Consider the following 113835-nt stretch of genomic DNA (forward strand, 5'->3'; position numbering starts at 1 on the left):
TCGCGGGAATCGGTGACGTTGAACATCACCAGCCTGCCATGACCGCCCTCTCTCAGCGAATTTGCAGAACTCTCAGCACACTACCCGGAAGTCTCCCTCGCCCTTGTGGGGAGGGGCTAGGGGTGGGGGTCCGTGCCGGGCAGACATCTCAGGAATTCCATATGCGATAGCCCTGCCCACAAGGGGGAGCGTGAGATCACGTCACGATGACAACGACCGAAACCAACCCGAACAGGGCGATCAGCAGATAGTCGGCAACGCGATAGAGTTTCAGCGCCTGCCTGATGTCGAGGCTGTCGGCTTCGCGCCGCCCACCTTCGCCCATGAAGACGTCGTCGACCAGGACGCCGCCGTAGCTGCGCGGCCCGGCGAGCGCCAGGCCGAGCGCGCCAGCCATCGCCGCTTCCGGCCAGCCGGCATTGGGTGAGCGATGTTTTTTCGCGTCGCGCAATACCGCATGCCAGGCATTTTTCGCATCAGCGCCTTTGACGAGGAACGCCGCCAGCACGATCAGCAGCGCCGTCAGCCGCGACGCCGGCAGATTGATCCAGTCGTCGAAGCGCGCCGCTGCCCAGCCGAACGCCTCGTGGCGCGGGGTGCGGTGGCCGATCATCGAATCGGCGGTGTTGGCGGCCTTGTAGGCGGCGCCGCCGGCCAGGCCGCCGACGCCGGTCCAGAAGGCAGGGGCGACGATGCCGTCAGAGAAATTCTCGGCCAGGCTCTCGATCGCCGCGCGGCAGACGCCGGCCCTGTCGAGCGTTTCAGGGTCGCGGCCGACGATCCGCGAAACGGCAACGCGGCCCAAAGCCAGGCCGCCGGTGTCGAGCGCGTCAGCCACCGCCTCGACATGCTCATAGAGGCTCTTTTGCGACAGAAGCGACGTTGCCAGAAGGGCCGTGATGACGAGGCCCATGGGAACAAACCAGAACAGGATCTGCACGCCCAGGCCAATTATCGCCGGCACCAGCACGATGACCAGCAGCGCCTGGACACCACGCTTGCGACGCAGCGCGTCGGGATCAGTGGCGCGGTTGAGCCTGTGGTCGAGAAAGGATATCAGCCTGCCGAACCACGTCACCGGATGGCCGATGGCGCGAAACAGCCAATCGGGGTAACCGAGGGCGAATTCGACGGCCAATGACAGGAAAGCGATCAGGACTGACATGAAGCTTCTTAATGGGGCGGTTGTGGACCATGGTGGAAGTCTTGGCCGCGCGAGGGGGCTTTTTCCCAACGCCCTGCTGCCATTCGTCGACCTCTCGACCGGTATCAATCCGCACTCCTACCCGCTTTTCGACCTGCCCGCCACCTCGCTGTCGCGGTTGCCGGAAGCCGCGCGCACGCGTGAGCTGACAGAGATCGCTGCCAGTGCCTATGGGGCGCCGTCGCCAGCCAACATCGTGGCGGCACCGGGCACGCAGATCCTGTTGCCGCGCGTCGCCTCGCTGATTACCCCCGGAAGGGCGCTGGTGCTGGGTCCGACCTACGCCGAACATGCCCGCGCAGCAGTGATCGCCGGGCACGCGGTGACCGAGGTCGGCGATTTCGCTGACCTGGCGGACGCCGACCTTGCCATCATCGTCAATCCGAACAATCCGGATGGACGTGTCATCGAGCGCGACCGGTTGCTGGCTCTGGCTGCCGGATTGCGCGCCAAGGGCGGGCTGCTGGTTGTCGACGAGGCGTTCATGGATGTTGGGCCGCGCGAGCATAGCCTCTGCGGCGATGTCGGCCAGGGCGGTATCGTCGTCCTGCGTTCGTTCGGCAAGTTCTTCGGCCTGGCCGGGCTGCGGCTCGGGTTTGCACTTTCCGATGTAGCGACGGTCGAACGGCTTGAGACGCAATTCGGGCCATGGGCCGTCGCCGGCCCGGCGCTGGAATACGGCATCCGCGCGCTTGCCGACATCGACTGGCAGGACGCGATGCGATCATCTCTTGCCGGCGCATCGGCGCGGCTCGACGCGCTGTTGGCCCGCTTCGGCGTACCCGTAGCGGGCGGCACCACATTGTATCGTTTCCTCAGTTTGACCAATGCCGCCGATTTGTTTGCCGCGCTCGGCGAGCGCGGCATCCTGCTTCGCCATTTTGCCGATCGGCCTGACGTTCTGCGCGCCGGCCTGCCGGGAAGTGAGGAGGAATGGCAGCGGCTCGAGACCGCTCTTGCCGAATGGGCGTCGCGGCGCGAGCATCAATCGAAGGGTTCGAAACAATGATCCATGTCTGTTCGCTGGCAAAGATCGAGGAAACGGTGGCCAGGACCGGCGCCGACCGCATGCTGTCGTTGCTTGCCGCCGGAACGGAGGTGGTCCGTCCGGCGTCGATCGCCCGAGAAAACCATCTGCATCTGGTCATGCATGACATCGCGGCGGCGCAGGACGGCATGACCATGCCGGGCGAGGAGCATGTCCGTAACCTGCTCGATTTTTCGCGCCGCTGGGTCCGGGCAAGGCCGATGCTCGTGCATTGCTATGCCGGCATCAGCCGCTCGACGGCTTCGGCCTATATCATCGCGGCCGCATTGGCGCCGAAACGCGACGAGGCCGAATTGGCGCGGACGCTGCGGGCGCTGTCGCCCTCGGCAACACCCAATCCGCGGCTGATCGCGGTGGCCGATGCGCTGCTTGATCGCAACGGCCGCATGATCGAGGCGATTGAATCGATCGGCCGCGGTGCGGATGCCTTTGAAGGCACGCCCTTTGCGCTGAGGATCGACACCTAGCTGCCCCCATGTCGTTGTTCGATTATCGAGTGCCTTCATTCGCTCAATCTTCATGCCCGTGACGTACCCGGACAATGAACACGTCGTCGTCGGCTTCGATCCGGTAGACGACAAGATGGGCTTTGAAGGGATGGATACGCATCGGTGGCCCCCAATTCAAGCCGCTCCCGCGCTATTCGGGAACTGGCAGCGATCAGGTCAAAGATCGTGAACAACTCGTCATGATACTGTCTGGCCTGCACAGCGCCGAACAGGCGCACCCCTTGCTCGGCAATACCGACGATGTCCTCTTCCGCGGCTAAAGAAAGGCAAAATCCCACTACCTATTGCCGGATGGCTTTTCAGCGCGTTTAACCGCCTCCGTGAAAAGCGCGTCCCTGGATCGATTGCCGATGCCACTCTTCAAGCCGTCATCGACAAAGCGCTGCATGGCGGCAATCTTGTCGTTGCGCTCCTGATCCCGACGGATCAAATCGCGCACATAATCGCTCGCGTTGGCGTAGCGGCCCGTTTCGGTTTGCGCCTCAACCCAATCCTTCATCGGGTCGGGCAATGATACGTTCATCGTTGCCATACTGGCCTCCATATCCCGTCCAGTATGGTCCATTTTGGCAAAGTTTGTCAAAATCTCTTGTGCGGAAAATCTCTTGTGCAAAAGCGTGATTGTCTGATCCGCCCTCCGTCGCCTGGTTTGTTCAAGAGGACAGCGTTTGCCTTTCGATGCCAGACCACTGGTTTGGAGGCTACGTCAACCAGTCCGCGAGCTTGGCCTTGCGGACATCCCGCAGCAGGCTGATGAAGCCGTCGGCCTGATATTCTGCCGTCAGCCGGCCCTTCTCCGCCGTTGCGATGCTGGCATCGCCGACGACGCCGTTCGGGTTGAGATCGCCAGCTATCCAGGCAAAGGCGTGGGTGCCGGTGTGGCGCAGCAGCGAGAATTCCTTCTCGGCCTTGGCGACATTGGAAACGAAATTGTCGGCCTTGCCCATGTCGACGAGGTCCGGCCGGAAATGCAGCATCAGCGAGGTCTCGACATCGCCGCCATGGATGCCGTGGCGGTCCTCGAGCTCGGTGTACATGCCGGCCGGGCGGCCGAAGCGCTGCCAGCTGGTCTTTACCGCCAGCATCTTTTCGCGCACGCGCAATTCGCGCGTGACGATGCCCATGATCTCCTCGTTGCCGCCATGCGAATTGACGACGATCAGCTTGCGCACGCCGGCGCGCGCGATCGACAGGCCAAGCTCGGTCCAGGCTTCTATCAGCGTGGTTGCCGGCAAAGTGAGGGTGCCCGGCGCGCGAAGATGCTCGTTCGACTTGCCCACCGCCTGGACCGGCAGGATGCGGATGTCGAGATCGTCGGGCAGGCGCGAAATAACCGTGTCGAGCATGCCGTTCATGATCGAAGTGTCGGTAGAGACCGGCAGATGTGGCCCATGCTGCTCGATCGCCGCCACCGGCAGCACGGCGATCGTCGCCTCCGGATCGATCGAGGCGTATTCGGTGGTCCGGTAGTCGCCCCACCACACACGTCTTTTGGGTACGGTCATGTCATGCCTCTTCAATGGTCCGGCAGACCTAGCGCGGCAAGCGCGGTCTGTCGATCACCCGGCCGCGATGGCCTCGACCTCGACCTTGAATTCGGGGCGGGCAAAGCCGGAAACGATCATCAGCGTCGAGGCCGGCGCGGGGCTGGAAAACAGCCGGTCGCGGACATCCATATAGGGCCGCAGATGTGCGCGATCGGTGACATAGGTGTTGATGCGCACGATATCCCTCAGACCCAGGCCGGCTTCGCCGAGGATCGCTTCGATGTTGCGGAAGCAGAGTTCGGCCTGCGCGCCGGCCTCTTCGGGAATCTGGTCGTCCGCGGTGATGGCGACCTGACCCGAGCACAGCACCAGCCGCTTGCCAGCCGGCACCTCGACGCCGTGGCTGTAGCGGGCAAAGGGCGGCTTGATCGACTTCGGGGTGAGGAATCTGAACATGGCAATCTCCTGGATGCCGTCAGCCTAAAGCCGGACCCACTACACCTTCAAGATGGCGGTGCATGTTGCCCGGGCGATTGTGGACAGCCGTTCAAAAAATAGGCACGATGCCTTCCGTACAGCATGACCCGTCCGCCCTTGGCATGGCAACGTCTTTCAAGCGGGCGGCCGCGGCGCCAGACGCCGGTGGCATGTGTCTTGCTTCTTGAATCTTTGGTGTCGAGCCTGGCGCGTGGCGCGCCGGAGCAAACAGAGGGTGGTGTCGATGTACGGAAAACAGAAGATCTCGGTGGCGGTTGTGGCCCTGCTTGCAGCCAGCACGCTGGGTGCTGCTGCGAATGAGAAAGTCACCTTCGGCACCAACTGGTTGGCCGAGCCGGAGCATGGCGGATATTACCAGTCCGTGGCGGACGGCACCTATGCCGCCTGCGGCCTCGACGTCACCATTATGCAGGGCGGTCCGCAGGTCAGCGGCCGGCCGATGCTGCTGGCCGGCAAGATCGATTTCTACATGGGCGGCAATCTGCTGTCGGCTTTCGATGCCGTGCAGCAAGGCATTCCGATGCGGGTGGTGGCGGCGGATTTCCAGAAGGACCCGCAGGTCATCATGTCCCATCCCGGCGAAGGGCTCGACAAATGGGAGGACCTGAAGAACGCCGACCAGTACATATTGGGTGACGAGGGCGTGCAGACCTTCTTCCAGTGGATGGTCATCGAACTCGGCTTCGATGCCTCCAAGCGCGCGCCCTACACCTACAACACCGCTCCCTTCCTCGCCAACAAGAAGTCGATCCAGCAGGGCTACGTCACCTCCGAGCCGTTCGCGGTCAAGAAGGAAGGCGGCTTCGTGCCGAACCAGTTCCTGCTCGCCGACTATGGCTGGGATACCTACTCGACCACGATCGAGGTGATGCAGGACACGATCGACAAGAAGCCGGAGGTGGTCCAGTGCTTCGTCGATGGCTCCGCCAAGGGCTGGTACAAATATCTCTACGGCGACAACAAGGCCGCCAACGACTTCATCAAGAAAGACAATCCCGACATGAGCGACGAGCAGATCGCGTTCTCGATCGAGCAGATGAAGAAGTTCGGCCTGGCCGATTCCGGCGACACCGAAAAGCTCGGCATCGGCGCCATGACCGACGAGCGGATCAAGAGCTTCTACGACAAGATGGTCAAGGCCAAGGTCACGCCCGACGGCATCGACATCAAGAAGGCCTACACGCTGACCTTCATCAACAAGGGCGTCGGGCTCGAGCTGAAGAAATAGGCCGGTCCCGGCATGATAAGGGAAAAAGTGGCGCCAGCGCCGGCTGTGTCGGGTACGGCCCCGACGCTTCTGGCGCTGCGCGGCGTCGGCAAGGTATTTTCCAACGGCGTGACGGCGCTCAGCGACGTCGACCTGACCATCCGGGAAGGCGATTTCCTCAGCCTGCTTGGGCCGTCGGGGTGCGGCAAGTCGACGGCGCTGCGGCTGATCGCCGGCCTGTCGACGCCGACCTCCGGCGTGCTCGACTGGCGCGGCGGTGGCTCGCTTGACCGTTCGAACATCGGCTTCGTCTTCCAGGAGCCGACGCTGCTGCCCTGGGCCAATGTTTTCGACAATGTCTGGCTGCCGCTTCGGCTGAAAGGCATTTCGCGCGCCAAGGCGACACCGGCGATCACGGAAATGCTGGCGCGGGTGCATCTAACCGGTTTCGAAGACGCGGTGCCGCGCGAACTGTCCGGCGGCATGAAGATGCGCGTCTCGATCGCGCGCGCAATGGTGACCAAACCGCGCGTGCTGCTGATGGACGAACCGTTCGCGGCACTCGACGAGATCACCCGCTTCAAGCTCAACAACGATCTGCTGGAGCTGTGGCAGGACGAACGCTTCACCGTCGTCTTCGTCACCCACAGCGTCTTTGAAAGCGTGTTCCTCTCCAACCGCGTCGTCGTCATGGCGGCGCGGCCGGGCAGGGTGTTCGACGAACTCGCCATCGAGGCCTCCTATCCGCGCGACGAGGCGTTTCGCACCTCGCCCGACTATGCGGCGCTGTGCCGTCAGGCCTCCGATGTGCTGGTCAAGGCCATCAATTCAACAGCAGGCGCGCATCATGACGGCCATTGACGAGCGCGTGCTCGAACTCGACCCCGAGGAAGCGCGCCGCGTGCGCCAAGAGCGGTTCGAACGGATCGGCCGCTGGCTGCTGCCGCTAACGATCATGATCCTGGCGATCTGGCTGTGGGATCGCATCTGCGTCTGGAACGCGATTCCGCAATACATCCTGCCGCGCCCGGGCGTGGTGCTGTGGACGCTCTACAACGACGCCGGCCTGCTGTTTTCCTCGCTGCTGGTGACCTTGCGCATCACCTTCCTCAGCCTGGCTCTGGCGGTCGTCGGCGGGGTCGGGCTGGCGGTGCTGTTCGCGCAATCGAAATGGGTCGAGATGTCGTTCTTTCCCTTCGCCATCGTGCTGCAGGTGACGCCGATCGTGGCGATCTTTCCGCTGATCAACATCTATGTGAACGACCAGACGACCAAGCTTCTGCTGTGCGCCTGGATCGTCGCCTTCTTTCCGATCCTGTCCAACACCACGCTTGGCCTCAACTCCGTCGACCGCAATCTGCGCGACATATTCAAGCTCAATGGCGCGACGCGCTGGCAGCAATTGCGCTATCTCAGGCTGCCGGCCGCGATGCCCTATTTCCTCGGCGGGCTGAAGATCGCCGGCGGCCTGTCGCTGATCGGCGCGGTGGTGGCCGAGTTCGTCGCCGGCACCACCGGCCAGTCGTCCGGCCTTGCCTCGCGCATCATCGAGGCCGGTTACCGGCTCAACGCGCCGCGGCTGTTCGCGGCGCTGTTCCTGATCTCGCTGACCGGCATTTTGATCTTCCTCGTGCTGTCGCTGATTTCGCATCTCATTTTGCGGCGCTGGCACGAAAGCGCACTGAAGCAGGAGCGCTAGGCCCTTGATTCCGAACACAGGTTCATACCGGCTCGCCAATGTCAGGCTTCACGCATCCCTGACCCCAGGCCTTGGCGCTGCTCTCGACAGGGATGGCTTTGCGCTTGCCGACGTCACTATCGCGGACGGCAAAATCGCAGGCATTGCCGCCCACGGTCGTGCAGCGCCTGCTGATGCCGTCGATCTTGGCGGCCGCATCGTGCTGCCATGCTTCGTCGACAGCCACACGCATATCGACAAGGGCCATATCTGGCCGCGAAAGCCCAATCCCGACGGCACGTTCTTGGGCGCGCTGAATGCCGCCGGCGCCGATCGTGTGGCACGCTGGAGCGCCGAGGACGTTGCGAAACGGATGGATTTCTCGCTGCGCTCAGCCTACGCCCATGGCACCAGGGCGCTGCGCACGCATCTCGACAGCGTCGCGCCGCAGGAGGAAATCTCCTGGCCGGTGTTCGAGGCGATGCGCGAGGCATGGCGCGGCCGCATCGAGTTGCAGGGCGCCTGTTTGCTCGGCATCGAAGGCGTACGCGACAAAAAGTGGTTCGACAGGCTGGCAAAGAGGGTTGCCGCGGCAAAGGGCGTGCTCGGTGTCGTCACCTATATGGTGCCGGACCTCGAAGAACTGCTCGACCATGTCTTCGCGCAAGCGATCAAGCATGGCCTCGATCTCGATTTCCATGCCGACGAGACCGATGACATCTCCGCCATATCGCTGAAGAAGATCGCCGAGGCCGCTCTTTGGAACGGTTTCGAAGGAAAGATCCTCGTCGGCCATTGCTGCTCGCTTGCGCGCCAGCCGGACCTCGACGTGCTCGACACGCTGGACAAGGTGGCGAAGGCAGGGCTAGCCGTCGTTTCATTGCCGATGTGCAATCTCTATTTGCAGGATCGGCGCGGCGACGGCACCACGCCGCGCTGGCGTGGTGTGACGCTGCTGCACGAAATGAAGGCGAGGGGCATTGCGGTTGCCGTCGCATCCGACAATACGCGTGACCCATTTTATGCCTATGGCGACCTCGACATGCTGGAGGTCTACCGCATGGCGACGCGCATCCTGCACTTCGATCATCCGGTCGCCGACTGGCCGCAAGCGGTCACCGCGACGCCGGCCAAGGTGATGCGGCTTGATGGCTTCGGCACGCTTGCCGCCGGCGGCGATGCCGATTTTGTCCTGTTCAAAGGCCGAAGCTGGACGGAATTGCTCTCGCGGCCCGAATCGGATCGCATCGTGGTGCGCGGCGGCAAGGCGATCGACCGGCAATTGCCCGACTATGCCGAACTCGACGAACTGATGGTGGAATGATGGACGTTTCGGCGCTCAAACGCGATCTTGACGGGCTCAAGGTCGACGACAATCCGGCCATCGTCCAGCAGAAGAGCCGTGACTTCTACTGGTACAGCCCGGTGCTGAAGCAGCAACTGGACCATGTCACCGGCGATCTGATCGTGACGCCGAAGAACGAGGCCGAACTGATCCGCGTGCTTGCCGCCTGTCATCGCCATGGCGTGCCGGTGACACCGCGCGGCAGCGGCACCGGCAATTACGGCCAGGCGATGCCGCTCTCCGGCGGCGTCGTGCTCAACCTTGCCGAGATGAACGAGATCAAGTCGATCGCCCCGGGTCGCGTCGTGACCGGACCGGGGGCCATTCTGGCCGATATCGACAAGGCAACGCGAGCGCATTCCGGGCAGGAACTCCGGCTATCGCCCTCTACCTACAACACCGCTTCGATCGGCGGCTTCATCGCCGGCGGTTCGGGCGGCGTCGGCTCGATCAATTTCGGTGGCCTGCGTGATTTCGGCAATGTGCTCCGGCTGCGCGTGGTGACCATGGAGGCCGAGCCGAAAGCGCTCGAACTCACCGGCGAGGATCTGCACAAGGTGACCCATGCCTACGGCACCAACGGCATCATATCGGAGGTCGAGATGCCGCTGACCGCGGCTTATGAATGGATCGACGTCATCGTCGGCTTCGACGCTTTCATGGATGCGGCCCGCTATGGAAATGCACTGGCGTGCCAGGACGGTATCCTGACCAAGCTGATCACGCCGATAGCGGCACCCGTGCCACAGCTTTATTTCAAGCGGCACCAGAAATTCCTGCAGCAGGGGCAGAGCATCTGCGTCGTCATGGTGGCGCGGCATGGGCTGGACGCTTTACTGGCCTTCACCGGCCGGGCCGGTGGCGAGGTGATCTACAATGCCGCAACCGCAACGCTGGACGAAAAGAAGGGGCTGCCGCCGGCCTATGAGCTGGCCTGGAACCACACGACGCTGAGGGCGCTGCGCGTCGATCCTTCGATTACCTATCTGCAGTCGCTCTATCCCTTTCCCAACCAGCTCGCGTTGGTCGAAAAGATGGACAAGATGTTTCCGGGCGAGGTTTTCTCGCATCTGGAATTCGTGCGGCTGGACGGCAACATCACCTGCTTCGGCCTGCCGCTGGTCAAGTTCACCAGCGAGGCTCGGCTCGACGAGATCGTGCGCCTGCATGAGGAGAATGGCTGCCCGATCTTCAACCCGCATCGCTACACGCTGGAAGAGGGCGGCATGAAGCAGACCGACGCGGTGCAGCTCGCCTTCAAGCGCGAGACCGATCCGCAAGGCCTGCTCAACCCCGGCAAGATGATCGCCTGGGAGAACCCGGACTACGACTACCGTTCGGGTCGGACTTTTTTGTTCAAGGGGCTGCAGAGAGTGGGATGAGGAGAGGTTTGCGCTTGAGTACCCCCCTCTGTCCTGCCGGACATCTCCCCCGCAAGGGGGGAGATTGGCAGCCTTTGAGTCGCGACCATTCTGCGGCGTCGACAGTTAGCGAAAGCGATACGGCAGTCCGATCTCCCCCCTTGCGGGGGAGATGCCCGGCAGGGCAGAGGGGGGTGCCTCGCACTGACCTAGGGGATATTCCCCTGTGAACATCCTCGTCCTTTACGCCCATCCGGTCGAGACCAGCTTCAATGCCGGCCTGCACCGCATGATCGTAGAGCGGTTGACGGCGGCGGGCCATACGGTCGATGACTGCGACCTCTACGCGGAGGATTTCGATCCGCGGATGACGCGGCAGGAAAGGCTGGACTACCACAATCCGCGCGGCGCCGCTGACGCTGCCGCACCTTATGTCGAACGCCTGCTGCGAGCCGATGCGCTGGTGCTTTCCTATCCAGTCTGGAACTATGGCTTTCCAGCGATACTGAAAGGCTTTTTCGATCGCGTCTTCCTTCCCGGCGTGTCGTTCAAGCTGGTCGACGGCAAGGCGCAGCCGTCGCTGCACAACATACGCAAGGTTGCGGCGGTGACCACTTATGGCGGCAGCCGGTTCCGCGCCATGCTGATGGGCGATCCGCCGCGCAAACTGATCAAGCGCATGCTGCGCGCCACCGTCAAACCGGGCGCGCCGGTGACCTATCTTGCGCATTATTCGATGAATCTGTCGACCGACAGCACGCGCAAGACCTTCATGGCCAAGGTCGCGGCCAGCATGGATGCCTTCTGATGCGCGCGCTGGTGGTCTACTGCCATCCGGTGCCGGACAGCTTCTGTGCGGCAATTCGCGACACCGCCATCGACGTGCTGATGCGACGAGGCTGGGAGGTGCGGCTGCTCGACCTCTACGCCGATAAATTCGACCCGGTGATGGGTTGCGACGAGCGACGCTCCTACAATGACCAGGCGCCGCAGGACCCGGCGCTGAAGCCGCATTTCGAGCTGCTCAACTGGGCCGAAGCGATCCTGTTTGTCTATCCGACCTGGTGGTACGGGCTGCCGGCGATGCTGAAGGGCTGGCTCGACCGGGTGTGGGCGACGGACGTCGCCTTCAAGTTGCCGGCCGGCAAGGGGCGGATCAAGTCGCTGATGACGCATGTAACCAAGGTTGGCGTCATCACCACCTGCGGCGCGCCGACCTGGTGGAGCGTCGTCGTCGGCCAGCCGGGGCGCAAGACCCTGCTGCGCGGCATGCGGGCGCTATGCGCGGCGCGCTGCCGGACGTTTTTCCTGGCGCACTATTTGATGGATGCCTCGACGCCGGCAACAAGGGCGGCGTTTCTGGCGAAGGTGCGGGCAAAGCTGGAGCGGTTTTGAGAAGCGGGGTCTCGTAGGGCGCTATCCCCACCCCGTCCCGCAATCTCCGCTCTGCTCCGACCGCGAGCCGACCCTCCCCACAAGGGGGAGGGTAAGAGGCGCTACATCTTCACCCGCTCGGCCTTCGGATCATACATCGGCTTCAGCGAGGCTTCCGCCGCAAAGCGCTCGCCGGCGATCTCGATTTCGTAGGATGAAGCCAGCACATCCGCTTCGCTCTCGCCCTCGGATGGCACATAGCCTAGCCCGACCGCGCCGCCGAGATGATGGCCGTAATTGCCTGAAGTGATCGGGCCGACGATCTTGCCGTCGCGCAGGATCGCTTCGTTGTGGAAGAGCAGGGGCTCTGGATCCTTCAGGCGGAACTGGACGAGCCGGCGTGACAGGCCGGCTTCCTTCTTGCGCAGCACGGCATCGCGGCCGATGAAGTCGCCCTTGGCGGTCTTCACCGCAAAGCCAAGGCCGGCTTCCAGCACATTGTCTTCATCGGTGATGTCGTGGCCGAAATGCCTGAAGGCCTTTTCGATGCGGCAGGAATCCAGCGTGTGCAGGCCGCAGAGCTTCAGGCCGCCTTCGGCGCCGGCCTCATCGATCGCCTCGAAGACATGAGCCGCCTGGTCGGTCGAGACATAGAGTTCCCAGCCGAGTTCGCCGACATAGGTGACGCGGTGGGCGCGGGCCAGGCCCATGCCGATCTCGATTTCCTGGAACGTGCCGAACGGATTTTTATCATTGGAAAAATCGTTGGGGCTGACCTTCTGGATCAGCTTTCTTGCGTCCGGGCCCATCAGGCAGAGCACGCTTTCGGCCGCCGTCACGTCGGTGACGACGACGAACTCGTCGGCGACGTGCTTGCGCAGCCAAGCCAGGTCGCGCTGCAGCGTGGCGCCGGGGACGACGAGGAAGAAAGCCGTTTCCGACAGCCGCGAAACCGTCAGGTCGCTCTCGATGCCGCCGCGCTGGTTGAGCATCTGGGTGTAGACGATCTTGCCCGGCGCGACGTCCATGTGGTTGGCGCACAGTCTTTGCAGGAAAGCGCTGGCGTCGCGGCCCTCGACACGGATTTTGCCGAAGGAGGTCATGTCGAACAGGCCGACGCCATTCCTGACCGCGAGGTGTTCTTCGCGCTGGTTGTCGAACCAGTTCTGGCGCTTCCAGGAATAGCGGTATTCGCGCTCCTGGCCCTCGCGGGCGAACCAGTTGGCGCGCTCCCAGCCGGCGACTTCGCCGAACACGGCGCCGCGCACCTTCAGATGCTCGTGCAGCGGCGAACGCCTGACATTCCTCGAGGTCGCCATCTGCCGATAAGGGAAATGGTCGGCATAGAGCAGGCCGAGCGTTTCCGAGACGCGTTCCTTCAAATAGCGGCGGTTCTTCTGGAACGGCTGGGCGCGGCGGATGTCGACTTCCCACAGGTCGAACGGGGCTTCGCCGTCATTGATCCACTGCGCCAGCGCCATGCCGGCGCCGCCGGAGGAGACGATGCCGATCGAGTTGTAGCCGGTCGCCATCCAGTAGCCGGACAGCTCCGGCGCCTCGCCGAGATAGTAGCGGTCGTCGGGCGTAAAACTCTCAGGACCGTTGAAGAAGGTGTGGATGCCGGCGGTTGCCAGCATCGGCATGCGGTTGACGCCCATTTCGAGGATCGGCTCGAAATGCTCCATGTCCTCCGGCAACTGGTCGAAGCAGAAATCCTCGCTTATGCCGTCCATGCCCCAGGGTTTTGCCACCGGCTCGAAGGCGCCCAGCATCATCTTGCCGGCGTCCTCCTTGTAGTAGGCGCACTCGTCCGGCACCCGCAGCACCGGCAGACGGGTGAGGCCGGGGATCGGTTCGGTGACGAGGTAAAAATGCTCGCAGGCATGCAGCGGGATGGTGACGCCGTTCTGCGCTCCCAGTTCGCGCGCCCACATGCCGGCGCAGTTGACGACGATGTCGGCTTCGATCGTGCCTTGGTCTTCGCCCTGTGCCCAGGACACGCCGCTGACGCGGCCGGCCTTGGTATGGACCTTGGTGACCTTCACATTCTCGACGATGGTGGCGCCGCGCTGGCGCGCGCCCTTGGCCAGGGCCATGGCGATGTTGGCGGGGTCGCATTGGCCGTCGAGCGGCAGATGCACGGCACCGACGACATCGGAAACATTGAGATGCGGGTACATCTCGCTGACTTCCCTGGGCGAAATCTCACGCACGTCGACATCGAAGGCACGCGCCAGCGACGCTTGCCTGTAGATCTCGTGCTTGCGCTCCTCGGTCAGCGCCACGGTAATCGAACCGACCTGGCGCATGCCGGTGCCGACCTCGGTCTCGGCTTCCAGCTTGACGTAGAGATCGGCGGAATATTTGGCCAGCCGTGTCATGTTCTGCGAACCGCGCAACTGGCCGATCAGGCCGGCGGCGTGCCATGTCGTGCCCGACGTCAGCTGTTTGCGTTCGAGAAGCACGATGTCAGTCCAGCCGAGCTTGGCCAGGTGATAGGCGACCGAACAGCCGGAAACGCCGCCGCCGATGATGACCGCTCTTGCTTTGGCGGGAATTGCCTTGGCGGTCATGCTGCCTCGCGACGGTAGCTGGAAGCAAAGCGGCGCAGACGAAGTGCAGCTTCCTGCAGCACGGGTTCGGGCTGGCAGAGGCTGATGCGAATGTGGCCGGCGGCCGCTTCGCCGAAGCTGGAGCCGGGCATGACGCCAACCTTTTCGCTGTCGAGCAGGGCCCAGGCGAATTTCTCGTCGTCCGGTTCGACGGCCGAGATGTCGAGCATGACATACATGCCGCCCTCCGAACCGCGCACGGTGACATCGTTCATGCCCCGCAGGGCGTCGAGCAAGACGGTGCGGCGTGCCGCGTAACGTTCGGCGATCTCCTTGACACCGTAACGGTTCTCCAGCGCCTCGGAACAAGCAATCGAGATGAAGGCCGGCAGGCCGTAGGTCGTCACCAGATTGAGATTGATCATGAGCGTGATCATCTCCTCCGGTCCCGTCAGCCAGCCCATGCGCCAGCCGGTCATGCCGTGGCTCTTGGACATCGAATTGATGACCAGCGTCCGCTCGGCCATCCCTGGCAGCGAGCGCGGCGAGACGTGCTCGCCGCCGCCGAGCGTCCAGTAGACTTCGTCCGACAGAAGCCAGAGGTCGTGCTCCCGGCAGACTTCTGCCAACTGCTCCAGCCGCTCGCGCGAATAGACAGCTCCTGTCGGATTGTTCGGCGTGTTGATCAGGACGGCGCGCGTGTTCGGCCGGATTGCCGCGCGGATCATGTCGGCACGCGGCTGGAAGCCATCCTCGGCCGGTGTCTCAACGACGGTGAAATCAGCGCCTGCGGCGCTGAACGTGTTGGGATAGGTGGCATAATAGGGCGCCACGACGATGGCGTGATCGCCCTGGTCGAGCACGCCCTGCACGGCGGCGTAGAGTGCGGCCTGGCCACCCGGTGTGGCGATCACCTGATCCGGCGACGTCTCGACGCCGGTGCAGGCGGTCGAGGCCGCCGCCATCGCCCTGCGCAGGCGCGGCAAGCCGGGAAGCGGGGTATAGTGATGATTGCTGCCGCGAACCGCGGTCACACAGGCTTCGATGGTCTGCGAAGGCGTGTCGAAATCATGGTCGCCGACCGACAGCATGATGATGTCTTCGCCGGCCTCCTTGCGCGTCCAGGCGGCGAAATGGACTTCCCAGCCGTCCTTGCCCGAAGGCACGATGCCGGAAATACGCGATGATGGTCTAGGCATGCAAAACTCCCGAAATTTCGTAGCCGGCCTGTTCGAGCCGGTCGCGCAGGGCGGCGATGTGCGGCGGTCCGACTTCGCAGCAGCCGCCAACGATGCTTGCCCCAGCCTCGACCCAGCCGATCGCCTGGTCGGCATAGGCATCCGGGCCAAGGTCGTGACGGGCGTGCAGCACATCGACGGTGCCGCCGTGCTTGAGTGCTTCGGTTGAAGTGAAGCCATTGGCGTAGGCGCCGACCGGGCCGCCGAGGTCGATCAGTTCAGGCAAAGCCGCGGCGATTGCTTCCGGCCGGCAGCAATTGACCAGCCGCGCGGCGACTGCCAGGCCATCGAGCGCGCCTGCCGCGGCGGCTATTGTCTCGCCGCTGCGCAGCCGTGGCTTGCCGTGGTCGGCCAGCGTCCACGACACCCATACCGGCTTGCCGCTTTCCGATGCCGCGGTGACCGCCGCGCGGGCTTCGTCCGCCGACGCCATGGTTTCACACAGGAACAGGTCGACGCCATCGGCCTGCTCGGCAACGATGTGGCGGTAAATATCGAGCGTGTCCTCGAAGGAAATGGTCAGTGCCGGTGCATAGCTGCCGAAAAGCGGCGACAGGCAGCCGGCGATGGCTGCATCGCCGGCCTCGTCGCGGGCCTGCCTGGCCAATTCGATGCCGCGCTTCTGCAATGGCTTGAAGAGGTCTTCCGCGCCCTCGCGCGCCAGGCGTTCGGGTGTCGCAGAATAGGTGTTGATGGTGATGACACGTGCGCCGGCACGGATGAATTCCGCGTGCAGGTCGCGCACCAAATCGGGTTCGTCGATCAGCACCCTGGCCGACCAAAGCGGTGTCGGCTCGGATTTGCTGCGGCGGACCAGTTCCTGGCCCATCCCGCCATCGGTGAGGATGATTTTCTTCATGCGCGCAGCCTTTCGTTCTTCGGATCCCACAGCGGTTCATCCTTCTGCACGATCGCCTGAAAGCGGTCACCGAAGATTTCGACCTCGACTGATGTACCTGGTTCGGCCAGGTCGGCGCGCAGCATGCCGAGTGCGATCGACTTGTCGATGCGATGACCCCAGCCGCCCGACGTCGTCTCGCCGACGATCTTGCCGTCATGCCAGAGTGTAGAAACTGACGGAGCGTCGCAATCGCCGGGGTTTTCCACCACCAGCGTGACGAAGCGCTTCTTCACGCCTTGCTGCTTTTCGTTCTGGAGTGCCGCCTTGCCGCGGAAGTCGGGCTTGTCCCATTTGACGAAGCGCTCCAACCCGCCCTGCAGGATCGAATAGTCGGTCGACAGGTCGCCCTTCCAGGTGCGGTAGCCTTTTTCGAGCCTGAGCGAATCCAGCGCATACATGCCGAACGGCTTCAGCCCATGCTGTTGTCCCGCCGCGCAGATGGCATCGAAGATGGCGGCGGTGTCGTCGATCCTGGTGTGGATTTCCCAGCCGAGTTCGCCGGCGAAGGAGACGCGCACGAGTTTGGCCCAGCGACCGGCGATCTTTGTCTCCTGATGCGTCAGCCATGGCAGAGTGAGGTCGGCTTCGCAGACATCAGCGAGGATTTTTCGCGAGTTCGGGCCTGCCAGGATCTGGGTCGAGAATTCCTCGGTCCGATCGATCAGCTTGAAGGTCGCATCTTCAGGCATGCGCGATTTCAGCCACTCGAAATCATGCCATTGCGCGACCGCCGCGGTGATCAGCGTCATCAGGTTGTCGTCGTGGCGCACCACGGACATTTCGGTGACGATACGGCCCTTGTCGTCGGCGAAATAGGCCAGGCCGATGCGGCCTGGCTTCGGCACCAGCCCAGTGACCTGCAGGCTCAGCCATTCGGCGGCACCCGGGCCTTCGAGGTTGAAGCGCGAGAAGCCCGGCAGGTCCAAAATGCCGGCGGCATCGCGCACGGCCAGGCATTCTTCACGCACACGATGGTGCCAGGGTCCTTCGCGGCGGAAGGTCAGCGTCGCTTCCTCTGAAATATCATCGCCCTCTTGCGCATACCAGGTGGCGCGCTCCCAGCCATTATAGGCGTCGAAGCGGCCGCCGAGCGCCTTGATGCGATCGTGGATCGGCGACAGCTTGCGGTCGCGGCCTTCCGGCCAGGCATGGCGCGGGAACTGGATGGCGTATTCGTTGCCGTAGATCTCCATGCCCTTGGCGACGCAATAGTCCGGCGCCGCGGCAAAGGAGGTGAAGCGGCGCGGGTCGCATGACCACATGTCCCATTCGGTCTGGCCCTCTGTCACCCATTCGGCCAGCACCTTGCCGGCGCCGCCGCCCTGGGCGATGCCGAAGGTGAAGACGCAGGCCTCGAAGGCATTGGGAACGCCGGGCATCGGGCCGATCAGCGGATTGCCGTCCGGCGTGTAGGGGATCGGGCCATTGATGACCTTGGACAGGCCGGCGGTGCCCAGGATCGGCACGCGGGCGACGGCGTCGGCCAGATAATGTTCGAGCCGGTCGAGATCGTCGGGGAACAGCTGGAAGGAAAAATCCTCCGGCATCGGGTCGTTGTGGGTGGCCCAATGCGCGCGGCAATTGCGCTCATAGGGGCCGAGATTCATGCCGTTCTTCTCCTGGCGAAGATAGTAGGAGGTGTCGACGTCGCGCAGCAGCGGCAGTTTCTTCCCCTGTTCCTTCGACCATGCCGCCAGTTCGGGAATCTCCTCGAACAAAATGTACTGATGGCTCATCACCATCATCGGCACGTCGCGGCCGAACATCCGGCCGACTTCGGCGGCGCGGTAGCCGGCGGCATTGACGACGATCTCGCAGCGGATCTCACCTTGTGCCGTCTCGACCACCCATTCGTCGTTCTCACGGCGCACGCCTGTGACCGGGCAGAAGCGGATGATCTTCGCGCCCATGTCGCGCGCACCCTTGGCCAGCGCCTGGGTGAGCTGCGCCGGATCGATGTCGCCGTCGCTCGGGTCGTAGAGCGCGCCTTTCAGGTCATGCGTCTCGATGAAGGGATAGCGACGCTGGATCTCGTCGACACCGACAATGTCGATGTCCATGCCCTGGTAGAGGCCCATGCCCTTGGCGCGCTGAAATTCCTGCATGCGCTCTTTCGTGTGGGCAAGGCGCAGCGAGCCGGTGACGTGATAGTTCATGGGATAGTCGACCGCGTCGGCCAGCCCGCGATAAAGCTCGGTCGAATAGCGCTGCATGTTCATCAGCGACCAGGACGAGGAGAAAGTCGGCACGTTGCCAGCGGCATGCCAGGTCGAGCCCGAAGTCAGCTCGTTCTTTTCCAAGAGCACGCAGTCGGTCCAGCCCGCCTTGGCGAGATGGTAGAGCGAGGAGGTGCCGACGGCACCGCCTCCGATGATCACCACGCGCGCCGTGCTCGGCAAACCCGCCATGTTCTTCTCCAAACTTGAACTCAATAGACGGGTGGTGAAACCACCCAGATGACAATTGCCGGCTCGGCACCCGGATTGCGCCAGCGGTAGGGCTTGCCTTCGAAGCGAAAGGAGTCGCCCTCGCCAAGCCGATGCCAGACACCTCCGATCTCGATGTCGAACAGTCCGGACGCGACGTATCCGGCTTCCTCGGTCGGTCGCTGCGCCTCGGCCTTCAGTTCCGCGCCTGGCGCGAAGACCGAACGCACCATCTCGAAGCTACCGCCGAGATCGGGCGACAGAAGCTCCTCCACCAGGCCGGATTCGCTTGTGCCAAGCGTGCGGCGCCTGCCGGCGCGCACGACCACGCCGCGCTCGCTTTCGACAGGTACGTCATGGCTGAAGAACAGGCTGATCGGCACGCCGAACAGTTCGGCGAAGGCCCTGAGGTCACCGAGCGATGGCGTCGACAGGCCGCGTTCGACCTGGCTGACCCAGCCGACGGAACGGCCAAGATTCAGGCCAATCTCGGCGAGTGTCAGCCCGCGCGCCTTGCGCAGGGCCCTGATGTCGCCGGCCAGCACGCGTTCGTCAGGTCCCTGCAATGTTCTTGCGGTAGTCGAAGGCAAAACGCTCTCTTCATGAAAAAATCCGCTCAAATTTCATGAGAAATCAAGCTCATGAAAAAATCAAGTAGATTTTCACGGAAGCACAAGATTTGCTTGCGCGATTTTGATGGTTCATGCAAAGGCTCCGCCGAGAGCGGCGAGTGGGGACGTCCGATCGAGACAAAGGGTAAGGGACGGCCCATGCTGGAAAATAACCCCCGAATTGCGGGCGCTGCCGAGATTGTCGACGAGGCGATCCTGTCGCGCCGTTCGGTGCGCGCATTCCTGCCCGACATGGTCGACGACGACACCATCCGCGCCATTCTGGCGGTTGCGGCGCGCGCCCCATCCGGCACCAACATGCAGCCATGGAAAGTCTATGTCACCAAGGGCGAGAGCAAGCAGCGGATATCAGACGCCATTCTCAATTCCGGCATTCGCGCCGAAAAAGCCGATTGGGACGAGTACCGGTATTATCCCACCCAGTTCTTCGAGCCGTATCTGACCCGCCGCCGCGCCAACGGTTTCGGCCTCTATGGCGCGCTCGGCATTGGTCGCCGCGAGGTCGACAAGATGCGCGCCCAGCACGACCGCAACTTCGTCTTCTTCGACGCTCCGGTCGGCATGATCTTCACCATCGACCGCCGCCTCAACCAGGGCTCGTGGATTGACTACGGCATGTTCCTGCAGAACATCATGGTCGCAGCTAGAGGCAGGGGTCTGCACACCTGTCCGCAGGCGGCCTTCGCGCCCTATCACCGGCAGATCAGGCCGGTGCTCGACATTCCGGACGAAGAGATCGTCGTCTGCGGCATGGCGGTTGGTTACGAAGATACGTCAAAACCTGAAAACGCCTTCCGCACCGACCGCGTGCCGCTGGAAGAGTGGGTGACGTTCAGCGAGTAAGCCAGCCAGCTTCATTCCGTGTTCATCTGTGCGCCGTGGCCGCTGACATGGACGCCGTCTTGCGGCGTCAGCTTGAGGTAGGCAAGCAGCGCGCAGAGCGTGATGACGCCCTCGATCACGAACAGGATGCGAAAGTCGTCGGCGACGGCAGGGCCGCCGCCCGCCAGAAACGACAGTGCCGCGGCGGCCAGGCCAACGCTGATCGCCACTGCCAGCTGCCATAATATGTAATAGAGCGCGCTGAAACGGGCGAGCTGCTCGGGCGCGATGTCGGAATAGGCGAGGTTGCCGGTCGAGGCCCATTGCGCGGAGCGGAAGACGCCGAAGACGAAGATGTAGGTGAGCACGATCCATACCGGCGTCGTCGCCTGCATCAGCGCGAAGCCGGCAACCAGGGCGGCGACGATGGGCGTGTTGTAGACCAGCACGCGGCGAAAGCCGAAACGGTTGAGGACACGCGGCATGAAGAACCGCATGGCCACGGAGCCGACCGCGGCGACGAAGGTCAGCGATCCCGCCTGAACCGCGCTCATGCCGAAGCCGAGCTGGAACATCAGCGGCAGCAGGAAGACGACGGAGCTGAGGCCGATCGTGTCCAGCCCGCCACCGGTGAGGAACGAAATGCGGAAGGTACGGATGCGCAACAGCTTGAGATCGAGCAGCGGATTGCGCACGCGCAGGCAGTAGAACGAGGCGATGGTCAGGATAACGAGCGCCAGCGCCAGTTCGGCGGCGATGATGCCGCCCGCGGCATCCTTGGCGGCAAGCGAATCCATGCCGAAGACCAGCAGGACCATGCCGCTGCCGACCAGCAGGAAGCCCGGAAAATCGAACGGCGTGCGCACCGGCTTGGTCATCGTCGGAAACAGCGAGGCGGCAAGAATTGCCGCAGCCAGCGCGAACGGCACGTTGATGAAGAAGATCCAGCGCCAGGAAATGTAGGTGGTCAGCGCGCCGCCGACGAGCGGACCGACCAACGGTCCGGACTGGCCGGCCAGCGAGATGTACATGTTGATCTTCAGCGTTCGGCTGCGCGGAAAGGTCGACAGGATGACGACCTGGCCGAGCGTGCCCATCAAGGCGCCGCCAAAGCCTTGCAGCGCGCGGGCGCCGACCAGCGTCCAGATGTTGTCGGACAGCCCGCAGAGCGCCGACGAGGCGGCGAACACCAGCAAGGCAAAGCAGTAGACGTTGCGCAGTCCGAAGCGGTCGGCGGCCCAGCCGCCAAGCGGCATCGAGATGATCAGGCTGGCGACATAGACGGTAATCAAGAGGCCGAGCTGGCTGGGCGGACGCCCGAGGCTTTCGCTGATGCCCGGCAGCGCGGTCACCACGACATTCTGGTCGAGGCTGGTCATGAACACGCCGCAGGCGACCGTTAGCGGCAGCAGGAGCAAGGCTCTGGCCGGCACATCGGCGCGATCCGTGGCGCCGGCGGATAGTTCTGCGGTCATGGAGATGTTCGAACCAAACGAATGTGCCGACTCTTGAAGAAGGGATTTCATATCCCTGGGCCGGTTGGGCGGCCACGTTTTCGCACCATGGGCGCCTGCGGCCAGATTCTCTAGCGGCAGAACCGGCTGGCCTTGATGCCAGAAGCAGGAGCGATGCGACCGTTCGGCGCCGCCGCCTACTGCACCTCGTAGCCGACTTCCTCGCTGGCGTGGCAGAGCGCCTTCCAGAACGAGCGTGCAAACGAGCGGAAGACATAGGTGTCGAACTGGTCGGCGCCGGTGCGTTGGATCTGGGCGAAGACATCGTGATGGGTGGTCGAACGGCCGGCGCCGATGGGAAAGGCCGGCAGCGAAAAGTCGATGGCGAAGAATTTCGCCAGTACCCATTCGGCCTTCGGCCCGGCAATGCGGATGGCGGTGCGGCCGTGCGAGAGGTCGGTCACCGTGCCGATGGCCGGGGGCACCGCCTTGGCAAAGGCTGCTGCCAGCCCTTCGGCCTCGTCGGCGACCGTGAACTTTCCCGGCGCGAAGCCGAAAACCGACTTCACGCCGTCGCTCAGGCCGCCGCCGGCGCCATCGGGCAGGGCAAGCCCGGTGACGGTGCGGATGGCCGCGATCAGCTTCTTCTCCTCGCCGGGCCAGGCGGCGAGCTGCACGATCGACCCCGGCCTCGTCTCGGTCAGGATGATCTCGACGCCATGCTCGAAATTGCCGTGCGAGCCGACGTGGAATTCGGGCTCAAGCGGCGACAAGGGCTCGGGTGATTGGCGCTCAACCATGCATGCGGCTCCCGTCCGGATCGAAGAAGTGATTGGAGACGATCTCGACCGGTCCGAAGCGGTTGCGCAAGGGGTCGGAGACATGGGCGCGCGTGCCCTGCCGTGCCTTGCCGCCCTTGACCAGCGCCAGCGCGATATGCTTGCCGAGCGCCGGCGAATAGCAGCAGGCGGTAATATGGCCGATGGAGTCGTGCGGATTGGCTTCGTCAACCTCCTCGACGATGTGGGCGCCACCGTTGAGCGGCCGGTTATCGAGGGCGATCAGGCCGACCAGTTCTAGGCGGTCCGATGCGATCAAGCCTTCGCGGTCCATCATCGCCGAGCCGATGAAAGGCTTCTTCTTCGACAGCATCCAGTCGAGATGCAGGTCGCGTGCCGTGGTGCGGCCATCGATCTCGGCGCCGGTGACATGGCCCTTTTCGATGCGCATGGTGCCCAGTGCCTCGAGCCCGTAGGTGACCAGCCCGAACGGCTTGCCGGCTTCAACAAGCGCTTCCCAGACATGGGTGCCGAAGCCGGCGCCGGAATAGACCTCGAAGGCCATTTCACCGGAGAAGGACAGCCGGCATATCATCACCGGCACGCCTGCTATATCGCCACGCACGATGCCCATGAAGGGCAAGGTGGCATTGTCGACCCCGGTGCCGGTGACGCAAGCGGCAAGGATCTGCCTGGCCCTCGGCCCGCCGATCGCGGCACCTGCCCATTCGTCGGTCACCGAGGTGACGTGGACTTTCAGCTCCGGCCAGATCACGTCGAGGAAATATTCCAAATGCTGCATCACCTTGCCAGCATTGGCCGTGGTGGTGGTCATCAGAAAATCCTGCTCGCCGAGCCGCCATGTGGTGCCGTCGTCGAAGGCAAGGCCGTCCTCGCGCAGCATCAGGCCGTAACGTGCCTTGCCGACGGCCAGCGTCGAAAACATGTTGGTGTAGACACGGTCGAGGAATGCGGCGGCGTCGGGGCCCTGCACGGCGATCTTGCCCAATGTCGAGACATCGACGATGCCGGCGCTTTCGCGTGTCGCCTTGGCTTCGCGCACATAGGCCTGCTCGACCGTTTCGCCTGAAAGCCCGTAGATCATAGGGCGATACCAGAGGCCGGCGGAATACATCGTCGCGCCATTGGCCAGATGCCAGTCATGCATCGGCGTCAGTCGCTCGGGCTTCAGGTCGCCGAAGCGTTCCGCCGCCAGCGAGCCGATCGACACCGGCGCAAAAGGCGGCCGGAAGCGTGTCGTGCCAACCTCGGGGATCGGCTTGCCCAGCGCTTCGGCGATGATGGCCAAGCCAGGCACGTTGGAGCTCTTGCCCTGGTCGGTCGCCATGCCGAGCGTGGTGTAGCGCTTGAGATGCTCGACCGAGACGAAGCCTTCGCGGTGTGCAAGTCGCACGTCTTCTGCCGTGACGTCGTGCTGGAAATCGACAAAGCTCTTGCCCTTGGCCCTGATCTCGAACACCGGTGCCGGATCGGGATCGCCAGGTGCTGCTTCGACCGTCGGCAGCACGGCCGGCGTGCTCGTTCCACCGGCGGCGGCGAGGCCGGCGGCGCGGCCTTCGGCGATGGCCTCGGCGGTGGAAAAACTGCCAGTGAAAGCGCCGGCGCCAATCCAGCTCTGTGTCGGCTTTGGCGGCAGGAAAGCTTGCCGCGCGGCGTTCCATTCCGCCTTGGCACCGGCCTGGCTGGCCAGATGGATGGTCGGCGACCAGCCGCCCGACATCAGCAGGCAATCGGCGTGGATGCTGCGGGCATCACCGATGAGCGTGCCATTGATCATGTCGAAGCGCTGCAGTTTGAGGCCGGACAGCGCCTTGCCGCCTTCGGTGGCGACGACGGCATGGCCGGCGAAGATCTCGGCCTCCGCTTCCGCGGCCAGCTTGCGCGTCTCCGGCGAAAGTTCCGGCCTGACATCGGCGATGGCGACGACCGCGGCACCGGCCTTCTTCAAGGCGACGGCCGCCCGATAGGCACTGTCATTGTTGGTGAACAGTGCGATCCGCTCGCCCGGCAGCACGCCGAATTCGTTGACATAGCGCTCGGCTGCATGCGCCAGCATCACGCCTGGCCGGTCATTGCCGGGGAAGACCAGCGGCCGCTCGAACGCACCAGTGGCCAGGACCACGGATTTGGCGCGGATCGCCCAATAGCGATGGCGCGGCTCGCCCTTGCCTGGCTGATCCTTGTGGTCGCTGACCCGTTCGAGCGCGGCAAGCGTGTTGTTGTCGTAATAACCCCACACCGTGGTGCGCGGCAAAAGCCGGACATTGTCGCGGCCTTCGAGCTGGGCGACGGTGCGACGGGCCCAGTCTGCGGCCGGCGCGCCGTCGATCGTCTCATCGGACCAGTTGGCCGAGCCGCCGAAACGCGGCTCGAGATCGGCCAGCATGACGCGGGCGCCCTGATCGGCGGCAGCCTTGGCGGCCATCAGGCCGGCGGGGCCGGAGCCGACCACCAGCACGTCGCAAAAGGCGTTCATGCGTTCGTAGCGGGCCGGGTCCTTTGCCGATCCGGCGCTGCCGAGGCCGGCGGCGCGACGGATGAAGTGTTCGCAGAACATCCAGAAGCGCGTGCCTTTGAGCGGACCGAACACCGGTCCCATGAAGGTCTTGTAGTAGAACCCGGCCGACAGGATCTTGCCGCCGAGCTGGTTGACGGCGTTGATGTCCCAGGCAAGCGAGGGAAAGCGGTTCTGGCTGATGGCAACCAGGCCGTCATGGATCTCGACCATGGTCGCTGGGATGTTGGGTTCACGAACCTCGCCCTTCAGCACCGTCACCAGCGCGTTGGGTTCCTCGACGCCGGCTGTGAGCAGGCCGCGCGGGCGGTGGTATTTGAACGAACGTCCGTAAAGCGTGACGCCCTTGGCCAGCAGGGCTGACGCCAGCGTGTCGCCGGCATGGCCGGTGTAGGCCGCGCCATCGAAGGTGAAGCGGATGGTTTTCAGCCGGTCGATGCGGCCGCCGGTGTCGGTGCGGCGCGGGCTCATGACTTGTCCTCCGCCTTGCGGCGCGCGGCGGAGCCATGATCGCCGCGCCCTTGATGATCACCGCGCACAAAAGCAACGCTGGAAATCTCATGCGTCAGCGTGTTGCGCACGACGCGCAGATGCGTGCGGCAACCGCCGGAATGCTGCCAGATCTCGTTGTGATCCCCGGCCGGGTTCAGCCTGTCATAGACATAGGCGTTCCACGCCTCGAAATTCTGCGAGGCGGGGTCGGGGCGCTCACGGTTGCCGTCACCCTGATAGGTGAACTCGATGACGTCGCGCGGGCCGCAATAGGGGCAAGTGATCAACATTGAACTCTACCTAAGGCCTAATGCAGCCGCGGGTTTGCACCCTGGCCCTTGTCGTCGATCACCAGGCCGCGGTGGAAGCGGTCGAGGGTGAAGGGGGCGTTGAGATCGTGCGGCTGGTCCTTGGCGATGGTCCAGGCGAAGCACCAGCCGGAAGCCGGCGTCGCCTTGAAGCCGCCATAGCACCAGCCGCAGTTGAGATACATGCCGGGCAGGGGGCCGGTGGTGATGATCGGCGAGCCGTCCATCGACATGTCGCAAACACCGCCCCAGGAGCGCAGCATGCGCACGCGCGCAAGGCCCGGAAACAGCGCCAGCATTTCGCTCATCACCTCGTCGACGACGGGCAAATTGCCGCGCTGGGCGTAGCTGTTGTAGCCGTCGATGTCGCCGCCATAGATGAGGCCGCCCTTGTCCGACTGCGACATGTAGAAATGGCCCATGCCGAAGGTGACGACCGTGTCGATGAAGGGTTTCAGCGATTCGGTGACGAAGGCCTGCAGCACATGGCTCTCGATCGGCATTGTCTCGATACCGGCAAGCTGCATGACACGCCCGGTGCTGCCGGCGACCGCAACGGCCACCTTCCTGGCGCGGATGTCGCCACGGGACGTCGTCACGCCTGAAATGCGGTCGCCGTCGCGCAGGAAGCCGGTGACCTCGCAGTTTTCGATGATGTCGACGCCGCGACGGTCGGCGCCGCGCGCATAGCCCCAGGCCACCGCATCATGGCGGGCGGTGCCGGCGCGTCGCTGCATCAGGCCGCCAACCACCGGAAAGCGCGCGCTGTCGGAGATGTCGAGCGCCGGAATCAGACGTTTGATCTCAGCCTTCGTCATCAGTTCGGCATCGACGCCGAGATGGCGCATGGCATTGCCGCGTCTTGCATAGTCGTCGAACTGGGCCGGCGTGTGCGCCAGGTTCAGGCAGCCGCGCTGCGAGAACATGACATTGTAGTTGAGCTCGTGCGAAAGGTTTTCCCACAGCTTCATCGAGTGTTCGTAGAAGCGGGTGTTGGCCGGCAGCAGATAGTTCGAGCGCACCGCCGTTGTGTTGCGGCCGACATTGCCGGAGCCGAGCCAGCCCTTTTCCACAACGGCGACATTGGTGATGCCGTGTTCCTTGGCAAGATAATAGGCGGTCGCCAGCCCATGACCGCCGCCGCCGATGATGATGACGTCATAGGACGCCTTCGGGTCCGGCTTGCGCCATGCCGGCTTCCAATCCTTGTTTCCCTTGAGCGCGTTCGCGAGCAGCGAAAAGGCCGAGTACTCTGCCATTGATGTCATCCGGTTCGGGCGATGCGGCAGACTATAGAGCAGGCCGCACCGGCAAAGCCAATATTGCGCCATCGCCTTTCGACTGGCCGACGCATCGGTCAGGGGATCAATGGGGTCTGGGCTCAATGAGAGTCAGGATCAGTGAGGTCAATGATCGGATGAGTCCGCGATGCGACGGCTTGCCCCATGATAGGGCCGTCTTTATCAAGGACAGGCTTTCAAATTGCCTTCGCCGCCGATGAGTCGCCAACAAATCATGCTTTTCCGATTGCTTCGTCTCATTTTGATCCTCACGCTTGTCGTCTCGGCGCCGCTGTCGTTCGATGCGGTGGCACAGGGGCTTGGCCAGGCGCCTGCCGGACTGGTCGCCGACCAGCAGAAGATCATCCAGGCGCTGACGACCAAGACCGACAATTTCGAGAAGCAGATACAGCAGGACGGCGAGGAGGATAGCAGCCTTGTCGATATCCGCTTGCAACTCGAGGAGCTGTCGCGGCAATCGCTGAACAGCGCACTGGCCTTCCGTACGCGTCTTGGCGAGATCAACAGCCGTCTTGAGCAGCTTGGCGCGGCACCTGCCGCGGGTCAGCCGCCGGAGCCCGACATCGTCAGCGGCGAACGCGAGGCGCTGGTGTCGGAAAAGGCGGAGATCAATGCCGTCATTGCGCAAGCCCAATCGCTTTCGATCCGCATCAGCGGGCTGATCGACAAGATCGGCAACATGCGCAGCGAGCTGTTCCGCAATGTGCTCACCAAGCGCTATGTGCTGTCCGACGCGCTCAGCCCGCAGGTCTTTTCGGACGCCAGGGACGAATTCGGCAATTTCTACAAAGCGGTGTCGTCATGGCTAAGCTTCGCTTTCAAGTTCAAGTTCCAGGCCATTCTGGCGGCAACCTTCGTGGCGCTCGGGCTGGCGCTGGTGCTGCTGGTCGGTGGCCGGCGCCTGTTCGGGCGCGTGTTCGAAGCCGACCCTGCCAATGAGGATCCATCCTATCTCAGCCGCTTGTCGGTGGCCTTCTGGTCGACCTTGCTGCCGACGCTGGCGGTTGGCGTGTTCTTGGCCTCCACGGTGTTCTTTTTCAACTATTACAATGTGTTGCGTGGCGACATCGGCCTCTTCCTGAATGCGCTCGCGGCCGTCATCGGGGTGGTGTTCTGCGTCAACCGATTGACCAATGCGGCGCTCGAGCCGCGGCTGCCGAATTGGCGCCTTATCCCCGTCGAGACAGGTCCGGCGCGCTGGCTGGTGCGGCTGACGACCGCCATGGCCGTGGTCATCGGCGTCAATTATTTCCTGTCGGTCATCAACGACAAAATGGGCTCGCCGCTGTCGCTGACCATCGCCCGCAGTTTCGGCGCCACCATCATCGTCGGCGTCATCCTGATCCTGATGGCGATGCTGAGGCCGTTCAAGGCGCGTGACGGAAGCTGGCGGCCTTGGCCGGCATGGCTGCGCTATACGGCGCTTGCGCTCGGTCTTTTCACCATCGTCGCGGCGCTGCTCGGTTACATCGGCCTTGCTCTGTTCGTTTCGTTGCAGGTCGTCGTTACCGGCACCGTGCTGATCACCGCCTATATCGGCTTCCTGTCGGCGCAGGCGATCGGCGAGGAGGGTGCTTTCGCCAACACGACCGTCGGGCGCTGGCTGTCGGCCAAATCCAGCTACGAGGATACAGCCCTCGACCAGCTCGGCCTTGTCGTCAGCGTTGCCATCAATGTGATGATCGTGCTGGTGTTCCTGCCGTTGATCCTGCTGATGTGGGGTTTCCAGCCCGGCGATATCCAGGCCTGGGCCTACAAGCTCGCAACCGGGATCAACATCGGCTCGGTGACGATCTCGGTCACCGGCATCCTCTCCGGCATCGTCGTCTTCGTCATAGGCTATTTCCTGACACGCTGGTTCCAGGGCTGGCTCGACGGTTCCGTGATGGCGCGTGGCAAGGTCGATACCGGCGTGCGCAACTCGATCCGGCTGGCGGTCGGCTATGCCGGCGTCGCGCTCGCGGCACTGGTCGGCATCTCGGCGGCGGGCATCGACCTGTCCAGCCTGGCGCTGGTCGCCGGCGCTCTTTCCCTCGGTATCGGCTTTGGCCTGCAGAACGTGGTGTCTAATTTCGTTTCCGGCCTGATCCTGTTGGCCGAACGGCCGTTCAAGGTGGGCGACTGGATCGTTGCCGGCGATGTCAGCGGCACAGTCAAGAAGATCAGCGTGCGCGCCACCGAGATCGAAACCTTCCAGCGGCAATCGGTGATCCTGCCCAACTCGAACCTGATCAACAATGCCGTCGGCAACTGGACGCACCGCAACAAGCTCGGCCGCATCGACATCAAGGTCGGCGTCGCCTATGGCAGCGACGTCAAGCAGGTTCATGCCGTCCTGCTGGAGATCGCCCGCAGCCACCCGATGGTGCTGAAGAACCCCGAACCCTTCGTGCTGTTTTCCAATTTCGGCCCTGCCGCCCTGGAATTCGAGATCCGCGTGTTCCTGGCCGATGTGATGAACGGCAACATCGCGCAGAACGACATCCGTTTTGCCGTGCTTGAAAAATTCAGCAGCGAACACATCGAGATGCCCTCGACGCCACGCGCCGTGGTCGAGGCCCACAAGCCCAAGGCCTGGCCGACAGACGACGACAAGATCGAGGCCGACTTCGCCGAACAGGAGCAGGTGAAGGCCGAAGCCGAGGCGGAGAAGAAGCGACTGGTCAAGTCCCGCAAAACCAGGAAGCCAGATCCGGACTAGGCTGGGAATCGGTGGGTCTCAACCATCGAAAGCCGATTGCGGCATGAATGGGGCATTCAGTTGCGGTTCAGCTTCCATCTCATATAAGCTCCATGCAAAGGCGAAAATGCCTTGCGAAATGCAACAGAGGCGGTGGGAACACCGATATTGCACCATGTGGAAGTCTCTCGTCGCTGCCGTCGCCCTGGTCGCCGCTATCGGCTCGGTCCATGCCGCGAGCGCGGTCAACAAGGACGCCGAGACCCGAACGCTGGTCGTCACCGAGGGCGGCAGCAAGACCGACCTTGCGTTGGCCGGTGGCGAAACGGTTGAGTTCTGCCCGAATGGCTGCTTCGTCACCTTGCCCAATGGCGACCTCGAAGCCCTGACCGGTTCGGAAACCGTCGAGATTTCGGGCGGTGTCGCCCGCATCAAGTAATCCTGGCGTCACGATTGCGGAGGCCCGGAATTTGCCCGGCCTTTTATCGTTTCCGGTAGCGGTTGTTTAACAATGACGCCGGAAATACCCCCATGGCAGCCGTCTGCAACCGTGCGTTTTAACGTTCGCTACGTCATCGCCCGCTATACCAGCCTCAAGACGCCGAAAAGCGGCGCGCAACTCTACGCGGGCAGGGTAGGACATGGATGCGCGGTCGGACAGGAACGCAATACCGCTTGCGGTCGATCTCGACGGCACGCTGATCGCGACCGACCTGTTGTGGGAAGGGCTGTTCATCCTTCTCAAGAAGAACCCGCTCTATATCTTCCTCGTGCCTTTCTGGGCCGCCGGCGGACCGGCGCGGCTGAAGCAGGCAATCGCGCAGCGCATCGACATCGATCCGGCATCGCTGCCCTATCGCGAGGTGCTGCTTTGCCGCCTCCGGACCGAGCATGCCGAAGGCCGCAAGATCGTGCTGGCGACCGGCACGCCGCGCAAGTTCGCCGATGCCATCGCGGTCCATCTCGGCATTTTCGACCAGGTGCTGGCCACCGATGGTCTCGCCAATCTCACCTCGGGCAGGAAGCGCGCTTCGCTGATCGCAGCCTATGGTGATGGCGGTTTCGACTATGCCGGCAACAGCCGTCACGATCTCCAAGTCTTTGATGCAGCGCGCAACGCGATCGTCGTCGCGCCCGACCGCCATGCCGCGCGCTGGCAGGCGGCACATGGCGCCGAGACGATGCCGGCGCCGAAGCCGACTTTGCGGACCATCGTCAAGATGCTGCGTGTCCATCAGTGGCTGAAGAATTCGCTGATCGCAGTGCCGATGGTGCTCTCGCACGAATATTTCAACACCGACATGATCTGGCAATGCCTGCTGGCATTCGTCTCGTTCAGTGCGGTGGCATCGGCCATCTACATCCTCAACGATTTCTTTGACCTCGCGCTCGACCGCAAACACCTCACCAAGCGCAACAGGCCGTTCGCCAGCGGTGCGCTGTCGATCCCGTTCGGACTTGGCGCGATTGCGATGCTTTTGGCGATCGGCTTCGGCACCGGGCTGTTCTTGTCGCACGAATTTCTGGCTGTGCTTGGCGGCTACATGGTCGTCACCACGGCCTATTCGCTGTCGTTCAAGCGCATGCTGCTGGTCGATGTGCTGACGCTCGCCGGCCTCTACACGATCCGCGTCCTGGCCGGTGCGGCGGCGACCGGCGTCGACGTCTCGTTCTGGCTGCTGGCCTTCTCTATCTTCTTCTTCCTGTCGCTGGCGCTGGTGAAGCGCTTCGTCGAATTGCGCACCACCGCCATTCCGCCTGGCGAGCGCATTGCCGGCCGCGGCTATCGCACCGAAGACCAGGAGATCGTCGCCCAGGCCGGCATGGCCTCGGCCTTCTCCTCGGCGCTGGTGCTGGCGCTCTACATGGACAGTGTCGCGGTGCGGGAGCTCTATCCGCATCCATGGCTGATCTGGCCGCTGGCGCCGATCGTGCTTTATCTCACCATGCGCGTCTGGATCCTGGCGCGCCGCAACGAGATGCATGACGATCCGGTCGTGTTCATCATCCGCGACTGGCGCAGCCAGATCGTGGTGCTGATCGGTGCGGTGATGCTGGTCATCGGGGGCTGGTAGGCATGGCCGCCGGACGTTTCCCAAGCTTTGGCCTTGCCACACCGCCGGCGCCGCGCGCCATCGGGGCCGATGAGGCGATCGCGCTGCTGAAGGGCGGTCGGGCCAAGCCGGCGTCGCTGCTTGCCTATGGCAATGGCCGCTCCTACGGCGATTCCTGCCAGAACGAGGCCGGAGCGGTCGTCGATATGCGATCGCTGAACCGCATCCACGCCTTCAACGCCGAAACCGGTGTTCTCGAGGCGGATGCCGGCGTGCTGTTGTCCGACATCATCGCCCACGCCGCCCCTTACGGCTTCTTTCCGGCGGTTGTGCCAGGCACGCAATTCGTCACGCTCGGCGGCGCCATCGCCAATGACGTGCATGGCAAGAACCATCACCGGCGCGGCACCTTCGGCTGCCATGTCGAGAGCTTCACGCTGCTCAGGTCCGACGGAAGGACCTATCGCTGCTCGGCAGCAGACAATGCGCGCCTGTTTGCGGCGACGATCGGCGGCATGGGGCTGACCGGTCTCATCCTGTCTGCCTCGATCCGGTTGATGCGGGTTCATTCGCTCGACATCGTCGAAAAGGCGACGCCGTTTCGCGATCTCGACGAGTTCTTCGGTTTGGCCGAGGCGGCCGATCAGGCCAATGAATATGCGGTCGCCTGGATCGACCAACTTGCCGGCGGCCGCAATAGCGGTCGCGGGTTGCTGTTTACAGGCAATCATGCCGAGCACGGCTCGCATGCCGCCTCGCGCGCCGGTGGCAATCTCTCGGTGCCGGTCCAGCCGCCGTTCAATGTGCTCAACCGGCCGTTCCTGACCGCCTTCAACGCCGCCTACAGGTGGAAGAAGGGGCGGTCGACGGCGCCGCGCCAGGTTGGCTACCAGGGCTTCTTCTTCCCGCTCGACGGCGTGCGCGACTGGAACCGGCTTTATGGGCCGAAAGGGCTTTTCCAACACCAGAGCGTGGTGCCGGAAGCGGCGGCGCGCGAGGCCGTGCCGGCATTGCTTGCGGCTGCAAGGCAAGCCGGGCAGGGCTCGTTCCTCACCGTATTGAAACGCTTCGGCTCCATCCGCTCGCCGGCGCTGCTGTCGTTCCCGCGTCCCGGCTACACGCTGACGCTGGATTTCCCCAACAGGGGGGCTGCGACGCTGGCGCTGCTGCGGGAGTTCGACCGCATCACGGTCGAGGCCGGCGGCGCAGTCAATCCGTACAAGGACGCCCGCATGGGGGCCGAAATCTTCGCTTCGTCCTTTCCCGAATGGCAGCGGCTGGAAGCGCTCCGCGACCCCGCCTTCATGTCTGATTTCTGGGCGCGGACGGCAAGGAAGCTGGACACGCGGCGAGGTGCGGCCGAGGCGGCGGAATAGAAAATCGAGTAATTCTTGGTTACCGAATCGTTAAATCCACGATTCACTCAAAACATTCTTGTGGCTTCACGAAATGTTTGCGGGTTTGTAATAGGAAGCGTGAAGGGGTGGCTTGGAACACATGAAATACATCGTCTTCATTCTCTTTACGGTCATGACCAATGCCGCCGCGCAGCTGATGCTGAAGCAAGGCATGATGTCGCTCGGGCCGATCTCGTTCGAGGGCGTCAATCCGCTCGTCAAGCTGCTGCAGATCGTCTTCAGCCCGTGGGTGTTCCTGGGCCTCTGCACCTTCGTCATCTCGATGGCCTCGCATCTCTATGTGCTGTCGAAGGTCGAGCTCTCCTTTGCTTATCCGTTCCTCAGCCTCGCATACGTTGCCGTCGCCATCTTTGCTTATTTCGTCTTCCGCGAGGACCTCAATGGCTGGCGCATCGCCGGTATCGCCTTCATCTGCGTCGGCACGGTGCTGATCGCGCAAAGTGGCCGAGATTTGGGTGGTCGAGAGCATGAGGACCAGACCGCTTCCATCACGCCCGACAAGATCCAAGCAAACGAGATCATTCGATGAGACATGTGATTTTCGGCGGTGACGGTTTCGTCGGCCGCCATCTTGCCCCGAAGCTTATGGCCGATGGTGAAGAGGTTGTCGTCGCCGACATCGTCAAGAGCGACCTGTCGCATTACCGCACCGTCCGCTTTGTCCAATGCGACGTCACCGATCCGGCGTCGGTCGCTGCGGTCGGGCTCACGGCCGACGACATGGTCTACAATCTGTCGGCAAAGATGCTGTCGCCGATCCAGGTGCGCGCCAAGCGGCACGATTTCTTTTTCCCGGTGAATTTTCATGGCACCGAGCACATCATGCAGGCCATGGACAGAGCCGGTGCGTCAAAACTCGTCCACTACACGACCGACATGATCTACGGCCACACGGTCACGCAGCCGATGACCGAGGAGCACCCGGTGGCGCCGCTGGGCGAATATGGCTGGTCGAAGCAGAAGACAGAGGAGTTGGCGGCCGAATGGCGCAAGCGAGGCATGTCGATCTCGCTGTTTCGCCCGCGCCTGATCATCGGCCCAGGCCGGCTCGGCATCCTGGAAAAGCTGTTCAAGCTGATCGACTGGAACTTTCCGGTGCCGATGATCGGTTCGGGCAGGAACCCCTATCAGTTCATCTCGGTGTTCGACTGCGCCGAGGCCGCGCGCGCGGCCTGGAAGGCCGGTGTGCCTGATGAGGCCTATAATCTGGGTTCGCTCAACCCGCCGCCGGTCAAGAAATTGCTCGGCGATTTGATCCGGCATGCCGGCTCGAAATCGATCCTGATCCCGACACCGGGCTGGGCGGTCAAGCGCACGCTCGACCTGCTCGACCTCTTGAACATGCCGATCATGGACCCGGAACAGTATCTGATCGCCGACGAGGACTGCGTGCTCGACGTGTCCAAGGCCGGGCGCCAGCTCGGCTGGGTGCCGCAATATCGCGACGAGGACATGCTGATCGCCGCCTATAGCGAGTACCGCGCAAAGAAAGCCGGCCACGCAGTCGCCACCAAACATGTGCCCGCCGAATAGCGGCTCGCAAAACAGCTTTCGTTGCGCCCGATCCTGGTCGTGCGTGCAGACAGGAGATTGAAATGACCGTCATGGCCAAGCCCGAACAGACCAATTTGCGCACCATGGTCAGCGCGCCGTCGCTGTCGCCAGCGACCATCGCCAAGCCCGATTTGATCAGCGTCGAGCAGGCCAAGGCGATGGACGTCGCCCGCATGACCGACCTGTTCAAGGCGCATCTCAACCCCGGCCAGCTGCACTTCATGAAGCTGCTCGGCTTCCACAAGATCAAGATCGAGCGTGCCGAAGGCATGTTCTACATCGACCAGAACGGCCGCAAGATCCTCGACTTCTTCGGTGGTTTCGGATCGCTGGCCTTCGGCCACAATCATCCGCGCATCCTGGAAGCACGCAAGAAATTCCAGGAGGAGAAGCGCCAGGAAATCGCCATCGCCTTCATGTCGCAATATGCGGCGGCACTTGCGCACAACATCGCCAAATGCTCGCCCGGCGATCTCGACATGGTGTTTCTGGGTTCGTCCGGCTCGGAGGCGATGGAAGCGGCGGTTAAGCTCGCCGAGCGCGCCGCCGGTCCGAAGCGACCGAAGATCGTCTATGCCGAGAATTCCTTCCACGGCAAGACCAAGGGCGTGCTGGGCATCACCGACGGCCAGCTCTACCGCGCCGACTTCAAGGTGGCCGAAAACACGGTTCGCATCCCGTTTGCCGACATCGAGGCGGTCGAGCGCCTGTTCCGTTCCGACCCGGAGGTCGGCGTCATCGTGCTGGAAACCATCCAGGGCGGCGGCGGCATCATCCAGGCGCCTGCTGAATATTGGCAGAAGCTAAGGGCGCTGTGCGACCAGTATGGCGTGTTGTGGGTCGCCGACGAAGTGCAGTGCGGCTATGGCCGGTCAGGCCGCTTCTATGCCTTCGAGCATTACGGCGTCATTCCCGATGTGACGGCGCTGGCCAAATCGCTTGGCGCCGGCAAGGCGGCGGTCGGCGCGATGATCGCGCGGCGCGAGGTCTACATGAAGGCCTATGGCACGCCGAAAACGGCGATGATCCATGCCATGGCGACCTTCGGCGGCATGGGCGAGGCCTGCGTCACCTCGATCGAGGGGCTCAATGTACTCTATGATGAAGGGCTGATCGACAATGCCGCCATCACCGGCGACTATTTGCTGCAGCGCCTGCAGACGCTCAGGGAAAAGTACCCGAAGATCATCAAGGAGGTGCGCGGCAGGGGTTTTATGATCGGCCTGGAGTTCCACGACTTCTCGCAGACCTTGCCGATGGTGTTGCGGCCGATCGTCAGCGTGCTCGACGACAAGCTGAAGGGTTCGCTGTCGGGCTTCATCGGGGCGCTGCTGTTGCGCGACTACGATGTGCTGGTCGCCTTCACCGAATACAACCGCAACGTCATCCGGCTCGAGCCGCCGCTGATCTGCCAGCGCGAGCATGTCGACCGCTTCGTCGACGCCTTCGACAGCCTGCTGTCGCGCGGCATCGTGTCGATCGTCAAGGATTTCGTCAAAAGCCAGGTTCGTTAAGCGAGTTCGCTGGGTACAACGATGCTGACCAAGTCGCCCGATCCACAAAACCCGCTCGACCGCCTCATCGGAGCCGGTCTGGCGTGGGGCGAGGGGACTTATGCGCGGCTGGCAGCACCGATCGGCGCGGCGGCCTTCGCGCTCTACATTCTTTTTACAGCGTTCACCGCCTGGGTGATGCCCGACGCCAACTGGGACATGCTGCCCTATCTCGCTATATCGGAGGAAGGCACCTATCCCGATGCGCAGGCGCTGCATGACTATGCCTACAACACTGTCAAATCGGGCGTGTCCGCAGGCGACTATAAGGCGCTGACCGACGATGGAGGCGGCTTCCGCAGTCACATGACGGAGAATGCCGCCGACTTCCATTCACTGCTCGGCATGTACCGGATCAAGTTCCTCTATGCCGAGATCCTGTCGACACTGAGCGCGGTGATGTCGCCGGTCGAGGCAATGCGACTGGTCTCAGTGTTCTCCGTGCTGCTGTTTGGCGCGATCGCGTTGATGTGGCTACGCTCCACAGGGGCATTGGCGTTGGCGCCTATCGTCGGCGCGGTGCTGATCATGGCCGATTTCGGCGATGCGGCACGCGCTTCGACACCGGATCTGCTCACTTCAGCGCTGCTGCTCGGCGGGCTCTATGCCTATGTCCGCGGCCTCGAGGTGGCAACGGCGATCCTGCTCTTCCTCGCCTTCATGGTACGGCCGGACAACATTGTTTTCCTGGCGATTTTCGCTGTGCTGCTGGTCGCGTACCGGCAGAGGGCATGGGGTGCGCTGGCCGGTTTTGCCGCTTCCTTCGTGGCCTACTTCGCCATCTCTCACTGGGCGCATCATCCCGGCTGGGCGCCGCATCTGTGGTTCTCCAGCATCGAGCAGCACTTCAATATGGACGGATTCGAGCCGCCATTCTCGGTCACCACCTATCTCAGGGCGTTTGCCACCTCGCTGCTGCGCGCCGTCAGCCTGAACAGTTGGGTCGGCGTGTCGGTGCTGGCACTGGCCGGCTGGTTTGCTGCCGCCCGCGCCGGCTTCCGCCTCGATCGCCGCGCCGGCATCCTGTTTGCGGCGCTGGTGCTCGGTGCGCTGGCGAAGTTCACCGTCTTCCCGATCCACGACACGCGCATCTATTTCCCCCATCTGATTCCGCCATTCCTGCTGCTGGCGACGCCGTTCATGGCGCTGTGGGCAGCCGTGGCTCGCGGCCAGAATCGCGCTGCCATGCAAATCATTCCCGGAGACAAGTCATGAGTTCGCTATCCAGCCTGGCGCGCGTTGCCCTGTCGCTTGCTCTTCCCAAGGGCGTTCTCGATCGCGGCCCGTCGCTGCGCGGCACCAAGTTCCTGGCCAGGGCGGCGCTGAAGGCGCGTTTTGGTGGTGCAGGGCGACCGTTCCAGATGGTCAATGTCGGCGCCTGCGACGGCGCACTGTTCGACGATGTGACGCCTTGGCTGCACAGGATTCCCGGTGCACGGGCCATGCTGGTCGAGCCGATCCCGTACAACCAGAAGAGACTGCGCGCCAATTATCCAGACACGGACCGCTTCATCATCGAGCCGGTGGCGGTGACGAAGACAAAGGGCACGATAACCGTCCACACCTTCGATGCCGCCGCCCTCGAGGCCGGCACGTTGCCCATCGAATTTATCGGCTGCTCGTCGGTCACCGACACCAATCTGATGTCGGGCAAGAATGCCTGGGGCGAGGCCGACGCCAATTTCAACAAGTTCGCGCCGCATCTCAGGGACATCGAGGTGCCATCCGAGACCTTGCAGACGCTGCTCGATCGCAACGGCATCAGCCATATCGACGCTTTCCTCGTCGATTGCGAGGGCGCCGACTGGATCGTCTTCGAACAGCTGGACCTCAAGCGCTACCGCCCCGGCATGATCAAGGTCGAGGTCGGCGCGCTGCCCGCCCCGGAGATCGGCCAGGTCGTGGTCAAGCTGAAGACATCAGGTTATCAGGTCGGCTTTCAGGCCGAGGACATCTGGGCCTTCGCCTGAGTTAGCCCACCGAAAAGCGAACCGCCCCAGGCGCCGGTGTGAAGCATTCTGCCGTCTGGTCGCTCGGCTTTTTGCCAATGTCGCAAACAGGCTTCAATCGGCCTGCCGCTCCGCCCTATAGTCCGCCCGCTTTATCACTTTGGAGTCGCGGGCAATGGCAGAGTTTCCGAAAAAGGCGAAGGTCGTCATCGTCGGCCTGGGCGGTATTGTCGGCGCATCGATCGCCCATCATCTGATCGAACGCGGCTGGGACGATATTGTCGGCATCGACAAATCAGGCATCCCGACCGATATCGGCTCGACCGCGCACGCCTCCGACTTCTGCTACACCACCAGCCACGATTTCCTGTCGTGCTGGACGACGCTCTACTCCATCGATTTCTACGAGAAGATGGGTCATTACGCGCGTATCGGCGGCCTTGAGGTTGCGCGTGTCGGCGACGACAGCCGCATGGAAGAGATCAAGCGCAAGATCGCCTCCGCCAAGGCGTTTGGCACGCGCGCCCGTCTGATCGAACCGGCCGAGATCAAGGAAAAATTTCCGCTGATCGAAGAAGCGATGGTGCAGGGCGGCCTGTGGGATCCCGATGCCGGTCTGGTCATCCCGCGCTCGCAGACGGTCGCCGGCAAGCTGGTCGACCAGGCGGAAGCCTCGGGCAAGCTCAAATCCTTCGCCAACACGCCGGCTCGGTCGCTTGTCGTCAAGGACGGCCGCATTTCAGGCGTGGTGACCGATCGCGGCACCATCGAGGCCGACTATGTCATCGTCTGCGCCGGCATATGGGGCCGGCTGATCGCGGAAATGGTCGGCGAGGATCTGCCTGTCATGCCGATCGACCATCCGCTGACCTTTTTCGGCCCCTACAACGAGTTTGCCGGCACCGGCAAGGAGATCGGCTGGCCGCTGCTGCGCGACCAGGGCAACTCGGCCTATATGCGTGACACCGGCGATCCAAAGACCGCCGAGGGCGGGCAGATCGAGTGGGGTTACTACGAAGAGACCAATCCGCGCCTTTGCCATCCGCGCGACCTGCTGGAGAAGGACCAGGCGCGGCTTTCGCCCTCACAGCGCGACCTCGACATGGAGCAGATCCTGGCACCGCTCGAACGCGCCATGGAACTGACGCCGATCCTCGGCGAACTCGGCTACAATGAGAGCCATTCCTTCAACGGTCTCTTGCAGGTGACCGCGGATGGCGGCCCGTCCATGGGCGAAAGCCAGAAGGTGCGGGGCCTTTGGTATGCCGTCGCCATCTGGGTCAAGGATGGTCCCGGCATGGGCAAGCTGATCGCCGACTGGATGACCGACGGCCGCACCGCGATCGATCACCATGCCATCGACTATGCACGGTTCTATCCGCACCAGACCAAGGAGCAATTCATCTGGGATCGCTGCACCGAGACGGCGATGAAGGTCTACAATCCGGCGGTGCATCCGCGCGAGCCGTTCTCGAAAGCCCGCAACATCAGGCGCTCGCCGTTCTGGGAACGCGAGAAGGAACTCGGCGGCTATTTCATGGAGCTTGGCGGCTGGGAGCGCGCCCACGGCTACGCCGCCAACGAGCATCTCTTGGAAAAATACGGCAACCGGGTGCCGGTGCGTGAGAACGAATGGGACAACCGCCATTTCTGGCGCGTCTCCAATGCCGAACATCTCGCCATGAGCGAGGATTGCGGCATCGTCAACCTGTCGCATTTCGCTATGTACGACATCGAGGGTCCCGACCATGTCGCGCTGCTGGAATGGCTGTGCGCGGCCAAGATCGGCGGCGACAACAACATCGGTAAGGGCATCTACACTCACTTCCTCGACGAGGAAGGCATGGTGCGCGCCGACTTCACCGTCATCCGCATGGCCGACCGCTGTCGTTTGATCGATGGCGCCGACGCCGGTCCGCGCGACTTCCAGTACATGCGCCGCACGGCACAGGACAAAGGTTTCGACGTCACCATCACCGACGTGACCGAGAAATATGTCACCATCGGCATCTGGGGGCCGAACGCCCGGGCGACGTTGCAGAAGGTGGTCGAGAATCCGGACGGGCTCTCTGTTGAGAACTTCCCATTCGCGGCGATCAAGCCGGTCCGGATCGGCGGCAAGGATGTCAGCGCTTTCCGCATCTCCTATGTCGGCGAGCAGGGCTGGGAACTGCATATGCGCTACGAGGACGGTCTCGCTGTCTGGAACGCGCTGCGCTCGACCGGCGTGATGCCCTTCGGCGTTGAGACCTATGCCAACACCCGCCGTATGGAAAAGAGCCTGCGCCTGCAGAACGCCGACCTTTTGACCGAGTACAACCTGCTCGAAGCCGATCTTGCGCGTCCGAAGGTCAAGGAGAACGACTTTTGCGGCAAGGCCAAACATGTCGAATACCGCGCCCGCGAGCACCAACCGGCCATGCTGTGCACGCTGGTGATGACCAGTAATGTCGATTCCAAAGGCGTTGCCCGCTATCCTGTCGGCACGATGCCGGTGATGGACCCGAAGACCGGCGAGACGCTGGTCGACGAACTCGGCCGCCGGTCGTTCACCACGTCGATGGCCTATGGCCCGACCATCGGCAAGAACATCGGCCTCGCCTATCTGCCATGGGCCTACGCCCAGGAAGGCCGCAAGCTCACCATCGAGTATTTCGGCGAGACATATCCGGTCGAAGTCGCCGCTGTCGGCTACAAGCCGCTTTATGATCCGGAGAATTTGAAGCCGCGCAGTTGAAGCAGCAGAATTTGAGAACGCAAAGCCCGGCCTTGGTCGGGCTTTTCCCTTTTTAAACGGGCTGCTTTCGCTTACCCTTGCGGAATGTCTGCTTTTGCCTGTGCTAGACATTTGCTTTCGGGCTGTGCCGCGTTCGCGCTGACGTTTTGGTTGGCGCCGGCGTCCCTTGCTGACGAGCCCGTCGATGTCGAGCTGGTGCTGGCCGTCGATGTCTCGCTGTCGATGTCACCGGACGAGCTCGAGATCCAGCGTCATGGCTACGCAGCCGCGCTGACGCACGACAATGTGCTGCAGGCCATTGCCGACGGCGCCCATGGCAAGATCGCCGTCACCTATGTCGAATGGGCCGGTACCACCTGGCAGCGCGTCATCGTGCCGTGGACGGTGATCGCCAGCCGCACCGACGCCGAGCGCGTGGTTGCGCAGTTGTCGGCGCAGCCGCCCAACAGCGCGCGGCGCACCTCGATCTCCGGAGCGCTGGAGTTCGGCAACGACCTGTTCGCCGAAAGCGGCTACCGAGGCACGAAGCGGGTCATCGACATTTCGGGCGACGGCCCCAACAATCAGGGCGCGCCGGTCAACCTGACCCGCGACGAGCTGATCAAGCAAGGCATCGTCATCAACGGCCTGCCGCTGATGACGCGAGGCGGCTTCACCGGCGCCTACGACGTCAGCAATCTCGATCGCTACTACAGCGACTGCGTCATTGGTGGTCCCGGAGCCTTCATGATCCCGGTCAATGACTGGACGCAGTTTCCCGAAGCCATTCGCCGCAAGCTGGTGTTGGAACTCGCCGGCCCGGCCTCGCCGCAATGGGCGGCGGAAGAAGCCGCGCATCCGCGGGTGATATTGGCACAGGAGAGATCCACCACCGACTGTCTGGTCGGCGAGAAAATGTGGCGAAACCGCAGCTGGATGTTCGACAGCCGCTAAAGCTCTTCCCCATTGAGCGTGATCTTTGCCGAACCGGCTCCCGCTCTTGCCCCGCTGCCTACCTGTTCGGGCTTATCCAGGCTTGCCTCCGCGACCGAAGCAGTGGCAAACTGGGCAGGCCGCGTGACCCAGCCAGGAGCGCTGCCGAACCGAGGAAAAACCGATGAGACGTCTTGCCATCCTGACCGCAGTCGCGTCCGTGCTGTATGCCGACGTCGCCAGCGCCCAATACAACCAGGCTGCCTGTATCATGTTCGAGAACGGGAATTTTCGCGGGCGGTCCATCGGCATGGGTGCCGAGGATTCCGTAAATTTTCGTGGCGGCCAGTTCTGGAATGACCGTGTGTCGTCGGTGATCGTTCGCCGCGGCTGCACGCTCGTGGCCTATGAGGATTCTAGGATGGGCGGCCGCTCGATCGAGATCACGCGCAGGATCCGCAATTTGGGCGGCAGTGACTGGAACGACCGTATCTCCTCGGCGGAATGCACCTGCGACGATTACTGAGGTTGGTTCCAGGCAGCGGGGCGCCGCTGCCTGACGATATCATGACATTAGCCTGTTTGTCCGTGGGCGTATCGGATCAGGCCGCCAGCAGCTGCTTGCGGTCTACGCGCTCCTGCTGCGGCGAGCGGGCGTAGAGTTCTCGGTAGCATTTGGAGAAATGCGATGCCGAGACGAAGCCGCAGGCGACCGCCACCTCGACTACCGGCATCGACGACTGGATCAAGAGATGCCTGGCGCGGTCGAGCCGGATTTCCAGATAGTAGCGGGCAGGGGAGCGGCCCATCTCGGTGCGGAACAGCCGCTCGATCTGGCGGCGCGACAGATCGACATGGTCGGCGATCTCGATCAGTGACAGCGGCTCCGACAGATTGCCCTCCATCAGTTCGATGATGGTCAGCACCTTCGAGTTCTGGACGCCGAGGCGGGCGCGTAGTGGCAGGCGCTGGCGGTCGGTGGGGCTGCGTACGCGGTCGGTCAGCACTTGCTCGCAGACGCGGTTGACGAGGTTCTCGTCAAAGTCGTCGCCGATCAGCTTCAGCATCATGTCGAGCGCGGCAGTGCCGCCGGCGCAGGTGTAGATATTCTGGTCGATCTCGAAGAGGTCGGCAAAGACATTGGCCTTCGGAAACGCCTCGGAAAAGCCCGGCAGGTTCTCCCAGTGGATGGCGCAGCGCTTGTTGGACAACAGGCCGGCGGCGGCGAGGATATGCGCGCCGGTGCACAGGCCGCCGACGGCGACGCCGCGATTGTATTCCTCGCGCAGCCAGGCGAAGGCGGACTTGTTCTGATAACGCTCGACATTGATGCCGCTGCAGACGATGGCCATGTTCGGCCGGTCGGGGCCGGCCATCTTCTTGCGCTCATCCTCGAGCGAGGTGTTGACCGCGCATTCGACCCCGTTCGAGGCGCGCACCGGCTTGCCGTCGATGCTGGCGAGGCGCCAGCGATAGGCCTCGTAGCCGAGCATGCGATTGGCCGAGCGCAGCGGGTCGAGCGCGGTCGCAAAAGCGATCATGGTGAAATCGGGAATAAGGAAGAATACAAACGATCGCTTGATCGGATGCTTTACCGCGTTCAAGGGAACCTCACACAGCCATGGCGCGAACAGGATGTCGCGAATAGCATAGCGACATCAGGAAAAACCATGTCTGTCAATCGGCTACGCCGCTACGACAAGATTAAATTTGCGACATGGGTCGCAAATGGGCAATCGGCGTGCAGCGAGCCCTGGAAGTGGCACGAACTGTTCAAGGGACGGGCAACGTACGGCCTGCGCACAGAACAAAACGCCGCTCTGGCTGGAGCCAGGCGGTGTTGCAATTTTAAAGCAGCGGCAGGGATGCGCTGCCTCTAGAAATCTTCAGGCGATGAAGCCGAGGCGCGCCGCATTCATGGCGCCGGTCTGGCCGGGCATGGTGTTGGCAAGACGCTGACGCTCGAGAGCGGTGGTCAGGTTCATTTCGCGGCGGGCAAAGAGGCGTGCAAAAAGCTTCATAATCATCTCCATTTGTTGCTTAGACGGGTCGCCTTCGCTTGATGGAGTGGGGCAGCTCGTTTGCTGGCGCTGATATAGGCTTGTGTAAGCAGAAACTAAATCGCAAAAGCGAAGCGCTTGATATGAAATGCGACATCGATTGCGACAGATTTGAGCAAGGTGCCCAAAATTTACGATTATTTACAAGGCATTAATTGGAAACAGGAGCTGCTATGCGGCTTTCTCATATGCGTCATGCGCCGGCGACATGGCTCCAAAGCTCTGTTGAATACAAATAAAACAGAGAAGGCCTGCCGGGCGGGCTGCGCGGCAGGCCTTCAGCACATGGTACACACGATCTACTTTGCTCCAGCCCAGGATCCGATGCCATTGCGAGTACCGGTCTTGGTGTCGGAAGCTTCAGGCCAGCCGATATCCTTCTGCAGTTCGATCGGCAGGGAGCGGATAGCGCGCTCGGTCTGGTAGCGGGCGCGTGCCGCGCTGAATTCGGTCGCGATGCGACCAAGGGACGACAGGATAGACATCTCTTTCTCCTTTGGGTTGGCTAGTGCCAGACAGCGAGTTGGCTACTGCGGGTTTGTTTCAACTTCATTTCGTGTCGAATGCAGGTCTGTGTCGAGGTCGTTTCATGGCTGCTCGTGGCAGCTACTGCTTCGATGGAGTTGACTATCCTCCCAATCTGATGTTCAATCAAACGAAATGGAATGATGTTTTGTATCAGAAAAATTGAAGGTCGGTTGCCATGAACGCCCCGCTCAATCATCCGCTGCCACTGCTCGATCTCGATGTTTTGCGCACGTTCGTGGCGATTGCCGAGACCGGCAGCTTCACCACCGCCGCCAATGCCGTGTTCCGCACGCCGTCGGCCGTTTCCATGCAGATCAAGAAGCTCGAGGACATTCTCGGCCGCTCCGTGTTCGCGCGCGACGCTCGCTCGGTGTCGCTGACCACGGACGGCGAGATGCTGCTCGGCTATGCCCGCCGGCTGCTGTCCATTAATCGCGAGGTGGTGTCGAAGTTCATCATTCCCGACATTGTCGGTGTGGTGCGGCTTGGCTCGCCGGACGATTACGGTGAGCGCGTGCTGCCGCATGTGCTGAAGCGTTTCGCGCAGTCGCATCCGTCGATCGCCGTCGACGTCACCATAGACCAGAGCAGCAATCTGCGCCGGCGCATGGACGACCGGGCGCTCGACATCACGCTGTTGACCAATTCCTACAAGACCAGCGCGCTCGGCGCCGAGGTGCTGCTGACCGAGCCGATCGTCTGGGCCGGCGCCAAGGGCGGCTGTGCGCATCTGCGCGAGCCCTTGCCGGTATCGCTGTGGGAAGAGGGCTGCGCCTGGCGTGCCGGGGCGCTCGACGCGCTTGGCCGCGAGGGCCGCAACTACCGCATCGCCTATATGAGCGCGCACACGGCCGGCCAGCGCGCCGCGATCATGTCCGATCTCGCCGTGGCGCCATTGCCGAAGTCGTTCCTCGGCAACGACATGGTCGAACTCTGCCCGAAGGACGGCATGCCCGACATCGGGACCTACAATCTGGCAATGGTGGTGGCGCCGGATGCCAGTGCCCCGGTCAAGGCCGTTGCCGACCACATCCGCGCGACTTTCGAAGTCTTCCGGGAAACCGGCAAGTTCTGACCGGCTGGCAAGGACGATAGTATAGAGCTACTCCGCCGCTTCGGCGGGGCGCTGTTCATGCCTTACTCTCGTATCGTGCACGATCCGGCTCTCCCCGAGAAAGGCGACGATGCGCTCGCGGGCGCGCCGGGCTTCCGGCATGTCGATCAGCGGCCAGACGTGGAACATGCCTTCCTCATAGACAAGATCGATTTCAACGCCGGCTGCGCGGGCTTTTTCGGCGAAGATCAGATTGTCGGGAGTCAAAAGATCGCGCGAGCCGGTCAAAAGCAGCGTTCTTGGCAGCACGGACAAATCTCCATAGACCGGGCTGATGTGCCAATCGCTGGGATCGATGCCGGCACTGTACAGGCGAATTGCCTCTCGTCCGCCAGCTATGCCCAGCCAAGGGTCGTTGCGTTCCGCCTCGAACACTGCGGGATTGGTGAGCGACACGTCGAGACCCGGCGAAATGAGCACATGCCGCGACGGCAGGGGCAGTCCTTCTTCGGCGGCCATCATGGTCAGCACCACAGCCATATTGCCGCCGGCGGAATCGCCCATGAAGACGATGTCTTCGGCTTCCGTCTCGGCGAGCATCTGCCGGTAGACATCGCCAACCATTCCGAACATGGCATGGAAATCGTGTTCGGGAGCGATTGGATAGATCGGCACCGTGATCCCGTAGCCCAGCCGATCCGCCATCTCGGCGATTAGGTGCCAATGATAGGGTGTGATTTCAAAGACATATGCACCACCGTGCAAGTAGAGAATCCGCTTCTGCTCGCCGGTCCTGGGTGCGATTTCGTAGACGGGGAAGCCATCGACCGTATGCATCTCGATGTCGAGACGCTGGTGCAGCGAGGCGGGCGGCCGGTGGTTCTCGGTCTTGCGCGCGGCCGCGATCCAGCGCTGCAGATTTTCCGGACTGGCAAATGCCTGCTTGCGGCTGTGCCGCAGGACAAAAGACACGACATGGCTTTTCAAACTTGGCATGCGGACACGCGAACTTCGGCCAAAGCCGACTAAGAGAACCCCCACTATCTTCGAAGATCGTGCCGTGGCCGAAAATGTCAAGATTCGCGCCGTATCTACACGCTGGTGTGATCCGCGCCGCGATGCTCAGCGGCGCGGCAAAAGTGCGGCACGCAGCCGGTTGCTGGTGGTCGCCGGGGACATGCGTGATCCCCGGCGCATGCCGAGCAATTTGCATTTGTCGGCGAAGGTCATCAGCGCGCGGCGCTCCAGATGGTGTTGATGAGTGCTGCCTTTTCGCTGGATCGCGGCGACACCGGCCAGCCGATGTCCTTCTGAATCTCAGGCGGCAGGCTGTTCAACAAGCGCCGCGCCTTGCTGCGGTCGTGAGCATTCTTGATGGCCGTGCCATAGCGGCCGAGGCTTTCGAGCATTGACATCGTTGTCTCCTCTGGAGCGTTGCGACGGCTGAAAGATATCTCCAGCCTGCCATTCGATGCCGGTTGAATGCGCCTGCCATGTATCTGGCGAATTTCACGAAAACAGCGTTTTGGTTTCCGGATCAAGCGATCCGGAAACATTTGCATGCAAATGAGTTTGGAAAGGCGGTGGCCTGGGCGCGGCCGCTTATTCCCGTCCACGCCTGGCGGCGTGGCCTTCGCGCGAACGCCGTCGGGGAGCGGCGTCGCCGGCAACGCCGTCCTCGCTGACCGTCTTGCGCGGCGGCAGTTTCACCGCTGCCGACAGTTTTGGGAACGGATCGACCTTGTTGGGCAGCGCCATGGCGTAGACGAAATGCTCCTGGAATTTCGGTTCCAGCGCCGTCTCGATCTTCTCGATCTTGCTGACCGTGTCCTCGATCTCGCGGCGGTAGCCGCGATTGAGCAGCGCCATGCGGGCGCCGGCACCTGCGGCGTTGCCGACGGCCGAGACCTTGTCGAGGTCGCAATCCGGGATCAGCCCGAGCACCATGGCGTATTTCGGATCGATGAAGGAGCCGAAGGCGCCGGCGAAATGGATGCGGTCGACATGCTCGGTGTTCTGCTTTTCCATCAACAGCTTGGTCCCGGCATAAAGCGCTGCCTTGGCAAGCTGAATGGCGCGCACATCGGTCTGGGTGATGGTGATCTTCGGCCCATCTTCCGTCAATGCGGCGGAGCCTTCCTTCAGCACATAGGAGAAGGTGCGGCCGTTGGCGGTGACGCGCGGCGAACGGGCCGAAAGCCCGCCGTCGATGACGCCGTCCTCGGAAATGATGCCGGCGAGATACATCTCGGCCACCACCTCGATGATGCCGGAACCGCAGATGCCGGTGACGCCGGTTGCCTGGACGCTCTCCAGGAAGCCCGGTTCGTCGGACCACAGTTCCGAGCCGATGACGCGGTATTTCGGCTCCAGCGTGTCTGGGTCGATGCGCACGCGCTCGATGGCGCCGGGTGCTGCCCGCTGGCCGCCGGAGATTTCGGCACCCTCGAAGGCAGGGCCGGTGGGCGAGGAAGCCGCAACCACCCGCTGGCGATTGCCGAGTACGATCTCGGCATTGGTGCCGACATCGACGATCAGCATCATCTCGTCCTGGCGATGCGGGCCTTCCGACAGCGTCACCGCCGCCGCGTCCGCTCCGACATGGCCGGCGATGCAAGGCAGCATGTAGAGCCTGGCGCCCTGGTTGAGCTTCAAGCCGATGTCGGATGCCTTGATATGCACGGCGCCCGAAACGGCCAGCGCAAAGGGCGCGCCGCCAAGCTCGGTCGGATCGATGCCGAGGAACAGATGGTGCATGATCGGATTGCCGACGAAGACGCTGTCCAGGATGTCGTTGCGCTGGACATTGCCTTCGGCGCAGACCTTGTCGACCAGGCCCGAGATCGCCTCACGCACGGCAACCGTCATGCCTTCGCGACCATCCGGGTTCATCATCACATAGGAGACGCGGCTCATCAGATCCTCGCCGAAGCGGATCTGCGGGTTCGACGTGCCGGACGAGGCGGCGACGCGGCCCGACAGCAGCGATACCAGATGCATGGCGATGGTGGTCGAGCCGATGTCGCAAGCCAGCCCATAGGCTTCGTTCTTGAGGCCGGGCCACAGCGCCACGACGCGCGCTGTCTCTGAGTCGGCATCCTTGTAGATGGCGGCGGTCGCCGTCCAGTTGCCCTTGCGCAGGATGCCTTGCACCTGCGGCAGCAGATGAAAATCGAAATCGAGGCTTTTCAGGCCCCAGTCGTGCATCAGCGCGATCTTCAGGCGGTCGAGGTCGCCAAGCGGCTTGTGCATGTCGGGCTCTTCGATCTCGACATAGCACATGCGGATCGCCGAATCGCGGGCGATGACCCTGGTGTCGGCATCCTTGCGGATGGTCTGCGCGTTGATCACGGTGTCCTGCGGCACGTCGATGACGAGGTCGCCGAGGATTTGCGCCGAGCAGGAGAGGCGGCGCCGTTCGGGCAGGCCGCGGACGCGCTCATAGCGCTCTTCCTTGGCGCCCTTGGGCGTGATGTGGTCGTTGGAAGAGGTGATCTTGTGCTTGGCGAAATTGCCTTCCTGCACTTCGATCTGGCAGCGCCCGCAGGTGGCGCGTCCGCCGCACACACTTTCGACATAGACACCAAGCTGGCGCGCGGCATCAAGCACCGGTGTGCCGACAGGAAACCGCCCGCGCTTGCCGGACGGCATGAAAAGCACGAGCGGATCGGTGATGTTTGCAGGTGAGTTCACGATTGCGCGCTTATCCTCGGCCCATCCGGGCTTCACGGCCGCCACGGCGGCGGCCGCCATTGCCGGCGCCGTCGCCCGGCGCATTGACCTGCGTCGGGGCGGCGACCGCCTGGCCGCCTTCGGCCGGCTTGTAATCCTTGTAGGTTCTGATCCAGTTGGTGCAGTTCTCGTCGGTGCCGTTCAGCACATTGGCGCCGCGCACGGCTTCCATTTCCTGCGGGCGTACCGGGTTCATGATGGCTGATGTCATGCCGGCGCCGATCACCATCGGGATGAAAGCGGCGTTGATGCCGTGGCGATGCGGCAGGCCGAAGGAGATGTTGGACAGGCCGCAGGTGGTGTTGACCTTGAGCTCCTCGCGCAGGCGACGCAGCAGCGCGAACACCTGGCGGCCGGCGTCGCCGAGCGCGCCGATCGGCATGACCAGCGGGTCGACGACGACGTCATGCGCCGGAATGCCGAAATCGGCGCAACGCTGCACGATCTTCTTGGCGACGGCGAAACGGACATCCGGGTCCATCGAAATGCCGGTCTCGTCGTTGGAGATGGCGACGACAGGCACATTGTACTTCTTCACCAGCGGCAGGATGGCTTCGAGCTTTTCTTCCTCGCCGGTGACGGAGTTGACCAGCGGACGGCCCTTGGCAACTTTGAGTGCGGCTTCGATCGCTGCGGTGACGGAACTGTCGATCGACAGCGGCAGGTCGACCAGTCCTTGCACGATCTCCAGCGTCTGCACCAAGAGGCCGGGTTCGGTCTCGTTCGGGTTAACCGAGGTGACACCGGCGTTGACGTCGAGCATGGTGGCGCCGCACGCTGCCTGCTCCAATGCGTCCCTGATGACGGTCTCGAAATTGCCCGCGATCATCTCGGCGGCCAGCTTCTTGCGGCCGGTCGGGTTGATGCGTTCACCGATCACGCAGAACGGCTGGTCGAAGCCGATGATGATTTCTCGTGTCGCCGAAGCGACGATGGTACGGGTCATGAATTCTCTCCGCCGTGATATAAAGATTTCTTTATATCGTTGTCTGTTTTCGTTCAAGCGAATGGGTGGCCGTCCGCGCTTCGCCTCGAGTTAAAGTATGTCGTTGTCCCAAAACCGGTTCCCACTTTTGGGCGACATACATCAGTGCGCGGTCTTCACCATGTCCACCTGCGTTTCGGTAATGTCGTCGTGCAAGATGCTGTCGAGCCGGTCGGCGACCATCTGGTCGTCGCGACGGATCTCACGTTTCCACGGCTGGCGGCCCCTCAGAACGCCCGATTCATCGACGATCTCGGCGACATATTCCTCCTGCCGGTAGGCCATTACGTGAACGCCGGAAACGCCTGATATTTCCTTCACCTCATTGATGATGTCGATGCAGAGCTGCTTGCCTTCCTTCTTCTGGTCCTGGGCGCCTTCCAGCCGCTTGATGACAGAATCGGGGATATGGATGCCAGGCACGTTGGAGCGGATCCATTTGGCCGTCTTGGCCGAGGCCAACGGGCCGACGCCAACCAGGATGAAGCATTTTTCGGTGTAGCCGAGGTCGCGCACCTTTTGCATGTAGGTGCGGAACATCGGCACGTCGAAGCAATATTGGCTCTGTACGAATTGCGCGCCGGCGGCGATCTTCTTGCCCAGGCGATGCGGCCGGAAATCGATCGGCGGCGCGAACGGGTTGATCGCAGCACCCAGGAAAAGCTGCGGCGGCGTCGTCAGCTTGCGGCCGGACAGGAACTTGCCGTTGTCGCGCATGATGCGGCAGGTTTCCAAGAGCGACATGCAGTCGAGATCGAATACCGGCTTGGCGCCCGGCTGGTCGCCAGCCTGCACACCGTCTCCGGTCAGGCACAGCATGTTGGCGACGCCCATCGCGGCCCCGCCCAGCACGTCGCCCTGGATGGCGATGCGGTTCTTGTCGCGGCAGGCGATCTGCATGATCGGCGCATAGCCCATGCGGGTCAGCAACGCGCAGATGCCGACTGACGACATGTGGCAATTGGCGCCCGAGGCGTCGACGGCGTTGATGGCGTCGACCCAGCCGTCGAAGATTTTTGCCCTGTTGTAGACGTCTTCCGGATCGGCGCTGTCGGGCGGGTTGAGCTCGGTCGTCACCGCGAACTCGCCGCGCCGAAGCACGCGCTCCAGCCGGCCGCGCGAAGTATGGCCGGGCAGGGGATCGAGCGGCAGATCGATGCCGGCCGGATTCTCGTCGCGCTGGCGGCCGATCATGCCGATGCCCCGGTGTTTGCCGCCCCATTCTTGGCGGCAGCGGCGGCTTCGCGCGCGGCGGCCGCCTGCGCGGTCACCCGCAGCCAGGCCGAGGTTTCGCGCAGCGACTGGTCGACCGGCTTCTGCACGGCCAGGATCCTGTCACTGTGCACCATGTTCTGCGAGCCTTCCCAGGCCTTGACCCAGACGCAGGGCATATCGGGCTCGACCTCGCAATTGCCGTTGGCGCGGACGCCGCCGCAAGGGCCGTTGCGCAGTTGCTTGGGGCAGTTCATCGGGCACGACATGCCGGTCGACGACAAGATGCACTGGCCGCACATGCGACAGTCGAACATGAAGCCCTTGACGCGCTTCTCGACGAATTTGATCGGCCCTTCGACGCGGCCGTAGCCGATGCCTTTCCACAGGGGATGGAGCGTCAGGAACATGTCGGCGAACTTGCCGTAGAACCATTCGAGCAGGCGCGAGTGCCTGATCGACCACAGCCGGACCGCGAAGGAGCGCTGCACGCGCCGCTGCGGCGATACGTCGGCCGGCTTGTAGTCGGATTTCGGCGCTGCCTTCTTGACCAGAGTGGCTTGGGTAACCGGCTGGACAACCCTTTGGCCATCCTTGGCAGGAATGGTTTCAGACATTTTCTTTGCCGCCTGCCTTGACCAGGGCGACCAGCCGCTCGCGGTCGTATTTCGTGTCGATATCGTTGAATGCCTTCTCGACTTCGGCTTCGAGGTCGTCGCCGACCGGAATTGGATCGGCCTTGCGCCATTCGGCCAGATAGTCGTCGGTGCCGCCGGCGCCGGTGCGCATGGCGCACATGTCGATCGCCTCGGTGAAGCGCAGCGGCAGTTCACGCTTGGCGTTCTGCCTGCCCTTCTTGACGATGATCTGGGCAGGGATGTCGCGCCAGTAGACGACGATCAGATCGGCCATGAATTCTCACTCCTCGATCTGCGAGCATTGCCGGAAGCGCAGTGGGGCCGCTTGTTATGGGACGACGCGCGCGCATTCAAAAGCGACGCATTTGGATGTCGTAAAATGAAAGGTGGGTTTATTCGTTTGCGGCGTGTGCTGGCGGCAGGTTCGACGCGCCGGAAGAGCCAGCGTGCGGCATGCGGATACGGGCGAGGAACTCGCTACCAGATGCCGGTTCTGAGGCCGGTCCAGACGTAGAACCAGATCGTCGGATGATACCACAGCTTCGAAGGCAGGCCGGGATTGATCGTCGTGAGTTTTCCAGCCAGTGCATCGCTGACGGCCTCGACGCAGATGTCGCGCGAGAACGCCGTCTGGCGTAGCGCGTGACTTGAGATGGTGTCGCCTTTTTTCGATCTGCCGCGCGCCTGCTTCAGCACGCCACCAGTGTCGACGCCAGCGTCGACGAGGTGGACAGTCGTGCCGAAATTCTGCGCATCGCCTGATACCAGAGCCCAATAGCCGCCATTCATGCCGCGATATTTCGGCGTGATGCCCGCATGGTAGTTGAGCACCGGGCAGGGCATTTTGCTCAGCATCTCAGCCGAGATTAGTCGGCAACCGTTGAGCAGCACAACGCCTGGCCGGATCTTCTGGATCGCCTGCAGGCACTCAAGCCCATTGGCCGAGGCTACTTGGATGATCTCCTGGCCTGGTCGCGGCTCAACCTCCAGCTTCTCCTCGGCAATCAATCGCGCGCTATGGCCGGCCAGGAATCGCTTGCCCAACCTGCTCAGCACCATCGTGCCAAGCTGGCCCATGGCGGAGATCCAGCCCTGGCGGCGAGCCCGGCCACGCAGCAATTGCTTTTTGGATTCAGGTGTTTCGAGGACAACGCTGACAGGACCGACGCGATCGGCGATTGCATTGATCATAGCCCAGACATGCTGGCCGCCGCCGGTGACGACCAAGATCGGACGCGTACTGGATTCTGATGCTGCCATGGATCTTGCCCCCTCCAAGCAACCCGTTCTCGACAATGGGCGGATGCTAGGGCGTCCGGGTTAATCCTTGGTGATCAGCTCTTCGATGCCCGGTCAGCGCTTGAATTCGATGATATCGAGCTTCGATTCATAGTAGGGCGCCGGGAATTCGATGCGCCATTCCTTGGCGCTGTTACGGAAGGCATAGCCGACCTGGTCGGTTTGCGGGCCGCTGCCATAGGGCTTTGCCGGATCGTCGTTGACATAGAAGGAGCCGAGATAGATCGCGCGTTTCTCGCCATCGTCGAAGAAACGGCCCTTGGTGCGTTGCGAGCCGCTGATCTTTTCCAGCCGCCAGCCGGAACCGTCATCAGTCACCTTGCATTTGAACCAGCCATAGATGACGAGCGGCAGAGATCCGCCGGCCTTGATGGTGCGGCACCGCCAGCTGCCGGTCAGGTCCTTGTCGGAGAAGGCCACCAGCGGTTTTGCCAGCAAGGCGTCGAGTTGCTTGACCTCGGCGGGGTCGCCCGCTTTCGCCTCGGCGAGTGCCACCTTGCGGGTCTCGCCATATTTGTCGAGCCGTGCCTTGTCGGCTGGGGTGATGAGTTTCTGTATCTCGCCATCGGCATGAGCGGGCAGGGCGAAACAGAGGAGACCGAGTGCGGCTATCAAGAGGCGAGGTGTCATCGGTGCGTTTCCACGTTCGAATGGCTGGAGGGCCTGTTGCCTTGTGGCGCACAACTTACCCGTTCTCGATGGCCTGTCATCCAGGGTTGGAGCATAGCGGGTCAAGAATTGCTTCAGGCGTGTGCAGCCGCCTGCGCCATTCCGACCGTCAGGTCGCCATAGCCAGTGGCGCGGCGTTCATAAACGAGACCGAGCATTTTGGCGGCCTTTTCGGCGACCTTGTCGAGTTCCGGATCATTGGTCTGGGCCAGATAGATCAGCTTCTCGTAGTTGCCGAAATAGTCCTTGATCAGTTCCGGGTGCTTGTCGAGGCCGAGCGGCTTCATGAAGAAGGCGTCGAACTGCCGGCAGAGGAAGTCGGTCATGTAGAACGACATCATGTCGTCGTCTGCGACCTTCGCGTAGGCCTCCATGCCCTGGTAGAAGGCGAAGCAATGCGGGCCGGCCATGCGCTCGACGCCATGCTTCTCGCAGACCCTGTCGAGCAGGCCGCCGGTGCCGCAATCGGCATAGCCGACGAAGATGTTGCTGTAGCCTTCGGCCTTGGCCTTTTCGATTGCCTTGTCCATGGCCGGAGCGATGCGGTCCGGGTAGAAATGGAATTCCGCCGGCAGGCAGGTCAGGTCGAGGTGATCCAGTCCGAGCTGTTCCTTGACGGCCAGAATTTCGCGCGCAATCATCCCACAGGCGATAACGAGCAGCCTGTCGTCTTGATTCGGTTTCGTTTTTTGCGTCTTGGCCATGGAACCCGTCGAGCCGGCCTTCGTTGCTGTAGCGCTAATTTATCTATTGAGGGAGACACCGTCCATGAAACTGCTACGCATCACGCCAATTGCCATCTTGACCTGCGCCCTGGCCCTCACGGCTTGTGCGAACACCGTCCGAGGCGTCGGCAAGGACGTCAAATCAACCGCCAATGCGGTCGAGGACACCGTCAACAATCCCTGATCCGCACCCGGCCTTTCTTCATCTGGGAACAAAAAAGCCGCGCTGCAAGGCGCGGCTTTTCCTGTTCTCCGGCCGAATTGGCCAATCAGGCCGAAGCGCGCACATTGTGCTTGCGCTTCATGTAGTCCTTGGCGGTCTCGACCGCCACCGCCGCGTCTCGGCAATAGGCATCGGCGCCGACGGCCTTGCCGAATTCCTCGTTCAGCGGCGCGCCGCCGACCAGCACGACATAGTCGTCGCGGATGCCCTTTTCCTTCATCGTGTCGATGACGACCTTCATATAGGGCATGGTCGTGGTCAGCAGGGCCGACATGCCGATGATGTCGGGCTGGTGCTGTTCGATCGCATCGAGATATTTCTCGACCGCATTGTTGATGCCGAGATCGATGACGTCGAAGCCAGCACCTTCCATCATCATGCCGACGAGGTTCTTGCCGATGTCGTGGATGTCGCCCTTGACGGTGCCGATGACCATCTTGCCCTGCTTCGGCGCGCCGGTGGCGGCGAGCAGCGGACGCAGGATGAACATGCCGGCCTTCATCGCATTGGCCGACAACAGCACTTCGGGCACGAACAGGATGCCGTCGCGAAAATCCTCGCCGACGATGCGCATGCCTTCGACCAGCGCCTCGGTCAGCACCTTGTAGGGCACCCAGCCGCGCTCGAGCAGGATGTTGGTGCCTTCCTCGATCTCTTCCTTCAGCCCGTCATAGAGATCGTCGTGCATCTGCTGCACCAACTCGTCGTCGGAAAGTTCGGAAAGGATGATCTCGTCGTCGGCCATTTGTATCGAGCTCCTGCCGGCATCGCGACGTGCGTCGCAAGGCACAAAATATTCGCGTTCATACCTAACCCGCTGGGGGCAGGTATCCATAGCTGATTTGCGACTTCCCGCAAAAGGAAAGCGACCGTAACTCTCTTGGAATTCTTGTCGATTTTGCGACAGGCGTTGGCGCTGGCGGGCCGTTTCGAATAGGGTGCATGGCTACGATCTGGCAAGAAGCGGCGAGATGCAGCCGCTATGGATTCCAGACAAGAACAGATTCAGGGAAGAACCACCATGAGCGAACACGCGGCAGTCGATCAGGAAGCGTCAAACGCGCGACGTGGGCGTGGCGCCAGTGGCGGGGCTGCAGCCCGGCGGGCAGCACGTTCGGGCGGTGGCCCGGGTACGCAGCTCACCTACATCAAGCGCAAGATCAACGTTTACGAGGTGCTGGACGAGGAAGGCCTGGCGCTGATCGAGAAGAACACCGACACGGTGCTCGAGGAGATCGGCATCATCTTCCGTGATGACGCGGAAGCGCTGCAACTGTGGAAAGAGGCCGGCGCCGACGTCAAGGGCGAGCGCGTGCACTTTCCGAAGGGGCTGTGCCGTTCGCTGCTCAAGACCGCGCCGTCCGTCTACACCCAGCATGCGCGCAATTCCGAGCGTTCGGTGCAGATCGGCGGCAATGCCACCGTCTTTGCGCCGGTCTACGGTCCGCCCTTCGTGCGTGACCTCGATGGCGTCAGGCGTTATGCGACGATCGAGGATTTCCAGAATTTCGTGAAGCTCGCCTATATGGCGCCGTCGATCCACCATTCGGGCGGCACGGTGTGTGAGCCCGTCGACGTGCCGGTCAACAAGCGCCACCTCGACATGATCTACAGCCACATCAAATATTCCGACAAGCCGTTCATGGGCTCGGTGACCGCGCCGGAACGCGCCGAAGACACCGTCGCCATGGCCAAGATCGTCTTCGGCGACGATTTCGTCGAGAACAACACGGTGCTGACCAGCCTGATCAACGCCAACTCGCCGATGGTGTTCGACGAGACCATGCTCGGCGCGCTGAAAGTCTATGCGCGCCACAACCAGGCCTGCATCGTCACGCCGTTCATCCTTGCGGGCGCGATGAGCCCGGTGACGGTGGCCGGCACGCTAACGCAGGTCCTGGCCGAAGTGCTGGCCGGCGCCTCGTTCACGCAGTTGATCCGTCCCGGCGCGCCGGTGCTGTTCGGCACCTTCGCCTCGTCGATTTCGATGCAGTCGGGAGCGCCGACCTTCGGCACGCCGGAGCCGTCGCTGGTGTCTTATGGCGCCGCACAGCTGGCGCGTCGGCTGGGCCTGCCGTTCCGCACCGGCGGCTCGCTCTGCGCGTCCAAGGTTCCGGATGCTCAGGCGGCCTATGAAAGCGCCAACACGCTGAACTCGACCATCCTGGCCGGCACCAACTTCGTGCTGCACTCTGCCGGCTGGCTCGAGGGCGGGCTCGCGTCCTGTTATGAGAAGTTCATGATGGACATCGATCAGCTCGGCATGACGCAGAAGTTTTCCGAGGGCGTCGACCTGTCGGAAAACGGCCAGGCGATGGACGCCATCCGCCAGGTCGGCCCCGGCAGCCACTATCTCGGCTGCGACCACACCCAGGCCAATTTCCAGACCGCCTTCTACCGCTCCAACATCGCCGACAACAATTCCTACGAGCAGTGGCTGGCCGAAGGCGAGAAGACCGCGCCGCAGCGTGCCAACGAACTTGCCCGCCGCTGGCTGGAAAGCTACGAGGCGCCGTATCTCGATCCGAGCATCGACGAAGCGTTGCAGGACTTCATCGCCAAGAAGAAGGGGTCGATGCCCGACGCCTTCACTTGAAAGGAGCCCGAGTCAGGCGGGGCTAAAGTCGCCAACATCATCCACAAGGAAGTCTGGCGGAGCGCGTTCTCCGATCCGGTCAAGAAGGAATGATTGCCGCGGGGCGCCGGGTTGAGGACATCGCGACCGTGCTTTCGGCCCATGGCCTCATCCTGCGCGGCGGCTTCAAGTGCGGAGCGAGCGAAACCCCGTTTGCCGACCTCTCAGGTGCTCCCGTCAAATCCGTCCTGCTGGTCGGGCAGGCGGGTGCAGCGCCTTGGCCGCATTTCCTGCGCTGGATCGACAAGCAATCGCAGACCATCGCCAATCCGCTCGACACGTGGTCGCGCGAAGTGATCGGAGCCGTGGCCGAGGCATTCGGGGCGCGAGCCGTTTCCCCTTCCGACAGACCTTATCTGCCGTTTCAGCAATGGGCGATGCGGGCGGAGGGACTGAAGCCGTCGCCGCTCGGCATCCTCATGCATCCGCAATACGGGCTATGGCATGCCTATCGCGGTGCGCTGCTGTTCGAGGACGAGCTTCCGATTCAAGCCGGCGAAACGGCGCCTCACCTTTGCGATAGCTGCGTCGAGAAACCTTGCCTGAAATCTTGTCCGGCCGACGCCTATTCCGCGCAAGGATTTGCTTATCAATCCTGCCTGACGCATGTGCGTGGAGCCGGCGGCTCGCCTTGCCGCAGCGGCGGCTGCCTTGATCGCAATGCGTGCCCCTATGGCACGGAGTATCGCTATCCGCCGGAGGTTCAGGCCTACCACATGGCGAGCTTCGCACGAGCCACCAACTGATCCATTCCCATTACGTGGTGCTCGTTCGCTTCGAGCATCTTGACGGCAGTTAGAAGCAAGCCTATTCATCAAGTCATCTGATGACTTGATGAATAGGCCGATGCAACCTGCTATCCGAACCAATCTCACCGACAGCGCCACCGAGAGCCTGCGGGCTGAAATCGTCAGCGGCCGCTGGGGTGTCGGCGAGCGTATCCCCAACGAGGCAGCTCTGACCGACCTTCTGTCGGTCAGTCGGGGCACCGTCCGCGAGGCGGTGCGGGTGCTGGTCTCGCAGGGGTTGCTGAATACGCGTCAGGGCTCGGGCACCTATGTGCGCTCCGCCGTCGATACTTCTGCCGCGCTTGACCGGGTCAAACGCAGCGGCTTGCGCGATCAGTGGGAGGCGCGGGCGGCGCTGGACCTCGAGGCCGCGAGGCTCGCCGCCTTGCGTCACACGCCAGCCGACCTCGAGCGGATGCGGCAATTGCTTGCCGCGCGCGGCACCGTCGCCGACGGCGGAAGCGAAGCCTTCATCCGGCGCGATCTTGCTTTCCACAAATCCGTCGTCGCGGCGTCCGGCAACAGGGCGATGATGGAGCTCTATGACTTCTTCACCGCCGCCATCACCGAGACCATCCATGCCACCATCGACGGCGATCTGCCCGAACCGGACCACCAGGCGCATGCGGCAATCGTCGACGCCATTGCCGCGAGCGATCCCGAGCGCGCCGTTGCCGCCGTCCGAGCCTTCATGGCGCCGGTGCTTGCCCAACTTGAAAGACTGCTTTCGCAATGAACCAGAGTTTTCGTCAGCCTGATCCGAAGGCCGAGGTCGAGGGTCTGGAACTCATCGATGCCGAGGCCGACAGCCTGCCCATGCCGCAGCCGCCTGAACTGCGCAGCCGTGCGGCGCGCATCGTGCTTGGCGCAAGCCTTGTGCTGATCGCCTTCAGCTTGAGGCCGCTGTTTTCCAGCCTGTCGGTGCTGTTGCCCGAGGTGATGCAGGCAACCGGTCTTTCGACGACGGGCGCGAGCCTGCTGACGACGCTGCCCGTCCTGTGCCTCGGCCTGTTCGCGCCCTTCGCGCCAAGGCTTGCGCAGCGCTACGGGGCCGAACGCACTTTACTGGGTGCACTCGCGCTGCTGGTGCTGGGAACAGGGCTGCGCTGGTTCGGTACGGTTCCCCTGCTGTTTGTCGCCACCTTCCTGGCCGGCGGCTCGATTGCCATCGGCAATGTGCTGCTGCCGGGCCTGGTGAAGCGCGATTTCGCCGACAGGGCCGCTGTCATGACCGGGCTCTACACCATGGCGCTCTGCGCCGGTTCGGCCGCCGCCGCGGGCTTCACGCTGCCGATCGAGCATTTTGTCACCGGTTCATGGTCCGGGGCACTCGCTGCTTGGGCGGTGCCTACATTGGTCGTGCTTTTGATCTGGATTCCGCAGGCGCTGGGCAGCCGTCGGCAGGTCAGTCATCGCGGCTTTCACGTCGTCGGGCTTTGGCGCGATCGCCTGGCTTGGCAGGTGACGCTGTTCATGGGGCTGCAGTCGGCACTTGCCTATTGCATCTTCGGCTGGCTGGCGCCGATCCTGCGCGAGCGCGGCTTTGACGCGGCCACCGCCGGTGCGATGGTTTCGGTGTCGGTGATGGCGCAGGTCATCACGTGCCTCGCCGTGCCATCCTTTGCGATGCGGCTGAAGGACCAGCGCGGCATCAATGTGGCGCTCGTTGCCACGGCGGTGATCGCGCTGCTCGGCATTCTCTTTGCGCCGACCTCGACGGTGCTGTTCTGGGCGGTCCTGCAAGGCATTGGGCAGGGGGGCCTTATCGCGGCTGCCATGAGCTTGATCGTGCTGCGTTCGCCGGATTCGCATGTCGCCGCGCATCTTTCAGGCATGGCGCAAGGCGTCGGCTATGTACTGGCGGCATTCGGCCCGCTGCTGGTGGGCCTGATCCGCGATTGGACCGGCAGTTTTTCGGGGACGGCGTTCCTGTTCGTCGCGCTCGGGCTTGGCGTAGCCATCATGGGGCTCGGTGCCGGCCGTGCGCTGCATGTCGGCGCGCGGACCGTGCGCGAGGGCGAGCAATAGCGTCAAGCAATCCTGCACGAAATGTTGACTGTCAGGTTCAGGGAACGCCTTGCCGTATCGGCTTGGCCGGATATGTATCGCGCATCAATCGAACGGAGCGGGCGATGACGAAGCAGGACCTGCAGATCAAGACCAGGGATGGCGTTGCCAAAGCAGGGCTTTTTCACTCGGCAAACGCATCTCCTGCCAAGGCCGGCGTCATTCTCTATCAGGACGCCTTCGGTCCGCGACCGGCGCTCGACAGCCTGGCCGAGCGGCTGGCGAATGAAGGTTATGCGGTGCTGGTGCCCGACCTGTTCTACCGCAACGCGCCTTACGGGCCGTTCGACGCCAAGACCGCGTTCGTCGAGGAAAAGACCAAGACAGCGCTGATGGCGCTGGTCACCGGCACGACGCAGGAGATGACCATCAGCGACAGCGGTGCATTCCTCGACGCGCTTGCGGCGGAAGGCATCACCGGGCCGATCGGTACCGTCGGCTATTGCATGGGTGGCGGCCGGGCACTGAATGCGGCTGCAACCTATCCCGACAGGATCAAGGCGGCGGCAAGCTTCCATGGCGGCAATCTGGCCAGCGACGCCGCCGACAGCCCGCATCGTAAGGCAGCCTCCATCAAGGCGCGCGTCTATATCGGCATGTCGGGTGTCGACAGAAGTTTCCCGCCGGAACAATCGATGCGATTGGAGGAAGCGTTGCGGGTTGCGGAAGTCGACCACGTCATCGAGAACTATGCCGGCATGGCGCATGGCTGGTGCGTGCCCGATCATAGCGTTTTCAATGCCGCGGGTGCCGAACGCCATTGGAAGCGGCTGACGACGTTGTTCGCCGAGACGCTGATCTAAGGTCAGGGGTCGCGCCCCTGAGCAGGACGCTACGTGACTTTGAACCAGAATGGCAGCCGATGCGGCGAAGAGTGAGCGATGCTTGCCCTTTCGACGGCGGCAGATGACTGTTCACCTTGCCGCCGCCGGATCAGGCTGCGCCTAGGCGTTTGCCTTGCGATAGGCTGCTACGACAAGCCAAATTGCGGAGAGCAGAAAGTAAAACGCGCCGAACCCGGCATAAGGGGCGATGTCCAGAATCGTCGGCGCAGCCGTGCCGAGGGATCGGCTGATCATGAAGCCGCCAGCGAGGGCCGACTGCGCACCACTCAGGATCATCGCCCATTGTGCGCCTTGGTAGCGCCAACGCTTTAATCCCGTGTTCAGCTGTAGCAGGCCCGAGAGGATCGCCCAAACCCCAAACACGGCCAGAACGGCATACATGCTGTTGGCGACCGCCACGATGACAGCGAGCGTCGTTATCAGGCTGACCACGACGTTCAATGCCTGGGACGAGTTGGCTTTCAGGCCGCCATTTACCCTGGCGTCAACCAGATTGGCGAGGGCGTCCCATGCGGGGTAGATCACGAGCAGAAGCGCGGTGGGACCGGGTTGCCCGTTGAATAGGATGGCGGCAGCAACCCAGGCGATAGAAAATATGGCGCGTACGAAATAATAGGATCGTAGCCATCCGGAATGGGTGAAAGATTGGTTTTGCATCGGCAGATTCCTTATTGCTATCTACCTATTAGTAGGTAGCCAAAACCTCTAAGTCAACCCGATCTCCGGACACCTCCCTGTGAGAATCGGGAACGATGCATAACCTTGACAGTTCGCCTACCAGAAGGTAGGCAGCGATATGGAATCAATGGCTTCGACTTCAGAAAAGATCCTCGATGTCGCGCAGTCTCTCATCGTCGCGGGAGGCTACAACGGGTTCAGCTATGCCGATATCTCGGCTGCCATCGGGATCAGGAAGGCGAGCATCCACCATCATTTTCCGACGAAGGCCGAGCTGGTTTCGGTGCTGGTGGATCGTTACAGGCGGCAGGCCGAAGTGGGTTTGGAGTCTCTCCGGGGAGAACTCTCAAGCCCTGCTGAACAACTGCAGTCCTACATGAACTATTGGCGGACATGCATTCGCGATGCCTCGCCGTCCTTCTGCGTCTGCGCGATGCTCGCCGGCGAGATGCAGATGCTGCCGGAAGAGGTCGCATCACGCGTTCGTGCCCATTTCCAAAATCTCGCGGGATGGCTTACGTCGGTGCTGCGGGCTGGAATGGAGCAGGACTTGTTCCGCTTGAACAACCGGCCGGAGGAGGAGGCCCAGATGCTGATGGCATCGGTTCATGGGGCAATGCTGTCCGCGAGGGCTTTCAGTGATCCCGGGCTGTTCACCACAATCGTCACCCTCCAGATCACCATGCTGCTGGGACGGAATTGCTAGAAAACTGTCGGGCCAAAGTGGTATCAGGCAGCACAAATGGCGCGGCCCCATGTGAGTGGGTCGAGCGGAAACGAATAGCCTGATGCAATCCTATGATGTCGTGATCATCGGCGCGGGTGCCGCCGGAATGATGTGCGCCGTGGAGGCGGCCAAGCGCGGCCGTTCGGTGCTGATCCTCGATCATGCGGCAATGCCTGGCGAGAAGATCCGCATCTCCGGCGGCGGCCGGTGCAATTTCACCAACATCCATGCCAGCCCGAAGAATTTTCTGTCGGGCAATCCGCATTTCTGCATTTCGGCGCTCAGCCGCCACACGCAGCGCGATTTCATCGCCCTCGTCGAACGCCACCGCATTGCCTATCACGAGAAGACGCTTGGGCAGCTGTTCTGCGATGGCTCCGCACGCCAGATCATCGACATGCTGGTCTCGGAAATGCGGGGCAGGGGCGTGGAGCTGGCGCTCTCGGCCAGCGTTGAGGATGTCCGCAAAACCGTGGAGGGGTTTGCGCTCACCCTCTTCACAGGCTTGGTTACTTGCCAGTCGCTGGTCGTGGCCTGCGGCGGCAAGTCGATCCCCAAGATGGGGGCGACCGGTTTCGGCTATGAGCTTGCCGAACGGTTCGGCCTTGCTGTTGTCGAAACGCGGCCGGCGCTGGTTCCGCTGACCTTCGACGCAAACACGCTCGAGCGGCTGGCGCCGCTGGCCGGCAATGCCGTGGACGCGGAAGTCGCCTGCGGCAAGACGCGGTTCTCCGAAGCGATGCTGTTCACGCATCGCGGCGTCAGCGGACCGTCCATCCTGCAGATCTCGTCCTATTGGCGCGAGGGCGATGAAATCCGCATCGCCATGCTGCCGGGAGTTGACGTGGCGGACCTCATCCGCGTGGCCAAGCGAAGCAATGGGCGGCAAGCGGTACAGACGGTGCTGGCAAATCATCTGCCGAAGCGGCTTGCGCAGTCGATCGCCGAGCGCACCGGGATCGACGGCAACCTTGCCGATCTTTCCGACGCCCAGATGAAAACCATAACTGCCGCAGTCAATGACTGGCGCATCAAGCCTGCCGGCTCGGAGGGCTACCGCACCGCCGAAGTGACGCTGGGCGGGGTCGACACCAACGGGCTGGACCAGAAGACGATGCAGGCGAAATCCGTGCCGGGCCTGTTTTTCATCGGCGAAGTCGTCGATGTCACGGGTTGGCTGGGCGGCTATAATTTCCAGTGGGCATGGTCATCGGGCTGGGTGGCGGGGCAGGCGGCCTAGACTTACGTCCGTGGCTTCGTCCCAGCAGCCGCCTTCTTCTTCTTTTTGGCCTGGTTGTAATCGATGGCGGCACGGACGAGGTCTTTCAGGGCGCCCTCGTCGAGCTTTTCGCCCTCGAACATGTCGATTGCCCGCCACACCTTGCCGCCAAAACCGTTGTTGAACAGCTTGTCGGGGTCCGGCAGGCTGGCGCCATGGGAAAAGGTCAGCTTCACCTTGTCTTTGTGGGCGTTGCCGACCACGATGTTGCCGTCGAGGCACCATACCGGGCTGCCCATCCACTTCCACTCCTCGACGATGTCCGGGTCGGCTGCAAGGATGGTCTTGCGGATGCGGGCGAGCGTCTCGCCGCGCCAGTCCGAGAGGCCAGCGATCAATTGGTCGATTTGTTGCGAGGGGGTCATTGGGTGCCTTCCTGTGCCTCGACGCGTTCAACCGCTGCCTGTCACCAGCGCGTCAGTTGGGTGATCTGAACGAGATTGCCGCAGCTGTCGTTCAGCTGGACGATGGTCGAACCGGTCACCTCGGTCGGCGGCATGGTGAACGCGCCGCCCTTCGCCTTGATGCGCTCGTAGTCGCCCTTGACGTCGTCGGTGAAGAACATGATCGCGGGCTGGCCCTGCTCGAAGATGGCTTCCTGATAGGCCTTGGCGGCCGGGTTGTCGTTGAGCGCGAGTTGCAGCTCGGTTCCATCAGGCTCGTCGGCTGAGATCACTGTCAGCCAGCGAAAAGGCCCGTTGCTGAAATCGGCTTTTTTGGCGAGGCCCAGCACGTCGGTGTAGAAGCGCAGTGCGTTTTCCTGGTTGTCCACATACACGCTGGTCAGCTTGATCTTCATCGCTCTTTCTCCTGTGTGTTATTCGGCCGTTACGGGATCCAGCCGGGCTGCGCGGCCGCCTGCTTGACCCAGTCCGCCATCCGCGCCTCGTCGAACTGGTCTTCGCGGATGTCGATCCAGCGCACATCCTTGCTCTTTGCCGTGCCGCCTGGTGGGATCGGCTGCAATGAGATGCCACTGAAAAAGGTCACCTTCAAATAGTGGGTGAAGACATGAAACGACACGAACCAGCCCTGGCCTTCGATGCCGTAGAAGGGCGAGTTCCATCGCACGGCTTTGCGGACGTCCGGCACGTTGCGCTCGATGAGCGCGTCGAGGCGTTCGCCCAGGCCGCGCTTCCAACCCGGCATCGCAGCGATATAGGCCTGCACCGGGGCGTCACCATCGCCCTTGGCGATTTGCGGGTTGCCGCCCGAGAGCAGCACTGGCGCAGCCTTGGTCAATTGACCCTGTGTCTTGACCATTCTACCCACTCCTATCCGCGCGCACGCTGCGCGCCGCGTCCCTTGGCGGCATAGGGCAGCACGAACATGTACAGGCCGCTGAACAGCAGCAGGAAGAGCGGCAGGAGCGGCGAGTAGACCACCCAGGCGGGAGGCTGCCCGAATGCCATGGTGGCGAAGTTGGCGATGACGGTCAGCGTAAAGATGATCGACAGCCAGCGATGAATTTGCCGAACCCACATGTTCCAGTCCAATAGTTCCTCCTGTCAAAACAGCCGACGCGGACCACCGATCCGCACCGGCGGGTTTCAATCTATCCGCGCCAGGACTTGACTCAGATTTGCAAGGTACTGCCGCCACCCGCTCGTCGCGCCCCGGTACGCCTGCTCCTGATCCGGCCGGAAGCCGGACTGTTCCATGCGCAACCGGGTGCCCGTGCTGGTCGGCAGGAGAGTCCAGGTGACGACACTCTCAAGGCCATAGGCCTGCCACGTGTAGGACAGTGTCTTGTTCAGCTCGACGGCTGTTACCTGACAGTCGACAACGATGCTCACGTCAAGTTGCGGTTCCTTTCGCAGCTTGAAACGGTGGTCCACGACTGGCTGGAAGTCGTTCTTCATCAACCATTCCTCGATGAGATGCGGCTGGGTCAGCGCGCGCCAGATTTTTTCCGGCGGATAGGGGATCTCACGTTCGACGATGACGGAGCGCGTTTCGGTCGCGATGTTGGTCATTGGTCCATTCTTTTGAGCAAATTTTCGAGATCATCGAACCGGCTCTGCCAGAACGCATTCATCTGGTTCGTCCAGTCGGTCAGCGGGGAAAGTGCTGCGAGCTGGGCGCTATAATGGGTCTGCCGTCCTTGATGGCGGTCACGCACGAGCCCGGCCTGCCTGAGCACGCCGAGATGCTTCGACACCGCCGGCTGCGAGACCCCCGACTGAGCCGTCAGGGCACCGACCGTCTGCTCGCCTTGCCGGCACAGGCGCTCGAAGATCGCACGACGCGTCGGATCGGAGAGCGTTCTGAAGAGGACGTCGTGAGCGTTGTTCATTTTGGATCGATAACCCGGTGGCTATTGATTGACGTATAACCGCCGAGATATGGATGTGTCAAGCGGGGTGCCGGCGGTCACGATCCGGCGGTTTCCAAAAAAATCTTTCCATTGCCCCAAGGATTAGCCATTAGCCTTCGTCCAACAGGCAAATGATGGCGATGATGCTGGATGAGAGCGAAGCCTCCGACGCCGAACTGATCGGGCGGGCGAAGGGCGGAGACAGGGGGGCCTTCAGCACATTGCTGGAAAGGCACTATGACTTCGTCTATCGCGCTGCCTATCGCTGGTGCGGCAGGAAGGCCGATGCCGAAGACATAGCCCAGGAAGTCTGCGTCAGGCTGGGCAAGGCGATCCGCGACTATCGCGGCGGCGGCGCCTTCACCACATGGCTCTATTCCGTGACCCTGAACGCCGCGCGCGACATGATGCGCAAATCCGCCCGCGAGACAGTCAAGACAGAGGCCTATGGCGTCCATGCACTGATCTCGGGCGAGGCGTCGATCGAACCGGAAGACCCCGCCGAAGCGCTATGGGCCGCGGTGCGGCAATTGCCGGACAAGCAGCGCGACGCCGTGCTTTTGGTCTATGGCGAAGGATTGAGCCACGCGGCCGCCGCCGAGGCGATGGCGATCTCGGAGACGACGGTTTCCTGGCACATCCATGAAGCGAAGAAACGGCTGAAGACGCTGATGCGCGCGGCCGGGGAAGTGTGACCATGGTCGACGACAATGAACTCAACAGACTGCGCGATATCGCAGCACTGGCGCCCGCCAAGGATGCCAAGGCACGTGCCTTCGAGGCCGCCCTGCGCGCCTATGATCAGGAAAATATTTCTGCTGTCTCCCAAGGATCGGTTGGCGGGCTTCGTCTCACAGAGCGAGCACAAAAGCTCTGGAGCGAGATCATGCAAAAGAAACTCATTGCCACGCCGGCTCTTGCCGGGCTCGTCGCCCTGCCGATCGCCGGATACGCCACCTTCCATCTGCTGAGGGAACAGCCGCCCAAATTCGGCGGCGACGAGAAGATCACCGAGACGCTGGCCGACAAGCCGACGACGGTGAAGCCGACGACCGCCGAGCCGAAGCGCGGCGAGTTGGAGAAGGACAAGAAGGCGGACGCCGATGTGGAAAGCCGCGACGCCACCGATGCGCTTGTGGCGCCGGCCTCGCCGCAGAAATCCGAATCGACCGTTGCTGGGGGCGCTGCACAACAAAATGCGCTGGAGCGCGGTGTGCTGGCCGAGCCTGCGCCACCGGCACCGACAGGTGAATTCGCACTGGATGGCGCTGCAAGTGTACCCAGTACCTCGCGAGCCCGCATGGCGGCGGAGTCGAAGCTGATGGCGCCGCAGCAGCCGGCCATGGCGCCGGCCGACCAGATGCTGCCGCAGGAGGAAAATCGCGACCGTATCGAGGATTTCAAGACCAATCCGGTGCATGCGGCACTCGAGGACCCGGTCTCGACCTTCTCGATCGACGTCGACACGGCCTCCTATTCCTTCGTGCGCAGTTCGCTGAAGCAAGGCACTCTGCCGCAAGCCGATACTGTTCGCGTCGAGGAGATGATCAATTACTTCCCCTATGACTGGAAGGGGCCGGACTCCGCCTCGACGCCGTTCAACTCGACCGTCAGCGTCATGCCGACGCCGTGGAACACGCAGACCAGGCTGATGCATGTCGCCATCAAGGGTTTTGACGTCAAGCCGACCGAGCAGCCGAAGGCCAATCTGGTGTTCCTGATCGATGTCTCGGGCTCGATGGACGAGCCGGACAAGCTGCCGCTGCTCAAATCGGCCTTCCGGCTGCTGGTCAGCAAGCTGAAGGCCGACGACACCATTTCGATCGTCACCTATGCCGGTGACGCCGGCACAGTCCTGGAGCCGACCAAGGCGTCCGAAAAGGACAAGATCCTCAGCGCCATCGACAATCTGACGCCCGGCGGCAGCACGGCCGGTGAGGCGGGCATCAAGGAAGCCTACAGGCTGGCGCAAAAATCCTTCGTCAAGGACGGCGTCAACCGGGTGATGCTCGCCACCGACGGCGACTTCAATGTCGGCCAGACCGATGACGACGACCTTAAGCGGCTGATCGAAAGCGAGCGCAAGAGCGGTGTCTTCCTGTCGGTGTTCGGCTTCGGCCGCGGCAATCTGAACGACCAGATGATGCAGACCATCGCGCAGAACGGCAACGGCACCGCCGCCTATATCGATACGCTGGCCGAGGCCGAAAAGGTGCTGGTCGAGGATGCTTCGTCGACGTTGTTCACTATCGCAAAGGACGTGAAGATCCAGGTCGAGTTCAACCCGAACAAGGTCTCGGAATATCGCCTGATCGGCTACGAGACCCGCGCCTTGAACCGCGAGGATTTCAACAATGACCGCGTCGATGCCGGCGACATTGGTTCGGGCCATTCCGTTACCGCGATCTATGAAATCACGCCAAAGGGCAGCGGCGGCGAGCAGATCGATCCGCTGCGCTACGGCCAGGCGTCGGTGGACAATGGCGGCGTCGCCAACGCGGACGAATATGCCTTCGTCAAGATCCGCTACAAGCTGCCGAATGAAGACGTCTCGAAGCTGATCACCACGCCGGTGACCTCGGCCAACGAGATTTCGTCCTTCGACCAGGCCAGCGCCGATCAGCGCTTCTCCGTCGCGGTTGCCGCCTTCGGCCAGAAGCTGCGCGACGAGGATGCGACCGCGAAGTTTGGCTACGACAAGATCATGGAGATCGCCACTGCCGCTCGAGGGGCCGACCCGTTTGGGTACAGGTCCGAGTTCCTTTCACTTGTGCGCCTTGCCTCGGCGCTGGGCGGTAACCGGTAGTGGTGATGACGGCCGGTTTCTTTCAGATGGGATCGTTCTGACAGGGGAAACCGACCTACGGGCGGGTGAGGCAGGCCGGCGAGGGAAATCTTGCCGGCCTTTTTTCGCGGATTTTCCGGGTCGTTAAATTGCGCGGCATTTCCGGTACTGGATGGCAACCCTCTCCTTGTTACGCAGGACAGGTGTACTGGGCTTGAGGGAGCCGAAATTGCAGATCAGGACTATCGCCAACTCGATACCCCCAGCGCCAGACGCCTCGGCGGTTTCATCGGCCCCATCATCGGAATCCAGGCGTATCAGTGACGATGTCGCGCAGGCGCGCCATACCGCCCTGTCGGCACTGACCAACGACCGGTTCCGCATCATGCTGGAACAGATCACCGACCCCAGCGCTTCAGGCGCGCTGATGACGATGCGCGGCGACAATGTGGTCGACTTCAAGTCGGCGCAGTCGAGCTACGCCGACAACAGCGAATAGTCGAAAACCGATGGGTCAGGCCCGGCTGCGGCGGCGCTCGCGGCGGGCTTCGCTGGTCTCGGCGGTGTTTTCCGTCGCCACCTTGTTGCGCATCGGACCGATGCGTTCGACGATCGCGGCAACCGTCGGACGATCCGCCCTGGTGTGCGCGTCGAGCGCCTTGCGCATGGCGGCGAGGTGCTGGAACGAGGTGCCGCAGCAGCCGCCGATAATTTTGGCGCCGCCATCGACGGCGAGCCTGACATAGTCGGCCATCAGTTCGGGTGTGCCGGAATAATGGATCTCGGTGCCGCGGAATTCGGGAATGCCGCAATTCCCCTTGACGATCACCGTCGCTTCCGGCTTCGCCTCGGTCATGTCGAGCAGCGAGGCCAGGATGTCGGAGGCGCCGACGCCGCAATTGGCGCCAACGCCGAGCGGCGCCTGCGACAGCCCGTCGGTGACGCCGTGGATATCCTTCGGCAGCAGACCCATCATGGTGCGGCCGGCGGTGTCGAAGGAACCGGTGTAGGTGTAGGGCAAGCCGACGCGGATGGCCGCCTCGGCGGCGGCGCGGATCTCGTCGGGAGCCGACATCGTCTCGATCCAGGCAACTTCGGCGCCGCCGGCCTTGAGACCCTCGATCTGTTCGGCGAAGGCGTCGACCGCCTCGTGATAGGTCATGGCGCCCAGCGGCACCAGCAATTCGCCGGTCGGGCCGACCGAACCGGCGACGATCACCTTGCGGCCGGCTCTGTCGGCGACGGCACGAGCAAGCTCGGCGGCGCGCTTGTTCAGCGCATGCGCGCGGTCCTGCGCATGGTGAAGCTTCAAACGGTGACGGGTGCCGCCGAACGAATTCGTGAGGATGATGTCTGCGCCGGCATCGACGAAATTCTGGTGCAGGCTGGTGATGGTGTCGGGCGCCGTCTCGTTCAGCAGTTCGGGCGCCTCGCCGGCCTCCAGACCCATGGCGAATAGATTGGTGCCGGTGGCGCCATCGGCCAGCAGCACGCCCTTTTCAGCCAGCAGCGCATCGATCGGGTTGGTGGTCGTCATCGGATTGGCTTTCATGTTCGAAGTCGGATAAGGATATAAAGAAGTCTTTATGTGTAGTCAATGAATAGCTAGGACGGATTCGCCCATGCGGCGCCTTGAGCCATGGCGCGGTGGTGATCTTGGCTGCCGAAAATCAGACAGTGCCTGTTGGGAACGACATGCCGGCCAGCCTGTGCGCAAAGCCGGACGCCTCGTGCGCATTGATGTCGGCAGCCCGGATCAGATTGTCGAAATGCTGGATCAGCGTCTGGATCGGCTGGGTGGCGTTGAGCACCAGATACATGTCGCCGACATAGATGGCGGCACGATAGGGGCCGAAGATGGTGTAGGGGATCGAATAGCGCATCCGCCCATCATAGAGAAACAGCCGGAAGGTCGGGTAGAGGTCGTCGAGCAGCGTCGCCATGTGCAGCAACTGGGCGCGCCGGTCGGCTTCGGGGAAACGGTCCCAGACACCCAGCCCGCGGGCGAAGATCTCCAGCGTGTGGCGCGGCATGCAGACTTCCATGTCGGTTTCCGGGCGCCTGTTGTAGTCGATGCGGTATTGCGTTTCTCCGGCCTGCGCCAGGCGGCTCTTGTTGGTGATGCCGGCTTCGTAGTCGACCAGCGCTTCGGTGCGCAGAAGATCGGGAATGCCGGCAGGCACGTAGCGGATCTTGGTGCCGGCCGCCTCGGCATGCCATTTGGCCAGCAGGGTGCGGTCGAAGCCGTCGGGTGCCTCCTCGATCTCCAGGCTCTCGCGGATTTCGCCGGTGAGGCCCTCGTCCTGGCTGAGACCGAGTAGCCAGTCCAGCGACACTTTGAACTCGGCGGCGATGTTGAGCAGCGTTTCGGCGCGGGGCAGGCGGGTCGAGGCGCCGGACAGCAGCTGCGATAGCGCCGAGCGGTCGATGCCGACCGCGGTCGCGAAGGCCGACTGGTTCAGGTCGGAGCGTGTCAAGAGCATTTTCAGGCGTTCGCGGAAGATCGTCGACAGGTCGCGCTTGTCCATGTGCGGGCTCCACCTCGATTGAGGAAAAATTTGCGCCGAATCGCTTCCGAGCGCGCCTCAGGCGTAAATGAATCCCTAAGTCTGTTTACAATGTATAACATGTGCGGCCGAAAATGCGCAATCGCAACAGTTTGTGCACTTTGTCTCGTTGAGTGGAACCATTTCTCCTGACACTATGCTGTCAGGAGCCAATTAGGGTTTCCGGCGACTGAGGGACAGTGGTCGATAGCATGACGAGCAAGAGCATCAGGCGACACAGCGCACCGGCCATCGAGTGGCCGACCGTGGTACTCGCCTTTTTCTGTTACGCAACTTGGCTCGCCACCGGTTTCCTGCTCTGGCCATCCTACCCCGTCCTGGCGCTCGCCATCCTGGCTTTGACCGCCGCACTGCAATCGTCGATCATGCACGAAGTGCTGCACGGGCATCCGACACGCAATGCACGGGTCAACGAAGCCTTCGTGTTCCTGCCGATCGGTCTGGTCTGGCCATTCCGCCGCTTCAAGACCATCCATCTGCGCCACCACGCCGACGAGCGGCTGACCGACCCGTTGGACGATCCAGAGAGTTATTACCAGGCGCTCTGGCAGCATGACGAGCTGCCGCCGACGATGAAATTCCTGCTCAAGATCAACAACACCATGGCCGGCCGCTTCGTGCTCGGCCCGTGGCTGTCCTGCGTCGGCTTCTTCATCGACGACGCCAAGCAGATGTTCGCCGGCGACAAGGCGATCCGCAAGGCGTGGCTGTTGCACGCGATCGGCCTTGCCGTCGTGATGCCGATCGTGCAGTTCGGCTTCGGCATTCCACTGTGGCTTTACATTCTCGTGCCGGTCTGGCTTGGCCAGTCGCTGATCTCGATCCGTACGTTTGCCGAGCATCAATGGTCGGAACATCCGGAAGGCCGCACGGTGATCGTCGAGCGCTCGCCGCTGTCGTTCCTGTTCCTCAACAACAATTTGCACTTCGTCCATCACAAGACCCCGACCGTGGCCTGGTACAAGCTGCCCAAGCTGTTTCGCGACCGCCGTGAAGAATGGCTGCGGATGAACAATGGCTATGCCTATCCGAACTATTTCGCGCTGATCAAAGCCTATGCCTTCAAGGCGAAGGAACCGATCGTGCACCCGGTGCTGCGGCGTCAAGCCGAGCCGGGCAGGGCCTTCAAGCCACGCATCAGGGCGCGCAGCATCAGCGGGCTCGGCAGTGCGCCGGTTCCCGCTGAGCCGCCGAAGGAATGATTCCGGTCTATCCGGAATCCGTGTCGGCCAATTCTGATTGGACGCCGCGTTTTTGCGATCCTTTTCCTAGACATGATGATTTGATATCGGCATGAGTGAATTGGTTGCGGCGTTGCCGATGTATGACTGGCCCGAAATGCGCGGCGAGGTCAACGCGCAATGGGCGCTGCTGCGCGATGCGTTTCGGCAAAAGGGCATCGACGCGCCGGAAACCATCGCGCGTCGCAATGGTGACCTGCCGCCGGTGCCGGGCGGAATTCGTGATGCTGTCGGTGCATTGATCGCACCCGATCCAGCGACATTGCCGCCGGACGAACTCGATTTTCACAGACTGTGGCTGCACCCGGCGCTGCTGTTCGCGCAGACCTGCTGGGGGCCGATGGAACTCGGCCTGTCCAGGCATGTGCAGGTGGTCGCCCAGCCCAGCTACGACGCCTACGAAGGCGGGCAGGGCGAGCTCTATTCCAGCGCCATCGTCATGCTGGCGGATGGCGCGCCGTCGGTTGCCTCGCCCAATGACGGCAGCCCGCTGATCCCACTCGATCGCATCCGCGGCAAGCGCTTCACCTTCAACAGCCTCGATTCGATGTCGGGGTTCCTCGGTTTCACGCGCGACCTGGAGGCGATGGGCGAGAGCCTTGACCTCCTTGCCTCGCGCAGCGAAAGCGGTGGGCACCGTTCCTCGATCGTCGCAATTGCAGAGGGCAAGGCCGATATAGCTGCGATCGACTGCGAGAGCTGGGCGCTGGCGCAGCGTTTCGAGCCGGCGGCGAAAAAGGTGGCGGTCGTCGGCTGGACCGGACGGCGCAAAGGCCTGCCTTACATCACCGCCGCGGTGACGCCGGAAAAGACGGTTGGGGCGTTGCGCGAGGCCCTTGCCGGGCTAGCCGAGCAGCCTCGCATCCAACGGGTAGGTTGAGAGCTGTTCGTTGCCGGTCTCGGTGATCAGGATCTGTTCCTCGATCTTGACGCCTTCGCGCCCGCCAAGCCGGCCGATATAGCTTTCCACGCACAGCACCATGCCCGGTTCCAGCACGCCGTCCGGCGTGTCCGATGTCCAGTCGCTGGCATGCGGTAGTGTCGGATACTCGTCGGCCAGGCCGACGCCATGATAGAGCACGCCGTATCGCGTCGGGAAGCAGTCGCCGGGCGGCACAGCCGAGCGTTCGACAAGGTCGCGGAAAGAGATGCCTGGCTGCATCAGTTCGGTGTTGTGCCCGATCTGATCGGCAGCGATGCGGAACAGGTCGCGCTGTTCGCTGGTCGGCTTCGCATCGCCGCACAGCCATGTCCGCGACAGGTCGGCGCAGAAGCCGTAGGGGCCGATAAGGTCGGTGTCGAAGGCGACGAGGTCGCCTGATACAATCTTGCGTGACGAGCATTCCTGGAACCACGGATTGGTGCGCGGGCCTGACGTCAGCAGCCGCGTCTCGATCCATTCGCCGCCGCGGGCGATGTTGCCGCGGTGCAGTTCCGCCCACAATTCGTTTTCGGAAATCCCCGGCTTCAGCGCCTGTTCCATCTCGCCCATCGCCGCCTCGCAGGCGGCGATGGCGCGGCGCATGGCGAGGATTTCGTCCGGCGATTTGATCAGCCGCGCGTTCTCCATCACCGCTTCGCCATTGCCGATGGAAATGCCGAGGCGAGCCAGCTCCTCGACGCCTTCCGGATTGATATGGTCTACGGCGATGCGGCTGTTGCCGCCGCCATGCTCTTTCACCAGATCGGCTATTCCTGCGGCCCAGCGGCGGACCTTTTGCTCGGTCAGTTCGCCGCCATAAAGATACATCCAGGATACCGCCGGCCGCACTTCGTCGACGACGCCGGAATGGTCGGACAAATGCTCGCAGGAGAAATAGTCGAACAGCACCACCGGCCCTTCGGTGGCGACAAAGCAATGCCGCGTCGGATTGTGCGCCACCCACAGCTGCATGTTGGTCGAGTCGGTGGCGTAGCGGATGTTGACGGGGTCGTAGAGCAGGGCGCCGGCATAGCCGCGCCGCTTTAGCTCGGCGCGGATACGCTCCAGCCGGTATTGACGCATGGCAGGCAGATCGGGCGCGGCAATGCCTGCCGCGGCCCATTCAGCTTCGGCCTGCGCGCCATAGCCCAGCACATGCTGGTTGAGCGAAGCCGCCTTCTGGCGGGAGGCGTCGCGGAGGGCCTCGATCGAGCCTGGCTCGAACGGCATGATCTTGCGATGGCGGCCAAAGCTGCCCTTCGGCCCCGCGCTGTCCATGGTCGAACCTCAGGTCCGCATCTTCTCGCCGCTCGGGTCGAAAGGCGCTTCGACGTTGATGCGGGCCGGCCGGCGGTGTCCGAGGATCTCGATCTCGAACAGGCCCGCGCTTTCGTCCTCGGCAAGAGCCGCCGGCACATAGCCTTGCGCCATCGACTTCCGCACATAATGCGCATAGCCGCCCGACGTGACCCAGCCAACCACGCGCCAGTCGCCGTCGACGATGCCGCGCACGGCGGACGCGCCTTCGGCAGCCTTGGAGCCGCGTATTTCCTTGCCGCCCTTGTCGAAGCGTGGCGCGCCATAGCCATGCGGCTTTTCCACCGTGCCGTAGTCCTTGCTGACCTTGGCCCAGATCGGTTCGTCGCCCATGACGTCGGCGTCGGCGGCATCGACGATGAAGGAGACGCGGCGCAGCTTCGGACCCTCGACCTGTTCCTTGGCGGCAGCCTCGCGGCCGATGAAGTCGTTCTTCTCCAGTTTGATGAAGCGGTCCATCGCCCCTTCGAACGGGCCGTAGATCGGCCGCAACTCGCGGAACCAGGTCGGAAAATTCTTTTCGAGGCGCATGGAGAGCAGCGCGCGCATGCCGAAATCGACAAGGCCGAATTCCTCGCCGGCGTCCTTGATCGCTTTGTAAACCAGGCGCTCGTAGGCCGGCGCCATCCAGATTTCATAGCCGAGGTCGCCGGTGTAGGTGATGCGGTTGACCATGCAGGGCGCCCCGCCGACCGCCATCTCGCGGAAATCCATGAAGCGGAAGGCTTTTGTCGAGACGTCGACATCGACCAGTTTCTGCAGCAAGTCCCGTGATTTCGGCCCGGCGATCGACAGGCCGACCAGGGTCTGGTCGAAGCGGTGGATGCGCACCGTTCCGTCCTTCGGCAGGTGCTTCTCGAACCAGCGCATGTGGTATTTCTGCGCCGCCGACGAGCCCCAGATCATGAAGCGGTCTTCTGCCGCCTTGGCGATGGTGAAGTCGCCGATCAGCTTGCCGAATTCGTTGAGCATCGGCGTCAACACGATGCGGCGGGTCTTCGGCATGCGGTTGGTCATCAGCCGGTTGAGGAAATCCTCGGCCGCGGGTCCCGAGACTTCGTATTTGGCAAAATTGGCGATCTCGGTGACACCGACACGCTCACGCGTGGCGCGCACTTCCTCGCCGATCGGCCCAAAATCGTTGGAGCGGTGGAAGGAGACGATATCCCTGGGTTCCTTGCCTTCAGGTGCGAACCAGAGCGGTGTCTCAAGTCCCCAGCTGTCGCCCATGACGGCGTTGTTGGCCAGCATCGTGTCGTAGAGCGGGGTCGTCTGCGCCGGGCGTGCCGCCGGGAGTTCCTCATTGGGGAAGCGGATGGAGAAGCGGCGCGAATAGTTTTCGCGCACCTTGGCGTTGGTGTAGCGCAGGCCGGCCCATTCGCCGAAGCGGGTGACATCCATGCCCCAGACGTCGAAGCCGGGATCGCCATGGACCATCCAGTTCGACAGCGCCAAGCCGACGCCGCCGCCCTGGCTGAAGCCGGCCATCACGGCGCAGGCGCACCAGAAATTGGTCAGGCCCTGCACCGGGCCGACCAGCGGGTTGCCGTCGAGCGCGAAGGTGAAGGGGCCGTTGATGATCTGCTTGATGCCGGCCTTCTCGATGCCGGGGAAATGCTTGAAGCCGATTTCCAGCGACGGCGCGATGCGGTCGAGGTCGGGCGGCAGCAATTCATGGCCGAAATCCCACGGCGTGTTGACCGGCGACCACGGCTTGCAGGCCTTCTCATAGGTGCCGAGCAGGATGCCGTTGCGCTCCTGGCGGGTGTAGATCTCGCCCTTGAAGTCGAGCACGCCGATCATTTCGCGGCCGGTCGACTTGTTGAACTCCTCGACCTCCGGCATCGGCTCGGTCAAGAGATACATGTGCTCCATGGCCAGAACCGGCAGCTCGACGCCGACCATGCGGCCGATCTCGCGCGCCCACAGGCCGCCGCAGTTGACGACATGCTCGGCCTTCACCGTGCCCTGTTCGGTGACGACGTTCCAGGTGCCGTCGACCTCCTGTGTCAGTTCCACAACGCGGTTGCGCAGCACGATCTCGGCGCCGAGTTTTTTTGCCGCCTTGGAGTAGGCGATGGTGGTGCCCGACGGATCGAGATGGCCTTCCACCGGATCCCACATGGCGCCGACGAAATTGGTCTCGTCCATCAGCGGAAACATCGCCTTGGCTTCGGACGGGGTGATCAGCTCTGTGTCCATGCCGAGATAGCGGCCCTTGGCGTGGGCCAGCCGCAGGAAATCCATGCGCTCTGGCGTATCAGCCATCATCACGCCGCCGGTCAGGTGCAGCGAGCAGGACTGGCCGGATATCTCCTCGATCTCCTTGTAGAGCTGCACCGTATAGGCCTGCAGCTTGGCGACGTTGGGGTCGCCGTTCAGCGTGTGGAAGCCTCCCGCCGCATGCCAGGACGAGCCGGAGGTGAGCTCCGAGCGCTCGATCAGCATGATGTCGGTCCAGCCGGCCTTGGCCAGATGGTAGAGAACCGAGCAGCCGACGACGCCGCCGCCGATGACAACCGCTTTTACGTGAGATTTCATCTAGATAAGTCCGTTTTTGAAGAGATTGAATCGGATGACCCCTCCGGGGGGAGAGGAAGGGCGCCAGCCGGCATAAGCTCGCGCCTTCCCTCTCCGCCGTCGATTGGAGGAGAGGTGTCGAGCGCAGCTCGACGGAGTGGGGGTCGACTGTTCATCAACAACACGGCCGATCAAAAATCGGTCGGCGCGCCGCCTTCGGACCGCCGCTTGGCGACGAAGGCTTTGAGTTCCTCGCGGATGGCCGGGTCCATGTAAGGCTCCTCATAGGACGCCAGCCGCTCCTTCCAGACCTTGTTGGCCTTTTCGAGCGCCGTCGGCGAGCCGGCTTCCGCCCAGGTCTCGTAATTGCGCCAGTCGGAGAGGATCGGCGAGTAGAAGGCGGTCTTGTAGCGGTCCTGCGTGTGCTGGGTGCCGAAGAAATGGCCGCCAGGACCGACCGACTGGATGGCGTCGAAGCCGAGTGCCTCTTCGGAAAGATCGAGAGGGGTCAGGAATTCGGCGACCATCTGCAGCAGGTCGATGTCCAGAATGGTCTTCTCGTAGGAGCAGCGCAGGCCGCCCTCGAGCCAGCCGGCGGCATGCATCATCAGATTGCCGCCGCCCTGGATGGCGCCCCACAGCGAGAACACGCTTTCATAAGCCGCCTGCGCGTCGACCGTGTTGGCGGCGCAAGTGTTGGAGGTGCGGTAGGGGATGTTGTAGCGGCGGGCAAGCTGGCCGCCGACAAGCTGCGCCTTCATGTATTCCGGCGTGCCGAACGCCGGCGAACCGGACTTCATGTCGACATTGGAGGTGAAGCCGCCATAGCCGACGGGCGCGCCCTTGCGCACCATCTGGGCGAAGGCGATGCCGGCAAGCGCCTCGGCGTTCTGCTGCACCAGTGCGCCGGCGATGGTGACAGGCGCCATGGCCCCCGACAGGGTGAACGGCGTGACGACGACGACCTGGCCCTTGCTCGACATCTGGATGATGCCTTCCATCATCGGCACATCGAGCTTGAGCGGCGAATTGGTGTTGATGATGGTGAAGACGGACGGCTCTTCCAGCATCTGCTCGTGGCTGATGCCGCGCGCGATCCTGGCGATCTCGATGCCGTCGACATTGCGCTCCTTGCCGAGCGAATAGATGTGGAACACCTTGTCGGTCAGCACGCTGAGATCGCGGATACATTCGAGGTGGCGGACGGACGGATGGATATCGGTCGGCTCGACCGGGTAGCCGCCCGTGCAGTTCAGGATGTTGTGCATCTGCGCAAGCTTGAGGAAGTTGCGGTAGTCCTGCTGGTTGCCGGGCCGGCGGCCGCGATCGATGTCGGAGCAATTGGGCGCCGACGCCATCATCGAGATGATCACATTGTTGCCGCCAAAGCGCACATTGTGAGCGGGATTGCGGGCATGGATGGTGAACTCCGACGGGCAGTGCGACACCAGTTCCAGGATCATGTCGCTGTCGAAGCGCACCCGTTCGCTGCCGTCGCGCACATCGGCGCCATGCGCCTTCATGATGCTGCGGGCGTCGTCATGCAGCACGTCGACGCCGATTTCCCGCAGCACGCGCAGGGAAGCGAGGTGGATCGATTCCAGCTCGTCGTCGGAGACCAGCCTGGTTGGCGCCAGCGGGTTCTTCAGCTGGCGAAAAGCCGGCTGCTCGAACGCGGCCGAGCCGCCGGCGCGCTTTCCGGCGCGGCCCCCGCGACGGGCGCGGTCAGTGGCCAATGCCGGTTCCAAGGGTTGTAGGGCGGCGGTCATGATGGTCCTCGTAGGATGCGATAGCGGGCGGCATAATGGACCGGCGGCTGCCCAGCCATTGCGGAGGCGGCGACCACTAGGGCGAGGGAAGCGACATGCCGGAACGGCAGTTGCGCGGCCACGACATCGGCCTGATCCCGCCGCCTCGTTGGCTTAAGCGGATTTCGGCGGCCGGCCCTTCCTTTCCCGGGATCGAACCGATAGCTACTCGGCTTGCCGGCCGGATGGCCAGCAGTTCATTTGGATGGCAGCATGGTCGCGACCGGCTCGAGCGAAGGCGAAGCAGGAACGCAATGGGCAGCGCTTGCCGGCGTCACCGCGGCACTTGCCATGTTCGGCGCTGCGCAGGGGTTGAGCTCGCCGCTGTTCACGCTGCTGATGCAGAAACAGGGCATGTCGCCGGCGCTGATCGGCTTGTCGGCGGCGATGATGCCGCTCGGGCTGATCCTTTCGGCTTCCTTCGTGCCGGCCGCGGTGCGGCTGGTCGGTGGGCGCAACCTGGCGGTCGGCTGCTCGCTGATCGGCGCGCTCTGCTTCCTGGGCATCGGCTATCTGCAGGACTGGGTGGCTTGGTTCGTCATCCGCTTTATCATCGGCGTCGTCATCAACCCGCTCTACATTCTCGGCGAGGTGTGGGCACTGTCGCTGGCGCCGCCATCGCGGCGCGGCAGGGTGATGGGCGTGTTCAACACGCTGATGGGCGCCGGTTACGCCGCCGGACCATTCGCGCTGACCCTGCTCGGTACGTCGGGCTGGGCGCCCTTCATGGTCGGCGTCGCCGGTTTCGCGCTCTGCGCGGTGATCCTGCACGCGGTCTCGTCTAAGCTCACCGGTTTCGAGGATGACGGCCAGCCTGCCAGCGGCCTCGTCGGCTTTGCCAGGATGGCGCCGGCGCTGCTGCTTGCCGTGCTTGTCTCGGCGGCGGTCCAGCAGAGCACCTATGCGCTGGTCCCGGTCTTCGGCGCCAGCTACGGCCTGGCCGAAGCCGTTCTGGCCTCGCTGGTGATGGCGCTTTCCCTCGGAAACATCCTGCTGCAGATACCACTCGGTCTTCTGGCGGAGCGTTTTGGCGCACGCGCCATGATCATCGTCTGCGCGCTGGCAACAACCGTTTGCGCGCTTTTGCTGCCTCTGCTGATCACAACGCCGTTGATCTGGGTCGTGCTGCTGGTGATGGGCGCGGTCGGTTACGGCGTCTACACCATGGCATTGGTCGAACTCGGCAGCCGGTTCAAGGGCTCTGTGCTGGTCGCCGGCAACGCTGCCTTTGCACTGATGTGGGGCGTCGGTGGCATCGTCGGCCCACCCGGTGCCGGCCTGCTCATGCAAGGCATCGGCCCGCTCGGGCTGCCGGTCGTGATCGCCGGCCTCGACGCGGTGCTGGTGATGTTCGCGCTGTATCGGTCGTCCGTGCGCCGAGCTTCCTGACGAGCCCAACCTCCTGACAGGCCCAACCTCCTGACAGGCCCAACCTCCTGACCAGGCCCAACCTCCTGACAGGCATTGTCCGGAGAAAGCCGTTTTCGCCTGCCAGGGGCTTACCACCACGTTGCTCAATCGCTAATCCTGCAGCCTCGATAGCGGTGCGCACGTGAATTTGGTTGAATCGAACAAGGACGAGACGATGCAATGGGCAGCGATCACCGGTGTGATCGCGACCGTCTCGGTGTTCGCCATCGCGCAGGGGCTGTCCTACCCGCTGTTGAGCTTCATCCTGCAGCGCCAGGGCGTTTCGCCAGCGATGATCGGCTTGTCGGCGGCCATGACGCCGATTGGTTTCATCCTGTCGTCGCCATTGATCCCGGCGCTGGCGCGGCGGTTCGGGGCAGGGCGCACGGCGCTTACCTGTGCGGCCCTTTCGGCTGTCGTGCTGGCGCTGATCGGCTGGACGCAAAATGTCTATTTGTGGTTTCCGCTACGCTTCCTGATCGGCGTGGTGACCAACCCGCTCTATGTGCTGAGCGAGATCTGGGTCATCGCGCTGGCGCCGCCGGCGCGGCGAGGGCGCGTCATGGGTGTCTATTCGACGATCATCTCGGCCGGTTTCGCGGCCGGGCCGCTATGCCTGCTTGCAGTCGGCACCGAGGGCTGGCCGCCCTTCCTCGTCGGCATCTCCGCCTTCGTGCTGTGCGGCATCTGCCTGGGCTTGGTGCTGCCGCGCTTGCCCAAGGTCGACGAGGCCGGGCATCAAGTTTCCGTCCTGGGTTTCGTGCCGCTGGCGTGGCTGCTTTTGTTTGCCGTCATAGTCGCCGCCGGTTTCGAACAGGGCGCGCTGGCGTTGCTGCCTGTCTATGGCACCCATCACGGCATTACCGAGATCCGCATGTCGGCGCTGCTGTCGGTGATGATTGCCGGCAATATCGCCATGCAGGTGCCGCTAGGCCTGCTGGCGGAAAGGCTTTCCGCGCGCCTGGTGCGGCTCGCCTGCGTCGCGATCACGGTGCTCGGCTGCGTCCTCCTCCCGCTTCTCATCGAGTCGCCGCTGATCTGGCCGATGATCTTTATCTGGGGTGCGGTTTCCTACGGCATCTACACGATGTCGATCATCGAGCTCGGCGAACGCTTCACGGGCTCCGCACTGGTTGCCGGTAATGCGGCCTTTTCCTTGATGTGGGGCGTCGGCGGTATCGCCGTGCCGCCGCTGGCGGGCGGCGCCATGGATATTCTGGGTGCCGGCGGGCTGCCGATCACGCTTGGGCTGCTGTGCCTGGCGCTGGCTATTGCTAGCCTCGCTGGTGGGCGGAAAGCCTCAATCGTGCGCTGAACATAGTGAATATCGATACGGCCTATCGGCGTTGGCTTTTTCAAAGCAACGCGTTTATCGGAGACCTCATGACCAAGCCTGCCACCCAGACGCCGAATTCCACCCCCTCGACCGACGATCCCTTCCTCTGGCTGGAGGACAGGACAGCCAAACAGTCATTGGACTGGGTACATCGCCAGAACGAGGTCACAGTTGGCGAATTGCAGGGCGATCCGTCCTATCAGGCGTCGTTCCAGACCGCGCTCGACCTGATGACGGCCGAGGACAACATCGCGGTCGGCGCCGCCATTGCCGGCCATGTCTACAATTTCTGGCAGGACAAGACCAATGTGCTCGGCCTCTGGCGCCGCACGACCGTCGCTTCCTACAAGACCGAGAAGCCCGACTGGGAAACGATCATCGACTTCGACCAGCTTGCGGCGAAGGAGGGGGTAAAATGGGTTTTTGGCGGCGCAAGCCGACTCTATCCGGACTTCAACCGTTGCCTGGTGAGTATGTCGCCGGATGGCGGCGACGCCAGCGAGATGCGCGAATTCGACATCGCGACCAAGTCGTTTGTCGAGGGTGGGTTTCGTGCACCCGCTTCCAAGTCGGGCTTCAGCTGGCTGGACAAGGACACCGTGATTGTTTCGGCCGCTTTCGACGAGGCCGACAAGACCGAGTCCGGCTATCCGCGAGTCATAAAGCTGTGGAAGCGCGGTACCAAGCTGGAAGACGCGACGCCGATCTTCGAGGCGCAGAAAGAGGATCTCGCCGTTGGTGCCGCTGTCGAGTACGACGGCGACAGACGCTATCTGATCCTGGCCCGGACGCTGAATTTCTTCGCTTCGCACATCTTCCTGCGGCTGCCTTCCGGCGAAAACAAACAGCTGCCTCTGCCGGACGACAGGACCGATACGGCAATATTCAGGGATCAGCTCGTGTTCGGCGTGCGCAGTCCATGGACGGCGCCCGACGGCACGGTTTGCAAGCCCGACGGCCTCTATTCGCTGGATCTCGCGCACTGGGTCAAGATCGGCGCGCTCGGGCCTGTCGAAACCTTGTTCGAGCCGGCATATCGCGTTTCCATAGCCGGCGTTGCCCGCACGCGGGACCGGCTGTTCATCAGCCTGATGGACAATGTGCGCGGCAAGGTCGTCGTCTGCGAGCGCAAGGATGGCAACTGGTCGCTGAAACCGGTGGCGCTGCCCGAAAATGGCAATGTCGGCATCAGCCATGCCGAGCAGTTCGGCTCGAGCGTGTCCTTCTCCTTCACCGATTTCCTGACGCCGAGTTCGGTCATCTGGTCTGACGACAATGGCGAGACGCTAGAAACCGTGAAGTCGCAGCCGGCGCGTTTCGATGCCTCGCCGCTGATCTCGGAACAGTTCGAGGCGCGCTCCAAGGACGGCACGATGATCCCTTATTTCGTCGTCAGGCGGCGCGATCAGAAGGGGCCGGTGCCGACGCTGCTTTACGGCTATGGCGGTTTCGAAGTGCCGCTGCTGCCCGGCTATGCCGGCGTGCGCGGCAGGCTATGGCTGGAAAAGGGCAATGCCTATGTGCAGGCCTGCATCCGTGGCGGCGGCGAGTTCGGCCCGGCCTGGCATCAAGCGGCGCTCAAGGGCAATCGCCAAAACGGATTCGATGATTTCGCAGCGGTCGCGCAGGACGTCGTCAAGCGCGGCATCGCGACAGCAAGCTCACTCGGCATCCAGGGTGGTTCGAATGGCGGCTTGCTGACCGGCGTTTCCTTGACGCAGCATCCCGAGCTTTTCGGCGCCGTCATTATCGAGGTGCCGCTGCTCGACATGCTGCGTTACGCCGAATTGCCGCCCGGCGCCTCGTGGATGGCCGAATACGGCGATCCGTCGAAACCCGAAGACGCGAAGTGGCTTTCAGCCTACTCGCCCTACCAGCATGTCGACGCCGCTGCCGCCTATCCGCCGGTGCTGCTGACCACATCGACCGCTGACGATCGGGTCCATCCCGGCCATGCGCGCAAGATGGCCGCCCGCCTGCAGGAAGCCGGCCATGCCAGGACGCTGTTCTTCGAGGAGACCGAGGGCGGCCATGGCGGGCGTGGCGACCGCCGGCCGCAGGCGGCGCAGACGGCGATGAAATATGTCTTCCTGCAGAGGGCGCTGACAGCCAAGGCCTAGACTCATTCCGTTATGGGCCAAGCAAAGGGTGGTTCTCCTCGACCAGCCTTTGCTCTAAGATGGCTTCCATGGCTCTCGTCAGGATGTTGATTGACGCATTTGAGGCTCGCGCATTGCGGGTCGCGGTGACGCCGTCACCGCGTACGCTGCGCGCCGAGCTTTTGCGGCTGTGCGCCCGCATCGGCTATTCGCCACCTCTCTGCCTCTGAAGCATTCGCCCCGGCTTGCCGGATAGAATCCAGAGGAAAGATCAGACATGACCTATCAGAATTATTCGCTGAAGCAGCTTCAGCAGATCGACGCCGCGCATCATTTGCATCCGTTCACCGACCACAAGGAAATGCGCGGGGCCGGGTCGCGCATCATCACCCATGCCAACGGCCCTTTCATCTACGATTCCGAAGGGGCTGAAATCCTCGACGGCATGGCCGGGCTGTGGTGCGTCAACATCGGCTATGGCCGTGACGAACTGGCCGACGCCGCCTATGCCCAGATGAAGGAACTGCCTTATTACAACTCCTTCTTCAAATGCTCGACGCCGACGCCAGTGCTGCTGTCCAAGAAGCTGGCGGAGATCGCGCCGAAGCACGTCAACCAGGTGTTCTATGGCTCGTCGGGCTCGGAGGCCAACGACACGGCCCTGCGCCTCGTGCGCCACTATTGGGTGCTGGAAGGCCAGCCGGAGAAGAACCGCATCATCTCGCGCAAGATGGCCTATCACGGCTCGACCGTTGCCGGCACCTCGCTCGGTGGCATGGATGGTATGCACAAGCAGCTCAACGGTGCGGTGCCCAACATCGTCCATGTGATGATGCCCTACGCCTATGAACTGGCGCTGCCTGGCGAGAGCGATCATGATTTCGGCCTGCGCGCGGCCGGGGCTGTCGAGGAGGCGATCCTCGAAGCCGGCGCCGACAAGGTTGCCGCGTTTATCGGCGAGCCGGTCATGGGGGCGGGCGGCGTGAAGATACCGCCGGCAAGCTACTGGCCGGAAGTGCAGCGCATCTGCCGCAAATACGATGTCCTGTTGATGCTGGACGAAGTCATCACCGGTTATGGCCGCACCGGCGAATGGTTCGCCGCCCAGACGCTCGGCATCGAGCCCGACACGATCACCACCGCCAAGGCTCTGACCTCGGGCTATCAACCGCTGTCGGCATTGCTGGTTGGCGACCGCATCGCCTCGACGCTGGTCGAGAAGGGCGGCGAGTTCAACCATGGCTACACCTATTCCGGCCACCCGGTGGCCTGCGCCGTGGCGCTGAAGAACCTCGAGATCATCGAGCGCGAAGGGCTGGTCGACCGCGTCAGGAACGACACCGGTCCTTATTTCGCCAAGGCGTTGCAGGAGCGCATTGCCGGACATGATCTGGTCGGCGAGGTGCGTTCGATCGGACTGATGGGCGCGATCGAGATCGTCAAGGACAAGGCGACCAAGGAGCGGTTCCTGCCGGCTGGAAGTGCGGCGGTGACCGTGCGCGATCATGCCATCGCGCACGGCATGATGCTGCGCGCTACCGGCGACACGATGATCCTGTCGCCGCCGCTGATCTGGACCCGCGATACGATCGATATGGCCTGCGATCGCATCTCGAAGGCGCTGGATCTGGCGCAAGCCGATCTGCGCAAGCGGTAGAACTCGACCCCTCGGCTGGGCGCTCCTCGGCGGGAGCGCCCAGCCTTGAGGCCATGCTGACGCGGGGAGCGAACGAATTCCACCACAAGCGCGTAGTGTGTGGGGCTGCGGCTGATTCGGCCGCGACAAGGGGTTTTGTTTCCATGAGAAAGACCGGCAAGAGCCGACGGACGCAAGAAGCGGCCAGCATCGGCGGCGACCTGATGCTGGCGCCGCTGGTGGCGATGATGCGGCTGCCGTTGATGACCATGGATGGCGGGAGCAGCCAGCCATGGAGCACGGAGACCGCGCGTGCGGTAAACGAGAAGACCGCCGCTATGGCCGAAGGCGTGTTTGCGGCGCAAATGTCCTTCCTGCAATCGGCATCGCGGTTCTGGCCGGAAATCTTTTCCGGCCGCACGCCGTCGCTGTTCAACGGGGTCGCGGCGGAGCGCTCGATCAGCGCCGCGCTGAAGCCGGCCAGCCGTGCCGTGAAAGCGAATTTTCGCCGGCTGTCCAACAAGACCTGACAGAAGTTGCAGAACTTTGATTTTGCGCATTGACGGGCGCATGCGCTAGAATCAGTCAGTACGTCACCGATGGGGGACACGATGGCCGGACAACCGCTCAACCAGCCGGCTGAAATTCCAGCCGAACTCGACCGCTGGAACTGGGGCGCCTTCTTCCTCAACTGGATCTGGGGCATCGGCAACAGCACTTTCATCGCGTTGCTGGCGCTGATCCCTGTCGTCAACATCATCATGATCATCGTCCTGGGCGCGCGCGGCAGCCGCTGGGCTTGGCAGAACCGCGCCTGGCGTGACGCGGAACAGTTTCGCAAGACGCAGCGCAACTGGGCAATCGCCGGCCTTGCCGTCTGGGTTGTCGGGATTGGCGGCTGCGCGACGATGGTGGGCAGCATTCCCTACGTCCTGAAAGGCAGCGATGCCTATCACATGACGATGGACAGGCTTCGCGCCGACGACCGCGTCAAGGCGGCGTTGGGTGATGATTTGACCGACAGTTTCTGGGTCGGCGGCCATCTCAACGTCAATGCAAATGGGGCCGGCGACGCCCAGTTCGGCATTCCGGTCCACGGCGCCAAGGGCAAGGGCACGGCCTATTCGACCGCTGTCCGGACAGCCGGCACATGGAGCTTGCGCCTGCTGGTCGTCAGGGTCGAGGGAACCAATGCGCCGATCGTGCTGATCAACGAAGATCATGTCCCGATCCCGAATGCTGCAATCGGAATATAGCTGGGCAAAACGCAAAAAAAGCAGCCTAAACACGGGCGCGAAGGCTGACAGTTCGGTCGGCTTTGTGGCCCAACAATCGGGTCACCACTGCTGCGTTCCAGACAAGGAAATATGCTGAAAAGCCGGATGCTGTCTGACAGTATGCGCATGCGTTCATGTGGGCCGGTGGCAATTTCATACAAGGGCACGCGCATATGGTGAGTTCCTTTCGTGCGGTCGTGGTCGGTGGCGGCTGTGTGGGTGCCGGCATTCTCTACGGCCTGGCAAAGCGCGGCTGGACCGATGTGGCATTGTTGGAGCAAACGCAGCTTACGGCCGGGTCGACATGGCATGCCGCGGGGCTCATCCCCTCTTACGCGCGCAGCCGCAATGTCGGCCGCATGATCGCCAGGTCGATCGAAATCTATGAGGGGCTGGAGGCGGAGACGGGCCAGAACGTCGGCTGGCACAAATGCGGCCAGCTGCGCATTGCCAACACGCGCGACAGGCTGGACGAGTACAGAAGCTACATGGACGTTGCCGAGGTCCAGGGTGTGCGGGCCCGGATCGTATCGCCCGCGGAGGCGCGAGAGATCTGGCCGCTGCTCGACAACAACAGCATGCTGGGCGCCCTCTACCATCCCGATGACGGCCACATTGCACCCGCCGATGTCACCCAGGCCATGGCCAAGGGTGCACGCGACCTCGGCGCGAAGATCCATCTTGATACCGAGGTCGTGGGTTTCGAGCGGATGCCGAGCGGCGAGTGGAGGGTCAAGACCTCGCGCGGTGACATCGTTTGCGAACATGTCATCCTTGCGACCGGCAATTACGCACGCCAGACAGGCGCCATGCTGGGCCTGGACATTCCCGCGATCCCGATCCTGCATCAGTACTGGATCACCGAGTCGGTTCCCGAGGTGGTGGAACGCAAACGGCTTGGTCTTCCGGAGATGCCGATCCTCAGGGACGAGGGTTACGAGGGCTATCTGCGCGAAGAGGGGGACGGGCTGATGTTCGGCCCCTATGAGCGTACCGAGCAGCTCAAGCTGTTCGCCGAAAACGGCGTCCCGGAATGGTTCGGCGCCGATCTGCTCGATGAAGATTTCGACGCCGTTTCCTGGAACTGGGAGCGCGCGACCGAACTGGTCCCCGCACTAGGCCGCGCCGGCATCAAGCGGAATGTGCGAGGGCCTTTCCAGATGACGGCCGATGAACTGCCGCTGATGGGGCAGGCGTGGGGCCTGGAGAATGTCTGGCTCGCCGAAGGGGTGCCGGGGGGCATCCTTTGGGGCGGTGCGATTGGCTACTACCTCTCCGAACGGATCGTGGAGGGTGGCAACAGCATCGACACGGCGGAGCTGGATCCCCGTCGGTTCGGCCAATATGCCAACAAGAACTGGACCCGGGCAAAGGTCCGGGAAGCCTGGGGCACCCACGCCGCACAGCACTATCCAGGCCAGGACATGCCGGCGGCACGACCGCAGAAAACGGCCCCTTCCTATGACCGTCTAAGCCAGCTCGGCGCGGTGTGGGATGTGTTGAACGGCTGGGAGATGCCGAGCTGGTTTGCGCCTGCCGGTGTCGAAGCGCGCAACGTCTACAGCTGGCGCTGGACCCCCAAAGGGAACCACGTCGCCGCGGAGGTCCAGGCTGTCCGCCAGACCGCTGGCCTGGTCGAGATGACACCAATGACCAAGTTCGAGGTCAGCGGACCGGGCGCAAGGGACTGGCTCGACGGAATCCTGGCCAACAGACTGCCGCGTCCCGGTCGCGTCGCTCTTGCCCATCACCTGACGCCGGCCGGCGGCGTGCGGGCCGAGTATGTGGTGGCGCGGCTGCAGAGCGACCTGTTCTATCTCATATCGACGCCGCGCGCAGAGCGCTGTAACCTTGACGATCTCCGCCGGCTGTTGCCGAAGGACGGCAGCGTGCATCTGCGCAACGTCACGGAGGATCGCGGCAGCTTCACGGTGGTTGGGCCGAAGGCGCGCGACATATTGCAGCCGCTGACGGAAATAGATCTCTCCAACGAGGCCTTCCCCTGGTTCAGCGTGCAGTCCGGCACTGTCGGCATGGCCAGCGACGTGCGACTGCTGCGCGTCAACTATTCGGGCGAATTGGGATGGGAGCTCTATCATCCGCTCTGCTATCAGCGGCATTTGCTGGATGCGCTCCTGGCCTCGGGGGAGGCGCACGGACTGAGGCTGGTCGGACTTCAAGCGCTGGAATCGCTTCGTCTCGATAAATCCTACCGCGCCATGTATCGCGACATGAATCTCGAACTGTCGGCCTGGGAGAGCGGCCTCGACCGATTCATGAGCCTCGACAAAGGGGACTTCATCGGCCGCGCGGCACTGGTCGCAAAACAGAAGCAGGGGGCGGCACGCCGGATCGCCACGCTGTCGATCGATACGGACGGTGCGAGCGCGTTCGCCTTCGAGGGCGTCTACCGCGAAGGCGAGCTCGTTGGCCACATCACCTCTGCGGGCTACTCCTACACTTTCGGTCACGACATCGCACTTGCGCTGTTGCCCCTGGAACTTGTGTCGCCCGGTATCGAGCTCGAGGTGTCCATCCTCGGCGAGCGCCGCGCGGCCAAGGTGATCGCGGACTCGCCCTATGATCCGGAAGGCGCCCGCGGGCGCATGTGAGGCATCCCGGAGTACAGTTTCCGGGTTATCGATGTCTCAAAACGTGCTGCAGGGCAAAACGCAAAAACCGCGCTCCATCAGGAACGCGGCTTTGCCAGATACGCATGGCGCTTCGCTACGCAAACACTTTGCGAAACTTATGGCACTTGTCGAAACTTACGGGCTCCGGTACGCGAGACCTGATCCGGAGCGCCGGGCGGATGAGATATGTCCGCCTCGCAGTCCGTTTTATAGGGACATCGTTACCGCGGAGTTATCGAGAGCTTAAGCAAATCTAAATTTGCATTTTTTCCACCGAAGGAAACCGGAAAAACCCGCCAAATCCAAGGGTTACGCTGGGTTACCCCTGAGAAAATTAATTATGCCGGAGAAATCGACGCCGCCATGTCCCTGGGCGTTGAACAAGGCATAGAGCTGGGCTGCTTCGGCACCAAGCGGCGTTACAGCACCCGCACTTTGCGCGGCTTCCTGGGACAATTTCAGGTCTTTCAGCATCAGTGCTGCTGCAAATCCTGGGTTGTAGTCCCTGTTTGCGGGCGAAGTCGGCACCGGGCCGGGCACCGGGCAATAGGTGGTCAAGGACCAGCATTGCCCCGACGAGGTTGAGGCGACGTCGAACAGCGCCTGGTGTGACAGGCCGAGCTTTTCCGCCAGCACGAAGGCTTCGGCGACACCGATCATCGAAATGCCGAGGATCATGTTGTTGCAGATCTTTGCCGCCTGGCCGGCGCCGTCGCCGCCGCAATGGACGATGCGGCCGGCCATCGGCTTCAGGATCGGCTCCGCGGTTGCAAAGGCGTCATCGGAGCCTCCGGCCATGAAGGTCAGCGTGCCGGCTGCGGCACCGCCGGTGCCGCCTGAGACGGGCGCATCGATGGATAGCAGGCCGTGTTTGGCGGCTATGGCGTGCACCTTGCGCGCCGACTCCACATCGATGGTGGAGGAATCGATGAACAGCGCCCCCTTTTTCGCCTTGGGCGCGATGTCTTCATAGACTGACAGCACATGCTTGCCGGCAGGCAGCATGGTGATCACCACGTCGGCATCCTTCACCGCAGCCGGCCCGTTGGCCATGATGACGACGCCATGCTCGCGCGCGACGGTCAAATTCTCGGGCATCAAGTCGAAGCCATGCACTTGGTGCCCGGCCTTGACCAGATTGGCGGCCATTGGATTGCCCATGTTGCCGAGGCCGATGAAGGCGATCGTCGTCATTGTCTCTCTCCCGATTTTGTAACGTCAGCGACCAATCAGCGCCCGCGCGATGATGACGCGCATGATCTCGTTCGTGCCTTCCAGGATCTGGTGTACCCGCAGGTCCCGCACCAGCTTCTCGATGCCGTAGTCATGCAGGTAGCCATAGCCGCCGAGCAGCTGCAGTGCGTCGTTGGCGACGTTGAAGCCGGTATCGGTGACGAAGCGCTTGGCCATCGCCGACCATTTGCCGGCATCCGGCGCCTTGCTGTCGAGCTTCGAGGCGGCGGCATAAAGGAAAATACGCGCCGCCTGCAGCTCGGTCTCCATGTCGGCCAGTCTGAACTGCAGCGCCTGGAACTGGTTGATCTTCGAGCCGAAGGCCTTGCGCTCGGCGGTGTAGGAAAGCGCCTTGTCGAGCGCCGACTGCGCGCCGCCCAGCGAACAGGCTGATATGTTCAGCCGGCCGCCGTCGAGCCCGGCCATGGCGATGCCGAAGCCCGCGCCTTCGCCGGACAAAAGGTTTTCCGCCGGCACCTTGCAATCCTCGAAAATCACCTGGCGGGTCGACTGCATGTGCCAGCCCATCTTGTGCTCGTTGGCGCCGAAGGAGAGGCCTGGCGCGTCTTTCGGCACGATGATGGTGGAAATGCCTTTCGGCCCCTCGGCACCGGTGCGCACCATGACGGCGTAGACATCGCTGTCGCCAGCGCCGGAGATGAACTGCTTGGTGCCGTTGAGGACATAGTCGTCGCCGCTCCTGACCGCACGGGTCTTGAGCGCCGCGGCATCGGAGCCGGAGCCGGGCTCGGTCAAGCAGTAGCTCGCCAGCCATTCCATCGACGTGAGCTTGGGCAGGAAGCGCTGGCGCTGCTCGTCATTGCCGAAACGGTCGATCATCGAGGCCACCATGTTGTGGATCGAGATGAAGGACGAGAAGGCCGGATCGGCGTGCGCAAGCGCCTCGAAGATCAGTACGGCATCGAGCCGGCCGAGCGCGGAACCACCGACATCGTCCCTGATATAGATACCGCCGAGCCCGAGCGGGCCGGTCTCGCGGATCACATCGGCGGGAAAGTGTTTCCGGCGGTCCCAGTCGAGTGCGTTCGGCGCGACGCGGTCGGCGGCGAAGGCCTGCGCCATCTCCTGGATGGCGCGCTGCTCCTCATTGAGTTCGAACTGGCTGGTGCTCGCATCGACCGCGGCGTCCATGGCGTGCTCCCTGATATCTTCGACCTGTTGGCCTGTCGTTTTTGGCTTTGCGCGGGCACCAATCTAGACCAATGATGCCGCCGCGCAACCCGACCCTTCGCGGAGCGGTTGTGCACCAATGCATGTCCGGAGCACGATGTGACGACAAAATTTGATGAACTGCTGGGCCGGTTCCACGCATACCTTGCGTCCGTCGATCACGCCGTGGTGCGCGATGCCGTGGCCCGGATCGGCTGGGATATGCCGACCCGCACGCTGGAGCCGCATCCGCTTGCCTGCCTGCGCCATCTCGATCGCGCCGCCGAACTGGCGCCGCCGGATCCCAAGCCGCTGGTGCAACTGCTTGCCGAGCGTCGGAATGATTTCCGCTGGGGGCAGACCTATGGCGAGGCGGACTTTGGAAAAGAGTTCATCGACAATTACGGCTGGCTGGAAGTGTTCGGCACGCGAGGCCACTTCGCCAATGGCGAGGCCGCCGCCGGCCTGCTGATCCTTGGGCCCGATATCGTCTATCCCGACCATCATCACCTTGCCGAGGAAATCTACGTTCCGCTGACTGGCGGCACCGAATGGCGCATGGGCGAGAGCGGCTTTTGCATGCGCACGGCCGGCGAGGTCGTCCACCACGCTTCCAACGTCAATCACGCCATGCGCACCGGCAAGGACCCATTGCTGGCGCTGTACATCTGGCGCGGCGGGCCGCTGGCGCAGAAATCCGATATCACCGGAACCGTGGCGCAGGGCAGGGACTGATGGCCAGAGCGATCATGCTGCAAGGCACGGGTTCCGATGTCGGCAAGACGGTGCTGGTCGCCGGCCTCTGCCGGGCGGCAAAAAAGCGTGGGCTGAAGGTGCGGCCATTCAAGCCGCAGAACATGTCGAACAACGCCGCCGTCGCCGACATTCCGGGCGACAACAATCATGGCGGCGGCGAGATCGGCCGCGCGCAATGGCTGCAGGCGATCGCTTGCGGTGTTGCGCCATCGGTTCACATGAACCCGGTGCTGCTCAAGCCGCAGACCGATGTCGGCGCGCAGGTCATCGTGCAGGGCAAAATGTTCGGCGAAGCGCGGGCGCGCGACTACCAGGCGATGAAGGGCCGGCTGATGGATGCCGTGCTGGACTCCTGGGGCAAGGTCGGCGAGGGCGCCGATCTGGTCATCGTAGAGGGCGCCGGTTCGCCGGCCGAGATCAACCTGCGCAGCCGCGACATCGCCAACATGGGCTTTGCCACGCGCGCCGACGTGCCGGTGGCGCTGGTCGGCGACATCGATCGCGGCGGCGTCATCGCTTCGGTCGTCGGCACCCACCTGATCCTGCCGGAAGAGGACCGGCGCATGATCGTCGGCTACCTCATCAACAAGTTTCGCGGCGACGTTTCGCTGTTCGACGACGGTCTGAAGTCGATCGAGACATTCACGGGATGGCGCTGTTTCGGTGTCGTTCCGTGGCTGAAGGCGGCGGCACGCCTGCCTTCGGAAGATTCGGTGGTGCTGGAACGGCTGGCATCCGGCGAAGCGCGCGCGCTGAAGGTGGCGGTGCCGATGCTTGGCCGCATCGCCAATTTCGACGATCTCGACCCGCTCAAGGCCGAACCGCAGGTCGAGGTGGTGTTCGTGCCGCCGGGAAAGCCGCTGCCGGCCGATGCCGGACTGGTGGTCATTCCGGGCTCCAAGTCGACGATCGGCGATCTCCTGAAATTCCGCGAGAACGGCTGGGATCGCGACTTGCTGGCCCATCGCAAGCGCGGCGGCCATGTCGTCGGCATTTGCGGTGGTTTCCAGATGCTCGGCCGTGCTGTCCGCGATCCCGACGGCGTCGAGGGCAGCGTCACCGAAGCCGAAGGGCTAGGCCTGCTCGACGTCGAAACGGTGATGGAACCGGAAAAGACGGTGCGCAACGTCAGCGCCCGTTCGGTGCAATTCGACTTGCCGCTCGAAGGCTACGAAATCCATCTCGGCCGCACCACCGGACCGGATACGCTGCGGCCGTCGGCAATCATCAATGGCATCGAGGATGGGGCGGTGTCGGCCGACGGCAAGGTGTTGGGTACTTATATGCATGGCCTGTTTGGCGCCGATGGCTTTCGCGCCGCCTACCTTGCGAGCCTTGGCGTCAGCGGCGGCGGCGTCGATTATCGCGCCGAGGTCGAGAAAGCGCTGGACGAGATCGCGGCCGAGCTGGAGACTAATCTCGACTGTGACGCGATTTTTGGGTTGGCTCGATAGATCCCCGTTGGCTAACCACCTTGGCAATTAGCGATAAACGCCGATCACGTCGTCATCCACGGGCGGAGCAAGGAGCGTAGCGACGCGGCGCAGACCCGAGGATGACGAAGTTGAGGACGCCTCGGTCAATCCCCAGCCAGCAGCGCAATAACTCAGGCCTTCTCGCCAGCCTTCGGCCAGTAGGTGCCAAACGACCAGACATTGCCTTCCGGGTCGCGGCAGATGAACTCGCGGCTGCCATAGTCGCGGTTGGTCAATTCCTGGATGATTGTGGCGCCGGCCTTCTTGGCCTTGGCATAGGCGGCATCGGCATCATCGACTGCAATGTAGATCGACTTGCCGCCGCCTGAGCCGGGCTCGCCGACCATCTTGCCGTAGTCGTCGTCGCGCACCGTGCCCAGCATGATCATTGAGGAGCCGAAGACCAGTTCGGCATGGTGCACGACATCGCCTTCGCCATAGCGGGCCCGGACGCTGAAGCCGAAAGCCTCGCCCAGCCAGTCGATCATTTTTGCCGCGTTCTTGTAGCGCAAAGCGGGGTAAAGCCGCGGCGCTTCAGTGGTGGTTGGCATGGGAACCTCCTTCATTGGGTTGGTCGACAACCCACCCTGCTCAAAGGCCGTTCCAGCGTCTTGAAGAAATGTTACCTGACTGAAAGCGAGGTTGGCGTCTCGCCGGCAAGATCACGAAACTCGCGCACGAGATGCGCCTGGTCGGCATAACCGCAATCGGCGGCGATATCCGCCCAGTCGGCGGTCTGCTGCCTCGACAGACCGAGCGCGCGGTTGAAGCGCACGATGCGCGACAGCGTCTTGGGGCCGATGCCGATGGCGTTGGAAAAACCGCTGGCGAGATGCTTGCGGCTCCAGCCCAGTCTTTCTGCAATCGATGAAATGCGGGTCCGGCCTCCGGACGTGATGATACGGTCAAAGGCCCAGGCGATTTCGAGCGGCGTCTCTGCGGCATTCTCGAGACGGGCGGTGACGAAGGCTTCGGCCACGTCGAAACGCGTGGCCCAGTCCGGCGCGTTGCCAAGCCGTTCACGCAGCGCCATGCCTTGCGCGCCAAGCACGTCGTCGAGGACGACCATGCTGTCTGTCAGTTCGCTCATCGGCAGGCGGAAGAAACGGCGTGCGCCAAGCGGCGTGAAGTTGACCTGGACGCAGCAGGCACCGCCGAAGGATTCGATCACCACCGGTCCGGCAAAGAGGCCGGCGGCGAAACTGGCGAAGCGGTCATTGTCGCCGGGCGCCTTGCCGAGGCCGATGGCGAAGGGTTCGGCGAAGCTGATGACCAGCGGTACGGTGAGCGACGCGTATTCGACGTTGCGCAGATGGCCGGGCGCTGTTTCGCGATAGCCGCAAATGTCCGACACCATGCCCTGAAGTCGAGGATCGGGCAGGCGCCGGCGCATCTCGAACCGCCCGGCGACAGATCGGTCCTGCTCTTGCCGGGGTTGCATCTCGACTGGCATCGGCCATCCTTCCGTAGAAAGAAATCTAGCAGACCCTTGGCCGGAATCAAAAGCGCCCGGCTTTTGGCCGGGCGCTCCTCGTCCCCACTTCAAGAGAACGTGTCAGGCGCCGCGCATCAAGCAGCCGCCGGCAAGCACGATGAAAGCAATAAGCACGATCCACACCGATGCGAGTGGAATGAACGCAAGAACGCCAAGCGCGGCGAGAACGCCGATGATGGCGATAACAACGGAGATGATAAAAACGATCTGGGTAGGTGCGCTAAGATTCATGTCTGCCTCTCCAACATGATTCGAACAGCGGCATTCTATCAGGGCGCGTGATCACACACCAATCAAGGCCCGCAGCGGGTTCGCAGGGTCGGCCAGCAGCTTCACCGCCAGCGCCAGGCACACGATTACCAGCAGCGGCTTGATCAGTTTTGCGCCGATGCGCATGGCCAGGCTGGCGCCGACGCGGGCGCCGAGGAACTGGGCAACGCCCATCATCAGGCCGATCTTCCAGTAGACGACGCCGAAGGCCGCGAAGACGATGAAGCCGCCGATGTTGGAGGCGAAGTTGAGCAGCTTGGTATGCGCCGTCGCCTTGAGCACGCCATAGCCGGCAAGCGCCACGAACGCCAGCATGTAGAAGGAGCCTGCGCCCGGTCCAAACAGGCCATCGTAGAAGCCGATGGCGGGCACAAGGATCAGTCCGAACAGGAAGGGCGACAGCCGCTCGGCGCGGTCGATGTCGTTCATGTTGGGCTTAAACGCGAAGTAGAGCGCGATGGCGATCAGCACAATAGGCAGGGCAGCCCGCAGAATGTCACCCGGCACGATCGTTGCCAGCAAGGCGCCGATGGCGCTTCCGACAAGGGCCAGAAGCGCCGACGGCAATTGCCGGCGGAGGTCGACATGACCCTTCGATGCGTAGTGGATGGTCGCCGAGCCCGAACCGAACATGCCCTGCAGTTTGTTGGTGGCGAGCGCCTGGACCGGCGTGAAGCCGGCAAGCAGCAGCACCGGCACCGTGATCAGCCCGCCACCGCCGGCGATCGAATCAACAAAGCCCGCGGCAAAGGCGGCGAAGGCGAGCAGGGCGACGGTCTGGATGCTAAGGTCGATCATCTGATGTATGGGGGTGTCCGGCCGGCTGAAATATCGGGCGTTCGACCACGGCCGCCCTGTTTGCGCAAGGTCCATTCCGCGCTACCTCTATCCAAGCGCATCGCGCTTGGATTTGTATTTGTGTGGTTAACCCGGAAAGAGGCTCCTGATGGCATTCGCATTGCTGGACCAGCTACGTCAAATATTCGACGGCGACCCGGGTGTGCGCAAGGTGGCGGACGATCCGGTCCTGTCGGCGGAACTGCTGATGTTGTTTCGCATGATCCTGGCCGACGGGTCTGTCAGCGAGAGCGAGATGGTTGCCTTCCGGCGCATCTGCAAGGACGCCTTCGGCATTGCGGAAAGCAGTATCGACAGCGTCATCGAATATCTCAACGAGTTCGGCTACGAGACCAATGGTTCGCAGGCGATCGCACTGTTCCGCGACCTCGATGTCGAGCGGCGCCGGCAATTGGCCAAACATATGGCGGAGATCGCCAAGGCGGATTCGCAACTGGCCGAGAGCGAGATACGCCTGCTGCGCCGCACGCTCGACCTGCTCGATATCAGCCCGGTCGATGTGGTGAAGCCGCAGGAGTGATTGGGCCGCCTTCTCTCCTGATCAGCCTTGCTCTCGCAGCCGCTTCGCGATTGCCCGGTGCAAGTCAGGGGCGGCGGTGACAAGCGCCTTGGCAGCCTCGGATTGCGGGTCGTCGAGCACCTCGCTCGTCTTGCCGCGCTCGACGACCTTGCCGTCATGCATGACCAGCACCTCGTCCGTGATGGCGCGGGCGACGGTCAGGTCGTGGGTGATGAAGAGGTAGGCGATGCCGAGCTTCTGGTTGAGCTCGGCGAACAAATCGAGGATCTGGGCGCGGATCGAGACGTCGAGCGCCGAGACCGGCTCGTCGGCGACGACCAGCTTGGGGCGGGTGATGATGGCGCGGGCGATCGACAGGCGCTGGCGCTGGCCGCCGGAAAATTCGTGCGGGTATTTGTCCATGTCGCTGATGCCGAGACCGACTTCGTGCAGCGCATGCGCCACCATCTCGCGGCGTTCGGCGCGCGTCGGCTTTTTCTCCAGCACATGCAGGGGTTCGGCGACCAGTTTTTCGACCTTCTGGCGCGGGTCGAAGGAGCCGTAGGGATCCTGGAAGACGACCTGCATGTCACGGCGGGCCGGCTTCAGCTCGGCTTCGCTCTTGCCGGTGACGGTCTCGCCTCGGAACCGGATCGTGCCCGAGCTTGGCTGGTCCAGCGCCAGGATCATGCGGGCGAGCGTTGACTTGCCGCAACCGGAGCGGCCGACCAGCGCCACTGACTGACCCGGCGCCATCGACAGGGACACGTCGTCGACGGCTCGGATACCAGGCGCACGCTTGAACAGCGAAGTGCGCCGGCCGGGATAGTCGCGGGTCACGCTTTCGACCTGAAGCAAAGGTTGGCCCGTCTCGATGTCATGCCGCCTGGCGCGCGCCGGCACATGCATAGAGGCCTGCGCCAGCTGGCGCGTGTAGGGGTGGGTCTGTTCGGACAACGTGCGCGCAGTGTCGCCGGCTTCCATAACCTCGCCGCCGCGCAGGATGGTGGTGCGGTCGGCCATCTCGGTGACCACGGCGAGGTCATGCGAGATCAGGAGCAGGCCCATGCGGCTTTCGGCGACGAGGTCGCGCAAGAGGTCGAGGATCTGCGCCTGCAGCACCACGTCGAGCGCCGTCGTCGGCTCGTCGGCTATCAGCAGCTTCGGCTTCAGCGCGCAGGCGATGGCGATGACGACGCGCTGGCGCTGGCCGCCGGACAGTTCATGCGGATAGCGCGACATGGGGAATTTCGCCGAGGGCAAGCCGACACGGTCGAGCATTTTTCGCGCCCGGTCTTCGGCCTCGGCGCGGTTGGCCTTGGTGTGCCAGCGTATGCCTTCGGCAACCTGTTCGCCGATGGTCTTGACCGGGTTAAGCGCGGTCATCGGCTCCTGAAACACCATGCCGATGTCGTCGCCGCGCAGCGCGCACATCTGGTCCTCAGTTGCTGCCAGGATGTCGATACCGTCGAATGTGACGCGTCCGGTGGCGCGCGCGGCATGGGGCAGAAGCTGCATCACCGTCAGCGCGGTTATCGATTTGCCGGAACCGGATTCGCCGACCAGCCCCATCACCTCACCGGGCGCGACGGAAAGCTCCACACCCCTGAGGATCTGCGTGTCGCCGATAGTTAGCGACAGGTTCTCAATGTCGAGCAGGCTCATCGCTGCCGCCGCGATTTCGGATCGAGGATGTCGGCAATGCCGTCGCCCAGCAGGTTCAGTCCCAGCACGGCGACGACGATCGCCATGCCCGGAAAGATCGCCATCCATGGCGCCACCACCATGCGGGTCTGCGCGTCGAACAGCATGCGGCCCCAGCTCGGCATCGGCGGCTGGGCACCCAGGCCCACATAGGAAAGCCCGGCCTCGGCCAGGATGCCCAGCGCGAACTGGATGGTGCCTTGCACCAGGAGCAGCGTGGCGATGTTGGGCAGCACATGTTCGATTGTGATCTGCGTGCTGCTCTTGCCGGCGGCGCGCGCGGCCAGAATGAACTCGCGCGGCCAGATCGCCAGCGCGCCGGCGCGGGCGACACGGGCAAAGACCGGGATGTTGAAGATGCCGATGGCAATGATGGCGTTGATCGCGCCCGGCCCGAAGATGGCGGTGATCATGATCGCCGACAGCAAAGCCGGGAAGGCGAAGACGAGATCGTTCAGCCGCATCAGTGCCTCGTCGACGAGGCCGCCGCGTGCCGCGGCAAAGGCGCCGAGCGGCACGCCGACCCCCATGCCGATGCCAACCGCGACCAGTGCCACGGCAATCGAATTGCGGGCGCCGACCATGACCATCGACAGGATGTCGCGGCCGAAATGATCGGTGCCGAACCAGTGCGTCAGAGAGGGGGCTTGCGTCTTGTCCGATATCACCAGTTTGGTGACGTCGTAGGGCGTCCAGCCATAAGAGACTACAGCCATTGCCAGGATCAGCAGGGTGATGACGAAACCGGCCACGAAGGCGGTGTTCCTGAATGCCTTGGCCAGGATGCTGCCGAACGTCTCCTCTGGGATGTCGATGTGCAGTGTCATTGCCGGCTTCTCAGGCGCGGATCGACAACCGCATAGGAAAGATCGACGAGAAGGTTGACGGCGATGACGGCGGCGACCAGCAGCATGACGACGCTTTCGACGACGATCAGATCGCGCTGGGTGATCGCCTGGAATACCAGCCGGCCGAGGCCGGGCAGATAGAAAACATTCTCGATGATGATGGTGCCGGCAAGCAGGAAGGCGAATTGCAGGCCCAGAATGGTCAGGACCGGGATCATGGCGTTGCGCAGTGCATGCCGCCACAAGACTGCGCGATAGGGCAGGCCCTTGGCGCGGGCGGTGCGGATGTAGTCTTCGCTCAGCACCTCGATCAGCGCCGAGCGGGTGACGCGCGCCAGGATCGCGGCTTGCGGCAAGGCAAGTGCGACCGCCGGCAGCAGCAGCGATTTCAGGGCTGGCCAGACGCCGGCACTCCAGCCGGGAAACCCACCGGCCGGGACCAGCCGCAGCCAGACGGCGAACACATAGATCAGCATCAGCGCGAACCAGAAATTGGGCACGGCGACGCCAAGCTGTGCGGCACCCATCGAAATCGTATCACCGGCGCGTCCACGCCGGCTGGCGGAAAACAGGCCAACGGGAATCGCGATGATGGTGGAGAGCGCAAGTGCAATCAGCGCCAGCGGCAGCGAGACGGCAAGCCGCTCGCTCACCAGGTCGATGACCGGCACCGAATAGGTGTAGGAACGGCCGAAATCGAGGCTGAGCAGGCCGCCGGCCCAGTGCAGATAGCGCAAGGCCAGTGGCGCGTTGAGGCCCATCTGGTTGCGGAGAAGTTCGATCTGGTCGGCGCTTGCGTTCATGCCCAGCATCAGCCGTGCCGGATCGCCGGGCAGGATCTCCAGCACGGCGAACACCACCATGGAAGCCAGCAGCAGCGTGGCGATGGCGACGGCGATGCGTTTTAGGAGATAGGCGGTCATGGAAGCGGAGGCACTGTTATTTTGTCCACCGGGCAAAGGTTGCGTTCCCGCACACCCCCCTCTGTCCTGCCGGACATCTCCCCCGCAAGGGGGGAGATTGTGCTCTCATCGAGGCTTTCGCCAATCGTTGACGGTGCGCAGACCAAGAAGGTTGCAAAGGGTGCACCATCGGCCAAACTGCCGATCTCCCCCCTTGCGGGGGAGATGCCCGGCAGGGCAGAGGGGGGTGTGACGGAGCGCAAGTTCCGCCAGGCAGCCTGAGTCTTCAATCCGACCACTTCACCTTGGTCAAATCATTGGCCTGGATCGGCGCGTTTTCCCACAGCCCTTGCAGCTTGGCGTCCCAGACTCCGACCTTCGGCAATTCGTAGAGGAAGCCGACCACGGCATCGTCGGCCAGGATCTTCTGTGCCTGCCCCAGCAATTCCTTGCGCTTGGCTTCGTCGGAGGTGACACCGAGGTCGGCAATCACCTTGTCGAAGGCTGGATTGTCGTAGTTGAAATAATAGTCTTTGCGCGAATAGATATCGATGTCGTTGGGCTCGGTGTGGGAGACGATGGTCAGGTCGTAATCCTTCTTGGTGAACACCTGATCCAGCCACTGTGCCCATTCGACCGGAATGATTTCCAGATCGATGCCGACGTCGCGAAGTTGTGAAGCGATGATCTCGCCGCCGAGCCGCGCATAGGCGGGCGGCGGCAGTTTCAGCGTCGCCTTGAAGCCGTTCTCGAGGCCTGCCTCCTTCAGCAGTTCCTTGGCCTTGGCGACATCATGCGGGTAGCGGCCGGTGAGGTCGACATAGTCCTTGTTGGCCGGCGACATATGCGAGCCGATCGGCTGCCCGAGGCCGGCCGAGGCGCCGTCGATGATCGCCTTGCGGTCGAGCGCGTAGGAGATCGCCTGTCTTACCTGCAGCTTGTCGAAAGGCGGCTTCTTGTTGTTGATCGACAGGATGGTCTCACCCTCGGTCGCGCCGATCACAACCTTGAAGCGCGGGTCGTCCTTGACCTGGGCGACGCTGTCGGCATCGAAGAACGGGAAAGCCTGGATGTCGCCCGAGAGCAGCGCCGGCACATAGGCGGCTGCATCCGGCACGATGCGGAACTCGGCCTTGTCGAGGGACGCCGGCGTACCCCAGTAGTTATCCGATTTGACCAAGGTGATCGACGATCCCTTGGCCCAGCTCTGGAACTTGAACGGGCCGGTGCCGATCGGTTTCTCCTTGTTGGTATCGGCAGATTCCGGCGCCACGATTACCGCGTCGCCCCAGCCCATATTGTAGAGGAACGAGCCCTGCGGGTTTTTCAGCGTGACCTTGACGGTTGCCGGGTCGACCACGTCGACTTTGTCGATGGCGGCGAACAGGCCCTTTTGTGCGTTGACGGAATTTTCGGCGCGGGCTCGATCGAGCGAGAATTTCACGTCGCTGGCGTCGAAGTCGGTGCCGTCATGGAATTTCACGCCGGTGTGCAGCTTGAAGGTGTAGACCTTTCCATCATCGGAAATGGTCCAGCTTTCGGCCAGATCCGGCAGCACCTCGCCATTCGGCCCGATGCGTGTCAGCCCCTCGAACACATTGGCGTAGAGAACCTCGTCGATTGCCGCGGCGGCACCTGCGGTTGGGTCGAGATGCGGGGGTTCGAGCGGAATGCCGATGACCAGGTCGGTTCGCGCGGCAAACGCGGAGGTGCCGGCGGCCAGCGACAGCACCGCGGCCGCCAGAATGGTTTTCCACAATTTCATCGTGCAACTCCCCATGCGTTCAGACACGTGCTCGAACCCGGGCGATAGAAGCGTGATTTCGCCACGGAGTAAATTGCGTTTCGTTCTGCCCGTTGGCGTGGCCGGGAATGTTTTTGTCCTGGCGACCGCATCGGCAGGTCGAAGCTTGTCGCGGTGCACACCTTATTCCGTGGCTGTGCCGCGCAGCAGCACGTTGAGCCCGATCGCCATCACCTTGGCCGATTCCACCATGTCCGATATGCCGACCCATTCGTCCGGCCGATGGGCGAGGTCGAGAATGCCCGGCCCATAGGCGATGCAATCATAGATATGGCCGATGCGCGCAATGTGCTTCTGGTCGTAGGTGCCGGGCGAAATGACATAGTCGGGTTCGCGGTCGAAGATCGCCATGATGCCTTGCGCAACCGCCTTGACCACCGGGGCGTCGCGCTCGGTCATCAGCGGCAGCACTTCCATCAGGTCGCGGATTTCGTAGTCGAATTTTGTCCGCTCGCGCTTTAGCCGGTCGAGAATACCGGTCACTTCGCCTTTGACGGTGTCGAGATCTTCCTCCAGCAGGAAACGGCGGTCGATGGTCAGCCGGCAGGAGTCGGGCACGTTGGGCGACGGCAGGCCGGGCCGGAAGTCCTCGGTCTGGCCGCCATGGATCGAATTGATGTTCATGGTCGAGCGTTTTGCCCCTTCGGGCACGACCGGCATGCGCGTCATCTTGCGGTCGAGTGCGGGGAACAGCTCGTCCTCGAAAGCCCTCAGCACGGCGCCCATGTGACGTACGGCATTGTCGCCGAGAAACGGCATCGAGCCGTGCGCGATCTCCCCCTTGGTCTCGATCTCCGCCCACCAGACACCGCGATGACCGAGGCAGATGCGGTCCTTGTTGAGTGGCTCGGGTATGATGACGTGGTCGACTCTGGGCTTCGAGAAATAGCCCAGGCTCGCCAGATGGGCGACGCCGCCGAAACCACCGGACTCCTCGTCGACCGTGCCGGATATTTCGATGGCGCCGGGAAAATCGGGGAAGACTTCCAGGAAGGCTTCGGCTGCGACGATCGAGGCGGCAAGACCGCCCTTCATGTCGCAGGCGCCGCGGCCGTAGACCTTGCCGTCTTTGACGATGCCGGCAAAAGGATCGACGGTCCAGCCGTCGCCAGCTTCGACCACGTCGATGTGTGAGTTGAAGTGGACGCAGGCGCCTGACGATCTTCCGTCGAAACGGGCAACGACATTGACGCGCGGGTAGCGGTCGGTGTCGCCGGGCGTGCCTTCGGCGCGGATGAATTCGGTCTCGAAACCGCTCTTCTTCAGCCGCGCGCCGAGATATTCGGCGCATGGCCGATAGGCCTCGCCGGGTGGATTGATGGTCGGAAAACGGATCAGCTCAGTGGTCAGCGCGACGACATCGTCGCGCCTGTCATCGATTGCCCGGAGGAGTCGCTCGTTCATACCCAGAGTTGAGCAGCGATCTCAGCGGTTTTGCAAGCCCGTTGGTGATCGAGCCTGGGCGGCGTGTCGTTGCGGCAACTATTGCGGGAAATCGTTCAAATTCGCTGCTTTGGATTGGCGAATTGGTCAAGGTGTGTGTGTTAGCCCGTTCATCTGCCATTAAAAAGATGAAAGACAATTTGAGGGCAGACAGGTTAGGGGCAATCAAAGGGGTTTGATCGCATGAAAAAGACAGTTCTCATGGCAGCCGTGTTTGTTGCGATGCTGTTCGGTGCTTCGGGGCAGGGCTGGGCAGCCAGCCTCGTTGCAAATATTGACGTGTCGTCGCAGACGATGACCGTCAGATATGGTGCGTCGGTTTACCGGTGGAGCGTCTCCACCGCGCGCAAAGGCTACATTACCCCGCGCGGCAGCTATCGGCCGCAACGGACGGCGCGGATGTGGTATTCGCGCAAATACGACATGTCGCCGATGCCTCATTCCGTGTTCTTCCGCGGCGGCTATGCCATTCACGGCACCGGCGCGGTGAGGCAGCTCGGGCGCCCGGCATCGCATGGCTGTGTGCGCTTGCACCCGACCAACGCCGCCGCCTTCTATGCGATGGTTCGGCAAGCCGGCTTCGGCAATACGCGGATTGTCGTGACGAACTGAAGAGATTCAGGTTCGCTGTTGTCGGCTGGCGCAGGGCTAACACCCTCGCCAGCAGTTCTGTTTAAGCGTTTGGGACCGCTTTTGCCTGCGAGGGCCGCTTTCGACGCCCGCCGCTGATCTCCCACCTTTTGTGGAACCACATCCACTGGCCGGGATCTTCTCGCACCCAGCGTTCGACGACATCGTTGAGACGCTGGGTGGTGGCGTGGACATCGACGCTGCCGTCAGCGGTGCGCGGCAATGTCAGCTTGTCCTCGATTTCGAGCCGGAAGCGGTTGCCTGGCAGCCTGATGCAGCGCGCCGGATAGACGTCGCAGTCATAGTGACGGGCAAGGGTGGCCAGCACCCGATTGCTCTGGCACGGACGGCCGAAGAACGTCGTATCCAGTCCATTGGAGAATTTCTGGTCGACAAGGATGCCGATGTTGCCGCCGTTCTCCAGGACCCCGGCCAAGGCGAATGAAGCACCGGCCATCGATGGCAGCAACGAGCCCATGGTCGAGCGGCGCGTCGAGAGGATGTAGTCGGCAAGATAAGGATTGTTGGGCGGCCGAAACAGCGCCGTGATGTTCATGCCGAAGGTCGCCGCCGCCACCGGCAGCAATTCGAAATTGCCGAGATGACCGGTAAAGACGATATGCGGCTTCTGTTCGCCAGCGATTTCGACGAAGTGGTCCGCTCCTTTGACCTCGATGCGGCCGGGCTTGATGGCTGTAGGGTCATAGTCGAAGAGGGCGTCGAGAAAGATGTATTCCGCGGCAAGACGGGCCATGTTGCCCCACATGTCGGAGGCGATCGCCTGGATCTCGGCTTCGCTCTTTTCCGGATAGGCCTTGCGCAGATTGTCGACGGCAACCTGATGGCGTCCCACCCGGGGGCCGACCATGCGTGCGACGCGGTCGGCGAAATTCAGCGCACTGTCGGCCGGCAGCAGGCGCAGGACCGAGATGATCATCATCGCCGCCCGCGCCACCAGCCAGTAATTGAGCTGGCGCAGTTGCCTGCCGTAACGAAATTTTAGATCCCGGCGGAATTTCTTGAACACAGAGGTCAAGGCTCTAGCCGACGCGCAGGATGATCTTGCCGAACACGTCGCGGCCTTCCATGCGCTTCAGCGCGGCATCTATACCGTCGAAGTCGACTTCGGTATCGATGACAGGTGCGACCTGTCCCGCCGCCATTTTCTGCATGGCGTTTGCCATGTTCTCCATGCGGCAGCCAAAGGAGCCAAGCAGTTTCAATTGCTGCTGGAACAGCTGCATGAGGTTGATCTGCGTCGACACGCCGGAAGTCGAACCGCAGGTCACCAGGCGGCCGCCACGCTTCAGGCACAACATCGAGGCGGCAAAAGTGTCGGCGCCGACATGTTCGAAGACGACATCGACGCCCTTCTTCTTGGTCAGCTTGCGCACGACGCCCTCGAAACGGTCGTCGCGGTAGTTGATGACATGGTCGGCGCCGAGCGCCTTGGCCTTGTCGATCTTGTCGTTGGAGCCGACCGTGGTGATGATGGTGCAGCCCATCCGCTTGGCCAGCTGGATGGCCGCCGAGCCGATGCCGGATCCGCCGGCATGGATAAGGATCGTCTCGCCGGGCTGTAGCCTGGCGTTGTCGAACAGCATGTGCTCGACCGTGCCGAAGGTGACGGGCGCGACCGCCGCGCCGATGTCGGTCACGCCGGGCGGGGCAGGGACCAGCAGGCGAGCCGGCAGGTTGATCTTCTCTTGCGCGAAACCGTCGAGATGGAAACCGTGCACACCCGAAACATGTTCACAGAGGTTGTCGCGGCCTTCGCGGCAGGCTCGGCAGAGGCCGCAGGTGCGCGCGCCGTAGATCGATACCAATTGTCCGGGCAGCAGGCTGGAAACGCCGGGGCCCACCGCCTCGACCTCGCCGGAGGCTTCGGCGCCGACGACCAGCGGCAGCTTGCGCTTGGCGAAGGCCATGCCGCGCCAGCCCCAGACGTCGATATGGTTCAGCGCCACCGCCTTGATGCGCAGCGTGACTTCGCCAAGTGCCGGCGGTGAGGGTGGCGGCAGGTCCACCGTTTCAAGACGGCGGTCCTCGATAAGTTGCAATGCGCGCATTGGGCCTGTCGGTTTCGGTCTGGCTGAAAAAGGTCGCTTAGACCGGTTCCCGCGCCATGACAAGGCAAGTGTTCTGGCCGCCGAAGCCGAAGGAGTTCGACAGAACGGTGCGAACCTCGGCATTGCGCTTCTTGTTCGGCACCACGTCCAGCACGATCGCGGGGTCGGGATTGTCATAGTTGATGGTCGGCGGAATGACGCTTTCGCGCATCGTCATCAGCGAAAAAGCTGCCTCGACCGCGCCGGCGGCCGACAGCGTGTGGCCAATCATCGACTTGTTCGACGAAACCGGCATCGAGCCGATCCGCTCGCCGAACACCGTCGACAGCGACAGATGCTCCATCTTGTCGTTTTCGGGCGTCGAAGTGCCGTGAGCGTTCACGTAGTCGATCTCGTCTTCGCTCAAGCCGGCATCGGCAAGCACAGCACGGACCGCCGCGATCGCCGGCGAAGCGTCCGGCTTCGAGCGGGTGCGGTGGAAATCGTCCGCCTTTTCGCCGCAGCCGCGCAGGATGCCAAGAATCGTGGCGCCGCGCGCCATCGCGGCTTCCAGCGATTCCAGCACGAGAGCGCCGGAGCCCTCGGCCAGCACAAAGCCGTCGCGCTCCTTGGAGAAGGGTTTTGACGCCTTTTCGGGAATGTCGTTGTGGGTCGACAGCGCCGACAGCAGCGAGAAGCGGATCAGCGCCTCGGCGGTTGCCGAACCGTCGGCGCCGATCGACAGCGCCCGGTCGCATTCGCCGCGGCGGATCGCCTCGACACCGAGCTGGATGGCGGTGGCGCCGGAAGCGCAAGCGGTCGACAGCGTGATCGGCAGCCCGCGTGTGCCGAAACGGTCGGCAAGCCGGTCGGCGATCGAGCCGAACTGCGTGGTCTCGAAAATGTCTAGTTCCTTCAATCCGCGCGCCACCCGCAGCAGCCGTTCGCCGCCGGAGTCCAGTTTGTCGGAATTGTAGAGCGCGAAGCGGTCGTGCCAGTCGAGTTCGACCGGCGGTGAAGCGAGGAAGAGAGGACCACCGAAATCACCGGAATCGAGGCCGGATTCGGCCACGGCCTCACGCGCGGCGGTTTCCGCCAGTTCATAGGTGAGGTGGCTGGAGCCCTTCGAGCTCGATGGCAGGAAGTCGACCATGCCGGAGATGCGGGTGTTGAGATGATCGACCGGAAAACGGGTGATCGGGTGGATGCCCGACTTGCCCGAGGTCAGCGCCGCCCAATTGTCGGCCTTGCCGACGCCAAGCGAGGTCACCACGCCGATGCCGGTGACGGCGACGATCGGCCTGCCCATATGATCGTTCAGATTGGCCATGCGGGAGCCCTCGAGCGTTTATCGTTGCAGCATGGATCGTGGAACACCGCCTCAGGCGGCGTTGATCAGCGCCATGCCCTCGAATTGGTGATAGCCGATCGCCGTTGCAAGGACGGTTGCGGGAACCCCTTCGAACGGCTTCTCGGCTGCGGCATCAAAAACGGGGTAGGCGGCCTTGCGATCGACGGCCAGCGCCGCCAGTGCCACGGCGAAGGGAAACTGTGCTTCCTTCATGTGCCCGGTCAGCGTCGAGAAGCCGCGCGCGGCAATCGCCGGATTGGCGTCGAGCGCTGCTTTCTCGGCGATGGTTGCCATATGGGCGCCTGACGCGCCCGACAGGGCCAGTAATTTGCCGTTCGGCATTGCAGCCTGCTTGAGCAGTGCGGCGATCTCGGTGTCGAGTTCTCCCCGTGGGCGCCTGGCGCGGCCGGAGACGACCGGCCCAAGCTCGGCATAAATCTTTCGTCCGCGGCTTGTCGCGTGTTCGCGCTGCTCCAGCACCAGGAAGGCACCGCCGGATCCAGTCACGACGCCGCCGCCCTCAGCCCCCTGTCTTTGCCAGACCGGCTTCCACGGGCCGCGATGCAAATAGCCGGCGAGTTCATAGCCGAGCAGCATGTCGGAATGTTCGGTCTGGAAGGCACCGCCGACCAGGATGTGCGTCGACTGGCCGGAGCGGATGCGCGCGGCTGCCGTCTCGACGGCGGCGACACCGGCACCTTCCTCACCCATGAAGGTTCTGGATGAGCCCGTCACCTTGTGGACGATGGAGATGTTGCCGGCGAGCAGATTGGAAAGCTGGGCCAGGAACAGTGTCGGCCGCAATTCGGTGGTCAATTTCTCGTTGAGCAGCACATCGCGGTCGTTGCGGCTTTCCGAAGCGGCGAGAATGGCGGCATCGACCGCCTCGTCGCGTTCGCCGCCGCCTGCGGCCACAACCATGTCCATGGTCGTGCAGAGTTCGTCATTGCCCTTGATGCCGGCGTCGTCCAGCGCCAGGCCTGCGGCATAGGTGCCGAGCCTCTGCCAGGTTTCCATCTGGCGCTGATCGCCGCGTTTGGCGATCTGCAGGTTCCAGTCGATCTCCGGCAATGGATGGACGGTATAGGGTGCAAAGCGCGCCGCTTCGAGCACCGGTTCCAGGCCCGGCTGCGCGAGCTTCTGCCAATGGGCGTCCGGACCTTCCCCCAGCGAGGAGACAAGGCCGATACCAGTGATGACGACGTCGCGGGGGCTGCTCATGAGCGGCTTTGTGGGTCAGGCGGCAGGGCGCGTCAAGATCACGCGCTCAACCGAAGTCAGGCGGTCTTGGCGGCAACCAGTGCGTCGATCTTGGCGCACAGGTTCTTCATGACGAAGTAATCGTCGGTCGAAGCCTTGCCGTCATTGACCTCCTGGGTCCACTTTTCCAGCGGCACCTTGATGCCGAATTCCTTGTCGATGGCAAAGACGATGTCGAGGAAATCGAGGCTGTCGATGCCGAGATCGTCGATCGTGTGGCTCTCGGGCGTAATGGTGTCGATATCGATCTCGCTGGTGTCGGCAATGATCTTGGCGACTTTGTCGAACGTGGTGGACAAGGGCTTTTCCTTCGGTTGCGGGCGGAATCTGTCCGCATCTTGTTTGGGCGCTGTCTAATCGGTTTTTCCCGGCAGGAAAAGGCCTGATACGCCGGGCGCAGATGGGAAGCCTGCTCTGTAAAGGCAAGAAGGGACGCCGGCTGACCGGCGGCCCTTCCCTTTGACGTTACGTCAGCCTTTGTCTCGATGCATGTCGTTCCCCAAAACCGGAACCACTTTGGGCGACATGCATTAGCTGTCGCGGAGCTTGACCAGGTCGTTCAGCAGCCCGCCCGTTCCGTTGTGGACGGTCAGCCGCTCGACCTTGCCGGCGATGGTTTCCAGAGCCTCAAGCTCCTTCAACCGCAGCATCACCGGGTTTTCCGCCATCACCCTGGCCGTGTTGAGGAGGGAACGCGTCGCGTTCGTCTCCTCGCGGCGACGGATGATGTTGGCCTCGGCCTGCTTTTCGGCCGACACCACCTGGTTGAGGATCTCGCGCATCTCGCCCGGCAGGATCACATCCTTGAGCGCGATATCACTGACCTCCACCCCGATCTCGGCCATGTCGGCGCGAACCTTGCCGGCGGCCTCCTCGTCGATCGTCACCTTCTTTTCAAGGATCTGATCGAGTGTCAGCGCGCCAAGGGTCTTGCGGAAGGCGTACTGCAGGGCGCGGTAAAGGGCTTCGGAGAAGTCCTTCACCATGCTCACCGCCTTGACAGGATCGACGACCCGGTATTCGGCTGCGATGTTGACGCGGATCGTCACGCGATCCTTGGTCAGCACTTCCTGCCCAGCAACGTCGAGCGACTGGCGCTTGAGGTCGACGACCTTGATCTGCACCATGCGTCCGACGTTCCAGAAGCCATGCACGCCCGCCGTCAGCGTCCTGACCAGGACACCGTCGATGAACAGCAGTCCGGCCTGACCGTCGACGACCGGGTGGACGGACATCAATTCCGCCTTCCGGGCCTGGCCGAGCCGGCGCATGACCGCCGCATCGATGGCGAGATCGACCGATGTGTCGATCAGCGTCACCTTCCACGGACCGGCATCCGTCCACAGCACGAGCTTGCGGTCCGGCGCCAGAACGGCGTGCAGATTGCCGTCACGCTCGATGATGGCGACATCCGTGCGCCCGGTGCGAACGACGGTGAAATGACGCGCGGCCACATCCGGGAGCTTGTCGAACAACGCCTTCTCGTATGCCGAAACGAATTCCGGGTTCTTCAGATCGTGCCGGGACACTTCAAGGCTGCCGCGCCGGTTGGCGAGCCAATGTTCGCCCGGCAGCAGGACAGTCTTGATCTCACCCTTGTGGAGGGTGAGGGCACGTTCGTTTTCCTTTACGAGGACGCGCTCGCGTCCAAGAACCTTGTCGAGAATTGTCATTGTTTCACTCCTGTCGGGCATGGCCACATGCGAGGCGTCAAGTCATGCGTCGATCGTTCCTTTCGTTTCTCGTTTCACATCGTCGTCTTGCGTCATCGTCCGGGCACGAATGATCCGGGGACTGGTGGCATCAATCCGTGGCGGGCCTTCGGGAGCGGATCGCGGGGCAGCGAAGCGGGCGCCGGAGGCCGAGCTTCCTTTGCCGGCGACACTGCGCCTTGATCGTCACCGCGGGCCTGGCCGCGAGCCGATGGCGAAAGACGCTTGGGATGATCCGCGCCCGAGGGCTTGGGCCATCCGTTCAGTCTTTCGCATTCCAGTCCCCTGACCGTTTTTCGGATGGCTTTTCAGGCCAATGGAGAAGGAATCGAACCTTCGACAGTCAGATTAACAATCTGATGCTCTAACCAAACTGAGCTATCCGTGGTGCAGATGAAGGGAATTGAACCCCCGACCTCCGGACCCAAATCCGGCGCTCTCCCGCTGAGCTACATCCGCGATCCCAGTCCCCAAAGCGGCGCCGTATACAGGGCGGCAAAGCCGCCTGCACGGGCGGAGGCGAAAGCTCCAACCGTTGTGCTCGCTTCGGTTCTCGTGACCGGGAGCGCGCCTATAGCCCCTGCGACGGGTTGTCGCAAGCGGCATTGTCGTGGCGGATTTGCGGCTTCTTGCGGCGGTGGCATTTCGGCAACACCGCTTTCGACGTCAGCGATCGCGCGCAGGGAGCTCAGAAGGTGACGCGGCCGAGCACGCGCAGGCTATCGCCCTGCGGCTCCACGACCACGGCCTCGCCTTCGCGCGGCGAGATGCCGGTCAGCGCCACGATGTCTTCCAGATGGGTGACCATGACCAGATTGTCGGAGCCGGAATAGGCGCGGATTTCTTTCAGGATCGCCGCGATCTGCGCGGCTTTCTGCGCCTCGTCGCCCTTCAGGAGATCGAGCGGAGCAAACAGCTCCGGCTCGGCCTCGAAGGCGATGCGGGCAGTATCGAGGCAGCGGCAATAGCGGCTGGACAACACGCGCTCGATCGGTGCCGCACGGGCGGCAAACAGAGCGCCGATCTTGCTCGCCTGTTGCTTGCCACGGGCCGACAGGTTCATCTGGGTGGCGCAACTGTCGATGTCGAAATTGGCCGGGTCGGTGGTGCCGGTGACCATGGCATGGCGCAGCAGCACGACATGTCCGCCATCGCGCAGCAGCGCCCAGCCTGCATCCGTGGCGTGGGCCACGCCGGGAATAAGAAACAGGAACAACGCCAAGGCAAATCGAATCATCCGCTATCCTTCTCCGGTTCCCGGCAATGGGTTCCGGTGACGGGACATATAGGGACGGTAAAGCCAGCCGAAAGACAAGGCGCGGTCGGCGGGATGCGTAGACCTACTTCTTCGCCATCTGCTTCTTCACCAGATCGATCTTCTGGTCGGTGAGCGGGATGGGGATTGTGTAGCCGGCTTCGGTAAAGCCCTGCTTGGCGTTCTCGAAGAATTCGATCGCCTTTTGATATTCGGCCTTGCCCCCGCCATAGCTGGCTCGGTTCCAGCTGACGTCACCGAGATTGTTCTGCGCGAAGGCCCATTGCATGGGCAGGCTTTCCCTGGTGAATACCTTCAGCGTGGCCGCGAAGGCGGCCTCGGCATCACCGAGGTATTTGCCGGTGCGTTCGAGATTGCCGAGGTTGAGCAGGCTCATGCCGATGCCGTTCTGGGCGTTGGCCCAGTCGACTGGTGCCGCGTCGACGGTGAGTACTTCGAGGGCTGCTCGGCGGGCCGCTATGGACTCAAGCAGCGTCCTGGAGTCGGCATTGCTCATGCTCAGCCAGTGCAGCGTCGAGCCGAGGCCGGCCTGGGCCAGCGCCCATTGGCGGGGGTTCGTCTCGCGCTTGTACTCGCGCAACGCATCGCGGTAGGCGGCAATGGCTTCACCATAATGTTCCGGCTTGTCGGTGACGCCGCCGAGGAGCTGCAGCGTGTTGCCGAGATTGTAGTGGCTCATTGCCCAGTCGAGAGGGAATTTCCGTCTGACATAGACCTGCCGGGCCGCCCGGAAGGCCGCGGCCGACTGCTCCAGCTTGGCCGCGTCGCGGGTGCGCTGGCCAAGCGTCTGGTAGATCGAACCGAGATTGTTCTGCGCCGACGCCCAGTCCATCGGGAAACGCTGCCGGGTAAAGACCGTCAGTGCATCGTCATAGGCGGCCGCGGCCTCTTCGAGCGCGCCGGTGCCCATATCGAAACGGGCGACACCGCTCAGCGCGTTGCCGAGGTTGAGCCTGCTGGTCGCCCATGAGACGGGGAAGGTTTCACGGGTTCGCACTTCAAGCGCGGCACGGAACGCGTTGGCCGCCTCGTTTATCTTCGCCTTGTCGTTGAGCTGAATGCCGAGCGACACCAGCGTGT

General features: G+C 62.9%; 106 protein-coding genes, 2 tRNA genes and 1 pseudogene (1 of these 109 only partly in view). 47 read left to right on the plus strand and 62 right to left on the minus strand.

The window, feature by feature from the left end:
* Nucleotides 1-196 precede the first annotated feature (196 nt).
* Nucleotides 197-1165 (minus strand): adenosylcobinamide-phosphate synthase CbiB, encoded by a 969-nt coding sequence (gene cbiB, locus NKJ00_RS07420; protein WP_352439842.1) that lies wholly within the window; start codon nt 1163-1165, stop codon nt 197-199.
* Between cbiB and cobD the strand changes: the two genes are divergently transcribed.
* Entirely contained in the window at nt 1164-2213 is a 1050-nt protein-coding gene (gene cobD, locus NKJ00_RS07425) for a threonine-phosphate decarboxylase CobD (RefSeq protein WP_352609479.1), read from the plus strand. The genes cbiB and cobD overlap by 2 nt on opposite strands.
* The gene (locus NKJ00_RS07430; protein WP_352629319.1) at nt 2210-2719 is read left to right on the plus strand and encodes a tyrosine phosphatase family protein; all 510 of its coding nucleotides are present in this window, start codon (nt 2210-2212) and stop codon (nt 2717-2719) included. Before cobD ends, NKJ00_RS07430 begins: the two co-directional genes overlap by 4 nt.
* A 43-nt stretch (nt 2720-2762) precedes the next feature.
* Here the strand turns inward: NKJ00_RS07430 and NKJ00_RS07435 are convergent.
* From NKJ00_RS07435 to NKJ00_RS07450, 4 genes and pseudogenes are all read right to left on the minus strand, one after another.
* Nucleotides 2763-3039, minus strand: a pseudogene (locus NKJ00_RS07435) (type II toxin-antitoxin system RelE/ParE family toxin).
* A complete protein-coding gene (locus tag NKJ00_RS07440) occupies nt 3039-3293 on the minus strand; it encodes a type II toxin-antitoxin system ParD family antitoxin (RefSeq protein ID WP_023812358.1) in 255 nt (84 codons plus the stop codon). Before NKJ00_RS07440 ends, NKJ00_RS07435 begins: the two are co-directional and overlap by 1 nt.
* A gap of 169 nt (nt 3294-3462) precedes the next feature.
* Entirely contained in the window at nt 3463-4266 is an 804-nt protein-coding gene (locus NKJ00_RS07445) for a creatininase family protein (protein WP_352629321.1), read from the minus strand.
* Between the two features lie 54 nt (nt 4267-4320).
* Nucleotides 4321-4704: a RidA family protein gene (locus NKJ00_RS07450; protein WP_352629323.1), complete on the minus strand. Its 384-nt coding sequence runs from the start codon at nt 4702-4704 to the stop codon at nt 4321-4323.
* A 265-nt stretch (nt 4705-4969) separates the two neighbouring features.
* Between NKJ00_RS07450 and NKJ00_RS07455 the strand changes: the two genes are divergently transcribed.
* The 7 genes from NKJ00_RS07455 to NKJ00_RS07485 all read left to right on the plus strand — a co-directional run bounded on the left by NKJ00_RS07455 (nt 4970) and on the right by NKJ00_RS07485 (nt 11732).
* The gene (locus NKJ00_RS07455) at nt 4970-5974 is read left to right on the plus strand and encodes an ABC transporter substrate-binding protein (protein WP_352629326.1); all 1005 of its coding nucleotides are present in this window, start codon (nt 4970-4972) and stop codon (nt 5972-5974) included.
* Nucleotides 5975-5986: 12 nt separating this feature from the next.
* Entirely contained in the window at nt 5987-6814 is an 828-nt protein-coding gene (locus tag NKJ00_RS07460) for an ABC transporter ATP-binding protein (protein WP_352629328.1), read from the plus strand.
* On the plus strand, nt 6801-7652 hold the full coding sequence (locus tag NKJ00_RS07465) for an ABC transporter permease (RefSeq protein ID WP_352439847.1): 852 nt from the start codon (nt 6801-6803) through the stop codon (nt 7650-7652). The genes NKJ00_RS07460 and NKJ00_RS07465 overlap by 14 nt, the downstream gene beginning before the upstream one ends.
* Nucleotides 7653-7656: 4 nt before the next feature.
* Nucleotides 7657-8955, plus strand: a complete 1299-nt coding sequence (locus NKJ00_RS07470; protein ID WP_352439848.1) for a cytosine deaminase — start codon at nt 7657-7659, stop codon at nt 8953-8955.
* Complete coding sequence (locus NKJ00_RS07475; protein WP_031213523.1) at nt 8955-10358, plus strand: FAD-binding oxidoreductase; 1404 nt, start codon at nt 8955-8957, stop codon at nt 10356-10358. The genes NKJ00_RS07470 and NKJ00_RS07475 overlap by 1 nt, the downstream gene beginning before the upstream one ends.
* Nucleotides 10359-10563: 205 nt before the next feature.
* Nucleotides 10564-11145 carry an NAD(P)H-dependent oxidoreductase gene (locus tag NKJ00_RS07480; RefSeq protein WP_352439849.1) on the plus strand — a complete coding sequence of 194 codons (582 nt, stop codon included), beginning with the start codon at nt 10564-10566 and terminating at the stop codon, nt 11143-11145.
* On the plus strand, nt 11145-11732 hold the full coding sequence (locus NKJ00_RS07485) for an NAD(P)H-dependent oxidoreductase (RefSeq protein ID WP_352439850.1): 588 nt from the start codon (nt 11145-11147) through the stop codon (nt 11730-11732). Before NKJ00_RS07480 ends, NKJ00_RS07485 begins: the two co-directional genes overlap by 1 nt.
* A 101-nt stretch (nt 11733-11833) precedes the next feature.
* Here the strand turns inward: NKJ00_RS07485 and NKJ00_RS07490 are convergent, their stop codons facing one another.
* Genes NKJ00_RS07490 through NKJ00_RS07510 form a run of 5 tightly spaced genes read right to left on the minus strand, consistent with a single transcriptional unit; the run spans nt 11834 to nt 19418 of the window.
* On the minus strand, nt 11834-14284 hold the full coding sequence (locus NKJ00_RS07490; protein WP_352439851.1) for a GcvT family protein: 2451 nt from the start codon (nt 14282-14284) through the stop codon (nt 11834-11836).
* Nucleotides 14281-15462, minus strand: coding sequence for a pyridoxal phosphate-dependent aminotransferase (locus NKJ00_RS07495; protein WP_352629332.1), 1182 nt, complete (start codon nt 15460-15462; stop codon nt 14281-14283). Before NKJ00_RS07495 ends, NKJ00_RS07490 begins: the two co-directional genes overlap by 4 nt.
* Nucleotides 15455-16360, minus strand: a complete 906-nt coding sequence (locus NKJ00_RS07500; protein WP_352609498.1) for a homocysteine S-methyltransferase family protein — start codon at nt 16358-16360, stop codon at nt 15455-15457. Before NKJ00_RS07500 ends, NKJ00_RS07495 begins: the two co-directional genes overlap by 8 nt.
* Nucleotides 16357-18810, minus strand: a complete 2454-nt coding sequence (locus NKJ00_RS07505) for a GcvT family protein (RefSeq protein ID WP_352629334.1) — start codon at nt 18808-18810, stop codon at nt 16357-16359. Before NKJ00_RS07505 ends, NKJ00_RS07500 begins: the two co-directional genes overlap by 4 nt.
* A 20-nt stretch (nt 18811-18830) precedes the next feature.
* Nucleotides 18831-19418, minus strand: coding sequence for a helix-turn-helix domain-containing protein (locus NKJ00_RS07510; protein ID WP_502895795.1), 588 nt, complete (start codon nt 19416-19418; stop codon nt 18831-18833).
* Between the two features lie 180 nt (nt 19419-19598).
* Between NKJ00_RS07510 and NKJ00_RS07515 the strand changes: the two genes are divergently transcribed.
* A complete protein-coding gene (locus tag NKJ00_RS07515) occupies nt 19599-20303 on the plus strand; it encodes a nitroreductase (protein WP_352609502.1) in 705 nt (234 codons plus the stop codon).
* A gap of 11 nt (nt 20304-20314) precedes the next feature.
* Here the strand turns inward: NKJ00_RS07515 and NKJ00_RS07520 are convergent, their stop codons facing one another.
* The 5 genes from NKJ00_RS07520 to NKJ00_RS07540 all read right to left on the minus strand — a co-directional run bounded on the left by NKJ00_RS07520 (nt 20315) and on the right by NKJ00_RS07540 (nt 27110).
* Nucleotides 20315-21757, minus strand: a complete 1443-nt coding sequence (locus tag NKJ00_RS07520) for an MFS transporter (protein ID WP_352439855.1) — start codon at nt 21755-21757, stop codon at nt 20315-20317.
* A gap of 176 nt (nt 21758-21933) precedes the next feature.
* On the minus strand, nt 21934-22536 hold the full coding sequence (locus tag NKJ00_RS07525; RefSeq protein ID WP_352609505.1) for a sarcosine oxidase subunit gamma: 603 nt from the start codon (nt 22534-22536) through the stop codon (nt 21934-21936).
* The gene (locus NKJ00_RS07530; protein WP_352609508.1) at nt 22529-25522 is read right to left on the minus strand and encodes a sarcosine oxidase subunit alpha; all 2994 of its coding nucleotides are present in this window, start codon (nt 25520-25522) and stop codon (nt 22529-22531) included. Before NKJ00_RS07530 ends, NKJ00_RS07525 begins: the two co-directional genes overlap by 8 nt.
* A complete protein-coding gene (locus NKJ00_RS07535) occupies nt 25519-25833 on the minus strand; it encodes a sarcosine oxidase subunit delta (RefSeq protein WP_023812338.1) in 315 nt (104 codons plus the stop codon). The genes NKJ00_RS07530 and NKJ00_RS07535 overlap by 4 nt, the downstream gene beginning before the upstream one ends.
* 17 nt (nt 25834-25850) lie before the next feature.
* Entirely contained in the window at nt 25851-27110 is a 1260-nt protein-coding gene (locus tag NKJ00_RS07540) for a sarcosine oxidase subunit beta (RefSeq protein ID WP_023812337.1), read from the minus strand.
* 256 nt (nt 27111-27366) lie between these two features.
* Between NKJ00_RS07540 and NKJ00_RS07545 the strand changes: the two genes are divergently transcribed.
* From NKJ00_RS07545 to NKJ00_RS07600, 12 genes are all read left to right on the plus strand, one after another.
* A complete protein-coding gene (locus NKJ00_RS07545) occupies nt 27367-29853 on the plus strand; it encodes a mechanosensitive ion channel family protein (RefSeq protein ID WP_023812336.1) in 2487 nt (828 codons plus the stop codon).
* Nucleotides 29854-30007: 154 nt separating this feature from the next.
* A complete protein-coding gene (locus tag NKJ00_RS07550; RefSeq protein ID WP_023812335.1) occupies nt 30008-30271 on the plus strand; it encodes a hypothetical protein in 264 nt (87 codons plus the stop codon).
* A 202-nt stretch (nt 30272-30473) separates the two neighbouring features.
* Nucleotides 30474-31907 (plus strand): UbiA family prenyltransferase, encoded by a 1434-nt coding sequence (locus NKJ00_RS07555; RefSeq protein ID WP_023812334.1) that lies wholly within the window; start codon nt 30474-30476, stop codon nt 31905-31907.
* 2 nt (nt 31908-31909) lie between these two features.
* The gene (locus NKJ00_RS07560; RefSeq protein WP_352609510.1) at nt 31910-33262 is read left to right on the plus strand and encodes an FAD-binding oxidoreductase; all 1353 of its coding nucleotides are present in this window, start codon (nt 31910-31912) and stop codon (nt 33260-33262) included.
* A 121-nt stretch (nt 33263-33383) separates the two neighbouring features.
* Nucleotides 33384-33833: an EamA family transporter gene (locus tag NKJ00_RS07565; protein WP_352609512.1), complete on the plus strand. Its 450-nt coding sequence runs from the start codon at nt 33384-33386 to the stop codon at nt 33831-33833.
* Complete coding sequence (locus NKJ00_RS07570; protein ID WP_352609514.1) at nt 33830-34837, plus strand: NAD-dependent epimerase/dehydratase family protein; 1008 nt, start codon at nt 33830-33832, stop codon at nt 34835-34837. Before NKJ00_RS07565 ends, NKJ00_RS07570 begins: the two co-directional genes overlap by 4 nt.
* A gap of 104 nt (nt 34838-34941) precedes the next feature.
* On the plus strand, nt 34942-36372 hold the full coding sequence (locus NKJ00_RS07575; RefSeq protein ID WP_245273256.1) for an aspartate aminotransferase family protein: 1431 nt from the start codon (nt 34942-34944) through the stop codon (nt 36370-36372).
* 21 nt (nt 36373-36393) lie between these two features.
* A complete protein-coding gene (locus NKJ00_RS07580) occupies nt 36394-37626 on the plus strand; it encodes a glycosyltransferase 87 family protein (RefSeq protein ID WP_023812329.1) in 1233 nt (410 codons plus the stop codon).
* Nucleotides 37623-38381 carry an FkbM family methyltransferase gene (locus NKJ00_RS07585; RefSeq protein WP_023812328.1) on the plus strand — a complete coding sequence of 253 codons (759 nt, stop codon included), beginning with the start codon at nt 37623-37625 and terminating at the stop codon, nt 38379-38381. The genes NKJ00_RS07580 and NKJ00_RS07585 overlap by 4 nt, the downstream gene beginning before the upstream one ends.
* A 154-nt stretch (nt 38382-38535) precedes the next feature.
* Entirely contained in the window at nt 38536-41097 is a 2562-nt protein-coding gene (locus NKJ00_RS07590) for a GcvT family protein (protein WP_352439860.1), read from the plus strand.
* 84 nt (nt 41098-41181) lie between these two features.
* Nucleotides 41182-42030 carry a DUF1194 domain-containing protein gene (locus NKJ00_RS07595; RefSeq protein ID WP_352609518.1) on the plus strand — a complete coding sequence of 283 codons (849 nt, stop codon included), beginning with the start codon at nt 41182-41184 and terminating at the stop codon, nt 42028-42030.
* Between the two features lie 163 nt (nt 42031-42193).
* Nucleotides 42194-42535: a peptidase inhibitor family I36 protein gene (locus NKJ00_RS07600; RefSeq protein WP_023812325.1), complete on the plus strand. Its 342-nt coding sequence runs from the start codon at nt 42194-42196 to the stop codon at nt 42533-42535.
* 76 nt (nt 42536-42611) lie between these two features.
* Here the strand turns inward: NKJ00_RS07600 and NKJ00_RS07605 are convergent, their stop codons facing one another.
* From NKJ00_RS07605 to NKJ00_RS07615, 3 genes are all read right to left on the minus strand, one after another.
* The gene (locus NKJ00_RS07605) at nt 42612-43550 is read right to left on the minus strand and encodes a GlxA family transcriptional regulator (protein ID WP_348625597.1); all 939 of its coding nucleotides are present in this window, start codon (nt 43548-43550) and stop codon (nt 42612-42614) included.
* A 345-nt stretch (nt 43551-43895) separates the two neighbouring features.
* Nucleotides 43896-44030, minus strand: a complete 135-nt coding sequence (locus NKJ00_RS07610; RefSeq protein ID WP_023812324.1) for a hypothetical protein — start codon at nt 44028-44030, stop codon at nt 43896-43898.
* Nucleotides 44031-44368: 338 nt separating this feature from the next.
* Nucleotides 44369-44554, minus strand: a complete 186-nt coding sequence (locus NKJ00_RS07615) for a hypothetical protein (RefSeq protein ID WP_013531162.1) — start codon at nt 44552-44554, stop codon at nt 44369-44371.
* Nucleotides 44555-44772: 218 nt separating this feature from the next.
* On the opposite strand from NKJ00_RS07615, the gene NKJ00_RS07620 reads away from it, so the two are divergent.
* Entirely contained in the window at nt 44773-45672 is a 900-nt protein-coding gene (locus NKJ00_RS07620) for a LysR substrate-binding domain-containing protein (RefSeq protein WP_127291815.1), read from the plus strand.
* A gap of 27 nt (nt 45673-45699) precedes the next feature.
* On the opposite strand, the gene NKJ00_RS07625 is transcribed toward NKJ00_RS07620, so the two are convergent.
* The 10 genes from NKJ00_RS07625 to NKJ00_RS07670 all read right to left on the minus strand — a co-directional run bounded on the left by NKJ00_RS07625 (nt 45700) and on the right by NKJ00_RS07670 (nt 54890).
* Entirely contained in the window at nt 45700-46647 is a 948-nt protein-coding gene (locus NKJ00_RS07625) for an alpha/beta hydrolase (protein ID WP_128304386.1), read from the minus strand.
* Between the two features lie 233 nt (nt 46648-46880).
* Nucleotides 46881-47060, minus strand: a complete 180-nt coding sequence (locus NKJ00_RS07630; RefSeq protein ID WP_348629751.1) for a hypothetical protein — start codon at nt 47058-47060, stop codon at nt 46881-46883.
* Between the two features lie 193 nt (nt 47061-47253).
* Complete coding sequence (locus tag NKJ00_RS07635) at nt 47254-49404, minus strand: ASKHA domain-containing protein (protein ID WP_352552491.1); 2151 nt, start codon at nt 49402-49404, stop codon at nt 47254-47256.
* The gene (locus tag NKJ00_RS07640; protein ID WP_023812319.1) at nt 49355-50329 is read right to left on the minus strand and encodes a methyltetrahydrofolate cobalamin methyltransferase; all 975 of its coding nucleotides are present in this window, start codon (nt 50327-50329) and stop codon (nt 49355-49357) included. The genes NKJ00_RS07635 and NKJ00_RS07640 overlap by 50 nt, the downstream gene beginning before the upstream one ends.
* A 141-nt stretch (nt 50330-50470) precedes the next feature.
* Entirely contained in the window at nt 50471-51562 is a 1092-nt protein-coding gene (locus NKJ00_RS07645; RefSeq protein ID WP_352629336.1) for a methylenetetrahydrofolate reductase, read from the minus strand.
* A complete protein-coding gene (locus NKJ00_RS07650; RefSeq protein WP_352629338.1) occupies nt 51559-52197 on the minus strand; it encodes a methylenetetrahydrofolate reductase C-terminal domain-containing protein in 639 nt (212 codons plus the stop codon). The genes NKJ00_RS07645 and NKJ00_RS07650 overlap by 4 nt, the downstream gene beginning before the upstream one ends.
* Nucleotides 52190-52492: a virulence factor gene (locus tag NKJ00_RS07655; protein WP_027034742.1), complete on the minus strand. Its 303-nt coding sequence runs from the start codon at nt 52490-52492 to the stop codon at nt 52190-52192. Before NKJ00_RS07655 ends, NKJ00_RS07650 begins: the two co-directional genes overlap by 8 nt.
* A 203-nt stretch (nt 52493-52695) precedes the next feature.
* Nucleotides 52696-53478: a formyl transferase gene (locus tag NKJ00_RS07660; protein WP_352439866.1), complete on the minus strand. Its 783-nt coding sequence runs from the start codon at nt 53476-53478 to the stop codon at nt 52696-52698.
* A 93-nt stretch (nt 53479-53571) separates the two neighbouring features.
* On the minus strand, nt 53572-54147 hold the full coding sequence (locus NKJ00_RS07665; protein WP_352439867.1) for a DUF4893 domain-containing protein: 576 nt from the start codon (nt 54145-54147) through the stop codon (nt 53572-53574).
* A gap of 113 nt (nt 54148-54260) precedes the next feature.
* Nucleotides 54261-54890, minus strand: a complete 630-nt coding sequence (locus NKJ00_RS07670; protein ID WP_352439868.1) for a DUF1638 domain-containing protein — start codon at nt 54888-54890, stop codon at nt 54261-54263.
* Between the two features lie 64 nt (nt 54891-54954).
* Here NKJ00_RS07670 and NKJ00_RS07675 point away from each other — a divergent pair, with 64 nt between their 5' ends.
* On the plus strand, nt 54955-55095 hold the full coding sequence (locus NKJ00_RS07675; RefSeq protein ID WP_023812312.1) for an entericidin A/B family lipoprotein: 141 nt from the start codon (nt 54955-54957) through the stop codon (nt 55093-55095).
* An 85-nt stretch (nt 55096-55180) separates the two neighbouring features.
* Here the strand turns inward: NKJ00_RS07675 and NKJ00_RS07680 are convergent, their stop codons facing one another.
* On the minus strand, nt 55181-55879 hold the full coding sequence (locus tag NKJ00_RS07680; protein WP_023812311.1) for a cobalamin B12-binding domain-containing protein: 699 nt from the start codon (nt 55877-55879) through the stop codon (nt 55181-55183).
* Between the two features lie 276 nt (nt 55880-56155).
* Here NKJ00_RS07680 and NKJ00_RS07685 point away from each other — a divergent pair, with 276 nt between their 5' ends.
* The 5 genes from NKJ00_RS07685 (at nt 56156) to NKJ00_RS07705 (ending at nt 61427) form a co-directional block, all read left to right on the plus strand.
* A complete protein-coding gene (locus NKJ00_RS07685) occupies nt 56156-57730 on the plus strand; it encodes a trimethylamine methyltransferase family protein (protein ID WP_023812310.1) in 1575 nt (524 codons plus the stop codon).
* An 89-nt stretch (nt 57731-57819) separates the two neighbouring features.
* Nucleotides 57820-58515, plus strand: a complete 696-nt coding sequence (locus NKJ00_RS07690) for a hypothetical protein (RefSeq protein ID WP_352439869.1) — start codon at nt 57820-57822, stop codon at nt 58513-58515.
* Nucleotides 58516-58615: 100 nt separating this feature from the next.
* Nucleotides 58616-59293 carry a FadR/GntR family transcriptional regulator gene (locus NKJ00_RS07695; protein WP_128304376.1) on the plus strand — a complete coding sequence of 226 codons (678 nt, stop codon included), beginning with the start codon at nt 58616-58618 and terminating at the stop codon, nt 59291-59293.
* Nucleotides 59290-60585 (plus strand): CynX/NimT family MFS transporter, encoded by a 1296-nt coding sequence (locus NKJ00_RS07700; RefSeq protein ID WP_352439870.1) that lies wholly within the window; start codon nt 59290-59292, stop codon nt 60583-60585. The genes NKJ00_RS07695 and NKJ00_RS07700 overlap by 4 nt, the downstream gene beginning before the upstream one ends.
* 104 nt (nt 60586-60689) lie before the next feature.
* Nucleotides 60690-61427 carry a dienelactone hydrolase family protein gene (locus NKJ00_RS07705; RefSeq protein ID WP_352439871.1) on the plus strand — a complete coding sequence of 246 codons (738 nt, stop codon included), beginning with the start codon at nt 60690-60692 and terminating at the stop codon, nt 61425-61427.
* 141 nt (nt 61428-61568) lie between these two features.
* On the opposite strand, the gene NKJ00_RS07710 is transcribed toward NKJ00_RS07705, so the two are convergent.
* A complete protein-coding gene (locus NKJ00_RS07710; protein ID WP_352629343.1) occupies nt 61569-62126 on the minus strand; it encodes a DUF308 domain-containing protein in 558 nt (185 codons plus the stop codon).
* 139 nt (nt 62127-62265) lie between these two features.
* Here NKJ00_RS07710 and NKJ00_RS07715 point away from each other — a divergent pair, with 139 nt between their 5' ends.
* Nucleotides 62266-62853, plus strand: coding sequence for a TetR/AcrR family transcriptional regulator (locus tag NKJ00_RS07715; RefSeq protein WP_023812304.1), 588 nt, complete (start codon nt 62266-62268; stop codon nt 62851-62853).
* Between the two features lie 82 nt (nt 62854-62935).
* Complete coding sequence (locus tag NKJ00_RS07720) at nt 62936-64114, plus strand: BaiN/RdsA family NAD(P)/FAD-dependent oxidoreductase (RefSeq protein WP_023812303.1); 1179 nt, start codon at nt 62936-62938, stop codon at nt 64112-64114.
* A gap of 2 nt (nt 64115-64116) precedes the next feature.
* On the opposite strand, the gene NKJ00_RS07725 is transcribed toward NKJ00_RS07720, so the two are convergent.
* Genes NKJ00_RS07725 through NKJ00_RS07750 form a run of 6 tightly spaced genes read right to left on the minus strand, consistent with a single transcriptional unit; the run spans nt 64117 to nt 66449 of the window.
* Entirely contained in the window at nt 64117-64518 is a 402-nt protein-coding gene (locus tag NKJ00_RS07725; protein ID WP_023812302.1) for a DUF1801 domain-containing protein, read from the minus strand.
* Between the two features lie 41 nt (nt 64519-64559).
* Nucleotides 64560-64952 (minus strand): VOC family protein, encoded by a 393-nt coding sequence (locus tag NKJ00_RS07730; protein ID WP_023812301.1) that lies wholly within the window; start codon nt 64950-64952, stop codon nt 64560-64562.
* Nucleotides 64953-64981: 29 nt separating this feature from the next.
* Nucleotides 64982-65416, minus strand: coding sequence for a DUF1801 domain-containing protein (locus NKJ00_RS07735; RefSeq protein ID WP_352629347.1), 435 nt, complete (start codon nt 65414-65416; stop codon nt 64982-64984).
* 11 nt (nt 65417-65427) lie between these two features.
* The gene (locus tag NKJ00_RS07740) at nt 65428-65649 is read right to left on the minus strand and encodes a hypothetical protein (protein WP_023812299.1); all 222 of its coding nucleotides are present in this window, start codon (nt 65647-65649) and stop codon (nt 65428-65430) included.
* A gap of 54 nt (nt 65650-65703) precedes the next feature.
* The gene (locus NKJ00_RS07745) at nt 65704-66129 is read right to left on the minus strand and encodes an SRPBCC family protein (RefSeq protein ID WP_023812298.1); all 426 of its coding nucleotides are present in this window, start codon (nt 66127-66129) and stop codon (nt 65704-65706) included.
* Nucleotides 66126-66449: an ArsR/SmtB family transcription factor gene (locus tag NKJ00_RS07750; protein WP_023812297.1), complete on the minus strand. Its 324-nt coding sequence runs from the start codon at nt 66447-66449 to the stop codon at nt 66126-66128. Before NKJ00_RS07750 ends, NKJ00_RS07745 begins: the two co-directional genes overlap by 4 nt.
* A gap of 155 nt (nt 66450-66604) precedes the next feature.
* Between NKJ00_RS07750 and NKJ00_RS07755 the strand changes: the two genes are divergently transcribed.
* The 3 genes from NKJ00_RS07755 (at nt 66605) to NKJ00_RS07765 (ending at nt 69754) form a co-directional block, all read left to right on the plus strand.
* Nucleotides 66605-67165, plus strand: a complete 561-nt coding sequence (locus NKJ00_RS07755; RefSeq protein ID WP_352609544.1) for an RNA polymerase sigma factor — start codon at nt 66605-66607, stop codon at nt 67163-67165.
* 2 nt (nt 67166-67167) lie between these two features.
* Nucleotides 67168-69276, plus strand: coding sequence for a YfbK domain-containing protein (locus NKJ00_RS07760; protein WP_352609546.1), 2109 nt, complete (start codon nt 67168-67170; stop codon nt 69274-69276).
* Between the two features lie 208 nt (nt 69277-69484).
* Nucleotides 69485-69754, plus strand: coding sequence for a hypothetical protein (locus NKJ00_RS07765; protein WP_023812294.1), 270 nt, complete (start codon nt 69485-69487; stop codon nt 69752-69754).
* 15 nt (nt 69755-69769) lie between these two features.
* On the opposite strand, the gene bmt is transcribed toward NKJ00_RS07765, so the two are convergent.
* Nucleotides 69770-70792, minus strand: a complete 1023-nt coding sequence (bmt, locus tag NKJ00_RS07770) for a betaine--homocysteine S-methyltransferase (protein ID WP_023812293.1) — start codon at nt 70790-70792, stop codon at nt 69770-69772.
* 133 nt (nt 70793-70925) lie between these two features.
* Nucleotides 70926-71783 carry a helix-turn-helix domain-containing protein gene (locus NKJ00_RS07775; protein ID WP_023812292.1) on the minus strand — a complete coding sequence of 286 codons (858 nt, stop codon included), beginning with the start codon at nt 71781-71783 and terminating at the stop codon, nt 70926-70928.
* A gap of 230 nt (nt 71784-72013) precedes the next feature.
* Here NKJ00_RS07775 and NKJ00_RS07780 point away from each other — a divergent pair, with 230 nt between their 5' ends.
* Together NKJ00_RS07780 and NKJ00_RS07785 are read left to right on the plus strand one after the other, a co-directional pair.
* On the plus strand, nt 72014-73024 hold the full coding sequence (locus NKJ00_RS07780) for a fatty acid desaturase (protein WP_352609549.1): 1011 nt from the start codon (nt 72014-72016) through the stop codon (nt 73022-73024).
* A gap of 91 nt (nt 73025-73115) precedes the next feature.
* A complete protein-coding gene (locus NKJ00_RS07785; RefSeq protein WP_352609551.1) occupies nt 73116-73943 on the plus strand; it encodes a phosphate/phosphite/phosphonate ABC transporter substrate-binding protein in 828 nt (275 codons plus the stop codon).
* On the opposite strand, the gene NKJ00_RS07790 is transcribed toward NKJ00_RS07785, so the two are convergent.
* The 3 genes from NKJ00_RS07790 to NKJ00_RS07800 form a co-directional block, all read right to left on the minus strand.
* Complete coding sequence (locus NKJ00_RS07790) at nt 73908-75263, minus strand: M24 family metallopeptidase (protein ID WP_352609553.1); 1356 nt, start codon at nt 75261-75263, stop codon at nt 73908-73910. The two genes, NKJ00_RS07785 and NKJ00_RS07790, sit on opposite strands and share 36 nt — an antisense overlap.
* Nucleotides 75264-75272: 9 nt before the next feature.
* Complete coding sequence (locus NKJ00_RS07795) at nt 75273-77843, minus strand: GcvT family protein (RefSeq protein WP_352609555.1); 2571 nt, start codon at nt 77841-77843, stop codon at nt 75273-75275.
* Between the two features lie 170 nt (nt 77844-78013).
* On the minus strand, nt 78014-79591 hold the full coding sequence (locus tag NKJ00_RS07800) for a trimethylamine methyltransferase family protein (protein WP_352629350.1): 1578 nt from the start codon (nt 79589-79591) through the stop codon (nt 78014-78016).
* Nucleotides 79592-79843: 252 nt separating this feature from the next.
* Between NKJ00_RS07800 and NKJ00_RS07805 the strand changes: the two genes are divergently transcribed.
* The 7 genes from NKJ00_RS07805 (at nt 79844) to NKJ00_RS07835 (ending at nt 90000) form a co-directional block, all read left to right on the plus strand.
* Nucleotides 79844-81019: an MFS transporter gene (locus tag NKJ00_RS07805; protein ID WP_352609560.1), complete on the plus strand. Its 1176-nt coding sequence runs from the start codon at nt 79844-79846 to the stop codon at nt 81017-81019.
* 196 nt (nt 81020-81215) lie between these two features.
* Complete coding sequence (locus NKJ00_RS07810; RefSeq protein ID WP_502895797.1) at nt 81216-82355, plus strand: MFS transporter; 1140 nt, start codon at nt 81216-81218, stop codon at nt 82353-82355.
* Between the two features lie 68 nt (nt 82356-82423).
* Nucleotides 82424-84496 (plus strand): prolyl oligopeptidase family serine peptidase, encoded by a 2073-nt coding sequence (locus tag NKJ00_RS07815; RefSeq protein WP_352629352.1) that lies wholly within the window; start codon nt 82424-82426, stop codon nt 84494-84496.
* A 256-nt stretch (nt 84497-84752) separates the two neighbouring features.
* Nucleotides 84753-86132, plus strand: a complete 1380-nt coding sequence (locus tag NKJ00_RS07820; RefSeq protein ID WP_128303967.1) for an aspartate aminotransferase family protein — start codon at nt 84753-84755, stop codon at nt 86130-86132.
* 143 nt (nt 86133-86275) lie between these two features.
* A complete protein-coding gene (locus NKJ00_RS07825; RefSeq protein WP_023812284.1) occupies nt 86276-86641 on the plus strand; it encodes a hypothetical protein in 366 nt (121 codons plus the stop codon).
* An 81-nt stretch (nt 86642-86722) separates the two neighbouring features.
* Nucleotides 86723-87367, plus strand: coding sequence for a cytochrome c oxidase assembly factor Coa1 family protein (locus NKJ00_RS07830; RefSeq protein WP_023812283.1), 645 nt, complete (start codon nt 86723-86725; stop codon nt 87365-87367).
* 194 nt (nt 87368-87561) lie between these two features.
* Complete coding sequence (locus tag NKJ00_RS07835; protein ID WP_352629354.1) at nt 87562-90000, plus strand: GcvT family protein; 2439 nt, start codon at nt 87562-87564, stop codon at nt 89998-90000.
* Between the two features lie 330 nt (nt 90001-90330).
* On the opposite strand, the gene mmsB is transcribed toward NKJ00_RS07835, so the two are convergent.
* Complete coding sequence (mmsB, locus tag NKJ00_RS07840) at nt 90331-91215, minus strand: 3-hydroxyisobutyrate dehydrogenase (protein WP_352609570.1); 885 nt, start codon at nt 91213-91215, stop codon at nt 90331-90333.
* Nucleotides 91216-91239: 24 nt separating this feature from the next.
* Nucleotides 91240-92406: an isobutyryl-CoA dehydrogenase gene (locus tag NKJ00_RS07845; protein WP_352629355.1), complete on the minus strand. Its 1167-nt coding sequence runs from the start codon at nt 92404-92406 to the stop codon at nt 91240-91242.
* A 138-nt stretch (nt 92407-92544) separates the two neighbouring features.
* Here NKJ00_RS07845 and NKJ00_RS07850 point away from each other — a divergent pair, with 138 nt between their 5' ends.
* Both NKJ00_RS07850 and NKJ00_RS07855 read left to right on the plus strand, forming a co-directional pair.
* Nucleotides 92545-93159, plus strand: coding sequence for a dimethylsulfonioproprionate lyase family protein (locus NKJ00_RS07850; RefSeq protein ID WP_352629357.1), 615 nt, complete (start codon nt 92545-92547; stop codon nt 93157-93159).
* Entirely contained in the window at nt 93159-94634 is a 1476-nt protein-coding gene (locus NKJ00_RS07855) for a cobyric acid synthase (RefSeq protein ID WP_352629359.1), read from the plus strand. Before NKJ00_RS07850 ends, NKJ00_RS07855 begins: the two co-directional genes overlap by 1 nt.
* A 152-nt stretch (nt 94635-94786) precedes the next feature.
* Here the strand turns inward: NKJ00_RS07855 and NKJ00_RS07860 are convergent, their stop codons facing one another.
* The 4 genes from NKJ00_RS07860 to NKJ00_RS07875 form a co-directional block, all read right to left on the minus strand.
* Nucleotides 94787-95206, minus strand: coding sequence for a VOC family protein (locus NKJ00_RS07860; RefSeq protein WP_352629361.1), 420 nt, complete (start codon nt 95204-95206; stop codon nt 94787-94789).
* A 71-nt stretch (nt 95207-95277) separates the two neighbouring features.
* A complete protein-coding gene (locus tag NKJ00_RS07865; protein ID WP_352629363.1) occupies nt 95278-96108 on the minus strand; it encodes a helix-turn-helix domain-containing protein in 831 nt (276 codons plus the stop codon).
* 102 nt (nt 96109-96210) lie between these two features.
* The gene (locus NKJ00_RS07870; protein ID WP_023812274.1) at nt 96211-96381 is read right to left on the minus strand and encodes a hypothetical protein; all 171 of its coding nucleotides are present in this window, start codon (nt 96379-96381) and stop codon (nt 96211-96213) included.
* A 51-nt stretch (nt 96382-96432) separates the two neighbouring features.
* On the minus strand, nt 96433-97218 hold the full coding sequence (locus NKJ00_RS07875) for a TSUP family transporter (protein WP_352629364.1): 786 nt from the start codon (nt 97216-97218) through the stop codon (nt 96433-96435).
* Nucleotides 97219-97366: 148 nt separating this feature from the next.
* Here NKJ00_RS07875 and NKJ00_RS07880 point away from each other — a divergent pair, with 148 nt between their 5' ends.
* Nucleotides 97367-97798, plus strand: a complete 432-nt coding sequence (locus NKJ00_RS07880; RefSeq protein WP_352629366.1) for a TerB family tellurite resistance protein — start codon at nt 97367-97369, stop codon at nt 97796-97798.
* 21 nt (nt 97799-97819) lie between these two features.
* Here the strand turns inward: NKJ00_RS07880 and NKJ00_RS07885 are convergent, their stop codons facing one another.
* The 5 genes from NKJ00_RS07885 to NKJ00_RS07905 form a co-directional block, all read right to left on the minus strand.
* The gene (locus NKJ00_RS07885; protein WP_352629369.1) at nt 97820-99442 is read right to left on the minus strand and encodes an ABC transporter ATP-binding protein; all 1623 of its coding nucleotides are present in this window, start codon (nt 99440-99442) and stop codon (nt 97820-97822) included.
* A complete protein-coding gene (locus NKJ00_RS07890) occupies nt 99439-100308 on the minus strand; it encodes an ABC transporter permease (protein ID WP_352629371.1) in 870 nt (289 codons plus the stop codon). Before NKJ00_RS07890 ends, NKJ00_RS07885 begins: the two co-directional genes overlap by 4 nt.
* Complete coding sequence (locus NKJ00_RS07895) at nt 100305-101252, minus strand: ABC transporter permease (protein ID WP_023812269.1); 948 nt, start codon at nt 101250-101252, stop codon at nt 100305-100307. Before NKJ00_RS07895 ends, NKJ00_RS07890 begins: the two co-directional genes overlap by 4 nt.
* Before the next feature lie 265 nt (nt 101253-101517).
* The gene (locus NKJ00_RS07900) at nt 101518-102996 is read right to left on the minus strand and encodes an ABC transporter substrate-binding protein (protein ID WP_352629373.1); all 1479 of its coding nucleotides are present in this window, start codon (nt 102994-102996) and stop codon (nt 101518-101520) included.
* 162 nt (nt 102997-103158) lie between these two features.
* Complete coding sequence (locus NKJ00_RS07905) at nt 103159-104439, minus strand: acetylornithine deacetylase/succinyl-diaminopimelate desuccinylase family protein (RefSeq protein WP_352629375.1); 1281 nt, start codon at nt 104437-104439, stop codon at nt 103159-103161.
* 222 nt (nt 104440-104661) lie between these two features.
* On the opposite strand from NKJ00_RS07905, the gene NKJ00_RS07910 reads away from it, so the two are divergent.
* Nucleotides 104662-105090 carry a L,D-transpeptidase gene (locus NKJ00_RS07910; RefSeq protein WP_023812266.1) on the plus strand — a complete coding sequence of 143 codons (429 nt, stop codon included), beginning with the start codon at nt 104662-104664 and terminating at the stop codon, nt 105088-105090.
* 61 nt (nt 105091-105151) lie between these two features.
* Here the strand turns inward: NKJ00_RS07910 and NKJ00_RS07915 are convergent, their stop codons facing one another.
* The 10 genes from NKJ00_RS07915 to NKJ00_RS07960 all read right to left on the minus strand — a co-directional run.
* Nucleotides 105152-106135, minus strand: a complete 984-nt coding sequence (locus NKJ00_RS07915) for a lipid A biosynthesis lauroyl acyltransferase (RefSeq protein WP_164892933.1) — start codon at nt 106133-106135, stop codon at nt 105152-105154.
* Nucleotides 106136-106148: 13 nt separating this feature from the next.
* Complete coding sequence (locus NKJ00_RS07920; protein WP_127291678.1) at nt 106149-107177, minus strand: zinc-binding dehydrogenase; 1029 nt, start codon at nt 107175-107177, stop codon at nt 106149-106151.
* A 37-nt stretch (nt 107178-107214) separates the two neighbouring features.
* Nucleotides 107215-108486 (minus strand): beta-ketoacyl-ACP synthase, encoded by a 1272-nt coding sequence (locus NKJ00_RS07925; protein WP_127291675.1) that lies wholly within the window; start codon nt 108484-108486, stop codon nt 107215-107217.
* Between the two features lie 51 nt (nt 108487-108537).
* Nucleotides 108538-109728 (minus strand): beta-ketoacyl-ACP synthase, encoded by a 1191-nt coding sequence (locus NKJ00_RS07930; RefSeq protein WP_128303982.1) that lies wholly within the window; start codon nt 109726-109728, stop codon nt 108538-108540.
* A 56-nt stretch (nt 109729-109784) separates the two neighbouring features.
* The gene (locus tag NKJ00_RS07935) at nt 109785-110066 is read right to left on the minus strand and encodes an acyl carrier protein (RefSeq protein ID WP_010909964.1); all 282 of its coding nucleotides are present in this window, start codon (nt 110064-110066) and stop codon (nt 109785-109787) included.
* Nucleotides 110067-110297: 231 nt separating this feature from the next.
* Complete coding sequence (locus NKJ00_RS07940) at nt 110298-111440, minus strand: slipin family protein (protein WP_023812260.1); 1143 nt, start codon at nt 111438-111440, stop codon at nt 110298-110300.
* Between the two features lie 352 nt (nt 111441-111792).
* Nucleotides 111793-111862 (minus strand) — tRNA-Asn (locus tag NKJ00_RS07945).
* A 2-nt stretch (nt 111863-111864) separates the two neighbouring features.
* A tRNA-OTHER gene (locus NKJ00_RS07950) sits at nt 111865-111938 on the minus strand.
* Nucleotides 111939-112167: 229 nt separating this feature from the next.
* Nucleotides 112168-112716: a histidine phosphatase family protein gene (locus tag NKJ00_RS07955; RefSeq protein WP_023812259.1), complete on the minus strand. Its 549-nt coding sequence runs from the start codon at nt 112714-112716 to the stop codon at nt 112168-112170.
* A gap of 103 nt (nt 112717-112819) precedes the next feature.
* Nucleotides 112820-113835 carry the 3' end of a caspase family protein gene (locus NKJ00_RS07960; protein ID WP_352439883.1) on the minus strand. 2005 nt of this gene lie beyond the right edge of the window, so the window shows 1016 of its 3021 coding nt (coding positions 2006-3021); the start codon falls outside the window, past its right edge; it ends in the stop codon at nt 112820-112822.

This window comes from Mesorhizobium sp. M0227 (assembly GCF_040321855.1).
In the GTDB taxonomy this organism is placed as follows: Bacteria; Pseudomonadota; Alphaproteobacteria; order Rhizobiales; family Rhizobiaceae; genus Mesorhizobium.

Coding starts and splice junctions, on each gene's coding strand:
- cobD (WP_352609479.1), top strand. CDS start 1,164: ATGAAGCTTCTTAATGGGGCGGTTGTGGACCATGGTGGAAGTCTTGGC.
- cbiB (WP_352439842.1), bottom strand. CDS start 1,165: ATGTCAGTCCTGATCGCTTTCCTGTCATTGGCCGTCGAATTCGCCCTC.
- NKJ00_RS07430 (WP_352629319.1), top strand. CDS start 2,210: ATGATCCATGTCTGTTCGCTGGCAAAGATCGAGGAAACGGTGGCCAGG.
- NKJ00_RS07440 (WP_023812358.1), bottom strand. CDS start 3,293: ATGGCAACGATGAACGTATCATTGCCCGACCCGATGAAGGATTGGGTT.
- NKJ00_RS07445 (WP_352629321.1), bottom strand. CDS start 4,266: ATGACCGTACCCAAAAGACGTGTGTGGTGGGGCGACTACCGGACCACC.
- NKJ00_RS07450 (WP_352629323.1), bottom strand. CDS start 4,704: ATGTTCAGATTCCTCACCCCGAAGTCGATCAAGCCGCCCTTTGCCCGC.
- NKJ00_RS07455 (WP_352629326.1), top strand. CDS start 4,970: ATGTACGGAAAACAGAAGATCTCGGTGGCGGTTGTGGCCCTGCTTGCA.
- NKJ00_RS07460 (WP_352629328.1), top strand. CDS start 5,987: ATGATAAGGGAAAAAGTGGCGCCAGCGCCGGCTGTGTCGGGTACGGCC.
- NKJ00_RS07465 (WP_352439847.1), top strand. CDS start 6,801: ATGACGGCCATTGACGAGCGCGTGCTCGAACTCGACCCCGAGGAAGCG.
- NKJ00_RS07475 (WP_031213523.1), top strand. CDS start 8,955: ATGGACGTTTCGGCGCTCAAACGCGATCTTGACGGGCTCAAGGTCGAC.
- NKJ00_RS07485 (WP_352439850.1), top strand. CDS start 11,145: ATGCGCGCGCTGGTGGTCTACTGCCATCCGGTGCCGGACAGCTTCTGT.
- NKJ00_RS07490 (WP_352439851.1), bottom strand. CDS start 14,284: ATGACCGCCAAGGCAATTCCCGCCAAAGCAAGAGCGGTCATCATCGGC.
- NKJ00_RS07495 (WP_352629332.1), bottom strand. CDS start 15,462: ATGCCTAGACCATCATCGCGTATTTCCGGCATCGTGCCTTCGGGCAAG.
- NKJ00_RS07500 (WP_352609498.1), bottom strand. CDS start 16,360: ATGAAGAAAATCATCCTCACCGATGGCGGGATGGGCCAGGAACTGGTC.
- NKJ00_RS07505 (WP_352629334.1), bottom strand. CDS start 18,810: ATGGCGGGTTTGCCGAGCACGGCGCGCGTGGTGATCATCGGAGGCGGT.
- NKJ00_RS07515 (WP_352609502.1), top strand. CDS start 19,599: ATGCTGGAAAATAACCCCCGAATTGCGGGCGCTGCCGAGATTGTCGAC.
- NKJ00_RS07520 (WP_352439855.1), bottom strand. CDS start 21,757: ATGACCGCAGAACTATCCGCCGGCGCCACGGATCGCGCCGATGTGCCG.
- NKJ00_RS07525 (WP_352609505.1), bottom strand. CDS start 22,536: ATGGTTGAGCGCCAATCACCCGAGCCCTTGTCGCCGCTTGAGCCCGAA.
- NKJ00_RS07530 (WP_352609508.1), bottom strand. CDS start 25,522: ATGAGCCCGCGCCGCACCGACACCGGCGGCCGCATCGACCGGCTGAAA.
- NKJ00_RS07535 (WP_023812338.1), bottom strand. CDS start 25,833: ATGTTGATCACTTGCCCCTATTGCGGCCCGCGCGACGTCATCGAGTTC.
- NKJ00_RS07540 (WP_023812337.1), bottom strand. CDS start 27,110: ATGGCAGAGTACTCGGCCTTTTCGCTGCTCGCGAACGCGCTCAAGGGA.
- NKJ00_RS07545 (WP_023812336.1), top strand. CDS start 27,367: ATGCTTTTCCGATTGCTTCGTCTCATTTTGATCCTCACGCTTGTCGTC.
- NKJ00_RS07550 (WP_023812335.1), top strand. CDS start 30,008: ATGTGGAAGTCTCTCGTCGCTGCCGTCGCCCTGGTCGCCGCTATCGGC.
- NKJ00_RS07555 (WP_023812334.1), top strand. CDS start 30,474: ATGGATGCGCGGTCGGACAGGAACGCAATACCGCTTGCGGTCGATCTC.
- NKJ00_RS07560 (WP_352609510.1), top strand. CDS start 31,910: ATGGCCGCCGGACGTTTCCCAAGCTTTGGCCTTGCCACACCGCCGGCG.
- NKJ00_RS07565 (WP_352609512.1), top strand. CDS start 33,384: ATGAAATACATCGTCTTCATTCTCTTTACGGTCATGACCAATGCCGCC.
- NKJ00_RS07570 (WP_352609514.1), top strand. CDS start 33,830: ATGAGACATGTGATTTTCGGCGGTGACGGTTTCGTCGGCCGCCATCTT.
- NKJ00_RS07575 (WP_245273256.1), top strand. CDS start 34,942: ATGGTCAGCGCGCCGTCGCTGTCGCCAGCGACCATCGCCAAGCCCGAT.
- NKJ00_RS07580 (WP_023812329.1), top strand. CDS start 36,394: ATGCTGACCAAGTCGCCCGATCCACAAAACCCGCTCGACCGCCTCATC.
- NKJ00_RS07585 (WP_023812328.1), top strand. CDS start 37,623: ATGAGTTCGCTATCCAGCCTGGCGCGCGTTGCCCTGTCGCTTGCTCTT.
- NKJ00_RS07590 (WP_352439860.1), top strand. CDS start 38,536: ATGGCAGAGTTTCCGAAAAAGGCGAAGGTCGTCATCGTCGGCCTGGGC.
- NKJ00_RS07595 (WP_352609518.1), top strand. CDS start 41,182: ATGTCTGCTTTTGCCTGTGCTAGACATTTGCTTTCGGGCTGTGCCGCG.
- NKJ00_RS07600 (WP_023812325.1), top strand. CDS start 42,194: ATGAGACGTCTTGCCATCCTGACCGCAGTCGCGTCCGTGCTGTATGCC.
- NKJ00_RS07605 (WP_348625597.1), bottom strand. CDS start 43,550: ATGATCGCTTTTGCGACCGCGCTCGACCCGCTGCGCTCGGCCAATCGC.
- NKJ00_RS07610 (WP_023812324.1), bottom strand. CDS start 44,030: ATGAAGCTTTTTGCACGCCTCTTTGCCCGCCGCGAAATGAACCTGACC.
- NKJ00_RS07615 (WP_013531162.1), bottom strand. CDS start 44,554: ATGTCTATCCTGTCGTCCCTTGGTCGCATCGCGACCGAATTCAGCGCG.
- NKJ00_RS07620 (WP_127291815.1), top strand. CDS start 44,773: ATGAACGCCCCGCTCAATCATCCGCTGCCACTGCTCGATCTCGATGTT.
- NKJ00_RS07625 (WP_128304386.1), bottom strand. CDS start 46,647: ATGCCAAGTTTGAAAAGCCATGTCGTGTCTTTTGTCCTGCGGCACAGC.
- NKJ00_RS07630 (WP_348629751.1), bottom strand. CDS start 47,060: ATGCTCGAAAGCCTCGGCCGCTATGGCACGGCCATCAAGAATGCTCAC.
- NKJ00_RS07635 (WP_352552491.1), bottom strand. CDS start 49,404: ATGGCGGCCGCCGCCGTGGCGGCCGTGAAGCCCGGATGGGCCGAGGAT.
- NKJ00_RS07640 (WP_023812319.1), bottom strand. CDS start 50,329: ATGACCCGTACCATCGTCGCTTCGGCGACACGAGAAATCATCATCGGC.
- NKJ00_RS07645 (WP_352629336.1), bottom strand. CDS start 51,562: ATGATCGGCCGCCAGCGCGACGAGAATCCGGCCGGCATCGATCTGCCG.
- NKJ00_RS07650 (WP_352629338.1), bottom strand. CDS start 52,197: ATGTCTGAAACCATTCCTGCCAAGGATGGCCAAAGGGTTGTCCAGCCG.
- NKJ00_RS07655 (WP_027034742.1), bottom strand. CDS start 52,492: ATGGCCGATCTGATCGTCGTCTACTGGCGCGACATCCCTGCCCAGATC.
- NKJ00_RS07660 (WP_352439866.1), bottom strand. CDS start 53,478: ATGGCAGCATCAGAATCCAGTACGCGTCCGATCTTGGTCGTCACCGGC.
- NKJ00_RS07665 (WP_352439867.1), bottom strand. CDS start 54,147: ATGACACCTCGCCTCTTGATAGCCGCACTCGGTCTCCTCTGTTTCGCC.
- NKJ00_RS07670 (WP_352439868.1), bottom strand. CDS start 54,890: ATGGCCAAGACGCAAAAAACGAAACCGAATCAAGACGACAGGCTGCTC.
- NKJ00_RS07675 (WP_023812312.1), top strand. CDS start 54,955: ATGAAACTGCTACGCATCACGCCAATTGCCATCTTGACCTGCGCCCTG.
- NKJ00_RS07680 (WP_023812311.1), bottom strand. CDS start 55,879: ATGGCCGACGACGAGATCATCCTTTCCGAACTTTCCGACGACGAGTTG.
- NKJ00_RS07685 (WP_023812310.1), top strand. CDS start 56,156: ATGAGCGAACACGCGGCAGTCGATCAGGAAGCGTCAAACGCGCGACGT.
- NKJ00_RS07690 (WP_352439869.1), top strand. CDS start 57,820: ATGATTGCCGCGGGGCGCCGGGTTGAGGACATCGCGACCGTGCTTTCG.
- NKJ00_RS07695 (WP_128304376.1), top strand. CDS start 58,616: ATGCAACCTGCTATCCGAACCAATCTCACCGACAGCGCCACCGAGAGC.
- NKJ00_RS07700 (WP_352439870.1), top strand. CDS start 59,290: ATGAACCAGAGTTTTCGTCAGCCTGATCCGAAGGCCGAGGTCGAGGGT.
- NKJ00_RS07705 (WP_352439871.1), top strand. CDS start 60,690: ATGACGAAGCAGGACCTGCAGATCAAGACCAGGGATGGCGTTGCCAAA.
- NKJ00_RS07710 (WP_352629343.1), bottom strand. CDS start 62,126: ATGCAAAACCAATCTTTCACCCATTCCGGATGGCTACGATCCTATTAT.
- NKJ00_RS07715 (WP_023812304.1), top strand. CDS start 62,266: ATGGAATCAATGGCTTCGACTTCAGAAAAGATCCTCGATGTCGCGCAG.
- NKJ00_RS07720 (WP_023812303.1), top strand. CDS start 62,936: ATGCAATCCTATGATGTCGTGATCATCGGCGCGGGTGCCGCCGGAATG.
- NKJ00_RS07725 (WP_023812302.1), bottom strand. CDS start 64,518: ATGACCCCCTCGCAACAAATCGACCAATTGATCGCTGGCCTCTCGGAC.
- NKJ00_RS07730 (WP_023812301.1), bottom strand. CDS start 64,952: ATGAAGATCAAGCTGACCAGCGTGTATGTGGACAACCAGGAAAACGCA.
- NKJ00_RS07735 (WP_352629347.1), bottom strand. CDS start 65,416: ATGGTCAAGACACAGGGTCAATTGACCAAGGCTGCGCCAGTGCTGCTC.
- NKJ00_RS07745 (WP_023812298.1), bottom strand. CDS start 66,129: ATGACCAACATCGCGACCGAAACGCGCTCCGTCATCGTCGAACGTGAG.
- NKJ00_RS07750 (WP_023812297.1), bottom strand. CDS start 66,449: ATGAACAACGCTCACGACGTCCTCTTCAGAACGCTCTCCGATCCGACG.
- NKJ00_RS07755 (WP_352609544.1), top strand. CDS start 66,605: ATGGCGATGATGCTGGATGAGAGCGAAGCCTCCGACGCCGAACTGATC.
- NKJ00_RS07760 (WP_352609546.1), top strand. CDS start 67,168: ATGGTCGACGACAATGAACTCAACAGACTGCGCGATATCGCAGCACTG.
- bmt (WP_023812293.1), bottom strand. CDS start 70,792: ATGACGACCACCAACCCGATCGATGCGCTGCTGGCTGAAAAGGGCGTG.
- NKJ00_RS07775 (WP_023812292.1), bottom strand. CDS start 71,783: ATGGACAAGCGCGACCTGTCGACGATCTTCCGCGAACGCCTGAAAATG.
- NKJ00_RS07780 (WP_352609549.1), top strand. CDS start 72,014: ATGACGAGCAAGAGCATCAGGCGACACAGCGCACCGGCCATCGAGTGG.
- NKJ00_RS07785 (WP_352609551.1), top strand. CDS start 73,116: ATGAGTGAATTGGTTGCGGCGTTGCCGATGTATGACTGGCCCGAAATG.
- NKJ00_RS07790 (WP_352609553.1), bottom strand. CDS start 75,263: ATGGACAGCGCGGGGCCGAAGGGCAGCTTTGGCCGCCATCGCAAGATC.
- NKJ00_RS07795 (WP_352609555.1), bottom strand. CDS start 77,843: ATGAAATCTCACGTAAAAGCGGTTGTCATCGGCGGCGGCGTCGTCGGC.
- NKJ00_RS07800 (WP_352629350.1), bottom strand. CDS start 79,591: ATGACCGCCGCCCTACAACCCTTGGAACCGGCATTGGCCACTGACCGC.
- NKJ00_RS07805 (WP_352609560.1), top strand. CDS start 79,844: ATGGTCGCGACCGGCTCGAGCGAAGGCGAAGCAGGAACGCAATGGGCA.
- NKJ00_RS07810 (WP_502895797.1), top strand. CDS start 81,216: ATGCAATGGGCAGCGATCACCGGTGTGATCGCGACCGTCTCGGTGTTC.
- NKJ00_RS07815 (WP_352629352.1), top strand. CDS start 82,424: ATGACCAAGCCTGCCACCCAGACGCCGAATTCCACCCCCTCGACCGAC.
- NKJ00_RS07820 (WP_128303967.1), top strand. CDS start 84,753: ATGACCTATCAGAATTATTCGCTGAAGCAGCTTCAGCAGATCGACGCC.
- NKJ00_RS07825 (WP_023812284.1), top strand. CDS start 86,276: ATGAGAAAGACCGGCAAGAGCCGACGGACGCAAGAAGCGGCCAGCATC.
- NKJ00_RS07830 (WP_023812283.1), top strand. CDS start 86,723: ATGGCCGGACAACCGCTCAACCAGCCGGCTGAAATTCCAGCCGAACTC.
- NKJ00_RS07835 (WP_352629354.1), top strand. CDS start 87,562: ATGGTGAGTTCCTTTCGTGCGGTCGTGGTCGGTGGCGGCTGTGTGGGT.
- mmsB (WP_352609570.1), bottom strand. CDS start 91,215: ATGACGACGATCGCCTTCATCGGCCTCGGCAACATGGGCAATCCAATG.
- NKJ00_RS07845 (WP_352629355.1), bottom strand. CDS start 92,406: ATGGACGCCGCGGTCGATGCGAGCACCAGCCAGTTCGAACTCAATGAG.
- NKJ00_RS07855 (WP_352629359.1), top strand. CDS start 93,159: ATGGCCAGAGCGATCATGCTGCAAGGCACGGGTTCCGATGTCGGCAAG.
- NKJ00_RS07860 (WP_352629361.1), bottom strand. CDS start 95,206: ATGCCAACCACCACTGAAGCGCCGCGGCTTTACCCCGCTTTGCGCTAC.
- NKJ00_RS07865 (WP_352629363.1), bottom strand. CDS start 96,108: ATGCCAGTCGAGATGCAACCCCGGCAAGAGCAGGACCGATCTGTCGCC.
- NKJ00_RS07870 (WP_023812274.1), bottom strand. CDS start 96,381: ATGAATCTTAGCGCACCTACCCAGATCGTTTTTATCATCTCCGTTGTT.
- NKJ00_RS07875 (WP_352629364.1), bottom strand. CDS start 97,218: ATGATCGACCTTAGCATCCAGACCGTCGCCCTGCTCGCCTTCGCCGCC.
- NKJ00_RS07880 (WP_352629366.1), top strand. CDS start 97,367: ATGGCATTCGCATTGCTGGACCAGCTACGTCAAATATTCGACGGCGAC.
- NKJ00_RS07885 (WP_352629369.1), bottom strand. CDS start 99,442: ATGAGCCTGCTCGACATTGAGAACCTGTCGCTAACTATCGGCGACACG.
- NKJ00_RS07890 (WP_352629371.1), bottom strand. CDS start 100,308: ATGACACTGCACATCGACATCCCAGAGGAGACGTTCGGCAGCATCCTG.
- NKJ00_RS07895 (WP_023812269.1), bottom strand. CDS start 101,252: ATGACCGCCTATCTCCTAAAACGCATCGCCGTCGCCATCGCCACGCTG.
- NKJ00_RS07900 (WP_352629373.1), bottom strand. CDS start 102,996: ATGAAATTGTGGAAAACCATTCTGGCGGCCGCGGTGCTGTCGCTGGCC.
- NKJ00_RS07905 (WP_352629375.1), bottom strand. CDS start 104,439: ATGAACGAGCGACTCCTCCGGGCAATCGATGACAGGCGCGACGATGTC.
- NKJ00_RS07910 (WP_023812266.1), top strand. CDS start 104,662: ATGAAAAAGACAGTTCTCATGGCAGCCGTGTTTGTTGCGATGCTGTTC.
- NKJ00_RS07920 (WP_127291678.1), bottom strand. CDS start 107,177: ATGCGCGCATTGCAACTTATCGAGGACCGCCGTCTTGAAACGGTGGAC.
- NKJ00_RS07925 (WP_127291675.1), bottom strand. CDS start 108,486: ATGGCCAATCTGAACGATCATATGGGCAGGCCGATCGTCGCCGTCACC.
- NKJ00_RS07930 (WP_128303982.1), bottom strand. CDS start 109,728: ATGAGCAGCCCCCGCGACGTCGTCATCACTGGTATCGGCCTTGTCTCC.
- NKJ00_RS07940 (WP_023812260.1), bottom strand. CDS start 111,440: ATGACAATTCTCGACAAGGTTCTTGGACGCGAGCGCGTCCTCGTAAAG.
- NKJ00_RS07955 (WP_023812259.1), bottom strand. CDS start 112,716: ATGATTCGATTTGCCTTGGCGTTGTTCCTGTTTCTTATTCCCGGCGTG.